Source organism: Chloroflexota bacterium (assembly GCA_034717495.1).
Taxonomy (GTDB): domain Bacteria; phylum Chloroflexota; class Anaerolineae; order JAAEKA01; family JAAEKA01; genus JAYELL01.
Window position 1 is genome coordinate 57,672 of sequence record JAYELL010000057.1, and the last position, 104,566, is coordinate 162,237.

81 protein-coding genes, 1 pseudogene and 1 riboswitch (1 of these 83 running past the window's edge) are annotated in these 104,566 nt (G+C 58.0%); of the genes and pseudogenes, 54 read left to right on the plus strand and 28 right to left on the minus strand.

Features of this window, described 5'->3' with window-relative positions; all coding sequences use genetic code 11:
- The 3 genes in view from U9R25_11240 to U9R25_11250 are tightly spaced (at most 57 nt apart) and all read left to right on the plus strand, a layout consistent with a single transcriptional unit that may run on beyond the window.
- A protein-coding gene (locus U9R25_11240) for a sigma-70 family RNA polymerase sigma factor (GenBank protein ID MEA3336477.1) crosses the window boundary here: on the plus strand, nucleotides 1–13 show its end. 611 nt of this gene lie to the left of the window's left edge; only the last 13 of its 624 coding nucleotides appear in the window; its start codon lies off the left edge, out of view; the stop codon is at nucleotides 11–13.
- Entirely contained in the window at nucleotides 10–288 is a 279-nt protein-coding gene (locus U9R25_11245; protein ID MEA3336478.1) for a zf-HC2 domain-containing protein, read from the plus strand. The genes U9R25_11240 and U9R25_11245 overlap by 4 nt, the downstream gene beginning before the upstream one ends.
- 57 nt (nucleotides 289–345) lie before the next feature.
- A complete protein-coding gene (locus tag U9R25_11250; GenBank protein MEA3336479.1) occupies nucleotides 346–771 on the plus strand; it encodes an OsmC family protein in 426 nt (141 codons plus the stop codon).
- 84 nt (nucleotides 772–855) lie between these two features.
- Here the strand turns inward: U9R25_11250 and ppk2 are convergent, their stop codons facing one another.
- The 4 genes from ppk2 to U9R25_11270 all read right to left on the minus strand — a co-directional run bounded on the left by ppk2 (nucleotide 856) and on the right by U9R25_11270 (nucleotide 5,966).
- A complete protein-coding gene (gene ppk2 / locus U9R25_11255) occupies nucleotides 856–1,689 on the minus strand; it encodes a polyphosphate kinase 2 (GenBank protein ID MEA3336480.1) in 834 nt (277 codons plus the stop codon).
- A gap of 583 nt (nucleotides 1,690–2,272) precedes the next feature.
- Complete coding sequence (locus U9R25_11260) at nucleotides 2,273–2,917, minus strand: hypothetical protein (protein ID MEA3336481.1); 645 nt, start codon at nucleotides 2,915–2,917, stop codon at nucleotides 2,273–2,275.
- A 245-nt stretch (nucleotides 2,918–3,162) separates the two neighbouring features.
- Nucleotides 3,163–3,603, minus strand: coding sequence for a hypothetical protein (locus tag U9R25_11265; GenBank protein ID MEA3336482.1), 441 nt, complete (start codon nucleotides 3,601–3,603; stop codon nucleotides 3,163–3,165).
- Between the two features lie 509 nt (nucleotides 3,604–4,112).
- Nucleotides 4,113–5,966 carry a bifunctional homocysteine S-methyltransferase/methylenetetrahydrofolate reductase gene (locus tag U9R25_11270; GenBank protein ID MEA3336483.1) on the minus strand — a complete coding sequence of 618 codons (1,854 nt, stop codon included), beginning with the start codon at nucleotides 5,964–5,966 and terminating at the stop codon, nucleotides 4,113–4,115.
- Between the two features lie 113 nt (nucleotides 5,967–6,079).
- Here U9R25_11270 and def point away from each other — a divergent pair, with 113 nt between their 5' ends.
- The 11 genes and pseudogenes from def (at nucleotide 6,080) to U9R25_11325 (ending at nucleotide 18,637) form a co-directional block, all read left to right on the plus strand.
- A complete protein-coding gene (gene def / locus U9R25_11275; GenBank protein ID MEA3336484.1) occupies nucleotides 6,080–6,619 on the plus strand; it encodes a peptide deformylase in 540 nt (179 codons plus the stop codon).
- Nucleotides 6,620–7,031: 412 nt separating this feature from the next.
- Nucleotides 7,032–9,794 carry a cytochrome c3 family protein gene (locus U9R25_11280; protein ID MEA3336485.1) on the plus strand — a complete coding sequence of 921 codons (2,763 nt, stop codon included), beginning with the start codon at nucleotides 7,032–7,034 and terminating at the stop codon, nucleotides 9,792–9,794.
- 70 nt (nucleotides 9,795–9,864) lie between these two features.
- Nucleotides 9,865–10,689 carry a tetratricopeptide repeat protein gene (locus tag U9R25_11285; protein MEA3336486.1) on the plus strand — a complete coding sequence of 275 codons (825 nt, stop codon included), beginning with the start codon at nucleotides 9,865–9,867 and terminating at the stop codon, nucleotides 10,687–10,689.
- Nucleotides 10,686–12,662 carry an FAD-dependent oxidoreductase gene (locus tag U9R25_11290; GenBank protein ID MEA3336487.1) on the plus strand — a complete coding sequence of 659 codons (1,977 nt, stop codon included), beginning with the start codon at nucleotides 10,686–10,688 and terminating at the stop codon, nucleotides 12,660–12,662. The genes U9R25_11285 and U9R25_11290 overlap by 4 nt, the downstream gene beginning before the upstream one ends.
- 36 nt (nucleotides 12,663–12,698) lie before the next feature.
- On the plus strand, nucleotides 12,699–13,451 hold the full coding sequence (locus U9R25_11295) for a cytochrome b N-terminal domain-containing protein (protein MEA3336488.1): 753 nt from the start codon (nucleotides 12,699–12,701) through the stop codon (nucleotides 13,449–13,451).
- A gap of 6 nt (nucleotides 13,452–13,457) precedes the next feature.
- Nucleotides 13,458–14,231, plus strand: a complete 774-nt coding sequence (locus tag U9R25_11300) for a hypothetical protein (protein MEA3336489.1) — start codon at nucleotides 13,458–13,460, stop codon at nucleotides 14,229–14,231.
- A 15-nt stretch (nucleotides 14,232–14,246) separates the two neighbouring features.
- Nucleotides 14,247–14,735, plus strand: coding sequence for a Rieske 2Fe-2S domain-containing protein (locus U9R25_11305; GenBank protein ID MEA3336490.1), 489 nt, complete (start codon nucleotides 14,247–14,249; stop codon nucleotides 14,733–14,735).
- Between the two features lie 28 nt (nucleotides 14,736–14,763).
- On the plus strand, nucleotides 14,764–15,990 hold the full coding sequence (locus U9R25_11310) for a c-type cytochrome (protein MEA3336491.1): 1,227 nt from the start codon (nucleotides 14,764–14,766) through the stop codon (nucleotides 15,988–15,990).
- 233 nt (nucleotides 15,991–16,223) lie between these two features.
- Nucleotides 16,224–16,553: a metalloregulator ArsR/SmtB family transcription factor gene (locus tag U9R25_11315; protein ID MEA3336492.1), complete on the plus strand. Its 330-nt coding sequence runs from the start codon at nucleotides 16,224–16,226 to the stop codon at nucleotides 16,551–16,553.
- A gap of 13 nt (nucleotides 16,554–16,566) precedes the next feature.
- Complete coding sequence (arsM, locus tag U9R25_11320; protein MEA3336493.1) at nucleotides 16,567–17,481, plus strand: arsenite methyltransferase; 915 nt, start codon at nucleotides 16,567–16,569, stop codon at nucleotides 17,479–17,481.
- A gap of 211 nt (nucleotides 17,482–17,692) precedes the next feature.
- Nucleotides 17,693–18,637: pseudogene (locus U9R25_11325) on the plus strand (alpha/beta hydrolase).
- 79 nt (nucleotides 18,638–18,716) lie between these two features.
- Here U9R25_11325 and U9R25_11330 read toward each other — a convergent pair.
- Genes U9R25_11330 through folP form a run of 6 tightly spaced genes read right to left on the minus strand, consistent with a single transcriptional unit; the run spans nucleotide 18,717 to nucleotide 23,161 of the window.
- On the minus strand, nucleotides 18,717–19,616 hold the full coding sequence (locus tag U9R25_11330; protein ID MEA3336494.1) for a RimK family alpha-L-glutamate ligase: 900 nt from the start codon (nucleotides 19,614–19,616) through the stop codon (nucleotides 18,717–18,719).
- Nucleotides 19,617–19,653: 37 nt separating this feature from the next.
- Nucleotides 19,654–20,541 (minus strand): family 16 glycosylhydrolase, encoded by an 888-nt coding sequence (locus U9R25_11335; protein MEA3336495.1) that lies wholly within the window; start codon nucleotides 20,539–20,541, stop codon nucleotides 19,654–19,656.
- Complete coding sequence (locus U9R25_11340; protein ID MEA3336496.1) at nucleotides 20,519–21,181, minus strand: class I SAM-dependent methyltransferase; 663 nt, start codon at nucleotides 21,179–21,181, stop codon at nucleotides 20,519–20,521. Before U9R25_11340 ends, U9R25_11335 begins: the two co-directional genes overlap by 23 nt.
- Before the next feature lie 56 nt (nucleotides 21,182–21,237).
- On the minus strand, nucleotides 21,238–21,513 hold the full coding sequence (locus U9R25_11345; protein MEA3336497.1) for a hypothetical protein: 276 nt from the start codon (nucleotides 21,511–21,513) through the stop codon (nucleotides 21,238–21,240).
- A 2-nt stretch (nucleotides 21,514–21,515) separates the two neighbouring features.
- Entirely contained in the window at nucleotides 21,516–22,256 is a 741-nt protein-coding gene (locus U9R25_11350) for an SDR family oxidoreductase (GenBank protein MEA3336498.1), read from the minus strand.
- Nucleotides 22,257–22,267: 11 nt separating this feature from the next.
- Nucleotides 22,268–23,161 carry a dihydropteroate synthase gene (gene folP, locus U9R25_11355; protein ID MEA3336499.1) on the minus strand — a complete coding sequence of 298 codons (894 nt, stop codon included), beginning with the start codon at nucleotides 23,159–23,161 and terminating at the stop codon, nucleotides 22,268–22,270.
- A gap of 254 nt (nucleotides 23,162–23,415) precedes the next feature.
- Nucleotides 23,416–23,614, plus strand: a riboswitch (cobalamin riboswitch).
- A 144-nt stretch (nucleotides 23,615–23,758) separates the two neighbouring features.
- Here folP and U9R25_11360 point away from each other — a divergent pair.
- The 13 genes from U9R25_11360 to U9R25_11420 all read left to right on the plus strand — a co-directional run bounded on the left by U9R25_11360 (nucleotide 23,759) and on the right by U9R25_11420 (nucleotide 45,176).
- A complete protein-coding gene (locus tag U9R25_11360) occupies nucleotides 23,759–26,011 on the plus strand; it encodes a prenyltransferase/squalene oxidase repeat-containing protein (GenBank protein MEA3336500.1) in 2,253 nt (750 codons plus the stop codon).
- A gap of 44 nt (nucleotides 26,012–26,055) precedes the next feature.
- A complete protein-coding gene (locus U9R25_11365) occupies nucleotides 26,056–28,356 on the plus strand; it encodes an ECF transporter S component (GenBank protein MEA3336501.1) in 2,301 nt (766 codons plus the stop codon).
- Complete coding sequence (locus U9R25_11370; protein ID MEA3336502.1) at nucleotides 28,353–29,432, plus strand: energy-coupling factor transporter transmembrane component T; 1,080 nt, start codon at nucleotides 28,353–28,355, stop codon at nucleotides 29,430–29,432. Before U9R25_11365 ends, U9R25_11370 begins: the two co-directional genes overlap by 4 nt.
- 328 nt (nucleotides 29,433–29,760) lie before the next feature.
- On the plus strand, nucleotides 29,761–31,401 hold the full coding sequence (locus U9R25_11375; GenBank protein MEA3336503.1) for an efflux RND transporter periplasmic adaptor subunit: 1,641 nt from the start codon (nucleotides 29,761–29,763) through the stop codon (nucleotides 31,399–31,401).
- 83 nt (nucleotides 31,402–31,484) lie between these two features.
- A complete protein-coding gene (locus U9R25_11380) occupies nucleotides 31,485–32,243 on the plus strand; it encodes an ABC transporter ATP-binding protein (protein MEA3336504.1) in 759 nt (252 codons plus the stop codon).
- Entirely contained in the window at nucleotides 32,240–33,460 is a 1,221-nt protein-coding gene (locus U9R25_11385) for an ABC transporter permease (GenBank protein MEA3336505.1), read from the plus strand. The genes U9R25_11380 and U9R25_11385 overlap by 4 nt, the downstream gene beginning before the upstream one ends.
- Before the next feature lie 193 nt (nucleotides 33,461–33,653).
- A complete protein-coding gene (locus U9R25_11390; GenBank protein MEA3336506.1) occupies nucleotides 33,654–34,352 on the plus strand; it encodes an ABC transporter ATP-binding protein in 699 nt (232 codons plus the stop codon).
- Between the two features lie 8 nt (nucleotides 34,353–34,360).
- Nucleotides 34,361–38,350 carry an FtsX-like permease family protein gene (locus U9R25_11395; protein MEA3336507.1) on the plus strand — a complete coding sequence of 1,330 codons (3,990 nt, stop codon included), beginning with the start codon at nucleotides 34,361–34,363 and terminating at the stop codon, nucleotides 38,348–38,350.
- A gap of 379 nt (nucleotides 38,351–38,729) precedes the next feature.
- Nucleotides 38,730–40,403 (plus strand): SH3 domain-containing protein, encoded by a 1,674-nt coding sequence (locus tag U9R25_11400; protein ID MEA3336508.1) that lies wholly within the window; start codon nucleotides 38,730–38,732, stop codon nucleotides 40,401–40,403.
- Between the two features lie 165 nt (nucleotides 40,404–40,568).
- Complete coding sequence (locus U9R25_11405) at nucleotides 40,569–42,092, plus strand: efflux RND transporter periplasmic adaptor subunit (GenBank protein ID MEA3336509.1); 1,524 nt, start codon at nucleotides 40,569–40,571, stop codon at nucleotides 42,090–42,092.
- A gap of 20 nt (nucleotides 42,093–42,112) precedes the next feature.
- Nucleotides 42,113–42,829 (plus strand): ABC transporter ATP-binding protein, encoded by a 717-nt coding sequence (locus U9R25_11410; protein ID MEA3336510.1) that lies wholly within the window; start codon nucleotides 42,113–42,115, stop codon nucleotides 42,827–42,829.
- Entirely contained in the window at nucleotides 42,826–44,136 is a 1,311-nt protein-coding gene (locus tag U9R25_11415) for an ABC transporter permease (protein ID MEA3336511.1), read from the plus strand. The genes U9R25_11410 and U9R25_11415 overlap by 4 nt, the downstream gene beginning before the upstream one ends.
- 71 nt (nucleotides 44,137–44,207) lie before the next feature.
- On the plus strand, nucleotides 44,208–45,176 hold the full coding sequence (locus tag U9R25_11420; GenBank protein MEA3336512.1) for a hypothetical protein: 969 nt from the start codon (nucleotides 44,208–44,210) through the stop codon (nucleotides 45,174–45,176).
- 102 nt (nucleotides 45,177–45,278) lie between these two features.
- On the opposite strand, the gene U9R25_11425 is transcribed toward U9R25_11420, so the two are convergent.
- The gene (locus U9R25_11425; protein ID MEA3336513.1) at nucleotides 45,279–46,946 is read right to left on the minus strand and encodes a DEAD/DEAH box helicase; all 1,668 of its coding nucleotides are present in this window, start codon (nucleotides 46,944–46,946) and stop codon (nucleotides 45,279–45,281) included.
- A 667-nt stretch (nucleotides 46,947–47,613) separates the two neighbouring features.
- Between U9R25_11425 and U9R25_11430 the strand changes: the two genes are divergently transcribed.
- From U9R25_11430 to U9R25_11445, 4 genes are all read left to right on the plus strand, one after another.
- Nucleotides 47,614–48,786, plus strand: coding sequence for a mandelate racemase/muconate lactonizing enzyme family protein (locus U9R25_11430; GenBank protein ID MEA3336514.1), 1,173 nt, complete (start codon nucleotides 47,614–47,616; stop codon nucleotides 48,784–48,786).
- 22 nt (nucleotides 48,787–48,808) lie between these two features.
- Entirely contained in the window at nucleotides 48,809–49,522 is a 714-nt protein-coding gene (locus tag U9R25_11435; protein MEA3336515.1) for a hypothetical protein, read from the plus strand.
- Between the two features lie 162 nt (nucleotides 49,523–49,684).
- The gene (locus U9R25_11440) at nucleotides 49,685–50,977 is read left to right on the plus strand and encodes a sensor histidine kinase (GenBank protein MEA3336516.1); all 1,293 of its coding nucleotides are present in this window, start codon (nucleotides 49,685–49,687) and stop codon (nucleotides 50,975–50,977) included.
- Entirely contained in the window at nucleotides 50,974–51,675 is a 702-nt protein-coding gene (locus tag U9R25_11445; protein ID MEA3336517.1) for a response regulator transcription factor, read from the plus strand. Before U9R25_11440 ends, U9R25_11445 begins: the two co-directional genes overlap by 4 nt.
- A gap of 14 nt (nucleotides 51,676–51,689) precedes the next feature.
- Here the strand turns inward: U9R25_11445 and U9R25_11450 are convergent, their stop codons facing one another.
- A complete protein-coding gene (locus U9R25_11450) occupies nucleotides 51,690–52,241 on the minus strand; it encodes a hypothetical protein (protein ID MEA3336518.1) in 552 nt (183 codons plus the stop codon).
- Between the two features lie 341 nt (nucleotides 52,242–52,582).
- Between U9R25_11450 and U9R25_11455 the strand changes: the two genes are divergently transcribed.
- Entirely contained in the window at nucleotides 52,583–53,581 is a 999-nt protein-coding gene (locus tag U9R25_11455) for an META domain-containing protein (GenBank protein MEA3336519.1), read from the plus strand.
- A 50-nt stretch (nucleotides 53,582–53,631) separates the two neighbouring features.
- Here the strand turns inward: U9R25_11455 and U9R25_11460 are convergent, their stop codons facing one another.
- Entirely contained in the window at nucleotides 53,632–55,146 is a 1,515-nt protein-coding gene (locus U9R25_11460; GenBank protein MEA3336520.1) for an alpha/beta fold hydrolase, read from the minus strand.
- Nucleotides 55,147–55,659: 513 nt separating this feature from the next.
- Between U9R25_11460 and U9R25_11465 the strand changes: the two genes are divergently transcribed.
- The 10 genes from U9R25_11465 (at nucleotide 55,660) to U9R25_11510 (ending at nucleotide 66,708) form a co-directional block, all read left to right on the plus strand.
- The gene (locus U9R25_11465; protein MEA3336521.1) at nucleotides 55,660–56,676 is read left to right on the plus strand and encodes a MoxR family ATPase; all 1,017 of its coding nucleotides are present in this window, start codon (nucleotides 55,660–55,662) and stop codon (nucleotides 56,674–56,676) included.
- Between the two features lie 102 nt (nucleotides 56,677–56,778).
- Complete coding sequence (locus tag U9R25_11470; GenBank protein MEA3336522.1) at nucleotides 56,779–57,666, plus strand: DUF58 domain-containing protein; 888 nt, start codon at nucleotides 56,779–56,781, stop codon at nucleotides 57,664–57,666.
- A gap of 52 nt (nucleotides 57,667–57,718) precedes the next feature.
- The gene (locus U9R25_11475) at nucleotides 57,719–58,702 is read left to right on the plus strand and encodes a hypothetical protein (protein ID MEA3336523.1); all 984 of its coding nucleotides are present in this window, start codon (nucleotides 57,719–57,721) and stop codon (nucleotides 58,700–58,702) included.
- A complete protein-coding gene (locus tag U9R25_11480) occupies nucleotides 58,699–59,730 on the plus strand; it encodes a VWA domain-containing protein (GenBank protein ID MEA3336524.1) in 1,032 nt (343 codons plus the stop codon). The genes U9R25_11475 and U9R25_11480 overlap by 4 nt, the downstream gene beginning before the upstream one ends.
- Complete coding sequence (locus tag U9R25_11485; GenBank protein MEA3336525.1) at nucleotides 59,727–60,797, plus strand: VWA domain-containing protein; 1,071 nt, start codon at nucleotides 59,727–59,729, stop codon at nucleotides 60,795–60,797. The genes U9R25_11480 and U9R25_11485 overlap by 4 nt, the downstream gene beginning before the upstream one ends.
- Nucleotides 60,798–60,865: 68 nt before the next feature.
- Complete coding sequence (locus U9R25_11490) at nucleotides 60,866–61,825, plus strand: tetratricopeptide repeat protein (GenBank protein ID MEA3336526.1); 960 nt, start codon at nucleotides 60,866–60,868, stop codon at nucleotides 61,823–61,825.
- 77 nt (nucleotides 61,826–61,902) lie between these two features.
- Entirely contained in the window at nucleotides 61,903–63,240 is a 1,338-nt protein-coding gene (locus U9R25_11495) for a hypothetical protein (GenBank protein ID MEA3336527.1), read from the plus strand.
- Nucleotides 63,241–63,527: 287 nt separating this feature from the next.
- Nucleotides 63,528–65,402: a BatD family protein gene (locus U9R25_11500; protein ID MEA3336528.1), complete on the plus strand. Its 1,875-nt coding sequence runs from the start codon at nucleotides 63,528–63,530 to the stop codon at nucleotides 65,400–65,402.
- A 16-nt stretch (nucleotides 65,403–65,418) separates the two neighbouring features.
- A complete protein-coding gene (locus tag U9R25_11505) occupies nucleotides 65,419–66,168 on the plus strand; it encodes a tetratricopeptide repeat protein (GenBank protein MEA3336529.1) in 750 nt (249 codons plus the stop codon).
- A 75-nt stretch (nucleotides 66,169–66,243) separates the two neighbouring features.
- Entirely contained in the window at nucleotides 66,244–66,708 is a 465-nt protein-coding gene (locus U9R25_11510) for a MaoC/PaaZ C-terminal domain-containing protein (GenBank protein ID MEA3336530.1), read from the plus strand.
- Nucleotides 66,709–66,734: 26 nt separating this feature from the next.
- Here U9R25_11510 and U9R25_11515 read toward each other — a convergent pair whose 3' ends face one another.
- From U9R25_11515 to U9R25_11560, 10 genes are all read right to left on the minus strand, one after another.
- On the minus strand, nucleotides 66,735–70,841 hold the full coding sequence (locus U9R25_11515) for an MG2 domain-containing protein (GenBank protein MEA3336531.1): 4,107 nt from the start codon (nucleotides 70,839–70,841) through the stop codon (nucleotides 66,735–66,737).
- 10 nt (nucleotides 70,842–70,851) lie between these two features.
- Nucleotides 70,852–71,562 (minus strand): sigma-70 family RNA polymerase sigma factor, encoded by a 711-nt coding sequence (locus tag U9R25_11520; protein MEA3336532.1) that lies wholly within the window; start codon nucleotides 71,560–71,562, stop codon nucleotides 70,852–70,854.
- Nucleotides 71,563–71,790: 228 nt separating this feature from the next.
- Nucleotides 71,791–73,104 carry an ABC transporter permease gene (locus tag U9R25_11525; GenBank protein MEA3336533.1) on the minus strand — a complete coding sequence of 438 codons (1,314 nt, stop codon included), beginning with the start codon at nucleotides 73,102–73,104 and terminating at the stop codon, nucleotides 71,791–71,793.
- Nucleotides 73,105–73,114: 10 nt separating this feature from the next.
- Nucleotides 73,115–74,560 (minus strand): ABC transporter permease, encoded by a 1,446-nt coding sequence (locus U9R25_11530; GenBank protein MEA3336534.1) that lies wholly within the window; start codon nucleotides 74,558–74,560, stop codon nucleotides 73,115–73,117.
- A complete protein-coding gene (locus U9R25_11535) occupies nucleotides 74,557–76,089 on the minus strand; it encodes an ABC transporter ATP-binding protein (protein MEA3336535.1) in 1,533 nt (510 codons plus the stop codon). The genes U9R25_11530 and U9R25_11535 overlap by 4 nt, the downstream gene beginning before the upstream one ends.
- A gap of 119 nt (nucleotides 76,090–76,208) precedes the next feature.
- On the minus strand, nucleotides 76,209–78,131 hold the full coding sequence (gene phnD, locus U9R25_11540; GenBank protein ID MEA3336536.1) for a phosphate/phosphite/phosphonate ABC transporter substrate-binding protein: 1,923 nt from the start codon (nucleotides 78,129–78,131) through the stop codon (nucleotides 76,209–76,211).
- 318 nt (nucleotides 78,132–78,449) lie between these two features.
- Entirely contained in the window at nucleotides 78,450–78,911 is a 462-nt protein-coding gene (gene pssE / locus U9R25_11545; GenBank protein ID MEA3336537.1) for a PssE/Cps14G family polysaccharide biosynthesis glycosyltransferase, read from the minus strand.
- A 30-nt stretch (nucleotides 78,912–78,941) separates the two neighbouring features.
- Entirely contained in the window at nucleotides 78,942–79,442 is a 501-nt protein-coding gene (gene pssD / locus U9R25_11550; GenBank protein MEA3336538.1) for a PssD/Cps14F family polysaccharide biosynthesis glycosyltransferase, read from the minus strand.
- A gap of 2 nt (nucleotides 79,443–79,444) precedes the next feature.
- A complete protein-coding gene (locus U9R25_11555) occupies nucleotides 79,445–80,689 on the minus strand; it encodes a glycosyltransferase family 4 protein (GenBank protein ID MEA3336539.1) in 1,245 nt (414 codons plus the stop codon).
- 10 nt (nucleotides 80,690–80,699) lie between these two features.
- Complete coding sequence (locus U9R25_11560; protein ID MEA3336540.1) at nucleotides 80,700–82,127, minus strand: hypothetical protein; 1,428 nt, start codon at nucleotides 82,125–82,127, stop codon at nucleotides 80,700–80,702.
- Nucleotides 82,128–82,450: 323 nt separating this feature from the next.
- Here U9R25_11560 and U9R25_11565 point away from each other — a divergent pair, with 323 nt between their 5' ends.
- Entirely contained in the window at nucleotides 82,451–83,935 is a 1,485-nt protein-coding gene (locus tag U9R25_11565) for an O-antigen ligase family protein (GenBank protein MEA3336541.1), read from the plus strand.
- Between the two features lie 23 nt (nucleotides 83,936–83,958).
- Here the strand turns inward: U9R25_11565 and U9R25_11570 are convergent, their stop codons facing one another.
- The 3 genes from U9R25_11570 to U9R25_11580 all read right to left on the minus strand — a co-directional run bounded on the left by U9R25_11570 (nucleotide 83,959) and on the right by U9R25_11580 (nucleotide 86,017).
- Complete coding sequence (locus U9R25_11570) at nucleotides 83,959–84,771, minus strand: universal stress protein (protein MEA3336542.1); 813 nt, start codon at nucleotides 84,769–84,771, stop codon at nucleotides 83,959–83,961.
- A 91-nt stretch (nucleotides 84,772–84,862) separates the two neighbouring features.
- Nucleotides 84,863–85,771, minus strand: a complete 909-nt coding sequence (locus U9R25_11575) for a sulfite exporter TauE/SafE family protein (protein ID MEA3336543.1) — start codon at nucleotides 85,769–85,771, stop codon at nucleotides 84,863–84,865.
- A 9-nt stretch (nucleotides 85,772–85,780) separates the two neighbouring features.
- Nucleotides 85,781–86,017, minus strand: a complete 237-nt coding sequence (locus U9R25_11580; protein ID MEA3336544.1) for a hypothetical protein — start codon at nucleotides 86,015–86,017, stop codon at nucleotides 85,781–85,783.
- Between the two features lie 242 nt (nucleotides 86,018–86,259).
- On the opposite strand from U9R25_11580, the gene U9R25_11585 reads away from it, so the two are divergent.
- The 10 genes from U9R25_11585 (at nucleotide 86,260) to aroC (ending at nucleotide 100,924) form a co-directional block, all read left to right on the plus strand.
- Nucleotides 86,260–87,837, plus strand: a complete 1,578-nt coding sequence (locus tag U9R25_11585) for an SdrD B-like domain-containing protein (protein ID MEA3336545.1) — start codon at nucleotides 86,260–86,262, stop codon at nucleotides 87,835–87,837.
- A 155-nt stretch (nucleotides 87,838–87,992) separates the two neighbouring features.
- The gene (locus U9R25_11590) at nucleotides 87,993–91,241 is read left to right on the plus strand and encodes a DUF389 domain-containing protein (protein ID MEA3336546.1); all 3,249 of its coding nucleotides are present in this window, start codon (nucleotides 87,993–87,995) and stop codon (nucleotides 91,239–91,241) included.
- A complete protein-coding gene (locus tag U9R25_11595; GenBank protein ID MEA3336547.1) occupies nucleotides 91,238–92,701 on the plus strand; it encodes an RNA methyltransferase in 1,464 nt (487 codons plus the stop codon). The genes U9R25_11590 and U9R25_11595 overlap by 4 nt, the downstream gene beginning before the upstream one ends.
- A 373-nt stretch (nucleotides 92,702–93,074) precedes the next feature.
- Nucleotides 93,075–94,391: a prephenate dehydratase gene (pheA, locus tag U9R25_11600; GenBank protein ID MEA3336548.1), complete on the plus strand. Its 1,317-nt coding sequence runs from the start codon at nucleotides 93,075–93,077 to the stop codon at nucleotides 94,389–94,391.
- Between the two features lie 15 nt (nucleotides 94,392–94,406).
- Nucleotides 94,407–95,420, plus strand: a complete 1,014-nt coding sequence (aroF, locus tag U9R25_11605; protein ID MEA3336549.1) for a 3-deoxy-7-phosphoheptulonate synthase — start codon at nucleotides 94,407–94,409, stop codon at nucleotides 95,418–95,420.
- Nucleotides 95,421–95,433: 13 nt separating this feature from the next.
- A complete protein-coding gene (aroF, locus tag U9R25_11610; GenBank protein MEA3336550.1) occupies nucleotides 95,434–96,447 on the plus strand; it encodes a 3-deoxy-7-phosphoheptulonate synthase in 1,014 nt (337 codons plus the stop codon).
- 80 nt (nucleotides 96,448–96,527) lie between these two features.
- A complete protein-coding gene (locus U9R25_11615) occupies nucleotides 96,528–97,430 on the plus strand; it encodes a prephenate dehydrogenase/arogenate dehydrogenase family protein (GenBank protein ID MEA3336551.1) in 903 nt (300 codons plus the stop codon).
- Between the two features lie 45 nt (nucleotides 97,431–97,475).
- Nucleotides 97,476–98,783, plus strand: coding sequence for a 3-phosphoshikimate 1-carboxyvinyltransferase (gene aroA, locus U9R25_11620; GenBank protein ID MEA3336552.1), 1,308 nt, complete (start codon nucleotides 97,476–97,478; stop codon nucleotides 98,781–98,783).
- Nucleotides 98,784–98,834: 51 nt separating this feature from the next.
- Nucleotides 98,835–99,704 (plus strand): shikimate dehydrogenase, encoded by an 870-nt coding sequence (locus U9R25_11625; protein ID MEA3336553.1) that lies wholly within the window; start codon nucleotides 98,835–98,837, stop codon nucleotides 99,702–99,704.
- Between the two features lie 32 nt (nucleotides 99,705–99,736).
- Nucleotides 99,737–100,924 carry a chorismate synthase gene (aroC, locus tag U9R25_11630; GenBank protein ID MEA3336554.1) on the plus strand — a complete coding sequence of 396 codons (1,188 nt, stop codon included), beginning with the start codon at nucleotides 99,737–99,739 and terminating at the stop codon, nucleotides 100,922–100,924.
- 20 nt (nucleotides 100,925–100,944) lie between these two features.
- On the opposite strand, the gene U9R25_11635 is transcribed toward aroC, so the two are convergent.
- On the minus strand, nucleotides 100,945–101,826 hold the full coding sequence (locus U9R25_11635) for an NYN domain-containing protein (protein ID MEA3336555.1): 882 nt from the start codon (nucleotides 101,824–101,826) through the stop codon (nucleotides 100,945–100,947).
- A 202-nt stretch (nucleotides 101,827–102,028) separates the two neighbouring features.
- Here U9R25_11635 and aroB point away from each other — a divergent pair, with 202 nt between their 5' ends.
- Nucleotides 102,029–103,639 carry a 3-dehydroquinate synthase gene (gene aroB, locus U9R25_11640; GenBank protein ID MEA3336556.1) on the plus strand — a complete coding sequence of 537 codons (1,611 nt, stop codon included), beginning with the start codon at nucleotides 102,029–102,031 and terminating at the stop codon, nucleotides 103,637–103,639.
- Nucleotides 103,640–103,757: 118 nt separating this feature from the next.
- On the opposite strand, the gene U9R25_11645 is transcribed toward aroB, so the two are convergent.
- On the minus strand, nucleotides 103,758–104,342 hold the full coding sequence (locus tag U9R25_11645; protein ID MEA3336557.1) for a hypothetical protein: 585 nt from the start codon (nucleotides 104,340–104,342) through the stop codon (nucleotides 103,758–103,760).
- Nucleotides 104,343–104,566 lie beyond the last annotated feature (224 nt).

Consider the following 104,566-nt stretch of genomic DNA (forward strand, 5'->3'; position numbering starts at 1 on the left):
GGTGGCAACATGAGCGAAGACAATCAAACTCTTGAGGATGGTCCTGCCTACGGCACCTGCCGCGAAATGTTGTCGGACCTGAGCGCCTACCTGGATGGCGATCTGGACGATGCGTTGTGCCTTGAGATTGAGCGCCACATGACCGATTGCGAGGACTGTCGTGTGGTGGTCGACACGCTTCGGAAGACTGTCATGCTCTATCACAGGTTACCTCCGGAGCCTTTACCTGATGATGTGGAGGATCGGCTCTTTAAGCAACTGGACTTGAGTGAGTACCTGAATTCCTGATACGAAAGCGAAAACGCCATCCTGCGCCGACAGGTGGCAACAAATTAAGGAGACAACATGACACGGGTTACCGCGACCTGGCAGCAGGAAGATTACCTACTTGAAGCGGAAAACGAAAGTGGCAACAGGATTATGCTCGACTCCTCCGCCCACGTCGGGGGAAAAAACCGGGGAGCCCGTCCCCTGCAGCTTCTTTTGATGGGCCTGGCCGGCTGCACCAGCATGGATGTGATCAGTATTCTCAAAAAAAAGCGTCAGCCGTTAGAGGATTTCCAGGTGATCGTGACCGGGGAACAGGCCGACCAGCATCCCAAAGTGTATACAAAGATTCATATCGAATACATCGTTACGGGAGACGTTAGCGAGAAGGCGGTCCAGAGGGCCATTCAGCTTTCGGAAGACATCTACTGCCCGGCGTCTGCCATGTTGCGCCAGGCGGCTGAGGTAACCAGCAGTTATCAGATCATTGCACCTGAAAAATAACAATGCCCCTCCTGGGTTGGGGAAGGAGATCCAGGACGGGCATTGATGCCTGCATTGAAAAAGCCAGGTTCTGGCTTGTCCGGGTCAGGGGTAGAATTCCGGCACGAAGTTTTGGTCTTCCATGGGCGGTCGCACGTAGCCAACGCCACTCTGGCGCGGTGGCAGGCTGATAAGATCTGGTGTCAGGTCCTCGTACGGGATGTGCGCCAGTAGATGGCGGATGCAATTCAGGCGAGCATGTTTTTTCACGTCGGCGTTGACCACGTACCAGGGAGCTTGTTTGATATCGGTATAGGCAAACATCTGGTCCTTGGCCTTGGAGTACTCGATCCAGCGGGATCGGGATTCCAGGTCCATGGGGCTGAGCTTCCACCGTTTGGTCGGGTCATCGATTCGGGCCTCGAAACGCCGCTCCTGCTCCTCGTCGCTGACCGAAAACCAATATTTGAGCAGCGTGGTGTCGGAGCGGATGAGCATGCGTTCAAACGAGGGGCAGGAGCGCAGAAACTCCCAATATTCCTCCTCCGTGCAGAAACCCATCACCCGTTCGACGCCGGCCCGGTTGTACCAGCTTCGATCCAACAGGACCATTTCGCCGGCGGCAGGTAGATGGGCCACATAGCGCTGGAAATACCATTGCGTGCGCTCTCGCTCGGTCGGTGAAGGTAAGGCAATTACCTTGCAGACACGGGGATTCAGCGTTTCGGTGATGCGTTTGATCGTTCCCCCTTTACCTGCTGCGTCACGCCCTTCGAAGATGACTACCACCTTCAGGCCCTTGAACTTGATCCACTCCTGCATCTTGACCAGCTCAATTTGAAGCGCGCGCAGTTCCTCCAGATAGCGCTTGTTGCTGATCTTTTTCTGCTTAGGATGTGCAACGGCCGCCGGGTGGGCATATTCCTCCTCCGGAAGCATTGCCGGATCCTCCCGATGTTTGCCGTCGCTCTTGCTGGCGTTGCGGCCAGTTTTCGATGCCGGAAGCACCCCGGTCCCTCGCGGATCGCTGTTTTTTATTGTCGGCTTCTTTTTCTTCTTGCTCATCAAGGCCTCCAGATCGCTCAGTCGCCTGCACGTCCGTACGCTGCCCAATTATCGCGCACCCGAGATGGTTCGAAGCTCTTACAAATCATGCCATCTCGATTCGGGTCACCAGCCAGTCCTCAATTCACACACCGGCAAATATCTGGCGGAGCCATCGCCCGATCTCCACGGGGTCCTTCTCATACTATCCGACTCTCCGTGTCCACTATTATATCATACAGTTTTGAGACCGTCAGTTCATCCCGAAATGATGCCGGCGTTTCAGCTCCACTACCTCTCGTTGGGTGCCAGCGTGACGTGAGACCTGGACTCGCCGGGCACGATTAGTTCGGCCACCTGCAGGCCGTCAGAGAAGCGCACGAACCTGAGCCATCCTCGAGCTGGCGTTCCACGGAGTCGCCCTCTGCCTGGGCGCGTGAGGAGATGCCGGCCCAGACCGCGTAACGTTCACGGTCCATTATTCCAGCGGGATCGTCAGATCGAAACCAGGCCCCATGTCCTCCCACTCCTCATCAAGCGGAGCGCCCACAATATACCGGATCGACTTGATGGCGGACACATCCACCGGATTCTTGAGCCCGAACAACACCATCCCAGCCATCTCAACTCCCGAATAGATATCTCCCCCTACTGCCTCAGACAGCCAGACACTTGAGCCTCTCTGCTGGTTTCCCACCACAATAGTTCCCTGGTCTGGATACACCGATATCGTTTGATCCGTGCCGTTAGTCAGGTGCGCCTTGAGCGCCAGGACCGTCTCGACATCGGCCCAGTAGTTCGAGTCTGTTACAAATTCATTGCCCCTGAAATCTGGCGGCATATCCTCGAACGGGACTATTGAAACAGTGGAGACTCTCAAGGTAACCCCACCGCTCTCCTGCTCGACCCCTACATCCTCTATGCGAAATAACGATTCTGGCGGCTCCTCTTGAGGCTCCTGGCCGTCCACCGGATTATCCGGCTCCGCCGCAAACGTGACCGTCGTGCCGGGCTTGACGTGCTTTTTTATGATCTCCTGGCGATTCTTGCCAGTTAAAGGGTCATCAAAGGTCACCCCTTTGATTTTCGTATCAAAGTACCCGTATGCTATCACTTGCGCCATGACCGCCCCCTACAAGATCCACCAGCCGTCTGGCGTCAAAATGAGCCAGGTTCGCCTCTCTTTCACAATCCTCCTGGCAATCTCCACCCACAGTGCTATGGTTAGGTCATTCGCCGCCAATAATGATTGGCTCACGGTCTCCTCCACCTTGTCGCACGTGCGAATTGCAGAAACGCCTATTTCTGTTCCGCGCTCATCGCCGCAAAAAGATATACCAGCTCCTGCGCCTTCTCACCCTCGGGGTGTTACGGTGCTTGGTCTTCGTTTTTTTGGGGCTGGAATATCACCGTAAGAGGGATTTTGGCCACTGGTTGCCAGTTAGCGTCAGCTTCGGGCTTCAAATCTACGAGGAAGAAGAACCGCCCTTCTTCTTCGGCCGGCAATCCTTCAAATTCCACCTTCAGCCTCGTTCGCTGATGATCGGTGAGGTCAATTGGGAAAACTTCACTAACCAATGGCTCACTCGATGGTTTTTTTACCGTAATGCGATACATCCCGAGCGAAGGCTTGCTAGCATCCGCTCGTTCAAACAAAGAAACGAGTGTGAAGGGAGCTTTGATGATCCCTTCTGACTTAGGAACATCTTGCACATTGAGTTGTTCAACAGCGCTGATCAGGCTTATGGTATTGGTATCCTGGTCAGTTATGGCCAGACGACACAGAACCGACCAAACGTGAAAAATCATCTTGCAATGATCTGTAAATCGTTTGCGCTGGCAGTTGAGGTGAAGGGAGTTTCGTTTAGACTATAAGCCATATCTGACTGGTTCCGTTCAGGAAAACGAATGATAGTTGCACTTGTTGGCGATTCGGCTTGAACTGAAGCCTTACAAAATCCACCAGCCTTTATAGGACAACTGCCGCCAGTCATAGGGCAGTAGGTGCCAAACGACAACTATTTGCGCCCACACGTGTTGCCTCACGGGAGAATCACCCCCGAACCTTGTTGGTGCCTCAGGAGTAATCATCCCCAATTTCATGGCAGTGTCAACACAGAATCGTTCGATGAGGGGATCAACCCACCTCTATATCCATCGCATCAGCTCTGGTTTTCGCCCGCTCTGTACCGGCTCTGATGGGGGCTTTAAGCAGTTATGCCGGCGATCGGTAGGAGAGGCGGCGCTCATCACCGGTTACCGGTGAACTTTGCTGCCTGCGGCCAGATGCGTTTGCTCTCCTTCGAGAGCGCGAAGACTCAACGCAGCGCACCCATAACTTCAGCAGCTATATCGTAGCGGCGGAAGGGCGGCATGAGGTAGACGCCCTGGATCATTGGCCGGGCGGCCAGCAGCAATTCCCGGGCAATCCGGATGCCTTCCTCCCGGGACCGTCCCTGCTCGTCCGCAGTTTCCATGCGGCTCAGAATCTCCGGAGGGATCGACATCCCGGGAACCTCGTGATGCAGGAAACGAGCGTGTCGGGCTGTGTAGAGGGGTAGTAGTCCCATGATCAGCGGCAGCGGCGGTTGTTTGCCAAAAACGGCCACAAAATCTCGCAGCAGCTGGATGTCGAACACCGGCTGGGTAAGGGCAAACCGCGCGCCACCGTCGAGCTTTTTTCCCAGCACCCGCAGCTCGCGCGCCATCTTGGGTGCGCCCAGGTTAAGTGCACATCCAGCCACAAAGCCGGTCGGCTGTCCGATGGGGTTGCCCGCCTGATCGCGGCCCTGGTTCAGGTTATGACTGATGAGCCGGATCAGGCCGGAAGGTACCACATCATAGGAGTCGCTGGCATCAGGATAGTCGCCGATATGGGTGGGATCACCCATAACCACAAAAAGATTGCGGACTCCCAGGGCATGGGCTGCCAGCAGATCGCCTTGAACCCTCAGCAGGTTACGACCGCGAGTTGGGAAGTGCAGAATCGTTTCCAGGCCCAGCTGTTCCTGGATCAGGTAGGCGCAGGCCCAGGGACTCATTCGCATGCGCGCCAGGGGGCTATCCGCCACGTTCAAGATGTTGGCGCCTGCTTCCTTCAACCGGCCGGAATCGGCCAGCATTTGGGTCGAGTCGATGCCCCGGGGTGGGTGCATTTCAACGGTGATGATGAACTCTTTGCCAAGCATCCCTTCCAACTGTGTTGGCAGTGGTGGTTCGCCCAACTCCAATTCCCGCACCGGTGGCAGCACCGGAAGAACCGCCGGATCCAGCGGCGGGCGACGCAGTGCCTCTGCCATGGCTGCCGTATGCGCCGGGGTTGTCCCGCAGCAACCGCCGATGAACTGCATACCGGCCGCGGCAGCCTGTTGGGCGAAGTCGGCGAAGTAGGCTGGACTGGAGGGATAGAGCAGCCGGCCACTTTGCCTGGTTGGGTAACCTGCGTTGGGTTGAGCGGCATAATTCAACCGGGGGCAGGCCAGCTGCATGCGCCGGGCAACGCGCAATACCAGAGCTGGACCGGCGCTGCAATTCGCGCCGGAAAGGGTGACCCCCAGATCACACAGAGCATTGGCCACATCCTCAGGTGAGTGGCCTGCCATGGTGCGCCGGGCCTCGACGAAGGTCATCAGTGCCACGATGGGTATGCCAGGGGCTACCTGGTGGGCCATTTCGACGGCGACAGTGATTTCGTCCAGATCGCTGAAGGTCTCCAGTAGCAGCAGGTCCACGCCACCCTCTGCCAGGACGCCGATCTGTTCCCCGTAGACGCTTCGGGCTGTCTTGCTGGAGATGGGACCGAACGGGGCCAGTCCCTTGCCCAGCGGACCTACGGCTCCCGCCACATAGGCGTGGCGACCGGAGAGGGCGACAGCCTGCTTTGCCAGACGTACACCGGCCTCGTTGATGGCAGTCACCTGTTCCGCCAGATCGTATTCCTCCAACTTGGCCCGGTTGGCGCCAAATGTGTTGGTCTCTATGACGTCAGCGCCCGCAGACAGGTATTCGGAATGGGCGCGCAGGACCAGGTTGGGCTGAAGGTGATTGGTCTCGTCCAGACAGCGTTCCAGGGAGTAACCAAAGCTGTGCAGCAGCGTTCCCATGGCGCCGTCGCAAAGCAGTGGTTTTTTTTCTATGGCCTGCTTGAAGGTTTGATGGGCATTTTGGGGCATGGGGGCGATTATAACATGGCGACAGAGGATACCAAAGCCACCAGTTTTGACACCCTTCGCCCCTACCACTATAATCCAATGTGTCTGCAGGAAAAGATTGGAGGCAGCGGGCCATGGGTGTCAGAGAGATAAGCCTGATCGGCGACGAGATTCTACGAAAGAAAGCACGTAAGGTAAAAAAATTCGATCGGAAGCTGCACCAACTGATCGATGACATGGTGGAGACAATGCGCGATGCGCCGGGGATCGGCCTGGCTGCCCCCCAGGTGGGTGTGTCGCAGCGGGTAATCGTGGTTGAGTTTCCGGAGGACGAAGAGGATCTGGAGAGCAACAGATTGTACGAGGTTGTCAATCCTCAGATCGTCTTTGCCAGCGAGGATATCGTCGAGGGGGAGGAGGGCTGCCTTTCTATTCCGGACATTCTGGGAGAAGTCTGGCGGGCCCAGATGGTGGTTCTGAAAGGACAGGACCGCAACGGAAAAACCCAGCGCCTGGAGGCCCACGACTGGCTTGCCCGGGTGTTTCAGCACGAGGTCGATCACCTGGATGGTGTGCTTTTCATCGATCACGCAGAAGGACCTCATAAACTGCGCCGTCTGGTGCTGGTCGAGGACGAAGATGGCGTGGAAAGGTTGACTGCCGTTCCTTTTTAGAAGCTTCTCTTGCGAAAAGAGTAAATGATAAGGATGCCCAGTAACGGCGCCCTTTGAACCATGCCCAAGGAGCCGTCGGTGGCTGTTTCGGATCCACCGGCGGCTTTTCGCGTCATTCAACGGCGAACTGATCCCCTTCTAAGCCGATCTTTTTGTATCTGTGGTGTGGATCTTGCAAAAAAAAAGCTCTGCATTCGTGTCAAAATCTACGAATTTCTTCGTCAGATATGATCTATATCATAGGCAGGCCGCCGAATCTGTATTAAAATGAAAGTGTAACGTTCCTGTAATCCCCCCCTGTGGCATGGATAGCCCGTTTCCAGGCGTTCCGGCTGCAACAACCACCAATTCTTTGACCGTCTCCGTATCCCGGGCAGATGCCCGGACTGGAAGCAGAGTTAGGAGAGAAGGAATGAAGATCCCTAAACCCCTGATAACCCTCCCGCTATTTGTCTTCCTCATGGTCGCTGTTGTCCTGATGATGACGACGGCTGCGGCCGCCACATCGGAGCCCGCCAGCCATGCCCCCAGCGTGCTTCTGCAGGACGCCGAGGGCGAAGGCTGTCTATCCTGTCACGAGGGCATCGAGTTGATCCGCGCCGAGGACAGTGGCATGATGAAGGACCTGCGCGATCGGGGAGAGTGTACCGCATGCCACGGTGGTGATCCTGGAATCACCGGAACCCCCGATGACGACGAGGCCGTTGAAGCTGCCCATACAGGTGCACCGGATACACTTCCGTTCACCGAGTTCTACCCCGATCCCGGTAGCGTATGGGTAGCACAGGACACGTGTGGCCAATGCCATACCGATTATGCCCACGTACTCGAGCGCTCTCTCATGAACACCGAGGCTGGCAAGATCCAGGGCAACCTTTGGACCTGGGGCGTTCTCGATAGCCAGAAGGTGATCTACGGGAACTACGACGTCACCGATTCGGAAACGCTCTTCGGTAGTGACGCCTACAAGGAGATCATGCAGGGGTTCAAGGCAGCCTATCCTGACCAATTCCCCGACTCCCTGGAAATGTTGCTCAACCCCACCGTCGAGGAAGTCGAGGCTGACCCCAGCCTGGCTGGATTTACCTACCAGCGGCAACAGTGCCAGCGCTGCCATGTGGGCGTCACAGGGCGTTCCCGGCGTGGCGACTGGCGAGGCATGGGTTGCTCATCCTGTCATATTCCCTACGGCAACGAAGGATTCTACGAGGGTGGCGACCCTACCGTTCCCACCGACGAAGAGGGACACCTGCTGATTCACTCCATTCAGGGCACGCGGGAGGCTCGAAACGGTATTCCCAGCGAAACCTGCAACTCCTGTCACAACCGTGGCAAACGCATTGGCGTGAGCTTTCAGGGACTCATGGAATTCCCCTACGGCACACCGATCGATGACACCGGCGGCAAGCAGCCCAGACTGCACACGAAACAATATCTTTTCATCAAGGCAGACCTGCACCATGAGCAGCAGAGCAGGCCGGAGAATCCTGAAGGAGGCATGTTGTGCCAGGATTGCCATACTAGCATCGAGATGCACGGGGATGGCAATATCTTTGGCACAACCCTGAGCCAGGTGGAGATCGAATGTGCTGACTGTCACGGTACCTCCGACGCCTATCCCTGGGAACTGCCGTTGGGTTACGGGGAGGAGTTCTCCGACGAGTTGTCGGGAGAGCCTCGCGGTGTAGCTGGTCTCACCGATCTGCAGACAACTGACGGCACTCTCTATGATCCGGAGGATGGCTATCTGCTCAGTGCCAGGGGAAATCCCTTAGGTAACGTTACTCGTGCCTCCGACGGCAAGGTGATAGTCCATTCGGCAACCGATCGCGATTTTTTTGCGCCATTGCTCAAGACAATCGCCGAGGCGGATGAGTGGATCAGCCTGGATGCTGACGTGGCCATGGACAAGGTGGGTGCGCACATGGAAGCGCTTGAGTGTTACGCCTGTCATGCTGATTGGGCTCCCCAATGCTACGGATGCCATGTGGATGTGAACTACGGTGAAAACCAGGATGGCGATCAACTCACCGATACCGACTGGGTCGCTTCGGGCAATGACAAGAACGATGACGGTACCCACAACAGTGTCAAATCGCCAGGCAAGGTCAGTGAAAGCCGGTCTTATCTGAGATGGGAGCAGCCAATTCTGGGCATCAACGGTGAAGGACGGGTCACGCCCCTGATCCCTGGATGCCAGGTGATCTTCACAGTTCGCGGTCCTGAGGGTGATACATGGACCCACAACGAGATTGCTCGAACTCCTCCAGGTACGGAGGGTTCTGGACCAGAGGGCCAACGGGGCCTGGACATGGCGCCCGTACAGCCTCACACGGCAGGACGCGAGGCACGCACCTGCGAGAGCTGCCATTCCAATCCCAAGTCTCTGGGCTACGGGACCGATGGTGGTCGCTATCTGCGTGGCTACACAGAAGATCGTTATGTGGATTTGATGGATGCCGACGGCAATGTCATTCCCCAGAACGTTCAGGTACAGATGCCGGCCATTCCCGATCTGCCAATGGATCTGAGCCAGATTGTCGATCCTGAGACCGGCCAGCAGATGATGACAGTCGGTTCTCATTGGCCTGACTCCCGACCTCTGGACGAGAATCAACGGGTCCGGATGGAGCGGACTGGTGTCTGCATGGGCTGTCATCAGAACATGGCCGATCCGGCCTTCTGGAACGATCAGGTTATTGCCAGCTTTGGCGAAGTGATCTCCAATGACGAGCACATCAACGTCATGAACGAGGTGATCAATGCCTCGGTGATGCAGCCGGTGTCGGCCGGCATGGGTGACAAGAGTACGACCATGGCGCCACCCACTTCAGCGGCTGCCGTTGCAGCTGTCAATCTGGCACCTATCGAGGATAAGATCACCAATGTTGAGTCCATGGCGGACGAGGCCCAGGCTACCGCCCAGGATGCACAGATGGCCGCGGGTGCAGCGCAGTCCGCTGCAGATGAGGCCCAGTCGACGGCAGAGGATGCTATGGCGAAGGCCCAGGCTGCTGAAACCACGGCTACCCAGGCCGAAGTTGGTTTTACTGAGATGCAGGCGGAAGCCGAAAACGCCGCATCTGCCACCAGCAAAACCGGGTTGTGGGTCATCGTAGCATTGCTGCTGGGCTTGATTGCCGGCGGCGGCGCGGTCTACTTCGCTCGCAAGTAGGAAGGATTTATCGGAAAGGTCTTTGGCCTGCCGCTTCGGTGGGCCGGGGGCCTTTCCGAGAGATGACGTCGTGACCGAACGTTCTAGCTTTGCCAGACGACGGCCCTTTCTGGTAGGAGCTATCGTGGGCGGCACTGTCTGCCTGCTGGTGCTTCTTATCGGATTCCTGGTGACCAACAGCCAGGCACAGAGGGTCGCGGCCGATCAACAGGATTCTCCGGAATCGCAGGCTCTTTTGCTGGAAGCGGCTGCCCAGGATCAGATCGATCTCGGCAATCACGAAACTGCGGTGGCGTTGCTCACGCGGGCCATCGACCTTGCTCCCCATCGCTCGGAGTTTTTTTATACCCGGGCGATCGCCCATTCCGGCCTCGAAGACTTCGATAAGGCACTGAGTGATTTTGACGTTGCCGTCGAGGCCAATCCTCATTGGGCACTTCCGCTGGCAGGCCGCGGGACCGCTCATAACGCCATGGGCAATCTGGACTCGGCGATTTCCGACCTGAGCGACGCCATTCACCTCGAACCTGGTGAAGCAAGCCTTTACACCAACCGGGGCCAAGTCTATCATCAGCGAGGGGAGCTGGAGTTGGCCAGAGATGATTTCAACCTGGCTGTGCAGTTGGCTCCCGATTCGGTAGCAGCCCGTTTTAACCGCGGTGTGCTTCTCTATGCTGTCGGCAGAGCCGAAGACGCAGTGGAGGACTTCAGCCACATCATCGCTATCGATCCTCTCCAGGCGCCTTCCTATCTCAACCGGGGGCTAATTCTGGCCGAGTTAGATGAGGCAGATCTCGCCCGTGCTGATCTTGAGCAGTTTATTGCGCTAAGCGAGAACCCGGAATGGGTCGATCTGGCGAGAAACGCATTGGCCCAACTGGATGGTGAGTCATGACCGAGAAATACCAGGTCCAGGTGCCCAATCTGGCGTACTACCAGGATCAGGTTAAGTGCCAGGCCGCCTGCCCCGTTCGCACCGATGCCCGCGGCTATGTCACGGCCATCGCCAGAGGTGACCTGGAGGAAGCCTACCGGATCGCGCGCAACCCCAATCCGCTGGCGTCAATCTGCGGCCGGGTGTGCAATGCACCCTGCGAGACCGCCTGTCGCCGGGGTGACATCGATGAGCCTGTCGCTATCCGTCCTCTCAAGCGCTTGGTTACGGAGCGCTACGGCGTGGAAGCGCTGGGTCCCTCGGCCGAAATCGGCGAACCGGAAACGAGCAATGCCACCATTCGCTCTCGCACCGCCCTGGAAGAACTTGCACAGACGCCGGGACGTCGATCTGGTCGGGTCGCTGTAATGGGATCTGGTCCGGCAGGCCTGGGCTGTGCCCATGATCTGGCCATGCTGGGGCACCATGTTACCATATTCGACTCGGCGCCGGCCAGCGGCGGCATGTTGCGCACTGGCATTCCCCTCTATCGACTGGATCGAGACCTGCTCGACGCCGAGATTCGAAGTATCATCGATCTGGGTGTGAATTTGCGCCTGGATACGGTCATCGGCGAGGAAGTCACCCTGGACTATCTGCGCGTCAATTATGACGCTGTCTTTCTGGGCACTGGTTTGGGCGAGGGACGCTCCCTGCGGATTCCCGGGGCGGATCTGGATGGCGTTCTGAAGGCGGTTGACTTCCTGCTCAATGTCAACATGGGCTACAGGGTGGACTTGGGCGAGAAGGTAATCGTGATTGGCGGAGGCAACGTTGCCGCCGATGCTGCCCGCATGGCATTGCGCCAACAGCAAGCGGGCGAGACTCCCCTGGCCGATGCCGACCAACGGAAATTGGAAGCCCAGGCTGCATCCTCTATGGCACCGGGGGAGGATGAGTCCCTGCACGCTGCTGTGGATGTCGCCCGCACCGCGGTGCGTCTGGGCGCACCGGAAGTGCAGATGATTGCGCTGGAATCGTGGGCGGAGCTGCCTGCCAGCGAGATCGAGGTGGAGGAATCCCTGGAAGAGGGGGTGCAGATCCAGCCCGGCTTTGGACCTCACGAAATCCTGGGTCAGAATGGTACCGTTGTTGGGCTGCAGACGCTGGACGTGGCCAAAGTGTTTGATGAAAACGGCCGCTTCAATCCCGAGTTTGTGGAAAACAGTGAGCGAATCTGGCCATGTGATACGATCATTCTGGCAATCGGACAGGCTGCTGATCTGAGTTATCTTGGCGAGAATCATGGCATAGAGGTCAGTCCTCGAGGCTTGATCGTGGCCGATACTGAGACCGGGGCCACCACTGCCCCTGGTGTATATGCAGGTGGCGACGTGGTTTATGGCCCGCGTATTCTTATTGATGCGGTCCGCGACGGGCAGCGGTCTGCCAGGGCCATCGATAGCCAGATCCATGGCATGGATCTGAGAACCCGTATAGACTTCGACTGGACGGTCGAGTGGGAACATAAGATGCCAGAGGGATACACCGAGCGCGAACGCAGCGCCGTGCCCATCCTGGAACTGGATCGCCGCGTCGGAATCGCCGAGGTGGAAACCGGTTATGACGTGTCCGAGGCGATGTTGCAGGCTGAACGTTGCCTGAAGTGCGGCATCAACACCATCTTCGACGGCTCCAAGTGTATTCTCTGCAACGGCTGTGTGGATGTCTGTCCGTGGAGCTGCCTAAAGATTGTGCGCGTCAACGATATGGCCGGGGACCCGGCATTGGCAGCTGTCGTGCAGGCAATGTTTGGCTCAGATTTCTCATCCCAGGCTGATAGCGAAATCCCCGCTTCAGCCATGCTCAAGGATGATACGCTGTGTACCCGGTGTGGCCTGTGTGCAGAGCGCTGCCCGACGGACGCTATTACAATGGAAACCTTCTCCTTCACGGAGACCATGCATTACGTCGATCCACCTACCACCCACTAGGCCGGGCCCATACCGGCACCGGACGAGGAGATTAGAATGTCAAGACTGACAGAAGGTATTACAAGGTCGCGGGTCTGGCGATCCTTCTTCCGTCATGGGTGGCCCGATGATGAACTCAACCGTTCGTTGATAATGACCACGAACATCTACTTTCACCTTCATCCCGTGAAGGTGAACCGCCAAAGCATCAAAGCCACCTACAGTTGGGGCCTGGGTATACTGGCGACCATTTTGTTCATCATCCTGGGGATAACTGGTACCTTGCTCATGTTCTATTATGTGCCCTCCACGGAGCAGGCGTATCAGAACATTGTGGATCTCCAAACCAAGGTGTCCTATGGGCAATTGATACGAAATTTCCATCGATGGTCTGCCCAGGGAATGGTATTGATCGTTGTGCTGCACATGATGCGCGTCTTTTATACGGGCGCCTACAAACCGCCTAGAGAGTTCAACTGGATTGTTGGCGTCGTGCTGCTCCTGTTGACCCTGGGAGCCAGCTTCACCGGCTATTTGCTGCCATGGGATCAGCTCTCCTACTGGGCCATTACTGTGGGCACCAATGTCGCCGGCTACGCACCGGTTGTTGGACCCGATATGCGCATGATGTTGTTGGGTGGTTTTGAGGTTGGCCAGGCGGCCCTGACACGCTTCTACGCCTTGCACATTATTGTCATTCCCGGAGCGTTGCTTTTGCTCATCTCCCTGCATCTCTGGCGGGTGCGGAAGGATGGTGGATTGGCAGCGCAGAACAAGATCGATGACAGCCTGGACATTCGAGGAGATTGAGGCGCTATGAGCGAAGAATCCAACCAGGTCGAAGGACAGGACGAGCGTTTTGCTCGCGGCCCCGTCAAAACCTATAGCCTGATGGAACTGGTGCGTGGCACCTCGCCCATGGTGGAGAAGGGACCGGACGATACGATCTTTTCCTTTCCCTATGTTGCGATTGTCGAATTGCTGCTGGTAGTCGGCTCCATCTTTGTTATCGGTTTTCTTTCATTGATACACAATGCACCGCTGGAGGAGCTTGCCAATCCTGATCTGACGACCAATCCGGCCAAGGCGCCATGGTATTTCATGGCACTGCAGGAACTGCTTCTGCACATGCATCCTGTGCTGGCAGGCATCGTGGTACCGGGAATCGTCATCCTGTTCCTGGTCACCCTTCCCTATTTCGATGTCGACCGCAGCGATTCCGGACGTTGGTTTGCCACCAGTCGGGGCGCAAAGTGGGTCTTTTTCACAGCCCTCTACACGGTTATTGTCCAGGCCGCTTTGATTTATTTCGACGAAGTCATGGGGCTGCGTGGTCTTGGAGACGCGTCCCCACTCACATTGCAGATCATCGGTCCGCTGTTGTTTGGTTTCGTGCTTTTCGTCATTCCTTTGGTGGTAATTGCCTTCAAAAAACCGACTCGCCGGGAGGTAATGATGGTTATCTTTACCATCATTATCACTTCGGCGATCACGTTGACTATTAGCGGCTTTCTCTTCCGCGGCCCGGGCATGCACCTCTACCCGCCTTGGGGAATGCCTGATGGCTATAATCCCTGGTCCAGTCTATAGCGAGGAGAAGGGAAGATGGAAAAAAACGAGCAGGACAAAAAGGTCAGCCGTCGGCAGTTCTTCGGCATCGCCTGGACTCTGGCACTGATCGCGGCAGGTGCTCAAGCTCTGGTGGGACTTCGTTCCTTCCTGACGCCGATTCTCGAGGCGGGCGCCTTTGGCACCGTGGTCAAGGCAGGCAGGGTGGATGAGTTCGAGCTACCATCGGTCAACTATTTTCGGGAAGCCCGCTTCTACCTTGTGCGAAACGAGTTGGGCTTTCTGGCACTCTATCGCAAGTGTACCCATCTGGGCTGTGTTGTGCCGTGGGATGCGCCTGCAAATGAATTCAACTGCCCATGCCACAGTTCCCTCTTCACGAGGGAAGGCGCGGTCATCAGCGGTCCTGCCCCTCGGCCAATGGATATGTTCCCGGTGACGATCAAGGACGACATCGTCTTCGTCGACACCGGCCAGGTCGTCGAGCGTACTGCCGTCCATCCCGAACAGATAACCCCGGTCTAGCAGTGGGTTCCGTCGGAGGCGTTTACAGATGAAAGAGCCCAATTACAGTTTCCTTGCCTATCTCGGCGTCGTCCTTACCCTGGCAGCGATCCTGGTACTCGGACTGTTTTCGCTCAAGCAGCCAGGCCAGATGTACTCGAGCGCCAAAGCCCATGAACATGAAGCCATTGAACGCGGGGATGAAGTCTTCGAGCATGACTGTGCGACTTGTCACGGTGTCCATGGCGAAGGAGTTCGGGGAAGTGGACCGGCCTTGAATACTCAGGAGTTCCTGTCGGAAGCTGTCGACGGCTTGATCTTCAATACCATCACCGATGGACGCCCGGGCACCTCGATGCCTGCCTGGGGCCAGGTGCGGGGTGGACCCTACACGGCGCAGGTCGTCGACGACCTGGTGGCATACATACGTTCCTGGGAGGCCACCGCACCGTCGGTGGAAGAAATGGTTTTCCAGGGCGACCCCGTTTCTGGCGCCGTGCTCTTTTCAACCACCTGCTATGCCTGTCATGGTGTGGCGGGAGAGGGAACTGCCGGAGGGGTGGCGCTGAATGATCCGGAGCGCCTGGCCCGCCTGACCGATGATTACTATCGGGATACGATCAGGCGGGGCAGACCGGATCGCGGCATGCCAACCTGGGGGTCGGTGTTATCGCCCGAGGAGGTCGAGGACCTGCTGGCTTACATTCGAAGCTGGCAGATCGAGCCGCCGGCAATCATGGCTGATCTGGGCGGCGATCTTACTCGTGGCAAGGAGATCTTTACCTCTACCTGCGTGGCCTGCCACGGTGAAGGGGGTATTGGCACTGATCTTGCCCCCAGGCTGGCCGAAGCGCCAGTGTTGAACGATCCTCACCAGGTCCATACGGTTGTCAGTGAGGGGCGGCTGGACAAGGGAATGCCCAATTGGGGCCAGGTATTGTCACCGGCCGAGATCAATGACGTCGTCGCCTACGTATCTACCTTGAGAGCCGATGGATCGGTCGCCGGGGAGACACTGGTCGAAGAGGATGATTCCCTGGACCGGGCCCAATTTCTCTTCCTGCAGCAGTGTGCTGAATGCCACGGCCTGACAGGTGAGGGCAAGGACGATAAGCCGGCGTTGGTTGACAATGAGTTCGTGCAGACCAACGACGACCAGGCACTTTTCAATATTGTCGCCGGTGGCCGGGCGAATACCGCAATGGAGGGGTTCTCGGGCGAGTTGAGCGATGAGGAAATCCAGGAGATCATCAAACTGCTTCACACCTGGCAGTGATCGCCAAACCACCTGGTTTCTGTCCCGACGGCTGGAAGGATCACCTCCCAGCCGTCTTTGTTTTCAGGCCCAAGGTTCCAGACGGGCTGAAACGTGTAACTGCGCACCCAAAAGATCTTGACACCCAGTGGCGGGTGTGTTATTATTGTATCGATATATCGAAACGTGTCTATGTGTATATGTTGCCGATACAAGCGTTTTTTTCATCCGATCAGACATTCACGGTGATGCCCATGCCAGCCATCGAAATCGACTGCGTAGAATTCTGCAAGGCCCTTGCCGACGAGACGCGCCAGGGAATACTGCAGCTGTTGAGGCAGAAAGGAGAGCTGTGCGTGGGCGACATTGTGGAGGTTTTTGATTCCACCCAGCCCACCATTTCGCATCACCTGCGGCAGCTTCGCAATGTGGGCCTGGTCACCAGTCGAAAGCAGGGAAAACTGGTCTTCTATACCCTTGACCAGGACAATGTGATTGAATGCTGCGGGATGCTGATGAGTAAGTTCGCGCCGGTGTTTTCGGTTCAAATGCTGGACCATACGTCAACGGCGGACAAAGAATAAACAGGAGTGTTTCATGACAGTGCTACCTACCACCAGTTCGGAACAGATCAAGTTGCAGGTTCGTGATCGCTATGGCAGACTCGCCGAGGATGTATTGGAGCGCCCTGAACCGGTTGGGTGCGGGTGTGCGCCGGCGGAGTCGTTATCCGATGGCGATGTGATTTTTCTCCAGGACGGGGCATCCAGTTGCTGCGGTCCCGAACAGCAAGTCCTCGACGCGGACCACGCCAGCCGGCTCTATGAACAGGGAGAACTGGCGACTCTACCTGATAGTGTCACGGCGGCCTCTCTCGGCTGTGGAAACCCAATGGCCATCGCCGCGCTCAAGCCTGGCCAGGTGGTGATGGACCTGGGATCGGGCGGCGGAATCGATTGTTTTCTGGCCGGGCGTCAAGTCGGCCCGGAAGGGCGTGTCATCGGCCTGGACATGACCCCGCAGATGATCGAGTTGGCCGAGCAGAACAGAGCCAAGCTTGGTGCGGCGGCAGCCAATGTCAGTTTTCAATTGGGCGAGATGGAGGCGATGCCCTTGCCAGACAGCAGTGTCGACGTCATGATCTCCAACTGTGTTATCAACCTCTCTCCTGACAAGGACGCTGTTTTTCGAGAGGCTTTCCGGGTGTTGCGCCCGGGTGGTTATCTGGCAGTTTCCGACATCGTGACTCTGCAGCCTTTGCCCGAACAGCTGGCTACCAGCCTTTCCGCCTGGTCCGAATGTGTAGCGGGCGCCCTTGATGTGGGTGACTATACTCGAAAACTGGAGGAGGCTGGCTTCGAGCGCGTGGCAGTTGCAGAGCTTTCATCCAAGGATTTCCAGGGGGGAGAAGCGCCCGCTCTGGTGACAGGTGACCTGGATCGCTGGGTAGCCAGTGCCCGGATTCTGGCATATAGACCCCTGGATAATGGTCAATTGTCAATTGGTGAATAGTCAATTGTTAATGGCGGAGGGCAATTGATTTTGTGGTCCCTCGCCGATGCGAATGCACGCCTCACCGAAAGGCGTCCCTTTGGGATTGGGAACGGGGCAGTTAAGCCAGCGCAATGCTTGCAGTGAGCGAAGTCGAACTGTTGTCGATATTGATGGGGCAAGCGCCTGATTTGGCACACCCGTTCAATTGTCACCCGTGAGGAAATGGCACATGTCAAAACCATGGCGCATCCTGCTGATTGTCGCGTTGTTGCTGTTCTTTGCACTGCTGGTTGGTCCATTCCTGCTGCCGGTGGCACCGCTGGAAGGTACGGTGTCGCCGGAGCAGCTTGCCCACTCCGACAGCCAGTTCGCCGAGATCGATGGTGTGAACGTGCACTACAAGGAAGCGGGTCAGGGTGACCCGCCGCTGGTGCTTCTGCACGGCTTCGCTTCCAGCACCTATAGCTGGCAAGAAGTGATGGTGCCTCTGGCCGAGGATCATCTAGTCGTTGCCTTTGACCGGCCTGCCTTTGGCCTCACCGAGCGACCCATTCCCGGTGAATGGACAGGAGAGAGTCCCTACAGCCCGCAATCCCAGGTTGAGCTCACTATCGGATTGATGGATGAATTGGGAATCGACAAGGCTGTGCTGGTCGGCAATTCAGCCGGCGGGACTATCGCTGCGCTGACGGCGCTCACCTATCCTGAACGGGTCGAGGCGTTGATTCTGGTGGATCCAGCCATCTATTTCGCCGCCGGCATGCCGGGTTGGTTTCGGTTATTACTGGAAACGCCTCAGTTGGATCGAATTGGTCCTCTGGTGGGGCGCATCGTTGTCGGGACATTGGGGGATGATTTCGGACGCGCCGCCTGGCATGATCCAGATGGTTTGACCCCTGAAGTATGGGCTGAGTATACCGAAGTAATAAAGGCTGATAGCTGGGACCAGGCTTTGATTGAATATGTCAAGGCCTGGGAATCCCCCGGTGTTGCCGATCGACTGGACGAACTCTCTGTGCCGACCCTCGTCATTACTGGCGATAACGACGTTATCATTCCGACGCGACAGAGTGTCCGACTGGCCTCAGAAATCCCGAATGCTGAATTGGTCGTGTCGCCCGATTGTGGACACATTCCTCAGGAAGAATGTCCCGAGGCCTTTCTGGAGGCAACCAACGATTTCCTGGCACGCCTGCCCTGGCGGCTGTTTGAACCGACTGGGGCGTCGCGAAGGAAAGTTGCTCATTACCGGTTCAAACAGCTACCTTTCCCTCCAGGTACGCCACGATTCGCGTTGCCACGTCGATATCGGAGTGCTTCTCGAGCTGTTGCCAACCAGCGCTGGGATTCACTTCAAGGACCACCGGGCCCCGCTCTGTTTCAATGATATCTACCCCTGCCAGATCCAGTTCCAGGGCTTTGGCAGCCCTGACCGCCATTTGTGCATAGCCTTCGGGTAGCTCTATGATCTCCGCCGTTCCTCCCCGGTGGATGTTAGCGCGAAATTCCCCCGGTCGCGCCGTGCGCCGAAAGGCCCCGAGCACTTCATTTCCCAGGACTATCACCCGAATATCCTGCCCATCCCCCTCGACCAGGTACTGTTGCGCTATGAGGATACGCTCCACCGTACGCATGGTATCGTGGATGGCCAGGGCTGACTCAACGGTGTCGGCTCGCATCACGCCGATTCCCAGGCTGCCCTGTCTCGTTTTAAGGATCACCGGTGTGTCCAGGTATTCGGAAACCGCCTGTTCCAGGCTGGCCGGATCCCAGGTGAGCACCGAAAGAGGGATAGGGATACCAGCCCGTTGCAGAAGTTGCATGGATAGGAATTTATCATGGGCGTGAAGTTTGGCCTGGGGTTGGTTTATACAGATTAACCCCGCCGATTCGAGTTGGGTCGCAACGGCCGATTCGAAGGTTCGCACGATAGTCAGGCCATAGCGCGTGTACGCGGCGCAGCGCAGAAGGACAGCGTCGGCATCGTCAACCCGCTGACCCTCATAGATCACGCCGCCGCCGACATCGCCAACATGCACAGTGCAATCCAGCGGCCGCAGCAGCTTGACCGTGTGCTTCCGGGCTTTCAGTGCCTGGACCAGGCGCTCCGTACCGTAGGTTTCGAATACCTGATTGAGGATAAGTACGTGCATGGCACTCCATTTGATAAGACTGACAAGAAGCCAAGGGTCAAGAGTGGTGCGCCCTGGCTTGCGAACCGCTCTTGATGGTCAAATAATCCAGTTCCAGCCACTGGCAGCCGGGCTGTTCCAGCAAACCCCATCGAAGACGACCTTGAGGGGTGATTATCATGAAACGATTGTCCAGCCAGATGACCAGCCCCAGAGGACCCCGGGGCGCCCTGTTGCAGTCCATGATCACCTGGTCGTCGACCAGAAAGCGGGCAACTTGTTCATTCCAGTGGATGACATAGGTGTGCCAGTCGGTCATCTTGACAGGAACGACCGCCTCGCTGACCCGGATGGCGCGCTGACCGATCGGCCACAGCCGCCGGTAGGCCCCGGGCAGATTCATTAATGGAATGGAGATCGGCATGCTTGGCGCCAGCGCAAGGAAGGGCCATCGGGAGGCATCGATCGCAGCTGCTTTCCAGCCGCAGCCCGGGGCATCCATATCCAACTTCATGTTGCTGGGCGGGGAGGCGTAGAAGAACCAGATAGCCCGGGGTCTTGCGAACATCGGTTGATTCTGGCGGACTGGCAATGACATCGGTTCGTTCCAGAAGCCGAAACCAGCCGTGCCACTCAGGATGGGTCCGCCATCGGGATCGGGCAGATACTGGAAATCACAATCGCTGTTGCTCTCCCTTTCAGGCGAAGGATGGGAGAAGCGAGCCCGCACGATCAACGTCAGCGGCGGCGACCAGGGAAATCGGTTGCGCGGCAGGGTAACGTAGTCGTCGATCTGGGCGTTGCTGTAGCGCCGGGGCGTGGTATCCCGGTTGACCAGCCGCACCGTTTGGCCGGTCACTGTCAGCGATCCTCCAGCCGGACTGGACCGGTTCCACCGGTCGCTGAGCCCTGCGGAAAAATCGTCACGAAGCAGGGTGCCAGTCAATGGGCTTCTCCAGTAGAATCACCGGCACCTGCCAGGGAGGATCGTCGCGAACGACGACGCTGGCGCGTAATCCTGTCGCCGTGGTCTGCTTTTCGCCAGGGTCCAGCAGCGGATCGCTTGGACCTCCGAACAGCAGGCGTCCTGACCAGTTCCAGACCCGGGAATTGTTCAACACAACCGAATCGATGATAATAGCTCGTCCGCCGGGCCGCAGTATGCGGGCAAACTCCTGTTGGGTAACGGGATCCACGATAAACTCTGCCGGAAAGGTAGAGATGATGCTGCCACAGCTTTCATCATCGAAGGGCATGCGTTGCGTGCGGCCCCGGACAAGAGGCACCCAAAGACCGGCACAGTGCATCTTGTGGGCGCTGATACGGTGCATGGCAGGTGAAAGATCGATGCCGAGCGCAGGCCAATTGCGACGGCTCATTTCCATCAACAGTTCACCCGTGCCGAAACCCACCTCCAGAACAGGGCCGGTTTCCACATATTCGAGAGCCAGACGGCGCCAGCCACCCCACCGTCCCAGGCTCACGATCCAGGCCGCCAGGTCGTATGCCCACGCGAATTCGTTGTAGAGTCTGCGGGTAGCCCATAGGTAAAGCCGTCCCAGGGGGGGCAGTTTGCGAGAAGTCACATTTGTTTCCACGGTGCGTACCGAACGGCGTTATCCAGTGGCATCAAGGAATTCCATTAACGGGAACTGCGCCGGCGCAGCACTATCAGCGCCAACAAGCAAAGCACCGTACCTTCAATAACATGGACTTCGCCTACCGCAGGCAGTGGAAGCTGCACAAGCCTTCCCAACAGCTGTCCACCGGCAAAGCCAAGGGTGGCTGTCAGGATATCAAGTAGCCAATCCCAACCGGTGCCGCCCTGCAAGACGAACCATGCGGTAGCCCAGATCAGGGTCAGCAGGGTGGATAGAACCAGCGAGGGTGGAATGAGGGCGATCAGTGATTCCAGCATGACTACATCACCACGCCGCCGTTGATCATGAGAACCTGACCCGTCAGGAAGCCAGCTGCATCGGAGGCCAGATAAACGGCCACAGCTGCCACGTCTGCAGGCGTTCCCCAGCGCTGTAAAGGTGTCTGGAGACGCAGTTGTTCGTGCAGGTCCCGGCTGACTTGCTCTCCCCAACCAGTTTCGATCCAGCCAGGTGCCAGGCAATTGACGCGAACGGTTGGTGCCAGGCCGCGAGCCAGGGCCTTGGTAAAACCCATGATGCCCGCCTTGGCGGCTGCGAAAAGCTGACCGCTCTCTGTGCCTGTGCCACCGTTCCATGCTTGATCCCAACCGATATTGATGATGTGACCGGAGCCCTGCTCGGACATTCGAGCCCCAGCCAGGTGAGAACAGAGAACGGCAGCCCGCAGGTCAACATCGAGCAATCGTTGCAGGCGTTCGGCATAGGGAAGGTGAAGGTTTTGCCCGATCAGGATATCGGCGCCAGCGTTGTTGATCCAGATGTCGACCTGGCCGCCTAGGAGTTGCCAGGCCTGGTCGACCAACGCGGTGATCCCGGAGAGTGTCGACAGGTCCTCCAGCACGACCGGTGCGCGGCGTCCCAGTTGCCTTACTTGTGAGGCGATTTTAGCGGCAGCATCGGCGTCCCGTCCGTGGATCAGCACGTCGGCACCCTCGGCGGCAAATGCGAGGGCTGTGGCCTCGCCGATACCGCTGGTGCTGCCGCTGACAACAGCAGTCATGCCCGATAGTCTCATGGGATACCCTGTCCGCCACCCCGGACGATGGCATCGGTCATACGAGCGATTCGGGACATCGATTGCACGTCGTGCACACGCACGATATCCGCGCCGCGGTCGATGGCGATCGCTACGGTGGCAGCCGTTCCCTCAAGCCGTTGATCCGTTGGCAGGCCCAGTGTGTAACCGATGAAGGATTTGCGACTGGGACCCACCAGCAGGGGATACCCGAGATCGCGCAAGGCGTCCAACCGGTCAAGCAATTCCAGGTTCTGGGCAACCGTCTTTCCAAAACCAAGGCCAGGATCGAGGATGATTTGATCATCGGGGATACCGGCAAGATGAGCCAGTTCGATGCTGATCGCGAGCTCTCGTTTGATATCCTCGATCAGGTCCTCGTATTCGACGCCGACGTAACGCCCACCCAGAGCTGGGTCGATCCGGGCATGGTCGCGCCGGCTGCGGTTGTGCATCAGGATAACAGGTGCACCCGCCTGGGCAGCAACGCGGGCTATCGGTGGATCCAGGCGAAAGCCCCAAACATCGTTGACGAAACTGGCGCCAGAAGAGAGCGCGGCCTCCGCGACCTTTGCCTTGGAGGTGTCCACCGAGATGGGCAGGCTCACCGCTTCTGATAGCCCCCGAATGACAGGGACTACCCTCTGCAATTCCTCATCGGTACTCACCGCATCAGCGCCAGGGCGGGTGCTTTCGCCGCCGACATCGAGCAGATGAGCCCCTTCTGCCTGAAAACGCACTCCCTGGTCTATTGCTGCAGTTATCCAGGCCTCCTTCAGGACCAACCCGTCGCCCGAAAAGCTGTCGGGCGTGGCGTTGATGATTCCCATGACATAGGTCTGGGTGCCCCATTCAAATGTGTGTCCTCGGACAATGAGTGATGGTTGCATCGTACTTTGGTGTGACTGGCGGACCTGGTGGCTGATAGCCAGATTTGGGGCCAAACGGCGATAGATGGCTCAGATAATTATAATCGTGTATCAAGTTTTGGCAACCGGACGACTTGCCGGGGTTTTGTGGCGGTAGGGGTAGGGTCTCCCAACTCTCCGTCCACATGCTGCCGCAGCCGCTTTGAATTTCATGACCATGTCTTGACAGCACAATCGGCCTGTGTTATAGTCACCTTGATTGAATTAATAACTGAATGATTTAGGCCGTTAGTGGTGCCCTAAGGCCCGATGCCCGGGGCATAAAGGCGAAGCCGGTGGCACGTGTGCTGTACCGACCGAAAGGCTGTGCACGTGGAGTCCGGCGCTGTCGCGCAACTGTGATCTGACGGATAGCATTTTTCAACGAGCTATCCCAAGTAAGCCAGGACGACCGCCACTTAACGCCCGCCAACAGACCTTCGCATGAAAGGAGGGCGGATCTTAGCCAAAAACAGGTTAGCAAATCCTTCGCAGGATGCCTACCGCATAAGATCAACACCAACGCCCGACCCTCCGTCGGGCATTTTTTGTGCATTTTCAAGGAGCAAGGAACAGGATATGAAACCCAAGACGGCTGGCGCACGTTTTGTCAGAGTGGCAATGATTGCCGCCACTTTGAGTATTACGTTCTTTCTCGTCATCATGCTGCAGAGCAGCATGGCTGGTGAGCTAACTACCGAGGATATCAATCGGGCTGACGTCGTGGTCGATCTGGGTGATGGTCATAGTATCACCCAGCGTGTTTCTTTTTCGACCACCCAGATTTCCGGTCTCGAGGCGCTGCTGCGCACTGGTCTCAATGTCACCACCGCTGAATTTGGCTTCGGTACGGCTGTCTGCGCCATCGAAGGGGTCGGGTGTCCTGCCACCGATTGTTTCTGCGAAACAGAAAATTTCTGGGGGTACCAATACTGGGAGGAGGGCGGTTGGCAATCATACATGGTCGGCGCCGCTGATTCCAACGTGAGCGATGGCGGCGTAGAAGGTTGGGCGTGGGGACCCTTTGGCAATACACCACCTGCCATCACCTCCGAGATCCTGGCTGCCAATGCGGCGCTGCAATGGATCGCACCCCAACAGGAGACCGATGGCAGCATTGGCCACAACGTGGGCGCGACGCTGGATGTGATCCTGGCTGTAGCCGCAGCCAACCAGGATCCGGTGACCTGGCGATCGTCTGAAGGTGAATCGCTTGTCGACTACGTCAAAGCGGAGGGAAGCGTCTATGCCGGTCAAACAGCCGCAGGTGCCGGCAAGATGGCCGTGGGAGCAGCCGCAGCCCATCAAGACCCTGCCGCCTTCGGCGATCTGGATCTGGTCGACATACTTGACGGCCACTACGATTCCGGCACAGGCGCTTTCGGTGCGAACAACCAGGATCAGGGCTTTGCTCTCCTGGGGTTGGCGGCTGCTGGTGAGATGGTGCCCGAAGCAGCGGTCCAGCGGCTTGTCAATGACACCAACCCCGACGGCGGCTGGGGCTGGGCCGGCGGCGTTCCCAGTGATGTCGACAGCACGTCACTGGTCATCGAGGCGTTGATTGCCGCCGGGCAATCGGCAACGTCGACAGTCGTCGTGAATGCACTGGACTACCTTCATGATGTTCAGATGACCAACACGGACGGTGGGTTTGCCTCTTCCCCCGACCAACCCTGGGCGGTTGACAGCAACACCAACTCGACAGCCTTTGCCGTGCAGGCCATTTTGGCAACGGCGGGGGATCCATTGAGCAACGCCTGGGCGATCAGCAATACCCATCCCATTGGCTTTTTGTTGGGGCAGCAGCTGCCTGACGGCGGCTTCGTGTATGTGGACCCACCGGCTAATCTCTTTGCCACGCAACAGGCTCCCCCGGCGCTGGTTGGCAAGCCATTTCCCCTGTTGAGCCGGGCCGTTGCACAGCGCAGGGCCCTGGCCTGGATGGATGGCCAACAGCAGGCAGATGGCAGCTTTGCGGGCTTCAATCCCGGGGCCACCATTGATGCGGTTTTTGCGATCGTGTCCGCCTCACAGAATCCCCTCGACTTTGTCAGCAGCCAGGGCAATACACCGCTGGACTATCTGGCGATAGAGGGGCCTGCTTACGCGGCTCAGGGCGCCAACGCTGCTGGAAAACTGACACTGGGTGTCGTTGCTGCCGGCCTTGATCCTGGCAATTTCTCAGGTATCAACCTTGTGGATGTGCTCTGGGGCTACTTTGCACCCGCTACCGGCCAGTTCGGCGCTGGCACGACGTGGGATCAGGCCTTTGCCATGCTTGGCCTGGTTGCTGCAGGAGAGACGCTTCCCGACGAGGCAGCCCAATACCTGCTGGACATCCGATCAGCCGGCGGCGGCTGGGGCTTTACCGCCAATTCTGACACGCCTGAGGTTGACAGCACGTCAGTATCCCTGCAGGCATTGGCGGCGACGGGCGTCAATCGACAGAATGAAGGTGTCGCGGATGGCCTGGCTTTCCTGTATTCCCAGCAAAATCCAGATGGAGGCTTTCCCGGCTTTGGCGGTGAGACCAGTCCAGGCTCCACCGGACTGGCTCTTCAGGCGATAGCGGCCTGCGGTGAGTCCCCGGTTGATCTGAGCTGGACCAGGATTGTCACCGACGGCACATCGAGCCGGTTGACTCTGCGCACACCGTATGACAGCCTGCTGGTCATGCAGAGTCCCGAGGGTGGCTTTCCCGGCTATACTGGCTCCAACGATCCCTTCTCTACCTATCAGGCCCTTCCTGGGCTGGCCTTCAAGGCACTGCCTCTTAGCCCTCCGGGCAGGGTATTCTTCCCGGTTGTCGGGGTAGTAATGGCCAACCGGTAGCGGTTTGAACGCCAACAGAGCTTAGGATGAAACAGAGTCGCCAGGTGCAAAAAAACTCTCGCCGTCAGCAAGCTGGCCCCCATTGGGGCGGGCCTCTGCCGGCGCGCCTGGCGACCCTGGTAGCGCTGGCATTGTTGCTTCTGGCATTGCCAGGCAGCGCAGGGGCCCAGGAGGCGTTTCCCCACCACGCTGGCCTGGTCATCGACTTCGGGGATGGCGCTGTCTATTCTGCCTGCGTCGACCTTGGGCCCGACGGTGAAGCCACCGGTGAGGAGGTGCTCCAGGCGTCCGGTTTCGATCTGCTTATCGAGTACAGCCCGATGGGTGGCGCCGTCTGCAGGATCGACCAACAGGGCTGCGACTTTCCTGGCCAGCCCTGCTGGTGCGAATGTATGAGTTCTCCCTGCGTGTATTGGGCCTACAATCACCTGGTGGATGGGCAGTGGGTCTATTCCAGCGTGGGAGCGAGTGTTTTCACCGTTCAGACCGGTGGAGTGGAAGGCTGGGCATGGGGTGAAGGCTCCATCAGCGTAGGGGCGGCACCGGCCCTCATCTCCTTCGATGACATCTGTGAAGCGCCGACGGCGACTACGACGCCATCGGCGACCCAAAGCCCAACGCCGACGGCTACCAGTACCTCTGTGCCGACCGAGACGCCGACCGCAACTGCTACGCAAAGGCCCACATCTACCTGGACCCCTGAACCAAACAATACGCCGCTGCCAACCACAACCTGGACCGCAACCCCAACATCGGCCTGGACCCCGCTGCCTGCGGACACGCCGTTGAGCCAGGCAGTGACTATCGATACAGCTACTCCCGTTCCTACTGCTACATGGACAGCTTCGCCTACGCCATTGCCAACGGAGCCGCTGCCCCCCTCGCCCACGGCGACCGCCGTTGACCAGCTGATTGCTGCGGTGCCTGCCGGTCTTGCGCCACCAGGGTCCGGCGATCAGAGACGCATAGTCAACGCCGGCAATAGGATAGAGAGAACGTTTTTGCCACTGCTTGCGTATAGCCGTCCGATCGATAATCCTGCGCCGGCAGTCATCCCTCCGGCTCCCCTATCCGCGGCCCTGTCACCTCGCGTCCCCTCCACGCAGATCGAGGGGAATGTTTCTGAGCCGGCACCGCAGGCACAGGCCTCTGGCAAGGTAGTCGTGAGGCAAGACGATCTGACCCTGGTCAAATTCAGTCGTGAGCCGGCGCGTCTGCTCAGGCTGGAACCTTCTGAAACTCAGGGCCATGCCCTGGCTCATGCCCAGTCGAGCCAGACCCGGGCCGCGGTCGATTTTTCTGCCACCCTGTTGATGGTCGCTGGATTAGCGCTCATTTCCATTGTCATTCGTTGGATTGGGAGAGGCAGGCCGCTGCGACCACATCCTACTATCCGAACATCGATCCCTGTGGGGAAGTGGCAAGGGTCACTATCCACGGGCGCCAAAACATCGCAGACAATCAGCCTGATTATCTACGGCCTGGCGGCAGCTATCGGGGTCCTGGCGCTGATCTCTCCCTTTTTAGGAACGGCGATCGAGGCCACTGGCATAACGGCTGGGCCCACCGGCAATGGCCCGCTGTTGTTGATGCTGTTGATCGGGTTGGCTTTCACCGCGCTGCTCCTGGACATCCAGAGCCAGGCCGTTACCAGTAAAACAATGGCCCTGTTGGGTGTGTTGGTGGCGATCAACGCTGTGCTTCGTTTTGTCGAGGTTGGCATACCCGGGCCTGGTGGCTTCAGCCCGGTGTTCTTCCTCATCATCATGACCGGCTATGTTTTTGGTGGTCGCTTTGGTTTTTTGATGGGATCGTTGACCATTCTGGTGTCAGCCCTGATCACTGGCGGTGTGGGCCCCTGGCTGCCGGGACAGATCTTTGCCGCGGGATGGGTAGGTCTGACGGCGCCGCTCATGCGTCCTGTGGTTCGTGTTGTCGGTGGACAACCGGGCAGTTGGCGCGAGGTGGTGGCACTGGCGGTTTTTGGCGGTCTTTGGGGTTTGCTCTTCGGTTTGATCATGAATCTATGGTTCTGGCCCTTTATGGCAGGTCCTGCCGATCAGTACTACCAGGCGGGTCTCGATCTTTCCAGCACGATTCAACGGTACCTCACTTTTTACCTGACAACCTCCCTGATATGGGATCTGCTTCGCCTGGCAGGCAACGCGCTGTTGATTCTGGTCTTTGGTGCAGCAACCCTGCGAGCGCTTCGGCGATTCCAGCTTCGCTTCGATTTCGACTATCAGCCCATTCCCGAGGATGAATTCGCTGGAATAAATCGCCCGGTCGGGGGTGCTGCTCCTGCGCCCTTGATGTCGTGGCAGGGTCGGGAGGGCACCCTGTGATCCATCCGGGGGCATGGTTGGCATGGCTGGTGGCTGCCATCGTGGCCCTGTCAGTTACCCGCAATCCCGCTTACCTGTTTTTCATTTTGGGTGCTATCGCAATCACCGTGGCTGTGCTTCGCCCCCACTCCAAGGCGCCACCCCTTCCCATGTCCCTTTGGCGGTTTGGCCTGATCATCGTAGTGTTTTCTGCCCTGTTCAATGCCTTCACCTCTCATTTTGGAGCGACAGTGCTGTTCAGCCTTCCGGAATCCTGGCCTCTCATCGGCGGAGAAATCACCCTTGAGGGGCTGGTCTTTGGTGTCCTGAACGGCCTGGTGCTGGCAGGCTTTCTCGCTGCCTTCACCGTTCTCAACCTGGCACTTCCGGTTCACTCACTGGTCCGGATGATCCCGAGGGCCTTTTACCCGGTTGCAGTGGTCATTTCTATCGCCGTGGCCTTTGTGCCCAACACCCTGGCCCAGTTCCAGGCCGTGCGTGAGGCCCAGACCATGCGGGGACACCGGGTTCGGGGTCTGCGGGACTGGTTACCCCTCTTCATGCCGGTGCTGATTGGGGGCCTGGAACGGGCTATGCAACTGTCAGAGGCCATGACAGCCCGCGGCTTTGGCGGTACGGGGTTGGATTCCAGGAGCGATCAAAACAGACGTGGTCTGCTTCCGGTCCGTCTTTCGCTTTTGACCGGTCTTTTTTGCGTGTTAGCTGGTCTTGCCCTGCGCTTGTTTGGCGTATCGATGTCCGGTACCCTGCTCCTGTTGGCTGGCAGTGCACTTCTGATTCTCGCTCTGTGGATGCAAGGGCGCGGTGTCCGGCGCACCGTGTATCGCCCTGCCAGATGGGTTCTCCATGACTGGTTCGTTCTCGTGGGTGCTGCCCTCGTCGCGGTTGTTTACCTGTTCCCCCTGCCCGGTCTCGATCGTTCTTCCCTGCATTACTCTCCCTATCCTCTCCTCAGTTGGCCCGATCTAAACTCGTGGATAGTTCTGGCGACGGCGGGATTGTTGGTGCCGGCCAGCATCCTGGCACGGGCCAGTTTTCGGCGCGATCCGCTGCGTCCCGACGGGGCCAGTGCCTGATTTTTCTGCAGTACTCAAACGCGTGTACGGGCAACCCATTCCTGGCAACTTCGATCTCGGCCAAACGATTTCCGTACCTCGCACCATGTACCTCAGCTAACCATCGGTCTGAGAATGGGTCGCCCCTACCGTTGACTTCCCCACGAATGCCAACCAGATGACGCTGGTCATGGAGGGGTATGACCGCGGGCACTATTGCCGGCGGTCTGTCTCTGTTATGATGGACTCGTAGATTGTGGAAAAGCCATACAATGCCGCGTTTGTGGCATGATCGAATTGAAGACGGAGGTGACGCAGGCTGCCTTGTCCCTAATGGAGGAGAATGACGATGACGGAAAAAAAGAGTAGCGCGAGACGCCGGCGCTGGCCATGGATTGTTGGAGCCGCCGTCCTGTTGATCGGAGTTATTGTGGCCGCCCCTGCGATCGTCGGTCCGGTGGTTAACGGAGAAGCCAGGGCAGCGACTAATAGCGAGTCGGCACAGATGGTCACCGCGTTTATCGGTGATCTTTCGGCAAGCGCGAGTGCAACAGGAAAAGTGTTGCCCCACCGCGAAGCGAACCTGAGCCTGGAAACCGCCGGCACAGTTGCCGAAGTTGCAGTCGAGGAGGGTGATGTGGTGCAGGATGGCGATGTCCTGGTACAGTTGGACACGACCGCGCTGCAGCGGGCTGTGACCTCTGCCGAGCAGAATCTCATCATCCAGGAAGCTAATCTGGCAGTGTTGTTGAACGGTGCAACGGCCACCGACCTGGCATCTGCGCAGGCATCCGTGGATAGCGCCAGCGCCAATCTGGAGAAGGTTCAGGATGGTGCCGAGGCCGAAGATATCGATGCCGCCCAGGCCAACCTGCTGGCTGTTCAGAAGGCTTACGCCGAACTGGTGGCCGGGCCCGATGACAATGTCGTGGCTCAGGCTGAAGCCAATCTCAGGAACGCCGAAGCAATCCTCAAACAGACCCAGTCCAACTATGACGAGGTCTCCTGGCGGTCAGATATCGGCAGGTTGCCCCAGGCGCTGGAACTGGAGAAGGCGACCAATAGCTACAACGCTGCCCAGGCGAGTTACAATTCGGCGATAGAAGACGCGTCGGCCGATCGCGTCCAGCAAGCCCGGGCCAACATCGCCCAGGCTGAAGCCAATCTTCAGAAGTTGTTGGACAGTCCGACGCCCTCCGAGTTGGCGGCAGCCGAGGCGCAACTCGCCAGCGCCGAGGCCCAACTCACTGGTCTGGCCGATGGTGCCACGATTGAAAAGATCGCAATCGCTGAGGCCCAGGTGACCCAGGCCAGGGTGAACCTGGAGGAGGCTCAGGAGAAACTTGGCAAGGCCACCCTGCGTGCTCCCTTCGATGGTATCGTAACAGCACTGCATGTAGCCGAGGGTGAGATGGCCAGTGGCCCCGCCGTGGGCCTGGCTGACAGCAACAGCCTTGAGGTTGTTCTGGACGTGGACGAGGTCGATATCGGCGATCTGGCTGTGGGCCAACCGGCCACCATTTCCCTGGAGACCTGGCCCGACGTGGAGATCGACGGAGAAATCGCCTCGATCGCTCCCCAGGCCACCAGCAGCACCAGTGCCATCGTATCATACAAGGTATATCTGAGCCTGGGCCAAACCGATCTACCGGTCTTGATCGGCATGACGGCCAATGCGGATCTCGTCACCGCCGCCAAAGACGATGTGCTTCTGGTGCCCAACCAGGCCATTACGCCTGACCGGGAGACTGGCACCTACTATGTCAACCGTGTAGCATTCGACGATGAAGGCGCCATGATAACTGAAGAAGTCGAGGTGACGATCGGTCTCAAGGACAGTGGCCATACAGAAATCACCAGTGGAATCCAGGAAGGTGATCGCCTCTCTCTCAATACGATTACTGCATCATCGGAGGAAACCGGTGGCAGCATGTTCATGCCGCAGAGGCCCGGTGGTGAGAATGGCGGTGGGCCTTTTGGCAGCAGGTAAACAGTGAATAGTCAACAGTGGTCAGTGATCGGACTTCAGTTTGTGACCCGACTGATCACTAAACACTGTCCGGAAGGACAAAAATGATTGAATTAAAAAACATCACGAAACTATATGAAATGGGAACGCAGACAGTTCATGCCCTCCGTGGGGTCGATCTGACCATTGATACGGGTGAGTATGTCGCCATCATGGGCCCTTCGGGCTCTGGAAAAAGCACATTGATGAACATTATCGGTGCCCTGGATCTGCCCACCAGTGGCATGTATAAGCTTGATGGCATCGACGTCAGCGATATGACCGATGACGACCAGGCCAGAATTCGCAACCAGCGCATTGGGTTCGTCTTCCAGCAGTTCAACCTGCTGCCGCGAACCTCGGCGCTCAAGCAGGTGGCATTGCCCCTGATGTACGCCGGTTTTGGCCGCAGCGAACGCAACGAGAAGGCCAGGGAGGCGCTGCAGATCGTCGGGCTGGGCGATCGCATCGATCACAGGCCAGATGAACTCTCGGGCGGGCAGCAGCAACGGGTTGCGATTGCCCGGGCTTTGGCTGTGGGACCTACCATTATCCTGGCCGATGAGCCCACTGGCGCACTGGACACCCAAACCGGCAAGGAGATCATGGGTATCTTTGAGGGTCTGAATAACCAGGGAATCACCATTGTCATGGTCACGCACGAGGCTGAGGTAGCCAACAGAACAAAACGAAAAATCTGGATTCGGGATGGACTGATCGTGCCCAACGAGCATGACATTGCCGCGAATGGCACCGCGATCCAAGCGCACAATGGGGTCCCGTCTCAGGTGCAGATCCCGCAGGCCAGTGAGGTGCTGGTATGAATATCTCAGAAAGCTTCATGACAGCGCTGGACAGCATTGTAGCCAATAAGCTGCGCTCTATCCTGACCATGCTGGGTGTGATCATCGGCGTTGCGGCAGTCATCGCCCTGTTGTCCATCGGCAATGGGGTCAACGCTTCGATCACCGACGAAATCAACTCGGTTGGAACAAACCTGATAAACATCTCACCTGACAAGGAAAACAGTGGCGGATATCCACCGCTCAGCATGTCCGATGCTGAGGCGCTGGCCAACCCGCTGAACGTGCCCGCGCTCTCCAATGTGGCCGCGATGGTACAGGGAAGCCAGGAGGTGGTCTATAATGGCGCTGCCTTCGGTACCTCAGTCATCGGGGTGACCCCCAACTACTTCGCTGTCAACAACCTGGATGACTTCCAGGCCGGCGATGGCATCGTGCAAAACGACCTGGACAACAGGGAGCGGGTAGCTGTCGTTGGCGTGGATGTGGTCACCGAGCTCTTCGGCGAGGAGTACCCCGTCGGTAGATCGGTCAAGATCAACGGTGTGGACTATGAAATCGTTGGCGTGTTGGAAAGCCAGAGCGGATCGATCGGCGGAAATCCTGATGAAAACGTTTATGTGCCGCTTACCACGGCTCAGTCCCGTCTGTATCCCGACCGCACCCGCACGGGCGAACTGGCTGTCAGCAGCATCTCGGCCCAGGCGGTCAACGAACAGCAGGCGCCTGCGGCCGTCGATCAGATCACGGAAGTGCTGCGCGGGCAACATGATATCGCAGTGGGCGATGAGGACGATTTCAGCATTTTCAGTCAGACGGACCTGTTGGACACCGTCAACGAGATTACGGGCATCATGACAGCCTTTCTGGGCGCCATCGCGGCTATCTCGCTGCTGGTGGGTGGGATTGGCATCATGAACATCATGTTGGTAAGCGTCACCGAGCGCACGCGGGAGATCGGCATTCGCAAGGCTGTCGGTGCTCTGAAGCGCGACATCATGGCCCAATTCCTGTTGGAATCGATGGTTGTAAGTCTGTTAGGCGGCTTCCTGGGCATTGTCCTGGGCATACTTCTGGCCACCGGGGCAGCCAACGTACTGAATCTCTCTACAATTATCTCACCGGATACTGTCATCCTGGCCACCGGCTTCGCCGCCGGCGTGGGCCTGGTGTTCGGTATCTACCCCGCCTGGCGGGCTGCCAGCCTCAGGCCGATCGAGGCGCTGAGGTATGAGTAGTGGACAGTGGGTAGTGGTTGGTGTATAGTGGCCAGAAATCGGAAAGCCGTGAACGGTGATCAGTATTCAGTGGATAATTCGGCGATTTCACCGTTCTGATAGCCATTATACAGTAAACTATGTTCAGGACGGGCCACGGGTTACCTATTACCGATCACTGATCACCACTCACTATCCACCAGAGCGTATGCGTATGGAACAACCTATCATTGTTGCGCGGGAAGTTCAGAAATCCTTCCGCACCGGAAACCTGGATGTCCACGCCCTGCGGGGTATCGATCTGACTGTGGACGCGGGTGAGATGGTGGCCATCATGGGGCCATCAGGCTGTGGCAAAACCACCATGCTCAACTGTCTGTCAGGGTTGGATGAGTTTGACTCTGGCGAGGTGTTGATCGAGGGTGTTGATCTGCGCCTGATGGGTGATCGCCCGCGCACCTCCTACCGCGCCGAGCGGATGGGCTTTGTCTTCCAGACATTCAATCTTCTGCCTGTAATCTCGGCTGTCGAGAACGTTGAACTGCCACTGCTGGTCAGTGGCGTCAAACCCAGAGAAGCCCGGGAGCGGGCCTACGACTCTCTGGACCAGGTGGGACTGTTCGATCGGGCCAGACATCGACCGGCAGAGCTCTCCGCCGGTCAGCGCCAGCGGGTGACGATCGCCCGTGCTCTGATCAACAATCCGGCCATCGTGTGGGCCGATGAACCCACCGGGAACCTGGACAGCGAGACGGCTGACAATATCCTCTCCTTGCTGCGAACCCTCAATGAAGAACAGGGCCAGACCCTGGTGATTGTAACCCATAACCGCGAGATTGGGGAGCTTTGCGACCGCATCGTGCAGATGCGAGATGGGCAAATCCTCGCCAACGGACCGGACGAGCAGGCCTAGGGGGCACAATGTCATTTGTCGATACCCTGGCCGCTGTTCTGCTGGCAGGGGTTGGTCTGATCCTCCTATGGCTAATGGTGGCGGCGATTCGTAATCCCGTTTTGATAAAACTGGGGCTACGCAATATCCCGCGCCGTCCGGCCCAATCAGCCTTGATCGTCGTGGGGTTGACCCTGAGCACGATCATCTTCATGAGCTCGCTCAGCCTGGGCGACACGCTGAATTACTCCGTTCAGCGCAACGCTATCGACGCCTACGGTGCGGTCGACGAGATCATCGCGCCACCGATTCTCTCCCTGCTGGCAGGGGTTGGTGGCGGCGATGCGACCATCGACGATCCAACCACTGAAGCCGAAGAAAACCTGAATAGCCTGCTGGAAGGGGGGCTGACCAGCCTGCTGACGATACTGGAAGGCGGTCTTTTCGGCATAAGTGAAGAACGTTTTCAGCAATTACGGTCTGAAGCCGCCGAAGAGCCGCTGATCGATGCCGTGGCGGGGTCGATTATCTTTCCCACCATCATCCGGGATGTTAACAGCGGTCAGGGCGAACCATTGGGCTTCATCTTTGCGGTGGATAGCGAGTACGATGAGAATTTCGGGCTTACTACGATCGATGGTGAACCGGTGCAGATCGAGAGCCTGGCGTCTGGCGTTGGCAACATCTTCGTCCAGGTTTCCAACCTGATCGATCTTGTGGAAAGCGCGGGGGCCGATCTCGGACTGGAGGGATTCAGCCTGTCAGATGCCGTGATTGCTGTTGCCGGGAGCGCGGCGGCATTGACCGCTCTTTCAGATGAGGGAATCGATCTTGCCGATCTGGATATCGACCTGGAGACCCTGCAATTTCTTGGTGTTGATACGGCGCCACTTGAGGAAGCCGGGATCGATTCCTTGAGCCTGGAAACATTGGGCCTGGACGAGCCACAGTTGGATGCGTTGGGTGTCACCACGACAACCGTGAGTCTGGAGTCCCTTGGAATCGATGTTTCTGGTGTCCAATCGACGGCATCGGACCTGCTGGCTGGCTTCAATCTGAATACTCTGGGCGGGGATATCGACAGCGCACTTGGCCAGGTCGGCCTGCAATTGCGCCAGGGTGACGTTTATCTGAATCGATTGGGCGCCGACCAACTTGATGCCCGCGTGGGCGATGTGGTGGAAGTCTATATCGGACCGATTCCCATCCGCTTTCGAGTCAGGGCCATCGTCGAGGCGGCGGGTCCCATGGGTGCCTTGCTGCCGGTGGTGATGATGCCGCTGGATGAGGCGCAGAAGCTGCTGTTCATGGATGGAAAGATCAACAATGTGTTGGTTTCCAACCTGGGGGATGAGCAGGAAGGACTGGTCCACACGGAGGCGGTCAGCGAGCGCCTGCGTGTGCTGGCGCTGGATCCGGACGCGGTAGAGAGGGTAACAGCTATCCTGCGCCGGCCCGCGGTTATGCGAGCTGTGCAAGCCAGAGCCTTTCAGCCCTTCGATGAATTCGGTGATGGTTTTCATAGGCCGCCACCTATCGTCGCCGACTTCATTCGGGATGCCGCCGGCTTCGATGAACTGGGTCAACAGATCGAAACCCTGCCGGCCGAACTGGAGACACCAGGTATCAGCGATGGATTGCGTGTATTGTTGGCCAGTAATGGGGTCCGCCAGTGGTTGACCGGACTGGATCTGAGTCCACAGGATGCCCTGGACCTCGACCAGGCACTGCGCCAGCTCAACGAGTTCGATCTGCTTGATCCGCTGAGTAAATCCACCATTGTTACAGCCGCCAACGTAGGTGGCACTGTGTTCACATCCATGTTTACGCTGTTCGGAATGTTGTCGATCCTGGCAGCCATACTGCTCATCTTCCTCATCTTTGTCATGCTGGCAGCTGAGCGCAGGAGCGAAATCGGTATGGCGCGGGCTATCGGCGTGCAGCGCAGCCATGTTGTGCAGATGTTTGTCGCCGAGGGTGTGGTCTACGACCTGGCCGCCGCGGCCCTCGGTATCCTTCTGGGATTGGCTGTCTCCTATGCCATGATCGGTTATATCGGGGGCCTCTTCAACGATGTCGTCGGTCTGCTGGGTGGCCAGAGCAGTGTCTTCACCTTTCACTTCAGAGGAGTTCCCAGTTCAATTGTTATCGCCTATACGGCAGGGGTGATTCTTACTTTTTTCGTCGTGGCTTTAGCATCCTGGCGGGTCAGTCGCATGAACATCGTGGCAGCGATGCGGGATCTGCCCGAAAGCACCAGCCGCGGTAATGGATCAACCGCAGGTAGGCTGTTGAGATTCTTGCTCGGTCCTTTTTTGCTTCTGGCAGGCATTCTGCTGATTGTGATCCCCGCTGAAGTCGAAGGGAATCGCGTCAGGCTGGCAGTAACTTTGCTTCTGGCAGGCAGCAGTTTCCTGGCTGGTTCTTTGCTGGGGCGCACGCGGTTGCGCAAAGAGAGCATCCGACGTGTTGTCTACACGATCATTGGCCTTGGCCTCGTGTTGATCTGGGGCGTGCCGTGGCTGGACTGGCTTGGAGTTTCCAGCAGCCTGTTCGACCAGGACCTCGGCTTAGCAGGGCTGACCTTTGCCCTGACAGCGCCGCTGGTGATACTGGGAGCAATCATGGTTGTGATGTTCAATGCCGATGCCTGGACGGGAGCGATCAATGGTCTGCTGGGAGGCATCGGCGCGCTTTCTCCCGTGTTGAAGACGGCTATTGCCTATCCTCTGAGCTCGCGCTTTCGTACGGGCATGACCATGCTGTTATTCGCCATGGTCATCAGTACGGTGACAATCATGTCGGTGGTGATCGAGGCCACCGAAACGCTGGTTGAATCTGACGGCGCGCGCAGCGCAGGATTTGAGATTGAAGCCGGTTTTTCCCTGCTTAGCTTCTTCGATCCGATGGAAGACCTGGAGTCTGAGATCAAAACCAGTACAGAATTCTCTGGGGAAACCATCGATGCCGTTGGCAGTGTTACCGATCTGTTTATTGAGGCGCGGCAGGCTGAGGAAAGCACAGAGTTGGCTGATTTCTGGGGTAACACTCAATTTAGCGGCTTGAACGAAGGTTATCTGAATCAAGCAGAGCAGTATTACATCTTCAGGGCACGGGCTGCCGGTTTCGAAAGTGACGCCGACGTCTGGCAGGCCCTGCGCGAGAGGGATGACGTCGTTGTTGTCACCAGCGACCTGGTCTCCGATCGCTTTTCTTCCTTTGAGCGAGTCGGCCCACACGGCCGGGGTCCCGGTTTTGAAGGTGGGTTTGGCGGCTTTTTCCGTCTCGACGCTATCGATCCGGATGGTGACACGTTGCCTGAGATCCACCTGGCGCTGCGCCAACGGGAGGGACAAGGGACCATGCAATCGGTCCAGGTTATCGGAGTGCTGGAAGATGAGAAGACACTGGCCAGTGGCTGGATCCAGGGCAACGTCCGTGTCCTGGAAGCCGTGACCGGGGAGGCGGTTGCACCCGATAGATATTACCTGAAAGTAAGTGACGGCGCCGACGCCCGGCGGGTAGCCGCCGATCTGGAGCGGGCGTTTTTAGGCAACGCCCTGGAGGCGAGCCTCCTGACAGACAGCGATTTCGCCATCCAGGCCGCAACGCGAGGCATGTTGCAGCTATTCCAGGGTTTTCTGGCCCTTGGCCTTCTGGTGGGAATCGCTGCACTGGGTGTGATCAGCACGCGAAGCGTGGTGGAACGCCGCCAGCAGGTGGGCATGCTGCGCGCAATTGGTTATCAATCGAATATGGTGGCCCTCTCTTTTCTGCTGGAATCGAGTTTCATTGCCCTTACCGGGATCTTGATCGGGGTAGCGGCCGGCGTGATTCTGGGTGGTGACATCGTATCGGTCTTTTATGGGACCATTGCGCCCGATCAGAGCTTTGCCATTCCCTGGTCACAGATAGGTTTCATTGTGCTGCTGGCATATCTGTTTTCCTTGTTAACGACCTTGCTGCCGGCCTACCAGGCATCGCGCATCTACCCCGCGGAAGCATTGCGCTACGAATAGCGCTGGAATCGAACCCGTAAATGGGTCCCATTTCATTAGCCTTGATGTTGATCATTGGTTTAGTCACAGGCGCGTATCCTTCTCTAAAACACTACCTTCATAATTGCTGAACAGAATTGTTTTATTCTCATTTTAGCCTTTTCGGTCAGGCTGGCCGATCGAACTTGCCTGGAACCCATCTGCTCGCGTGACAAGGGTGTCCATGGTCATGCACGGCCATGACCGCAGGCACTATCGTTTCATTCGTTTTTTCGGTAGACTGAATGGCATGACGCGACAAGGGTGTGCCCCCGTTTTTGGCAGGTTTTCCCTTGAGCGAGCAACCGGACCCGGAAATACCCAGGTGTTTCCAGGTCCTGGCGTTGAATGGAGGTTACCAATGATACAAAAAGCTTTCGTGACAGCAGTTCTTTTGACAATGATGTCGTTTCTGGCTGCCTGTGGAGGGGTTGGCCAATCATTGCCGGGCGCGCGGGTCGAAGCCCAAACAGTTGAGTCTCCAGTGGAAGTTGATGCGGACACCACCGGTCGTGTCGCTGTTGAACCCAGCGCGTCTTCTGAAGCGATTGAGGTGGTCTTCCAGCCAGCACACCAATCGCAAGCGACTGCTGCCTTGACCACAGAAACCAAATCTGAAACCGCCGCTGTCGAGATTGAAAAGGAAGAGTACGAGATTGTCGACATTATGCTCAGGGGCACTGCCCTGTCGCAAACGTCAGTTCACGATCTTCCCGATGACGCCTCAGCCGTGGTGGGCCAGTTGGAAGCCAACGACGACGTGATCGTGACCCGGGCTCAGGGGGATTGGTATGAGATCATCTATTTCGGCGATGGCAGTCGCCATGCATGGGTGCCGCAGTTGATGGTAAGCCTGGACAGCCATTCAACAGAGCCGGTTGATCAGATTGCTGAGACATCCGGCCAGGACTCCCAGGAACCCCAACTCATCGAGCAGCAACCTGCAGGTACACAGGGAACCGTGCTGGTATCGACATTGAATGCTCGAAGCGGCCCCGGTACAGAGAGTGCCGTTCTGGGCCGGTTGAACCAAAACGAAACAGTGACCGTTGTGGATCGCCAGGACGACTGGCTGCAGATCGTGTTTGAGCAGGCACCCGGGGACCTGGCCTGGGTCAGCAGTGATTACGTCTGGCTCGAGGGTGAGGAACCACCGATTCTGTCCCAGTCAGCAGTGGTCGTTAGCCCCGACAGTGGATTGCATGGGACGCTGGTTTTTCAAACCAGCAGTGGCGGCGCGATCTACACCTATGACCTCGACAGCGGCGCACTGAATCTCCTGACGCATGGCCTGGATCCCGCGCTCTCCCCCGATGGCCGGCAAGTAGCATTTACCCGCTGGGAAGAGCCGCGCGGCCTCTATGTTATCGATGTCGATGGCAGCAACGAACGCTTATTGCTCGGTGGCAACCTGATGAAGAGCCCGACCTGGAGCCCTGATGGCCAGCAACTGGTCTACAACCAACAGCAGGGTGGTCGCGAATCTCAAACGTTTTTGACTCCCCGTGGCGAGTTCACGATTCCAGCCGATCCATTCTGGCGCCTGCAGGTCATCGGCGTGGATGGCCAGGGATTAGAGGGGGTTGAGGACAAGGAACACAGCTTCAATCCGGCCTGGTCAGATCGTGGCATCCTCTTTGCCGATACTATGAGCATCTACGTGACCGCTCCCGATGGGTCGCCCGGGCTGATATACGAAGGCGCGAATTTCGTTCGAAATCCCATCTGGTCGCCCGATGGGCAGACTATTATTGCCACCATGCAGTTCCACGATCATTGGGAGGTTGTCCGCTTCAACGCCGATGGTTCCGGGTTGACACGGTTGACACAGAATATCGAGGGCGTCAACAGTGTATCGCCAACCTGGTCACCTGACAGCAAGCAGATTCTCTATCTCAGCGACGCAAACGATGACTGGCAGTTGTGGACCGTGGACGTCGATGGCGGTAACCAGACTCCGTTGCTGTCAGACGCATTGGCCGAGATCGACTTCCAGTATGGCTTCATGGCGGAGCATGTAGCAGATTGGCGGTAGACCCTTCATTCTTTCTTAACATATTCCTGCTATAATTCTGAACGAGAACGAACCGATAGGTTCACTTCGTGAGATTTGTAAAAAAAAGAAAACATGGCCTCCGGGAGTTTAGCACAGCAAAAATCACCCTTCCGGAGAGTAGCGAAGACAGGAGAAACAACCCGCATGTCGCGCAAACTGATCATCGTTTTGCTGACTATTGGCATCATCGCTGTTGCGATCGGTGGTTATTATTACTACAACGAAGTCTACGTGGTTGCCCAGGAGCCGGAGGAGCCGCCGATTCAGACCGCGACGGTCCGGCAGGGTGAACTGGTTGTCTCTGCCACGGGTGCCGGCACGGTGATTCCCGTCACCGAAACCAATCTCGGTTTCCGCTCTGGTGGCATTCTCTCGGAACTGCTCGTTCAGGTGGGAGACCAGGTGAAGGCAGGCGATATCCTGGCCCGGGTCGACGACACCGAGTCGCAACTGCAAGTGGAACAGGCCGGGATCAACCTGCGTACTGCCGAGTTGCAACTGGAAAAACTGCTGGAAGACCCCGGAACCGCTGATCTGGCTTCCGCCCAGTCCAGCCTGGTATCTGCGTTGGCTGATCAGGAGTCCCTCCTGACGCCCGCGACCAATGAAGAACTGGCGGCGGCCCAACAGAATCTGCTTAGCGCCCAACAAACCCTGAATGATCTGTTGTCCGGTCCGGCCGATGATGATATGGCCGGCGCCCGGGCTGAGCTGGCTCTGGCTGAAATCGCCGTTCAGCAGGCGCAGTCTGATTACGATAAGGTTGCCTGGCGTTCGGATATTGGGCAGTTGCAGCAATCCGTTGCCTTGCAGGAGGCCACCATCGCTTTTGACAAGGCCAAATCCAACTATGACGCCCAGGCGGCCGGGGCCAGCGCTGACCAGATTTCGTCTTCGCGGGCGCAGGTGTCCCAGGCTCAAGCTACCCTGGATGCTCTGCAGGAAGGGCCTACCGGGCAACAGCTGGCCGCCGCGCAGGCCAAGGTTGATCTGGCCCAGGCCCAGCTCGACTCGCTGATGGAGGGTACCGGCGTTCTCGACATCGAGCTGGCTCAACTGAGCGTGGATCAAGCGCAGAAGAATCTGGATTCTGCTGACAACACATTGGCCGATACAGAGCTTATCGCACCCTTTGAAGGCGTTGTCACCAGCCTGGACTCGCAAGTTGGCGAAAATGTCGGAAGCAGTGCCTTCATTCACCTGGCCGATCTTGGGCAGCCTCTGCTGGAGATATTCCTGGACGAGACAGACCTGGACAAGGTGGCAACCGGCTTCGAGGTCGACGTGGTGTTTGACGCTTTCCCGGATGACACGTTTGTCGGCACCGTGGTTCAGGTGGATCCATCGCTGGCAACGGAGAGTGGCACCACCGTGGTGCGGGCGCTGGTACGCCTCGATGAAGCCTCCTTTGCCAAACCCCTGGTTCTGCCCATTGGCCTGAATGCAACCGTGGAGGTCATCGGTGGCCGAGCCAATAATGCCATGTTGGTGCCCGTCGAAGCGCTGCGGGAGATTACCCCTGGTCAGTTTGCGGTTTTCGTCATGGAAAATGGTGAGCCGAAACTGCAGATGGTAGAGGTGGGACTGATGGATTTCACCTTCGCTGAGATCGTTTCCGGTCTCGAGCGGGGCGATGTGGTCTCCACCGGGATCATACGGACGCAGTAGCTGCCAAAAAAGATAACACTATGACACAGTCTTTTCCCATTATCGAAGCAAAAAACCTGCACAAAATCTACACCATGGGCGACATCGAGGTAAGAGCCCTGAACGGGGTCGATCTACACATTGATCCGGGCGAATTTGTGGCCGTCATGGGACCATCGGGATCGGGCAAGAGTACCCTGATGAACATTCTGGGTTGTCTGGATCGCCCCACCGAAGGGGACTATGTGCTCGACGGTGTAGACGTCAGCCATCTCGACAAGGTGCAGCTTGCTCACATTCGCGGCAGCAAAATTGGTTTCATTTTTCAATCGTTTAACCTGCTGTCCCGCACCAGCGCACTGCGCAATGTGATGTTGCCTCTTGTCTACCGCCGCAACGGCAAGCTTTCACCTGCAGAACGGGAAGAGAAAGCTGTTGCCGCATTGGAAGCAGTCGGTTTGGCGGATCGTATGCACCATGATCCCAATGAGCTTTCGGGCGGCCAACGACAACGTGTTGCCATTGCTCGTGCCCTGGTGAATGATCCTGCATTGCTCATGGCCGATGAACCCACAGGAAACCTGGATACCAGGACGGGTGAAGAGATAATGACCATTTTACACCAATTGCATGGTCTGGGTCGCACCATTGTGATGGTCACCCACGAACAGTACGTTGCCGAGCAGACGGAGCGCTCCATCGTCCTGGTGGATGGACAGGTTTCTCCCGATGGCCGGATGCCGGGAGATGCGCGATGAGCACGCACGATACAACGCAACCGTTGCCAGTGCCCGTTTCTGGCGATCAGGCGGCAGTGGTAGAGTCGGCCGGGGGGCTGATCAGTCCTGCCGAGATCCTGCGAATTGCCTGGGAAGGAATTGCCCGCAACAAGGTGCGCTCGCTGTTGACCATGTTGGGCGTGATCATCGGTGTGGCTGCGGTCATCATCATGATCTCTATCAGTGCCGGCACCGAGGCCACCATTGCCGAACAGATCCAGGGGCTGGGCGCCAACCTGGCGTTCATTCAGGCATCCTTTGGGCGAGGCAGACCGGGGAGCGGCGATTCAGGGCCGATGCTGGTCTACGATGACACCGCGGTCGTGGAGAGTGTGCCTGGTGTGGTGGGCACTGTAGTCGACCAGACCACCGGCAAGACAGTCAAGGCCGATGGAACGAGCTTGACCGATGTGCCGGTGATGGGCACCACACCCGATTTTCCATCGGTGCGCGATGTGGATATCGCCCGGGGACGGTTTTTCAACGAGGTAGAATTAGAACGCAAGGCAAAAGTGGCCATCTTGGGCGCTTCGCTGGCAGAGGAACTGTTTGGCGATGGCGACCCTATTGGACAGCAAGTTACCATCGACACGACCCGGCTTACGGTGATCGGTGTCGCCGATGAAAAGGGCATCGTGGGCAACACCGATTTCGATTCCCAGCTTTACGCCCCGATCACGGTTGTGTTTGATAAGTTCATGCCCAGCCAGTTTGCTCGTTTCATAGGCGATCGGGTCCGCATCATCTATGCCCAGATCGATGAGGACGCTGACATGGAGCAGGTCATTACCCAGATCCAGCTCAAGCTGGCCACCAGCAAGGGCATCTCGGTCGAGGAACTACCGGTCACGATTCAGACTCAGCAGGATATCATCGACACCCAGAGTGCGACAACGGAAGCCTTTCGTAACCTGCTGGCCTGGGTTGCCGCGGTCTCTCTCATTGTCGGCGGCATCGGCATCATGAACATCATGCTGGTCAGCGTGACGGAACGTACCCGCGAGATCGGCATCCGCCAATCGGTGGGTGCCACGCCCAACGACATTCGCTGGCAGTTTTTGACCGAAGCCCTGATGCTCAGCCTGGTGGGTGGCGTGATCGGCGTGATCGTCGGTGTGGGTGGTTCGTGGTTATTCGGCGCTACCGGAGACATGCGCACGGTGATCGTGCCGGCGTCGATTCTGCTGGCCTTTGGCTCGGCGGCCGCTGTGGGTGTTTTCTTCGGATTCTACCCGGCCAACAAGGCAGCGCAGTTGGATCCGATCGAAGCGCTGAGACATGAATAATGATCAATCGTCAACGGTTGACCATTGACTATCGACAATCAACAATTGAGAATTTAATTGGAGTACAAAATATGATGAAACGAACTACGATATTATCCCTTATGCTGGTAGCCATGCTGGCGCTGGCTGCCTGCGGTGCAGGTGGCCCGGAGGAAAGTTCAGGCGAGACGACGTCGGCGGCTGCACCGGCACCTGCTGCCAATGTTGAGAGCGACAAGGTCCGCTTAAACGAAGATCACGCCGACGCCTTGCCCGTTTCTCTCCAGTTGGCCCTGGGCTCGGTGGAACTGGGAGATGGCGATCTGGCAATCGATGAATCTGTAGCCGGCGAGATACTGCCCCTCTGGCAGGCCTATCAGGGCTTGAGCACCAGCGATTCTGCGGCCAAGGCCGAACTTTCAGCGGTTCTCAACCAGATTCAGGACACAATGGGACCTGAGCAGATCGAGGCAATCGTCGCCATGGCGCTGACGTCGGAGGATGTAACGGCCTTTACGGAGGAACGCGGCGGCGCATTCGGGCGCGGCGGTTTTGGCGGTGGCGAAGGTGCAGAAGGCGGCTTGCCAGGCGGTGGGCCTGGCGGCGGTGGTTTGCCGGGTGGCAGACCGGGCGGCGGTGATTTCTTTGGACAGAGTCCTGAAGCTCGTCAGACAGCCATTGCCGAACGGTTTGGCAGCGGTGTGGACCCCATGGTGGCCTTCGGTGAGCGCATGCTGATCAACACGTTGATTCGGGAACTGCAGGTCAAGACTGGTGAGCTCGACGAGGCTGATCTTCAGGTTGCGCCCGATCGTTTCGGCCCGGCCCGCTTTATGGATATCATCAGTGAGGCCAGTGGCATCGCCCTGGAGGCCTTGCAAGAGCAAACAACTGAGGGTGCGACGCTGGCGGAGATCATCTCTGCTAACGGTGGCGACATGGCAGCGGCCGAAGCGGCCCTGACAGAATTCTTTGGCCAGTCTGGCAACATGGAGCCAGAGGTCATCGAGCAGCGAGTATCCGATCTTCTGTACGGAACGGAGGGAACTGGTTCCCCGTAGGATCGACGACGGTCACCATTCCCAAGAATCAAACAAGTCCGCCCGCGAGGGTGGACTTGTTTTCTTGAACATTCGTTTCTATTGAACGAGCCGATTTTCCAACTACGCCCGTTCGATGTCCAGGGAATACCTGCCGAACCGGTAGGCGCCGCTCTTGGCCAGGACCTGCTCCACCAGTTTCTCTGGCACGTCGACCAGCGTATGGTGGTCCTGTATGCTGATCTTGCCCAGGGTGTGGCCGGGGATATCTGCGAAATGGGCCAGTGTGCCAACCACATGGTTGACCCGCAGGCCATCCGAGCGGCCCTTGCTGAGTGTCAACCGTACCATGCCCTGTTCATGAGACCCTTTGCGATGGGATCCATTGTTGGTCGACCCATTGCGTCGGCCTCGGTCCTTTGACCTGCCTGCACGGTTGTCAGCACGCCATGACTGCTTTGGTTGTTTTTTCCGGGCCTGGCCGATAGGGGCGATAGGACGTTGCTTTTCCTCGCCGCGAGCCATTTTCAACGCGACGGCGGCGATGTCGATAGGATCAACTCCCTGGGCTGCCAGTTCGGTCACGATTTCACGCTCCCGGCGGCAGCGGTCTCGCCGAAGCCAGACCTGAATGCTCTCTATCAAAGCCTTTTCCCGGTGTTTCTGAATCTCCTCGATCGTCGGTAACTCGGCGCGGGCGATTTTCTGCCGGGTGTATCTTTCGGTTCTTCCCATGCGCCACAGTTCGCTCGGGGTGACCAGTGAAAGGGCAACACCCGATTTTCCAGCCCGGCCTGTGCGCCCGATCCGATGGACATAGATCTCGGGATCTGGCGGGAAATCAAAGTTGAACACGTGGGAAATGTCGTCGATGTCCAGCCCGCGGGCGGCCACATCGGTTGCGACCAATACCTTGATCTGCTTGCGGCGGAAGCGGTTCAGGACTCGTTCCCGGGCATCCTGGCTCATGTCGCCGTTCAGTGCTTCGGCCGGGAAACCCCGAATCGTAAGCTCGTTGGCCAGCGTGCCGGTACGGGCCCGCGTGCGGCAGAAAATCAAGGCGCTTTCGACCGGTTCGATCTCGAAAACTCGAGTCAGTGCAGCCGTCTTGTCTCGTTCGTTGACCAGGTAATGGCGCTGATCGACGGTGTCCACCGTGCGTTGCTGGCGCTCAATGCTGATGACCTGTGGGTCGGTCATGTAGCGATTTGCCAGGTGACGAATCGCCGCCGGCATGGTCGCCGAGAAGAGGGCTGTTTGCCGGATTGGCGGTGTCGCGCTGAGGATTTCCTCGATGTCCTCGATGAAACCCATGCTGAGCATCTCGTCGGCCTCGTCCAGGACGACCGTCTTGACCTGGCTCAAGTCAAGTACACCCTTGTTGATCAGGTCCAGCAGGCGCCCGGGGGTGCCTACGACAATGTCCACTCCCTTTCTAAGACGACTGATTTGCCTGCCATAGGGCTGGCCGCCGTAAACCGGCAGCACGCCTACACCTTGCTGGCGTCCATAGCCATGCATCGCTTTGGCCACTTGCATGGCCAATTCGCGTGTTGGCGCCAACACGAGGCACTGCACGCTGTTTCCGTTTGGCGAAAGATTGTTGAGAATGGGTAATGCAAAAGCGGCGGTTTTGCCGGTACCCGTTTGGGCCTGGCCGATGATATCCTGGCCGGCCAGCATGACGGGAATCACGGCCGCCTGGATGGGAGTCGGGGAAGTGTAGCCCAACTCAGATACTGTCTGCACCAGCTGTGGATGCAGGTTCAACGCGTGAAATTCGTTTGTCACAATCTACTCCTACTTGTGTTTTTTTGTCAATCCCCTGAGTCGGATAACCCTCGCGGGTTGTCTCCCTGTTGTCTGTCAACAGCCGACCCATCCCACAAGCAAGAGCCTTCTGTCTGCAACAAAAACGCCCGACCAAACTGAGGCGGGCAACCATCCGGAGCATTGAAATCTAGATATCGTTACCGTTGTTGACCCCGAAGGATCATTCCAGGGCGGGATAGTATCACGCTTTCGCGAAATGGGCGAATCTGGGACTCGATCGAACTCGGGGATGGCGTGGCAGGGTATCAGAGTATCGGAGTGCCAGAGTCTCAGAGGAACGCACCTGTGCCTTGTCACCGTGAGCCAGCCGAGCCGTTTGCGAGATCGCCGTGGCAGTCTCTCACTGTGGGCGTAACGACGGTGTTTGCCGCCCAGATCTTGTACGAGATTGCTTCGGCCATTCGACCTTTCCGGAACCGGACACCGCAACGGCATTGCATTCAAGAGATCGTGGTAGCTCGTTCCCTCTGGAGCTTCAATGAGTTCCGTCCCTTGGACAGGCCAAAGTGGCAACCGTTTCCAGAGGCACCCCGGTCTGCGTATAATGGTGTTGAACTTTGGACATTTTCCGGCTCACCGGTAGGCGAAAGTTGCTGCGACCCATTAGAGTACAGGGAGATAGGCAATGCGAATAACCAGGGTGACGCCCATGGTGCTGGGCACCAACTGGCGCAATCTTACCTTTGTCAAGGTGGAAACCGATGAAGGCATCGCCGGCTATGCGGATGCCCGCGTGATCAACAAGGATCGCACCATGCAGGGCTACCTGGCGGAAGCAGTTCCCCGTTACGTTATCGGCCACGATCCCTTTGATATCGAGTTGCTGGTGCAACGCATGTATCGGGAGGACTACGGCCGCGCCGGCGAGGTCACCATGACCGGCATCGCCCTGATCGAACTGGCCTGTTGGGACATCATGGGCAAGGCGCTGGGCCAGCCGGTCTACCGGCTGCTGGGGGGCGCAGTACGGGACAGGATCAAGGCCTACGCCAATGGCTGGTATCGGGTGGAGCGCACGCCCCAGGCCTTTCATGATGCGGCCAAACGGGCAGTTGCCAGGGGATATAGAGCGCTGAAGTTCGATCCATTTGGCGCCAATTTCTTTGAGTTCGCCCGCAGCGAAAAACTCGAATCGGTAGCGCTGGTGGAGGCGGTCCGCGATGCCGTCGGCCCAGACGTGGAACTGCTGATCGAGATGCATGGGCGTTTCACCCCCAGCGGGGCAGTCGATATCGCAGGGGAACTCAAACCGTTTGACCCCGGTTGGTACGAGGAACCGATCCCGCCGGAGAACCTCAAGGCGCTCAAAAAGTTCTCCGATGCCGTGGCTCCCCTGGGCGTTCCGGTGGCAACGGGCGAGCGGATTCACACCCTGCATGAGTATCGTGAGCTCTTTGAGCTGCAGGCGGCTGATATCATCCAGGCCGACATGACTCACTTCGGTGGCTTGCTCAACCTTCGCAAGGTCGCGGCCTGGGCCGACATCTACTATGTGCTGGTGGCGCCTCACAACGTGGCCGGGCCTGTAGCCACGGCTGCTGCCCTGCACTTCGCAGCCTGCACCACCAATTTCATGATCCAGGAGAACTTCAACGATTTCGACGCGCCCTGTGTGAACCAGTCGGCGTCGGGAGTGCCGCCGGTGGTCGACGGCTATTTCTCCCTGCCCGACGGACCAGGCTTTGGTGTGACAGTGCACGAAGATGTGATAGCCGCACACCCGGCGCAAAACCTGCATTTCAGTCTCTACGAAGAGGATTGGCACCATCGGGATGTGATGAGCGAGGAGTTGCCATGATTTTGCTGCGGCAGGTGCCCACATGCGTTTCCTGTTTTTGATACTTGCTCCTGCGGTGGTGCTGCTCTTTGTCGCATCAGTACTTGTGGGGCTGCCACTGCCCGCACCATTTCCCGACGCGGGCAGCCAGGATCGAAACCTCCTGGCTGCCGTGGCCGTCGGGGTACTTGGTATCGCCTATCTCGTTTGGCTGACGGTGTATGCTGTGGTTTCCTTTCGCCAGGCAGGCCAGGCACTGGATCCCGCGTTGACTTCCCGGGGGTTGACGGCCCAGTCTCACCTGGGATTCGGCCGGAAGTATCACGGGCGGATCCGCGATCGCCAGGTTGCCATGAGCTATTTTCCGGCCAGGGGATTGCGGCGGGCGCTTCTGGATATGGCTGCGACAGCATCCATCCAGGGGAGAGCTGCAATTGGTGAGCGAAGGCCGCTGCTGGACTGCGCTAACTGTCCGCCAGTGCCGATCGAAGGGGGAGATATGGGCGAGCTACAGGTTTTCTCCGAGGACCCTGCGTGGATACAGCGGTTTCTGGCGGAGCAGGAGCATCGACAGGAGATTCTGCGATTGTTAGGCGATCAACAGGGTGCGGGATTTAGAGAGTTGTACCTGCAGCCTGGCAGGATCTGGCTGCGCGGCCATCCCACACCTCAGGTCACTGCAAGCCAGGTGACTCAGTGGCTGGACGATCTGCTGGCGCTGGCGGAGTTGTTGGAGCGACAGAGCGGCAGAAACTGAATGCTGCCAGTCACATCTGCAAGTGACCCCAGGCACTGTCGCCCGGGGTTTCTTTCTGTTAGGCTCAAGGCATCTCATTTGAATTCACCTTAACCTTCGGGTATGATATGGAGCAATGCAAGAGAGATCGTGTTCGATACACTTACACACAGGTTGAGCCTGATGAGCGATTCTCCAACGGATAGGATGGCTCGCCAAAATGACGATGACCTGGCGCCCGGCGTTCTGCAGGTGCTTCAATTGACGGTCACGTTGAGATTCCTGGTCTTTGTGTTGGGAGGGCTTATGTTTGGCCCTCGCTTGCTTTTTGACCACATTGGCGTTCTGGCACCCTTGGCACTGTTTGATTCCCTGGTTCTTTTGGTCCTGGTTTTCTGGCCCGTACCCCGGCGCTGGCTCGGGAAATGGTTCCTGCCTATCGTGCTGGCCTGGTTTTTATTGGCTCCCTTGATTCAGCAGATGGCATTTCATCTGTGGTTGGACCCGTCGGTGGTGGGACGGTTCAGCTTCCGCGGTATCCTGAGTCCGACGTTCATGTTGTTGTGGCTCACGATTCCGGTTGTGCTGATTGCCCGACAATATGGGAGACGGGGTTTCTGGATCGCCATGGCTTGCCTGCTTGCCGTCGATTTGGTGATATTGTGGCTGGGCTTTCATGATCCGGAGGCGCGCTTTGATCTGCTCTTCGCCGGTAGCACACAGCTGATTTCTGTCTTCATTCTGGGCCTGGTTGTCACATGGCTGGTCGAGGCGCAGCAGGCCGAACAGCGTGCTCTGGAGGAAGCCAACAGGAAATTGGCCCAACGGGCAGCAACCATTGAGCAGTTGGCCGAGAGCCGGGAACGAAACCGGTTGGCTCGAGATCTGCATGATACACTGGCTCACGCCATGTCCGGTCTCGGCGTGCAATTGCAGGCCCTCGAAACACTGATGGTGCACGATCCTGACGCCGCGTTGGTCCAACTGCACCAGGTCCAGGCTATCGCCAAAAGCGGCATGCAGGAATCTCGCAGGGCCATCGATTCCCTTCGAGCCACACCCCTTGAGGACCTGGGCCTGTCCGAGGCGCTGCGCCAGCTATGCCGGCGCCAGGCGGAGCGCACCGGCATCAGCATAACCTGCAAGATAGCGGAGGCCGAGGCCCTCGACCCGCTTACTGAGCAGACCTTCTATCGGGTGGCAGAGGCCGCGCTGGCTAATATCGACCAGCATTCGGCGGCCAGCAATGCCACTGTCGATCTCGGTATCATCGACGACGGTAGCCGGCTGCGACTGGTGATCCAGGACGATGGTGTCGGTTTTGACGTGAACAAGGTGGCCCAGGATCGTTATGGCCTTTCCGGGATGGCAGAGCGGGCCGCTCTGGTCGGCGTAAATCTGGCGATCGACAGTGCCCCGCAACAGGGTACTACAGTCTCGTTGGAGACCGACCTGGCAGGAGGCGATCCTCGATGACAAACGATTCATCCTCGACTATCCGCGTTCTCATCACGGACGACCAGGACATCGTGCGCCAGGGGTTGAGTGTCATCTTGCGCCATGCCGACGGCATCAAGGTCGCCGGACAGGCAGCTGACGGGCAGGAAACATTGGATATGGTGCCGGCGCTGGAACCGGATGTCGTATTGATGGACCTGAAGATGCCTCGCCTGAATGGTATTCATGCCACCCGTGAGATCACCCGCAGCTATCCCGGCGTCAGAGTCGTTGTGCTTACGACTTACGACGGGGATGAGTGGGTTTTTGATGCCATCAGGGCGGGCGCCAGTGGCTATCTGTTGAAGGATAGCGACGGCGATGAAATCGTGGCGGCTATTCGAGGGGTGGTTGAGGGGGAAGTGCGCATTGATCCAGCGGTGGCGGGCAAGGTGCTGGAGGAGTTCAGCCGCCTTTCGGACCAGAGTCCGGCAGCGCGCGCAACGGCGCGCCGGGAGGATCCGCTGCTGGAGGAACTTACCGAACGCGAACAGGCAATCCTTCAGCTGCTGGCTCAGGGCAAAAGCAACAGGGAAATCGCCGAGGAACTCTATCTGGCCGAGGGCACGGTCAAGAACTATGTGAGTACCATCATCAGCAAACTACAGGCCAACGACCGTACCCAGGCAGCTATTTTGGCCCTCAAACGAGGGCTGGCTACTCTGGAAGACGAATGACACTTGCTGCTGATCTAATGGGTAGCGGCGGGCGAACCTGCTGACAACTGCTCCACACCGGGCAGCAGCTCCATGGGCCGTATCTCGGAGCAGACGTTCACCTGAGTGGCGTTTTCGCTCTTCATTATGCCTTCGACCTTCTCAGGTTTGTCGGTCGTCACTATCAGTTCGGGATTCCCCGCTACTATGCCTTCGCGCAGATTTTGGATATCCTCTTCGGCGTCAGAACGCCCTTTGACTGCACCCATAAACAGGCCGTTGCCGCCGCCGATCAGGAGAAAAACCAACAATGTTCCCATGGCAAAGGCAGGCGAGGCATCCGTGGCCGCCATGGTGCCCAGGCCCGCCATCAGACCAAAGACGCCAAACACGAACGTGGACAGCATGGTGAAGGAAACCATCGTCGATCGTGTTTTGTCTCTGGGGGTGCATTCCACCAGATCCTCTCTGGGCGTGGTACGGTCCTGAAGGCTGAAATCTTCCTCGGGCAGGCCAGTTGCTCTCAGTCTGACTATTCCATTCTCTGCGCTGGCTCGGTCTGGAAACAGTCCAATTACCCACTTCATAAGAACTCTCCTCAAAATGCCTTGGAGAAGACAACTCCGACATCTGACAGGTTAACCATCTTTTCGCGTACGCGTACAAGTATAACGAGAATTGGGCTGACAGTGAAATCTTCCCAGGGCCTTCTTCCATGGGCGGCCCGAACAAACTACGAAACATCGACCTTGTCGGTGTCATGCTGACGCAAAGCGTGCCGAAGTACTTCCACAGTTGTTTCCTGTGCTGATTGTAGCACAACTTTTGCATTTGCGGGTAGCCATGCTATCATATCTGCCAACCCATCATCGTCCTTGATGATCGTATTCTGTTTTGGGGATCCACCCGCTCCCGGAGGAAGGTCACCATGGGTCGCATGCACTATTCAAAAGCTGTCAGCGTGGCAATTCTTATCCTGGTTTTTCTCTTGATCCTGTCCGCCTGCGGATCGCCCCCGGATCCAACACCCGAACCCACCGAGCCCAGCGGCGCCTCGCCGGTTGATGACCAGATATCGATCGTGCCCCTTTGGGAATTGCTCGGGTTCGACAATGAAGGTCAATACACCGAGGTATTGGCGGGCACCACGGTAACAGCCGTCTTTGGCAAGGATGGATCGCTGACCGGTACCACGGGCTGCAATACCTATACGGCCACCTACGTGGCTGATGAGGAACATTTGGTCATCGGAGACGCAGCGGCGACCGAAATGGGCTGTCTTGAACCGCAAGGAATCATGGTTCAGGAGAGCCGCTATCTGGCACTGCTTCCCTTGGTGGTATTCTTCGAGATTCAGGATGAGCAGCTTGTCCTCAGCAACGCCGACCGGGCCAGGATCCTGGTGTACCGGGCTTCCGAACCGCAGTCTCAGGAGCTCGAAGGCCAGCCGCAATTGCTGACCGTGGATTCCCTGGCCAACATGACCTATATGTCCAGCTGGACTGTTACAGGTGAAGCACCTCTGGAGAATGGGGTGTATCGAGGTGAAGGGGTCGAGGGAACCGGTGGTGAGGTCGTTGTGACACTCACCGAGGATATCGCCTATTTCGGGCTTGCTGATGGGGAAGAGGCCGCGTCGCCTATTCTCAAAACATCCACCTCGTCCGGGCACGATATCTATGATCTGGCGCTGGTGACGACCCAGGACGGCGAGGCAGCCAATATTTCAACCACCACGCTGGGTGAAGATGTGGTGATCAATGGCATCATGATGGACAAGGGTGCCATTGCCGTGGACATGATCCAGCATGGTCCCGAGGATGACCCCTGTTGTCCCACCGAGCGGGTGATCCGAACCTACGTGGTGCGGCGAGGGGAGTTGGTTGAAGGATCCACGACCGTCATTGGCACGGTGGAGTCCCAGTGATTAAACCCGAGGTGCAAGGTACCTGGAAGTGCCTCGCACCTGACACCTGACTATCGGTTTTCCAACAGCCAGCTACTGATTGACTCCAGGAAGCCGGGTACCAGATCCGTCTTGAGCATTGGATATTCGTTGACACTGCCGGTGACAGCATCCTGGAAGAGGTGGTTGGCGGTCGGCAGCACCTGGATGGTGACAGCGCTGTTGCCAGCCTGATCAAGGGCGGCCTGGAGTGCCGACGTGTTCTGTGTCGCATCGACCTGCGTGTCCAATTCGCCATAGAGGCCCAGAACAGGCACGGTTACCTGTGCCCAGTCCCGGGCTGGATCGTAGCTCAGGAAAAACTGATACCACGGGCTCTGGAATGCCTGCATTTGAGCAGCGGTTTGTTGGGCAACGACCGCTTCCAGGTTGCCCAGGGTCGCTCTCTGTTCTTCAGGCAGTGCCTGCAACTGTTCCGTTGTAATTTTCTCAAGGACCGTTTGCAGTGTCGGCCAGTCCTGTGCGACTACCAGATCCAGCACCTCGCGCTGAAGACCGGCGGACTCCGCGGCATCTTCCTGGCTGCCGCCGGCGGCGAGCACCGCTCGCTCTACCTGCTTGACGATGGTCTCGTATCCATCGACCGCTGTCCCTGCCATGGAAATCACATTGTGGATCTGGGGGTTGCGCGCGGCGATCATGGCAGCGATCAAACCCCCTTCGCTGTGGCCCAGGAGACCGATCTGGTCGTTGCTGATCTCCTCCCGGCCCAGCAGATAGGCCAGCGCCGCTTCTGCATCCCCGGCGAAATCGGCCGACGTGGCCAGCGTGGGATCCCCGGTTGAATCGCCCACCCCGCGGTCGTCGTAGCGCAGCACGGCAATGCCCTGGCGAGTCAGGTGATCGGCGATCTCCTGGAAGGGTTTGTAGCCGGGGGCCAGGGGGATCTCCTCGTCGCGATTCTGCTGGCCACTGCCGGAAATGAGGATCATGGCCGGGAACGGGCCTCCTTCCGATGGCAACGTCAAGGTGCCTGCCAGCGAGATGTCGTCGTTCCCGAAGACCACCTCTTCCTCGAGGTAGGGCAGCGGGTCCTGAGAGACCGGCTCCGGGCGGGCCAACTCGAAGTCGCCCTCGACTCCGGCCTGGGTGAAACTGCCCTCGATGGTGCCATCTGGCTGGACCGCGCCGTCGAACACAGCCAACCGGGGGCCGTCGAGCATTTCGAAGTGGAGGGTGGAATCGCCGGCCTGGATGCTGTGCAGCGGGATCCCGCTGGCACCCTGCGCCGGGATATCGATCGTGCCCTCAATCGTACCGCTATCCTCGCCGAAGTTGACAAGGATCTCCAGGCCCAAGCCGGGCAAAACGATTTTTCCCTGCCATTGGCCTGCGATGGCAGCCGGCGGGTCGGTTGTTTCAGGCATGCTTTCCTCGGATGGCGCCTCGGTAGGCAGCGTTTCGGGAGTTGGTGTCTCTTCTGTTGCAGGTGCCGGTGCCGGGGGGGCACACCCACTGGCAATCAATCCAATGACCAGAACCAAGCTGACAAGGCCGGAAAGTTTCATGTGTCGTTGCTTTTTCATCTTTAATCCACCAGGAAGAGTCGCTGCCACGTTTCGTGCTTCGTTGGTACCTTAAAAAAAAGATCAGCGTGAATCTGCGCCGAAGGTCTGCGTAATCAGCGTTCCTCTGGCTTGTCTGGGTTAGGGTATCGATTCGAAACGATGATCACCAGATATTCTACTTCATTCTGTAAACCGGGGCAATTCGCGGCGTCACTCCCCTCCCTTAAGATTCCCTTAAGATAAAAACAAACTTCTTTTAAGGCCCCGGTAGCCTCCAGGCGGTATACTGAAAGAAAAATCCAGGCGTTTCTGCACTGGAATCGTTTTCGGTGTCCCTGAATCCTGACAAGCTATCCAAACGCGGCACTTATCCGACAATGATTATCTGTTGCCAGCGAAGGGCGATCGTTTCGCCACAGCCTGGCAACGTTTTTCCAACGACCTTTCGAACAACTGACAAAAAACCTGCACTTCCAAGGGAGTCCAACCATGAACTTTCCTACTTTTCGCAATGAAACTGCCACCGTGGCCATGCCACAGAACGGCACCAGTGGCCTGAACGACGCGGCAGTCCGTGAACTGAATAGCCAGGTGAAAGAACAGGCCGTATTCCTTCAGGACCTGCTGACCGAGATCAACAAAGTTATGGTGGGCCAGGAAGCGCTGGTGGAGCGAGTACTCATAGCGCTGCTCGCCGATGGACATATCCTCCTCGAAGGTGTGCCAGGCCTGGCCAAGACACTGCTGGTCAAAACGGTGGCCCAGGCCATTCAGGGAGATTTCGCCCGAATTCAATTTACGCCCGACCTGCTGCCCGCCGACCTGATCGGCACGCAGATCTACAACCCGCGCACCAGTGAATTCAGCGTCCATACCGGGCCTATCTTTTCCAACCTGATCCTGGCGGACGAGATCAACCGCGCGCCGGCCAAGGTGCAGAGTGCCCTGCTGGAGGCCATGCAGGAGCGCCAGGTCACTATTGGCGATGAGACGTTCAAGATGGACGATCTTTTCCTGGTCCTGGCGACCCAGAACCCCATCGAGCAGGAGGGTACCTATCCCCTGCCGGAGGCCCAGGTCGATCGTTTCATGCTCAAGGTGAAGGTGGACTATCCCAACCGGAACGAGGAGCGCCTGATCATCGATCGTATGACCGGCGCTACCTTGCCCACTGTTCACCCGGTGGTTGATCCACAGGATATCCTTCGGGCCCGCCAGATGGTGCGCCAGATCTACGTAGACGAGAAGATCAAGGACTATGTCCTGGACCTGGTTCTTGTCACTCGTAATCCTGGCAGCAATGGTCTGAGTGACCTGAATACCCTGATCGCCTTCGGCGCGTCACCCCGGGCAAGCATCAACATGGTTCATGCCGCGCGGGCTCATGCTTTCCTGCAGGGACGTGGCTTTGTCATCCCTGAGGATATCAAACAGATCGCACCCGATATCCTGCGTCACCGCATCATCACCACGTATGAGGCCGAGGCGGAGGACATCTCCAGCGACCACATTGTGCGTCGTATCCTTGACCACACCGACGTACCGTAGGTCCAGGAATGTTAAGGTTGCCAGCGATGGACGATGTTCCTGTGGAAGCAAAGGTCGTTCATCGTTTAGCCTTTTCTGTCAACGATTGACTGGGAGTTGGTCATGATATCCAACGAATTGATGAAAAAGATCCGTCGCATCGAGATCAAGACCCGCCGATTGGTCGACGATAGCTATGCTGGCGAATACCATTCGATATTTAAGGGCCGCGGCATCGAGTTCGATGAAGTGCGGCCCTATCAGATCGGCGACGAGATTCGCACCATCGACTGGAACGTGACAGCTCGAACCGGAGAGCCCTATGTGAAGCGCTACGTCGAGGAGCGCGAGCTAACCGTGATGCTGGTGGTGGACGCCAGTGCTTCCCAGAGTTTCGGTTCCGTGGAACGCTTCAAAAGGGAGTTGGCAGCCGAATTGACAGCGGTACTCTCCTTTGCGGCGACCACCAACAACGACAAGGTTGGTCTGCTCATTTTCACCGACCAGGTCGAGCTCTTTATCCCGCCACGCAAGGGACGAAAGCATGTGCTGAGGTTGATCCGCGAACTGCTGGCTTTCAAGCCCGAGGGCACCGGCACCGATATCAAGCTGGCTCTCGATACGGTCAACCGTTTGCTCAAGCGGCGAGGTATCATTTTCCTGGTCTCTGACTTCATGGCCGACCCGGAGGCCTATCGCCGCACGCTGGCCATTACCAATCGGCGCCACGACCTCATCGCCGTGGATCTGCACGATCCGCTGGACGATAAGATCGGCAATGTTGGCCTTTTGGCACTGGAAGACCCGGAAACAGGGGATATCCTCTGGGTGGACACTGGAAGCAAGACCTGGCGCAATGCCTTTCAGCAGCGCATGGTTCGCCGGCAGTTGGGTAAAACCCGAGCCTTGCGACAGGCTGGGGTGGATCGGATCGATGTGAGCACTGACCTGGATTATGCCGTGCCGCTGACGGCCTTTTTCAAAGACCGTTCCCGCCGAATACGTCGCTGAGAGACGGCTAAACCCGCGACCCGTGATGCGTGTCGTCAAATAGGACCGACCTATGAACAAGAAACTGTTTTTCATACCACTGCTCGTCATACTGCTGGTACTGGCAGTTACAGGACCGGCCATGGCGCAGACAGGTGATTCCATCGATGTCGAACTGAATGTGCCCTCCGGTCAGTTGACGGTGGGTGATCCCATTGAGTTGACGCTGGAAGTTACCCATCCCGCTGGCTATCTGGTCATCATGCCCGAAAAAACGGATGTCTGGGGCGATTTTTCGATTGCCTCCCGATCTATGCCGGTGACCGTCGATAACGGTGATGGCACAGAGACCACCAGTCAACGTATCGATGCTCGACTCTTTGCGCCTGGCGACTTCAGCACGCCTGCCTTACCTTTGACCATCACCGATGGCGCAGGTAATTTGATCGAGGCTAGTGTCGCCCCTGCCTCGGTAACCATAGCTTCGGTCCTGGAGGAGGGTGACACCGCCCTGCGGGACATCAAACCGTTGGCCGACCTCTCGCTGGCGAGCGTGTGGCCCTGGCTGATCGCCGGGATCGCTGTCCTGGCAATGGGCGTCGGATTCTTCCTTTGGTGGCGGCGACGCGGGATTGTTGCCGTCGATAACTGGCTGCCCCACGAGATTGCTTTCGAGGGCCTGGATCATGTGGAGGCGCTGCGCCTGCCCGAAACAGGAAGGTTCAAGGAGCACTATACCCTGGTTTCAGAGATCATTCGGGTTTATATCGAGCGCCGCTACCAGGTACCCATGCTGGAGCGAACCACGTCCGAGATCCGGGCGAGCCTGGCGGGCAGACGGGTGCCCCAGGACATTGCAGGAGAGCTGGTTGACGTCCTGGCCGAGAGTGATCTGGTCAAGTTCTCCAAATTCGACCCAGATGTGGCCGATGCGAGGGAGTTGTTGGGCAAGGCCCGTTTGATCGTGGAGAGGACCATGCCGATGGATGTACCCGAGGAAAGTGGCGGCGAAACCGTTCCCCAACGATCCCACCAGAAACAGGTGGTAGTGGCATGAACTTTCAATTCGCTGCACCCTGGATCCTGGTCTTGTTGCTGGTGATACCTTTGTTCCTTTTGCGCGCCCTGTCCAGTGGAAAGCCTGGCCGGGCAGGGGTTGTCCAGGCACGAAACCGGCCTGCTACCCTCACCCATGCCGCCACCAATCTGGCGCAAGGACTCTCCCGGTCATGGAAGGTGACGTGGCGTCCCTTGACACTGGTGATGCGTCTGGCTGCGATTGCTCTGATGATCGTCGCTCTGGCTCGACCGCAGATGGTGCAGGGCAAGGAAACCATCACCGGTGAGGGCATTGACATTGCTCTGGCGGTGGACATCTCTGGCAGTATGGCATCATTGGATTTCCAGCCCAACAACCGGCTGGAAGCTTCAAAACTGGTGATCGATGATTTTATCGGCGAGCGCCCTTACGACCGTTTGGGTCTGGTGGTGTTTGCCTCCGAAGCATTCAGCCAGGCGCCGCTGACTCTGGACAAAAACGCGCTGCGCCGCTCCCTGGACCAGGTTGAGCTGGCCACCGATCTTGGCATCGATGATGGCACCGCTATCGGGCTTGGCATCGCCAACGCGGCCGGCATGTTGACCAACAGCGAGGCCAAGAGCCAGATCATCATTCTGCTAACCGATGGTGTCAACAACTCGGGTCAGATCGATCCGCTGACGGCGGCTGAGGCTGCCAAGGCCATGGGTATCAAAGTGTATACCGTCGGCGCCGGCCGGCTCGGACAGGTGCCCGTACCGGTTCAGGGTATGTTTGGCAAGGAAATCGTTTATCAGGAAAGCCAACTCGACGAGGAAACCCTGCGCCAGGTAGCCCGGATTACCGGTGGGAAATACTACCGGGCGGAAGATACCTCAGGTCTGAGGGCTATCTATGACGAAATCAACAAACTGGAGAAATCCCAGGTTGAGGTAGAAGTCTACAATCTCTATCAGGAACTGGCAGGTTGGTTGCTGGTGCCCGCGCTGTTCCTGATGTTATCCGAGGTCGTGCTCCGTAATACGATCTTCAGGAGGGTGCCATGACCTTCGCACACCCCCAGTTTCTGATAGCGCTGCTGCTGGTGCCGTTGGCAGGACTCTTCCTGGCCTGGGCCAGCGGGCGTCGCAAGCAGGCGTTGGCGGCACTGGGTAATCCCAGCCTGATCGAGCGTCTCTCATCCAACGTCAACTGGCGCGGACGCCGCTGGCGGACAGCGCTCTGGCTGATCGCCCTCACCCTGTTGATCGTGTCGATTGCCCGCCCCCAGTGGGGCGCCGAGGTGCGAGAGGTGAAGCAAGAGGGCTTGCAGGTGATCGTGGCGCTGGACGTGTCACAGAGTATGCTGGCCGAGGATGTCAAGCCCAACCGGCTTGACCGGGCCAAGCAGGAGATAGCTGATTTAACCGAACGCCTGGAAGGTGACGAGATAGGCCTGGTGCTTTTCTCTGGTGCCAGCTTTCTCCAGGTGCCCTTGACATCGGACTACAACACGGCCTTGAACTATCTGGATAGCGCCGGACCCAAGCTCATCTCGCGGCCGGGCACGGTGATCGGCGATGCCATTCGCACTGCCATGCGTGCCTTCGACGACAAGCTGGACAGCCAGAAGGTACTCGTTGTGATGACCGATGGCGAAGATGTCGAGACCGATCCCATCGTCGCAGCTCAAGAGGCGACCGATGCCAACATATTGATCTATACCATTGGCTTTGGCACCCCGGAAGGTGAGCCAGTTCCGGAGACCGACCGGAATGGCCGGGTCATCGGCTACAGGACCGATGCGCAGGGCAACGTGGCCCTGTCCAGCCTGGACGAAAGCACCCTGCAAGCTGTAGCCAGCACTGGCAATGGCAAGTATTACCGGGCTACGGCCAGCGGACAGGAACTGGATGCCCTGCTGGCGGAGATAGATGGCTTACAGCACGCTCAGTTGGAGAGCCGTCTGGAAACTCGCTACATCGAGCGCTACCAGATATTCCTGGCTCTGGCTTTGCTGGCCCTGGTGGCGGGCGAACTGATCCCGGATCGTCGCCGCGACAAGAGCCGTGCCGCAATGACCGGGCACGCGACATCGACCACCGGCGCGACTGCCGCGCCTCAGACGGGCTGAACCATTCGGGATTGGCTGGTTTTTGTCAGCTTTCCCGAACTGTTGGATACTATCGAAGGAACAGCAAGATGGCACGATTGATACTAATTGTCTCTTCACTGGCTCTGGCGCTGTTGGTTACCGCCTGTGCACCGTCGGCCCAGAAGCTGACCCAGGCGGGCAACGAAGCCTACGCCAGGGAAGCCTACGAAGAGGCGCTGGCTGCTTACCAGTCGGCAACGCAAGAAGCGCCTGAACTGGCCGAACCCTACTACAATGCTGCAAATGCCCTCTATCGGCAGGGCAAGTATGAGGAAGCGCTGGCCGAACTGCAACAAGCCCAGGAACTTGCCGAGGCTGATCTGTTGGCGCACAACAGCCTGTTCAACATGGGCAACAGCTCCTTCAACATGGAGGACTGGCAGGCCGCGGTCGACTCCTATCGCCAGACATTGCTGCGCAATCCTGACGACCAGGACGCCAAATACAACCTGGAGCTGGCGCTTCAGAAGCTGCAGGAACAGGAACAACAGCAGCAGGAGCAGGAACAAGAGCAGGAAAACCAGGAGAATCAGGAAGAGAATCAGGACCAGCAGTCCCAGAACGAAGACGAACAGGAAAACGATCAGTCGCAAGACAGCGATGGCGAGCAGGATCAACAGAATGAGGATCAGTCTGAGGGCGACCAGGAAGCGGAACAAGAAGAACAGTCCGAATCGTCTGAAGGGAACCAGGATCAGCAGGATGAATCCTCTGAGGAAGGTCAGGAAGAGCAGAATCAGGACCAGCAGGGCGAGCCCTCGGATGAAACCAATCAGCAGGATGAGTCATCTAAGGAAGGTGAGGAAGAGCAGGATCAGCAGGACAATCGAAGTGCCGGTCAACCTGAACAGCAGCAAGAAGGAAACAGCCTGGCACCAGGTCAGCGCATGACCCGGGAGCAGGCGGAACAGCTGCTTGCTGCCATCATGCAGAATGGTGAGACGCTGCAGGAAAGGCTGGGGCAATACCTGATGGTCCGTGGCCGCCCGCCGATCCAGGATTGGTAAATCCATCGTAGCGGTTTGATCGAATTCTAACAATAAGAGGTGAAAAAATGCGTTTGTTTGCAAAACTAATCCCCATAATGATTATAGTTACCCTTCTGTTGGGGGCTACCGTTCAGGTGGCAGCAGCAGCCAGTCCGCCGGATAGCGATCCCCGCGAGTATAGCCTGCATTGTGAAGATGGTGTCTGTTCCGTGGAAGTTGATTTTGAGCAGGCATCAGGTCTGGCCAGGTTTGGCACCGGTGCGCTGATGAACTTCATCAAGGATCAGGATCATCTGCTGCCCAGCGGAACCAACATCGAGCTGCAGGACGATCTGATGCTGGCCCTGCCTGTAGGTAATCTGCCCTTGTCCAACGCCGATGTGGCCCTGGAACTGGGCGAGAATAATGAGATCGAACGCCTGCATGGTACTACTGAAGTTTCCTTCCCCAGCCTGGGTATCTTCGATAATATCGAATTTCTCAAGCCGGTCGTGGCCGACATCGGCCTGGAGCGCGGTGAGCACCTGGGATATGTGGATGCCGATCTGTTACCGGAGCGTCAATACCTGATCTTCCGTTTCGGCACTGGCTTTGATATGGAAGCCCGGTTGCCTGGCGCGGATGGCGCTGCCAGGAGCCTGGGCCTGTCGATCCCGGCTGATCAGAACGCCACGCTGGTGATCGATACCGAGGACCCGCTGGTCTACTTGCTTGGCAATCTTTCTATTCGACACAACGGGCCGGTAGCCTTTGTCGACGGGATTTTCGACGAGGGTCTGGCCGATGCTCTGGATGCCCTGCCGCAACGCACAGCGCTACGTGCCGAGGGTGTCCTGACTGACGATTTGGACGAAGCCTACATAGAGTTGGGCGCCGGCCACTCGGTGGATAGCGGCCTGGTAGGGGATTGGCTGAATCTGGATGTGATGCCCATTGCTGTTGAGGGAATGGGCAGGTTGAGCCAGGATGGTCTGTTGGTCCACGGAATCGCCAGCTCCAGCATCGAGCCGGAGGTGGTGTGGGATGGCAATCTGGAATTGGAAGCCTTTATTCCCTTCTCTGAGGATGCTCCCGTGGCCTACGTGATCATCAACGGTGACGCGGCCATACCTGTTGCAAACTCAACTGCCGATGTGACCGCCGAATGGAGTGCGGGCGACCAGCTGGTGATCGTCGGAGTCATCGACTCCCCGTTTGCACAAACGGAAATCACCATGACGCCGTCCGTTGACCTGGACGGAATCGATCCCGCAGCCGCTCCGGCGGCCGTGGCTCGCTTCGTGGGCAATCTGGCTCAGGGCGCCGCAGATGGCGCCGGCCAGGGCTGGGATTGGGTAAGCGGTGCCTCCCAGGGAACCTGGGGTTGGGTCAGCGATAACGCCAGTGATGGATACGCGGCAGTCAGCGGTTTCGTCGAATCCAAGACTGACTGAAGGCGATTACTCACTGGAGTAACGCAGGCAACAATTCGCTTGGAGGACGGCGGACCGCAGACGGCGGTCCGCCGTCACCAAGGCATCGCTCCGACTGCGCAACATCAGTTACTCGGGAAACCAGATCCTTGCAGGCTGTCATCCTTCGCTTTGCTCACCGTCACGCTACGCTAGCAGGCGTGCCGGGAGGCAGCAAGCGCTCCGTGAGGAGGTGCTTGGGAGTGGGCAGGGGCAGCGGGAAACCTGCCCGGTGAAACGGGTTTGAGAGAAACAAAGGAAAAGCGGACGTGTCAAAAACAAAACGTTCTATGATACTTGTTGTTGGCCTTCTTATCCTTGGCCTGGTGGCGATACCAGGCTATGCCCAGGGACCTGATGTCATCACGGCGACGGTGGATCGCACCGATCTCACCACCGATGAGTGGCTGACCCTGACAGTTGCGATAAGTGGCCGGGAAAACAGTGCCGCCCAGCCTTCGCTGCCAGCGCTGGACGGCTTCCAGTTCGCGGGCAGCAGCAGCGGCACTCAGATCAGCATGGTCAACGGGGCCACCTCCTTCCAGACCGTTTACAATTACCGGTTGCGACCAGAGCGGACAGGAACCCTGGTGATAGATCCTGTTACGGTCGTGGTGAATGGACAACCGGTCAGCACCGATCCGATTTCTGTGCAGGTGAGCCAGGGAACGGGACAGGTTCAGCAGCCTGGATCCGCCCGCTCCGCCCTCCCAGGGGGAGGCATGGATCCCTTCGATCTGTTTAACATGGACCCCTTCGATCTGTTGAACTCCTTTGGTGCCGGCGGTATGATGCCTTCCAGGGCCCCGTCGACGGCTTCGCTTCAGTTCGTGCCTGCACCGGCTGAACTGGTCGGGCAGGATTACTACGCCGAGGCTGTCATCGATAATCCCGCGCCCTATCAAGGTGAGCAGGTGACCTACACCGTGCGTTTTTACCGGGCTGTCGAACCCCTGGGTCAGACCAGCTTCGATGCCCCCAGTTTCACCGGTTTCTGGAGCAGTGCCCAGCCCGAACAGCAGGACTTCAGGACGGATGCTGCAGGACGCGCCTACCGGATGACCGAACTGAAGACGATTCTGTTTCCGACGCTGATCGGAGAGACAACCATCGATCCGGCAACCCTGACGGTACCCGGCGGCTTTTCCAACAGGGGACAGACCCTGCAGACGCAGCCAGTAGCGGTCGAGGTACAGGCTTTGCCGGCCGGCGCGCCGGCCGGTTTCCAGGGGGCTGTTGGGAAATTTGGAATCCAGTCCGAGGTAGATCGCACGGAGACTCAGGTTGGCGACGCAATCACCTTGCGTATTACGCTGGCAGGTCAGGGCAATATCGATACTGTTTCCCAGCTGAACTGGCCCGAGTTTGAAGGCTGGCGAGCGTTCAAGAGTGAATCGCAGGTGGACTCCTGGCTCGAGGAAGAAAACCTGGTTGGTGTTCGTGCTTTCGAACGCGTCCTGGTGCCGACCACGGCCGGTAGTTTGAGTTTGCCTGCCATCGATTTCAGCTACTTCGATCTGGATGCCGGAGAATATCGCACAATCAGCACCGACGCGATCGCAGTTGATGTCACGCCCGATGGCAGTGTGGATAACTTTGGGCAGACGCCCGTCATAAGCGGTGGCGCAGGCGAGGCTGTGTTGATAAATAACGATCTTCGCCCCCTGAAGGTGGCAAGCGAAATCGGTGATGGCGCTAATCTTCCTCTGGCCGTTCGGCCAGGTTATTGGCTGCTGTGGATAGTTCCGCTGGCCATGCTGGCCGGGCAGTTCATCTGGCAGAAGCGGGAAAGTAGCATGTTCGCCAATGCAGCAGCGTACCGCAGCCGCAAGGCAGCCACACGGGCACACAAAGCCCTGCAGGACAGCCGGACCGAAAAGATTGGCCGTGACATTGTGGTCGAGCGTATCCTGACGACATATATCGCCGAAAAACTGAACAAGCCGGTCACCGGACTGACCCATGATGAGATCGCTGAACTCCTCCAGGAACAGGGAGTCGATCCGGGCTTGATTGCACGGGTATTGACCTGCCTGGCGGCGGGCGAGACCAGCCGTTATGCGCCTCATAGCGCCATCACGGCCAATGGTGATCTTCCGGCTGAAGCCGATCAATTGATCGATCTCCTGGAACAGGCTCTTTAGGCGAGGAGAGGGAACTATGAAACGTAATACCATCATTGCCATACTCGCTGGGCTTCTGCTGGTGGCAGGCCTGGTCACGGCGACCAGCGCCATGTCCCCAGCGGTGGAAATCGACGAGAGGATGGTGGCGGCCGCTAACCAGCTCTATCGTTCTGGACATCACAGTGAGTCAGCTCAACTCTACGAACAACTGGTGGAACAAGGCGCCCGGGACAGCGGTCTCTTTTACAATCTGGGTAACGCCTACTTCCAGCAGGGAGATAGGGAGCGCGCCATCCTGAACTACGAGCGTGCTCTGCAACTGGCCCCCCGCGACGCTGACATCAGACACAATCTTGATCTGGCGCGCGCTGAGGCTGGCAGCCTGCCCTGGCAGGAAGCTGAGGGTCCCCTCGACACGCTGGCTGAAGTGAGTCGTCGCTGGCTTACGGTTGATGAGCTGGCCATGATTGCTCTCTCAGCCTGGTTTTTCCTGGGGTTCCTGATCTTTTTGCGGCGCCAGAAGCGCTCGGGCGATATGCCTGCGCTACTGCGCTACGGGACACTGGTTGTTCTGGTGTTGCTTCTGGTAAGTGCCCTGTCACTGGGCAGTCGGTTGGTATCCGGGCAGATACAGCCCGGCGGCGTCATCGTCGCCTCCCAGGTGGCCCTGAGCGATAGTCCGGGCAGACGGCCGGTGGTGGTCGGTGAACGGTGGTCTTCGGGCGGCGGTCCGCTGTCAGTGGTCGGCGGCCTGTCGTCGGCAGGGGGATCGCCCCAACTGTGAAACATCAGTGAATTACAGAAAACACGTTGACCCCCGATGAATACGATCTTAACGGATTGACCAAGGAGCGCACTCATGTCAGAGCTCAAAGCCCCGACTGGCCTGTTTTTCGAAGATTATCTGATCGACGGTTCTATTGTCAGCCAGGGGCGTACCATCACAGAAACAGACATCGTCAACTTCGCCGCCTTTAGCGGCGACTGGAATCCACTGCATATCGATGCTGAAGTGGCCGGAGAATCCCAATTCGGCGAGCGAATCGCTCATGGTTTGCTGGTGCTATCGATCGCTTCAGGTCTTTCCGAGCGCCTGGGCTTTCTGGGTGGCAACGTTTTGTTCTTCAAGGAACTGATTTGGCAGTTTCGGGCAGCAGTCATGATGGGTGACACCATCCGTGTCAAGGCTACGGTTTCCGAATTGAGGCCTGTGCCCAGATTGGGTGGTGGTTACGTCACCTTCAAGGTTCAGGTACTGAACCAGGCTGACAAGGTGGTTCAGCGAGGCAGCTGGATACTGTTGATCAAGAGCAAAGAGGAATGATCTGCTGACGGAGTGGGCGACACAGGTCAGGGGCCAGGGCCTACCTGGATAAGGGTCCGTCGGGCGTCCTGAACGCCTTCGTGTACCACAGCGATGATTACTGTCTGTTCTCCTGCCGCCCCTGCCTCAAGACCCACGGCGGCCGTCACGACCTCATTGGCAGGCACGTGTATCGCTTGCTCCGGCACGCGAACGTTCATGCCGTCGGTGGCTTGAGCCGCCAGGCTGACTGTCATGGCCTGGGCGCTATAGTTGTAGATGCGGACGGGGGCAAACAGCGATTCGCCAACACTCATTTCCCCGGGGAAATCGGGCTCCAAAAAGAGGGGTTGGAATACAACCAGCGGCCCACTGGCGCTGCCCAGGTTGCCCGCCCGGTCGACCGCCAGTGCCGACACGCGCCAATTTGTGATGGTATCACCAGTGGAAAACATCAGCCGGGCGTGGCCACCAGGATCGGTGACGATCTCAGGGTTCCAGTAAAGGGTTTGCGGGAAACGCTGTCTGATAATCGGTAGCGCATCCGGGGGAATGGGTTCCGGTGTCTCAGCTGACGGGGTTCCACCATCGCCAAGACTGAATTCACCAACCGCAGCTTCCGGTAAAGGTGGCGGAGCAGGCGTGTCTGTCGGTTGCGGTGTTGGCGTCGACGTTGCTGTGGTCGGCGTGGCGCTTGCTGTGGCAGCGACCGATCGAGCGCGCGGTGTCAACCCGGTGACCTGCGCTGCGGCTGCGGGAACCGGCATTGCTGTGGGAAGTGGCGTGCTGGCCGGTGGAGGTTCTGGTGCCGCCATTGCTGCAGGCGTACTGGTAGCTTGTTGTGACATGTTGCGTAGCGCGGGCGTAGGTGCCACGGAGTCGGCTGCCTTTTGCGTGACAGCTTCTTCTTCGGTTACAGGTTGTGGTTCGGCAACGGGCGCCATTGCCGGCTCTGCGGGCATGGGCGCTTCTTCCCTGGCCGCCTCCATCAGGGGTTCAACCCCGCTCTCATCTGCCATGGTTGCCTCTGGTTCGGACGCCATCCCGGAGTCGGATTGTAGCGGGAGAACTTCTTCCACGGCTTCCTGGGCTGTCTCAACGGCCGCGCCTGTACTGTCAGAAGCCTCCAGGTTTTCCATCGACGCGGGCTCTTCGGCGGGAGAGGCCGGTGCCGCTGCCTGCTCTGTCCCCGTGGCACAGCCGAGCAACAGGTTTCCTTGCAGGATGCTGAGGGATGGCCCGGTTGTCCGCTGAACCAGGTCGCCGCCGGGAAGATCACTGGCCTGGAATGCCAGCACCATGGGGATGAGCAAAACGACCAGCAAGAGCAACAGGGCGCCGACCGTGCGCCGGCCCTCCAGGCGCAGCCCCCAGGCGAAGAGCAGGGTTGCAGCCAGCAGAACGCCGAATCCTATCGCCAGCAGGGTGGTCCAGGCTGTCGATAGGTCGGCCCCTTGACTCAGGGCGAATGCCAACAGGCCCAGCAGCAGGGGATAGACCAGCAATAGCAGCCCGATATATTGGGCCCGTTGATCAAGCTGCTGCCAGCCGTAGAGGATCAGGGCCACCAGGACCAGCAGCGAAAGCGCCGCGGATGTGGCGAACACGATCAAAGCTGTGTCATCGCTAACCATGCCCAGCACCGCTTGAACGGCGATGTAGAGACCCGCACCGATGACAGCCAGGATCAGAAGGGAGAGCAGCATGCGGGTCGCGGCCTGCCCCAGTACACCACTTCTCCGGAGACCGAAGAGTACAATTGCTGCCAGCATCAATGGGATTAATACCAGCGCTACACTTAGTCCCAAACTCAGCCGGCCAAACGTCGTTTCACGCCCCTGGTTGGCCGCAACCCGAGCATTCTCGTCGACGGCGGAGGCGGCCAGCGTAAAATCCTGGCCGCGATAGGTTGCCCAGCTGGCCTTGGCCGATTGCTGTTGGGCCTCCTGCAGGTCCTGCCCCCCGGCAGTGGTTGAGAGGGGGGCATCGGATAGATCGACTCCCTGGGCTTCCAGGGCCTTGTCCAGAAGGAAATAGACGCGGGCAAACCCAGGCTCATACTCTCGCTGGGCAAACGCCGACTCGTTGACCACCGAGAGTCCCACGGCTGCCTGCACCCCCTGGCCCGCCAGATCGGTCTGGATGTCGAGGTTGGCCGATTCTCCGGGCCGGTACTCCGAACGGCCGGTAGCCAGGGAAACCTGTAACTCCTCAGGCGCATCGACGAGGACGACCGCCGCGTCCCGCAGAATGTTGTCGTCCGAGGTGACCTGGTAAGCATTGAGTTCAAGGGTTCCTGCCAGGTCCGGTGTCAGGTCGATCGCCACGGTGGCATGGCCATCCTCAGGAACTGCCGATCGGGTCATCAACGTCTGTCCATCCTTGATGAGGTCCAGGTAGATGGCGTTCCCGGCGCCAGTTGCCAGCACCTCGACATTCAGCGTGTCGCCAACGCGGAAGATCGCCCGGTCGGTGCGCAACAACAAGGTCTCTTGTGCCTCATCTAGGGGCAGTGTGGTGGCGGTGCTGCCAGTATTGCCAACCGCATCGGTTGCCTTGACTGATACCGTCCGCTGGTCGAGCGCGTCGGCTGATGGGCCGCGAGGGGTATAGCGCACCTCCGCCAGGCCAAAGTCGCTGGTCGATTCCTGGATGACGGAGCCGTCCGCGATTTGCACCGACAGCAGCGTTACCGCCGGTCGTCCATCGGGATAGGTGGTCAGCACGTAGAGGATATTTTCCACATCTGAACGCAAGGTGCCGCCCTCGGGCACCACATCGATGAGTATGGGTTGCTCTGCCATGACCAGGCGCTGCCAGCCGAATTCGGTTCTGCCCGTGCTATCGGTGACGGTTGCCTCCAGCGCCAGATCGAGCGTGCCATCAGGTCCAAAGGCATGTTTGGGCAGGTCGGGCAGTGGAATCGCGAAAGCAAAGGTACCTGAGGAATCGGTCTGCCCGCTGGCCTCCTGAATAAACAGCTCTTCCACCGCCTGAGTCGGATCCTCCGCGAACTGGCTGCCCACCAGGCGCAGGCTGACATTGGCCTCGGACACCGGTTTGCCGAAGAAATAAGCGGCATTTACCTGACCACTGACCTGATTGCCTGGCAGGTAATATGGGGCATCGGCCTTCACGTCGACGCGGAATTCTGGCGGACCAGTCCGGCTGACCAGTACGCTCAGTTCGGAAAGGGTGTCCTGGAGAACGGCGCGCAGCTGGTATTGACCCTCCGGCGAGGCATCGTCCAATGCCATATCTGTCGCAGTAATGCCAAATTCGGAGGCCGGGACATCTTGCATCATCAATGGTGCGCCTGAAGGGTCAAGGACCTCAAACCGGGTCACTGTTCCGGCCGCCGGCAGTCCATCTACCTTGCCCAGAGCCAGAGATCGCATGTGGATGGTCTCACCCGGCTGGTAGACCGGCTTGTCACTGCCCAGGAGCAGCCGGTAGGAGCGGGCAAGTTGGACGGGTTGGCTGATCTCTGCTTCGCCGAGATCGCTGCCGGTGGCCACGACCAGCTCCGCATCCCCGGTCCAGTCGTCAGGAACCGCGAATTGAACCGGTGCGGAGCCGGTGCTATCGGTTTTGCCGGTGTACACCGTGCGGGCCTGGCCCGCCTGACGAAATTGAACAGCCACCTGGGCATTGGCGATAGGCTGATTGCTCGCTCCCTCCTGTACTACCACCCGCACTGCGCCCTCGGTACCGGGGGTGAAGGTGTTTTGTCCCAGAACAACTGCTTCGTGTACGCCGGCCTGCTGGGGCAGAAGGGCTGCGTTGAACGAAAGAAGTGCAAAGAAGAGGGCGATCAGGGGAATGGCTGCCTTACTCAGAGGTTGGAACAGGGTTACCAGGGCGTCCCAGAGACCGGCCAGCGCTCCCTGGTCCGATGGACGCGCTCGTTCCGCCGCCAGGGCATCTCGAATGCGCGCGGCAGCTTCCGGGGAGAGCTGAACGATCTCATAGACCGCAGGTACCACCTCGGTCAACCCTGCCTGCAGGGCCTGCAATTCAGCCAGGTTCGCGCTGCAGGATAGGCAATCAGCCAGATGCGCCTCGACGGCAATTTTTTCCGCCGGGCTCAGCTCACCATCCAGGTAAGCTAACAGATCTCCTTCAACGTGAGGCATGTCTTGGTGGTCAGGCATTGCTCAACAATCAAACATGAAGCAGCAGCAATAACATCGTAACGGAACGCTTGCGCACCAGATCGGGCTCCTGCATTGTCACAATCTCCCGGAGTTTCTTGTGCGCGTTGAAAAGGCGTGACTTCACTGTACCAATATTGATGTCCAGCGCATCGGCGATTTCATCGTAGGAATACTGCTGCCCGTAGCGCAGCAGTATCACCTCCCGGTGAATTTCACCCAGTTGGTCGACCGCGCGCCAGAGCCGTTGTTTTTCATCCCGTCGCAGGGCATGCCCTTCAGGGTTTCCGTCGATGGTGCCACTGGTTTGGCCGGACATTGCATCGTGATCAGCGGGCAGGCGTTCCAGCCGTTCCTCGATCTCTTCCCAGTCGGCCGATGGCAGTTTTTTGCGTCGCAGTCGTGTCTTGCAGCGGTTGACGGTCACGCGGTAAAGCCATGTCTCGAATCGGGCTGCTCCTTCGACATCGTAGCGGTTAAGGCCACGCAGCACGTCCATGAACGTCTCCTGGGTGGCTTCTTCGGCGTCGTTGCTATTGCGCAGGGTCATGAAGGACACCCGGTACACGTAATCCTTGTAGCGCTCGAACAGGGCACCGAAGGCCGCGGGCTGGCCGGCCTGATGACGCCTGATCAGGTCATCGGTGGGTACACCGCTGGTTGTCTTGCTGCGGTCGGCCGGGTTGGCTTTGTCCGCAGACTGCGCTACGCTGGTTGGCACCACGTTTTCCTCTGTGCCTGACAATTACACGCTGGCTGGAAACGATTTGTTCGTTGGACAGGTTGGTTCTCTGATTCCAGTGTAGCCCGATGGACGGAGGGTGTCAAGTAGGGGCTGGGTCACCCAGCCCCCACCATACACACACCAAAATAACCGCGGCCGGTTATCTGCCGCGGCGAGCGTTTCCCCTCCAGAAGTCGCCGTATTTCCCTCTGGCTTGATCGACTCCTACTGCTTCTCGTAGGGGATACCGTCGGCAGCCGGTGGTGTAGTCTTGCCCACCAGGCCCGCCAGGATCACCATGGTCATGACGTAGGGCAGCATGCCGATGAACTGATAGGGCACACCTGTCTCGAGGATCTGCAGTTTGATTTGCAGGGCGTCGGCGAAACCAAAAAGCAGCGCGCCGGCAAAGGCGCCGATGGGATTCCAGTTGCCAAAGATCATGGCTGCCAGGGCAATGAAACCCTTGCCATTGGTCATCAGATCGTCAAACGAGCCTACCGTCTCCAGGCTGAACCAGGCGCCACCCAACCCGGCAATGGCTCCACCCGCGATGACCGCTACATAGCGCCAGCGATAGACGTCGATGCCCAAGGTGTCGGCCGCGCGCGGGTGCTCACCTACCGATCGGTGGCGCAGGCCCCACTTGGTGCGGAAGAAGTAAAACTGGGTCACCACTACCAGGATCAGCATGACAAAAACCAATGGCTGGTGCTGGAAGAAGATAGGACCAAGTACCGGTATGTCGCTCAGAATCGGAACCTTAATGACCGGGAAGACGCTGGGCGCACCAAATGGGTTGTTAAGCAAAAAGCTGCGCCTGGTAAAGCCGGTGATTCCCACCGCCAGGATGTTGATGGCTGTGCCACTGATGATCTGATCGACCCGAAATTGGATGGAAAGCACCGCGTGCAGTGCTGCCATGACCATCGCCGAGAGCATGGCGACCAGTAACCCCATGGATGAATTCTGAAAGTAGAGTGAGGCGGTGAAGCCCATGGCGGCGCCGGTGAGCATCATACCCTCGATGCCGATATTGATTACCCCTGCCCGTTCACAGAGCAGTCCCGCCAGGGCTCCCAGGGCAATAGGCGTGGCCAGGCGGATCCCATCGGCGAACATGCCCACGACATCGGTGCGTTTGCCCATGGCTGCCAGAATCAGGGCGGCTACCAGCATGAGTCCGAAGGCAACCGCCAACACCTGGTTCACCGCTTTGTTGGACCGGTCCGGCTTCATAAAGAAAGGGGGCAGGCCCAGCAAAATGAACAGCACGGCGATCAACAGAAGCCCGTCCCTTGAGTTAACGGGGACACCCTTTTTGAGGCCTTCCTGAGCAGCCTCAGGCAACCGTTCCATGACATCCGGGTTTATCCGGCCAAAGCGGAACTTTGAGACTACATCCGGCTCGATCGCCGTCAAGGCCAAATAGAGAAGGATGCCACCCAGGATGATGTAGAATAGTCCGAACCAGCGCGCCCGGGTCATGAACTTGCGGGGGACCGCCGTCTGGTCATTGGTGCTTGTCATTGATGTCATGGGAACTGTCCTACGCTCCCCAGCCGCGCGTCAGCGTTACTTCCTTCACACCCTCGGTGCGCAGGCGGTAGATGAAACGCACGATCTGCGGTGCGGCAACGAAGAGGATCACCAGCGCCTGAACGATGTCGATCAGGTCACGGCTGATTCCGGCGCGGACCTGCATGAGTCCGGCTCCGTTGCGCAGGCCACCCCATAGAAAGGCGGCCGGAATGATGCCGAAGGGATTGGATTTAGCCAGCAAGGCTACGGCGATCGAGTCGAAGCCAGCGCCTGAGGTGAAGGCTGCAGGGAGATAATGGTTGAGACCGAGAACCTCACCGCCACCGGCAATGCCGGAAAGCAGGCCACCGATGGCCATCGCCAACACGATGTTGAGCCCCACATTCATGCCGGAGTAACGGGAGGCGCCTGGATTGGCGCCGACGGTGCGCATTTCAAAGCCCCAGGTGGTCTTGTACATCAACCACCAGATGATGAACACAGCCGCAATAGCGATCCAGAAACCCAGGTGCAGGCGGCTATCGGTTACCCAGATCGGTAACTTGGAGCTCTCCGCCACGTAACGGGTTCGGTCCAGGCTGGCGTCGGGATCGCGGATCACTTTTTTGACCAGATAGTCAACCGTTTTGACCGCGATGTAATTCATCATGATGGTGTTGATTACCTCGTGGGCGCCGAACCTGGCCTTGAGAAAGCCCGGAATGGCTCCCCAGATCGTGCCGGCGCCAGCCGCGGCCAACATCGTCAGGGGAAGGTGTACCAACAGCGGCAAGCTGGTGAATGCAGCGCCAACGACGGCAGCCGCCATGGCACCAGCGTAGAACTGCCCCTCAGCACCGATGTTGAACAGGCCTGTCATGAAACCGACGGCCACCGCCAGACCCATGAGCACAAAGGGGGTCATTGCGACAAGGGTCTCGGCAAAACGAGGTTTGGAACCGATCATGCCCTCATAGAGACCCTTGTAGGCAGCAACAGGTTCAGAACCAGTAAGCAGGATGATGAAAAAGCCAATGAGCAGCGCCGTGCTGACGGCCAGGATAATCATCCCGATTTCGGCCGCGCCACCCGATAAGGTCGGTTTTCTTTTGGCGACGATGAACAGGTAGGCCACGGCGATGGCGCCACCGGCGACCCAGGTGATGATCCAGAGAAGATCACCTTCCACACCAAGGAAGATGGCAAGGACAAACCAGGAGATGAAGCGGGTCAAAAACCAGACCAGAGAGAAGATCAGGTCGCCGGGAGGCCACCAAAGAATCTCTTCGATAGCGGGTATCATGAACACAATAGCGCCGGCAATGGGCACGATCAGCAGGGCAAACAGCCAGACGCGTTTGGAGCCGTGGGTGAATTCCTCCGGTTTGCGCCCCGGCAGATCACCCATGGCTATGATCCAGGCAGTCCATAAAGCCATGCCAAGGAGAAAGATCAATACGTCGACAGTGCTCATACCGATTCTCCAGGTTTCACACCAGCCATCAGCAGACCCAGTTCCTCGCGCTGCGCTGTCTCGGCTGGCATGGTATCCATGATCTGTCCATGATACATGACGGCGATGCGGTCAGAGAGGCTCATGATTTCATCCAGCTCCGCTGACACCAGCAGCACAGCCACACCCTGGTCGCGCTGCTCGATGATTCGCCGGTGTATGAACTCAATGGATCCTACATCTACACCTCGCGTCGGTTGCGCTGCGATCAGTAACTTGATCGGACGGGATAACTCCCGCGCCACTACCATCTTTTGCTGGTTGCCACCGGAGAGACTGCCACCTGCTGTGTAAATACTCGGCGTTCGGATATCGAACTCCTCTACCAGTTGTTCAGCCGTTTCAGCGATGGCCTTTTCGTTCATGATTACGCCCCGGGCATAGGGAGGTAAATAATAATTGCACAGGACCAGGTTGTCCGCGACAGGATAGGAGTCGACCATGCCGAATTCATGGCGGTCTTCGGGGATATGTGCCACTCCCTGCTCGATCACGGCCCTTGGTTTGACGTTGGTCATATCCGCGCCCGCGACCAGGACCTGTCCATTCAGGGAGGCCCGCAAGCCGGTAAGCACCTCGACCAGTTCGGTTTGACCGTTTCCCTGAACGCCGGCGATACCCAACACCTCACCTTCCTGGACGACGAAGCTGAGACCGTTGAGGGCCATGTGATCCCGGTCGTCCAGTGCCTGGAGATTGCGCACCTCCAGAATCTCTTTGCCGGGATGTGCTTCTTCCTTCGGCACTCGCAGCAGCACCTCGCGTCCAACCATCATGGCCGCCAGTGATTTTTCGGTGGCCTCAGCCGGGGTTGTGCTGCCCACGACCTTGCCATTTCGTAGCACCGTAATGCTATCGGCAACGGCAAACACCTCTTTCAACTTGTGGGTGATGAAAATGATCGATTTGCCTTGATCGGTGAGCGAGCGCATCACCTTGAACAGTTCCTCGATTTCCTGAGGAGTCAATACCGCTGTCGGTTCATCCAGGATCAGGATGTTCGCTTCCCGGTAGAGGGCCTTAATGATCTCTACTCTTTGCTGAACGCCCACTGACAAGTCGGCCACCAGAGCATAGGGATCGACCTCCAGGCCAAACTGGGAGCTCAGTTCGCTGATTTGCTCGGCAGCTTCCTTGGGTTCCAGTATCCCGCCGATGGTGGTCACTTCTTCACCCAGCGTGATGTTTTCGGCTACCGTCATGACTGGAATGAGCATGAAGTGCTGGTGAACCATGCCGATCCCATAATCGATAGCGTCGGCCGGGCTTTCGATGGTTACCTGCTGGCCGTTGAGGAATATCTGCCCTTCATCTGGCGTGTAGAGGCCATACAGGATATTCATCAGAGTACTTTTGCCAGCACCGTTCTCGCCCAGCAACGCGTGGATATCACCCTTTTTCAGTTGGAAGTCCACATTGTCGTTGGCTATCACACCGGGAAAGCGTTTCGTGACGCCCCGCATTTCCAGGGCCAGTGAGGATGTGCTCATGTGCGTCTCGTAAGAAGCTCAGTCGTGGATTTTCGCTGGTGTGGCAATTGGACGGGAAAGAAACATGTTAAGAAGAAGGGGAGCGTCCCTCGACGCTCCCCTCATTTTACTCGGTGTCTCTATTCCAGCAGGTCGCCGGAAACAGGATCAACTCCAGTTTCCAACTCGCCGCTGGCCAGCATCTGGAGCACTTCGTCCAGCCTGGCCTTGATCTCATCGGAGATGGCGGACTCAGTATCGTGGAAGGGTGCCAGGCCTACACCCTGGTTGGCGGCTTCGTAAAGGGCGGTACCGCTCTTGAAGTTGCCTCGTACCTGGCTCTTGACCGCATTGAAGACGGCATTGTCGACGCGCTTCATAGCGGAGCTGAGTAGCATGTTTGCGCCCTCAGCCGCGCCACCCTTGAAAGTGGTGAAGTACTCATCCTGGTCCACGCCGATCACATAGACGCCTTCCTGGGCCGCGCCCAGGATGCCGCCGGAACCGGTGGGGCCACCAGCGCCGAAGATCACATCGGCGCCCTCGCTAACCTGGCTCAGTGCAGCGGTTTTGCCGCGGGCCGGGTCGGTGAAGCTATCGATGTATACGCCCAGGGTGTCGCAATCAGCGCAGACGTATTGCACGCCGTGCTCGTAACCGTTGCGGTACTTCTTGACCGGTGGGATCTCCATGCCGGCCACGATACCGGTGGTACCGGTCTCGCTCATCATGCCTGCCAGCGCGCCAACCAGGAAGCCCGCCTGATCTTCACGGAAAACCATGCCCTGCAGGTTATCAGGATAGTCCCCATAGGCGAAGTCCACAATGGCGAAGTTGATGTCGGGGTATTTCTGCGCCATCTTCTCGGTGGTCTCTCCCATCATGAAGCCTACGGTAATGATCATGTCGTAGCCTTCCTGGGCGAACTGCTCGATGTTCTTTTCATAGTCGGTCGGCTGCGCAGTTTCGATGAAAGAGGTTTCGGCGCCATATTTCTCGGCTGCACTGGTCATGCCCTCGTAGGCATACTGGTTAAAGGTGCCGTCGTCGACCTTGCCCACGTCAGTCACCAGACCGATGAGGTAGGGCGTACTGACGCCCTTCCAGTTCTGTAGTTCGATACCCAGAGCTGTGGCGGCTTGCCGTACCGGATCAAAGAAGGTATCATCGGCCTCGCCCACGCCTTCCCACTCGTAGATTTCGGAGACGGCCTCAGCCCCTGCTTCGGTGTCGACCAATTCCATCAGGGCTGTCTTATAGGCCTGGGCCACTTCAGCTGGCACATGGGGCCCGGCAGTTACGGTGTCGTTGGGAATATCATCGGTCAGGGCGATGACTTTGGTCTTTTCCTTGACATCGGGGTGGCTTTCCTCAATCTGGTTGCGAACATCGACGTAACTGGCGGCTGCATCGGCCTGGCCCCGGTAAACGGCCAGAGCGGCTGCGTTATGGGAGCCGGCGAAGAAGCTTTCACCCAGTTCTACGCCGTTCTCCTTCAGCAGCGCCGTGGGATAGAGATATCCGGAGGTGCTGGCCGGGTCGGTGAAGGCAAACTTTTTGCCCGCCAGATCCTCAACACTCTCGATGCCGGTATCGGCACCGGCGATAATCTGGCCGTTGTAAAACTGGCTGCCGAAGCGCATGGAGGTCAGCAGCAACTGGGCATCCGAGCACTTGTCCTTGGCGATTACATAGCTCAATGGCGCCAACCAGACCACATCTGCCTTGCCGGCACACATAGCCTCGATGGCGGCCGCATAGCTGGTGGCCACCGAAGAGTCGGTGTAGACACCCTTCTCTGCCAGGAGTTTATCCAGTGATTCGCCGCCGGCCACTATTTTCTGGCTGTCGCCGGACGGTACCATGATCACTGTCAAGGGATTGCTTTCGGTGCCCAGGTCACCGCCGGCAAACGGTTCGTCAGCTGGTGCCTCGGCCGGTTGCTCGACAGCCGGTTCTTCGACCGGCGCAGGGGTGGGGGGTTCATCTGTTTTGCCGCACGCTACCAGCAGCATAGAGACGATGATCAACGCTGCCAACAAGATATACAGACGCTTCTGCATGTTGAGTTTCTCCTCCTGTGGAGTAAAATTGGATACGGGTTACGATCGACACGTACGTTTGGAGAAAATTCGTCGTTTTGAGATTGACGAAAGACGCACTTGTTCGGGTACTACCCACCTGGAAGGCGTCGGTGGAGAGGTAATCACCAGAGCGGGCAGCCAACTCAGGTGGCTGTTTGGCCCGAGGTTTCAACAAACCATGAATTGGTCGCTTCTGCGCGATCACCTCCTCTCAGGTCTTGGGGACCGTGGATAAACTATCCAATCGCGGGAGTATACAAAGAAATATCAGAAGAAAGTTGATCTAATTATAAGTCATCATGCCTTTTCCTCCAACTTATGAAGATAGGCCGTGATTACCTGATGAATGGTTGACGGCGGTAGCTGGTATGGAACGAACTGAGTGCGACGGGCGAGCAACACAGCCGCCGGCAGATCTGCCAGATTTCGACACCAGATCAGGTGCCCGGCCTCTCCGAAGGCGCGTAGAATCTGATCCTGGTGGCGGTCGAAGCGGTCTGGATTTGAGACTCCTATGACAGGCAAGCCGCGACGCAATACCTCAGTCACCGTGCCCATACCACCATGGGTGATGACAAGATCAGCCTGATCGTAATAGGGCTCAAGTGAGGGCTCAAATCGAAACCATCGGGCATGGCGTGGCTCGATCAAACCGTGGCCAATCTGGATAACAGTGGTTTCATTCGAATCGGTTGCGATCTGGTCGGCTGCCTTGACCAGTGCGTCGAAATCGGTGGTGCCTACGGTGACGAAAATCATGGATGTGGCGGTGGGTCCGCTTGCGGGCTGTCAGACAAGCCTGCCCGCATAGATCGCTCTTGGGTACTGATCCTGAAGTTGGGGCCACTGCACGAAAAAGAGGTCGGAAAAACGGTAGACGATGCGACCGCTGGTACTCATTTCAAAGACCCTGGACGCAGATTCCAGCCAAACGATGCGGGCGCCCAGGAGCTTTCCGAGTACCATGGGTGGCACCGCGATCGAGGGACCGTTGGCCAGAACCACGTCGGGGCGAATCTGGCGCATGGTTGGCCACAGCTGTGAGGTGCTGCGCATTGTCTGCCAGGCAGCAACGGTCGAGGAGTCTGTTTTCCCCTCAACCTTGGTGCGAGGCCTGCCCGCCTGGTAAATCTCTCCAGGAAAACGAATCTTGCCCTCAGAGAGCCTGTCCTGCTCGGCTATCAGATAGTGATAGTCGTAGGAAGGACCGAGCTGATCAAGCAGGCGCAACATCTGCCGGGTATGGCCTCCCTCGCCAAGGACAACCAGGATGCGCAGTGGTTGTTTCATGATCAGCCGCGCCGGGAAGCATTCGCCCCGGTATCGGCGGAGTCAACCTCCTCTTTCTCGCTGTTGGGTTCGGACCAGAGGAATTCGGTGTGGCCTTCAACATCGTCAATTGACCAGGGTAGACCACCGAAGCGTTGCTGAGGCGCGTCCGGTCTTTCATCTCCGGCGACACGGAAATAGAGCTGGGCAATTCCCTCACGAACCTGTTCCCAGGTAAAACGCTCGACCGACAGGCGAGCGTTTTTTGCCAATCCTTTGGCCAGTACAGGGCGACGCAACACCTGTGCAGTGCCCGCCGCCATACGTTCGGCATCGTTCGGCCTGACAAGCAGGGCATCGACCCCATCATGTAATAACTCAGGGATTCCGCCCACATCGGTCCCGACGACGACCGTACCGCAAGCGGCTGCCTCCAAAAGGCTCTGGGGCAGGTTGTCCTCCAGGGCAGTCACCCAGATCACGCTGGCTTGTTGGATGAGTTGGTGTCGCTGATGGGTGGGCAGCCACGGCAGGTAGGCAACGGTATGCGCAACACCTGTGTCGTGGGCCAGCCGGTTCACCTCGTCGGCCAATGCGCCCTGTCCTGTCATCAGCAGGCGTGTTTCCGGAACAGTTTGCTGCAAGAGAGCCAGGGTCCGTAGCGCCATGGTCGGATTGGCATGGGGCTCCAGCGGCCCAGTCCAGATCACCATTGGAGGCCAGCTCTCCCTGGCGGTAAATGGGAAGTGTTCCAGCGGGATAAGGGTGCTTACCACTGTAGCATCGAGCCCGTAGCGGCGACAAATGCCCTGCAGGTATTCGCTGGTCACTGCGACGGCATCCATGCGGCGCCAGAGAGGGAAAACCCAATGGCTGCTCTGCTCCAGAAATGTCGCACCCGCGCCACCAGTGTAGGTCATCACAACCCGTCGCCCGAACAGCCTGCCCAATAGCCAGGCCAGAACAACAGGCAGATAGAAGCCCCAATAGCTGGCCGCGTAGGCATGAACGATATCGCAGCGGGGCACCGCCAGGAGCAGCCGCAAAACCACGAGCGGAACTTGCACCAGAGGGAGCAAGTGGATGCCGATGACAGGCAGGCGACGCACCAGCCCAACGTCGGTATTGACCTGGCGGACCGTGGCTCCTTCCTGGGCCAGAGACCGGCTGAGAAGTTCGGCCTGGATAGCCACGTCACCATCCCGGGGTGGGAAGGGACCGACGATACAGACGCTGGTTTTCTGGAAATCGAGGGGTTTCTTGTTCACGGGTTAATCGTTAATCAATGTTGTCGGCGATGAAGAAACGGCGTTTGCCTCCGGGGCCGGATGGAATCCGATCCACCAACTGGATGTCGAAGGCTGCCTCACCCTTGATCTGTTCATCGTCGATTCGCTGGCGAAGATAATCGACGACAGTTTCCGGACCCACATACTCGCCCAGGTCTATCAAGCTGTCCCCTCTTGTTTGATCAGGGCTTGCTGGCAGGTGACCGAAATCCTCTCCCGGTACCAGCGTAAACAGGATGTGCTCGGGCGCAGTCTGGCGAACCTGAAAGGCATCGATTCCTGGTGTTTTTCGAAACAGTGCTACAAAGAACCAGATTAGCAATGCCCGTCCACTCGGCAGCCAAAGCTGATCGCTGCTGCGGCCGGTGACATGGTCCAGTAAGGGAAGGCCTCGCCCGCACGGACAACTTTCACCGCGCAGGGCGCCAACGTCCTCGATGGCATAACGGACAAAGGGCATGGCCAAGTTGTTGAGATTGGTCAGGACGATCTGCCCTTCTTCGCCGGGCGCCAGTGGGTGCCCTTGATCATCCACTACTTCCAGGATGACCGATTCGACATTGATGTGATAGGCGTCGCAGTGCCCACATTGAAAGGCGACGTCCATACCATCACCACCATAGGTATCGAAGACCTGACACTGAAATACTCGTTCTGCGGTTTCCCGCTGGAAAGGCCAGAGGACCTCGCCGCTGGTCAGGATTGAGCGCAGAGGCATTTTGATGCCGCGCTGCTCAAATGCCTCGGCAAGACGATGGATGGTGGCCGGAAAGGTCCGTATGATTCTGGGTTGGAACTCGACAAGGGTCTCAATGGCGTCGTCAAGACGTTCGTCGTGGATGCCGAAGGAGAGGATGTGTACCATATTCATCAGGCGTTGCTCGACGCCCTGTAACCACCCGCCCTGAAACGCACCGATGGCGTGGTCGTGCATGACGTTGGCAAAGCGGATGCCTGGTTCAAGTCCTGCCCAGGCCCAACAGCGGTAGAGATTGGCCCATCGCTGGCCCTTTTCTGCCCTGGTCATGACATAACGAAATGGGGTCCCGGTGGATCCACTGCTGCTGTAGAGTACCAGGTCTGCGCGGTCGGTGTCCGCTGCTATCGTTTCCTCCGGAAAACCGTCGCGCAGTTGCTGTTTGTGGAGCAGAGGCAAGCGCTGTACATCCTCCAGTGTCCGGATATCAGCAGGTTGTACGCCGTGGGCATCCCAGAGATTGCGGAAAAGAGGAACTCCCTCGTAAGCATGGGAGACCAGCCGCTGCAGCTTTTGCTCCTGAAGGGCACGCAGTTGCTGCGGCGACCACCACTGGCTGCGTTCAAGATCCAGCAGATGGCGTCGAACCGGCATGTGGCGGACTCGTTCGGCTACAGGCATGCCAAGGTTGCGCACAATGCCCACATAGAAACGCTCCATGGAGGAAGGTGCAGCTGGCAAGGCACGATGGTTGCTAGTCGGAACCATCGTCGGGGAGGGCTCTGGTGTCACTGATTCGCCCCTGCCACCCTGACTCATCGTTTTATTATCCAGTTCCATTGTAGTCCAGGTCGTTGCGCCAGCTACAAATCATGTTGCCGGCGGAGTCAGGGAATTGTACCATGGGCGAACACAAGCGAGCAACTTCGATCAGGAACCGCCCGACCTGAAGAACTTCACTTTTGATTCTGACAAAGAAAGCGCGAACGTAGTGATAACTTGTCAGATGCAATGATCTACGCAATAATTGGACCGTGTTTCAGTTGAATGAATCCAGCCGGCTGGGCAAGTTGGCGCCCTATTCGAATATCATATTGGCTCTGTTGGCGTTGCTTCTTGGCGTGCTGTTAGGCCTGTTTATCGTCACACCGGCGTTGGATGGTTTCGGCGGTCCTCTGGATCGGCTGTCCGATTTGCTGCTACCTGTGATGGGGGCCGCAGTACTGGCAATGGTGGGCTTGTTCAGCCCGTTGGCAGCCCTTCTATTATGGCTGCTGCTGGCACCCTACAGCTCGCATATTCCGCTCGATATCTCATTGGGTGCCGGCATCCCCGATCTGTCTCTGACCCGCTTCATGGCTGGTTTTCTGCTCCTGTTGGTCCTTGCCCAGGCAGCGCGGGGCCGTCTGAAACTGCGGCCTTTAACGTGGGCAGATCTGGCCTACGGCGTCTTCCTGTTTGCCCTGGGTCTGGGTGCCTTCCAATCGCAGTTGGGCACGACTTTCGCAATTCAGTCCATTCTTGACGCCTATCTGGTGCCCTTTTTGGCGCTCTACCTGGCCCGTCAGATCGTGCGTGATCTGGGAAACTTGCGATGGTACACAGTGGCGCTGACCATCGTGGGGGTTTCCTTTGCCTTTCTCATTATCCGGGAACAAATAACCGGTGAGGTCTTGTTGCATACCAAAGAATCGGCTGCCTATAGCCGGAGTTTTCGCAAGATCGTCAGCCTGATGGGCAACGCTGCGCCCATGGGGGTGTCGACTGCGCTCACCTTGCCGTTGGCACTGGTGGCACTGGTCCAGGCCTGGTATGCCAGGGAACTGCCGCCCCGCCGACGGTACCTGGCTGTGATCCTGCTGGCTCTCGCTACCGGCATCATCGCCTTGGCTGTCTACATGACCTATAACCGGGCCAGTTGGCTTGGCATGGCATTGACGGTATTGGCTCTGCTTCTGCTGCGTCCGAGATCGCGTCGAGTCTTGTTGCCCGTGCTTCTGGTAGCAGCGATCGGTGGTCTGGTTTTTTGGCAGGCCGTGGCCTCCAGCGCCGCTGTCAACGAACGGCTACTGGAGGATGCTTCCCTTGGTTATCGTGCAACTGCTGCGAACATCGCCTTTGAAATCGCACGCAGCGATCCGATTTTCGGCGTAGGCTACTTTAATTTTGGTCCTATTGCCAAGGCCAGTTACGGGTGGGATCCTTTGGGTCAATTTGGTGTCTTTCCCCCGGCCCACAACACCTTCCTGTTTCTCCTGGTGTCGGGTGGCCTCTTTGCGTTGCTGGCCTACCTGGCCTGGATGGCACTGGTTGCCTGGGGCGGGATAGGTCGATACGCGCTGACTGCCAGGATCGATCGGCCTGAGGTGGCGATGGGGAAGCGGGATGCGCTTGCTGCCGGCGCAGCAGTCTATCTGACCTATTTCCTCGCGTCTGCCACCTTTGACAACGCGGAGGCGATCATCATGAACCTTATCTTTTATATGACCTTGGGGGCTATCTGGGGCGCAACCGAGTCGATGAAGTAACAGCGGACACTGCGGGTGGAAGGTCATCGGTGCGCGACCGACAGCACGGGACAGCGGGCATTATCGAAGACTTCCTTTGATACATCCCTGGTCCATAGCCTGCGAATCCGGCTGACCGGCTGCGTGCGGCCAATGACGATAAGATCGTAGTTTCGCTCCTCAGCCTCCGCCAGGATTTCATGGGAGATGCTGCCGTGGCGCAGCTTGAGCACCGTCGGGATCTCGCGATCGACAAAGGCCGCTGACGCTTTTCGAAGATGCTGGGCGACAGGTGTATCCGTTTGCAGAAGTTCCGCCAGCTTTTCTTCCATTGTTGCCAGACCGGTGTAAAGGCTTGGCAGGGGGTCGGTCACATGGAGCAGGGTAACTCTGGCGTTGGCCCCCATCGCCAGACGTGCGGCCAGGCTAACCGCGCCATTTTCATTTTCCCGGCCTGCCAGACAGAGCAGAATTCGTTCTACCGATGGCCTTTCCCTTTTGACAACCATGATAGGGGCTGGCACGCGGTTGGCCACCGAACGAACCACCGAACTGGGAAAAAGATCGGTGAGCCCGCTCTCGCGTTCTCCCATAATTACCAGATCATAATTGTTGGTCTCGATGTGATGGGCAATCTGCTCTTCTGGTTTTCCCTGAAGGGTCAGACCTTCTATCTCCAGTCCAGGTAACAATCGCATTGCCTGGGAAAGGGTTTCCCGTGCCTCGGTCTCGTCAACCGGTTGATCCGATACGTTCAGTACGGTGACTACGCCGGGCATCAGGCGACTGATTACGCCGGCGTAGCGAACTGTCGGTGCAGCAAAGGGCATGTCAGCAACACATACAAGAGTTCTCATCTGTCTTCATCCCTGCCTTTTTGGTTGATGTAGTGCCAACCAAGGGGAAATACATTTTCCCGTTGATCCTGATGTATCAGAAATCGTTTTTTCATAGCCCGGGCATGTTGATCCCCAGGAGTTGGGCCGCCATCAGCAAGGCGCCAAACAGGGGCAGTATCGAAAACAACAGCCGGATGCGGGGGCCGGCAAAATAGTTGGTGGATACGGCGCCAATCTGTGCCCCGATCGCGCCCCCTGTCCCCATCACCAGAGCGATCATGATGTCAACGTTACCCTTGACCGCATGGGTCAGAGTGCCGTAGCTTGCCGAAATCACAATTTCGAAGAGGTCGGTGCCAATGGCCACGTGGGTGGGCATGCCCACGACGTATACCAGCAGTGGCATGCGAATGAAGCCTCCGCCAACACCCAGTGTGCCAGCCAGAACACCTGAGATGAAACCCACTCCCAACACGACCCATAGCGAGATCGCACCGATCCCGGAGGCAGGAAAGGACACCATTGGCCACAATTGAATGCGGTGCATGCGTTGGGTGATATTTCTGAATGCCACGGCATCCTGGGCGTCCAATCGCTGGATTCGCACCATGCGCATCGCCTGCAGGCTCTCCCAGGCGGTAAAGGCGCCGATGACCAGCAGAATCACAATATAGGTGATACCGATGACCTGATCGACCATGCCGATGCGTTGCAACTCCTCCACAATCCTGGCGCCCAGCTCAACGCCAGGGATTGTGGCCAGGACCATGACCAGGCCCAGCTTAAAATCTACATGCCCCAGGGTGCGGTGACGCTTTGCTGCCACGATCGATTTCCCGGTCATGTGGGCCAGATCGGTGCCGACAACGAAGTTCATTGGCACGCCGGCCAAAAACATCATCGGCGATGCGATGAAGCCGCCGCCAACGCCAAAAAAGCCACCCAGGACTCCGACCAGAAATCCAATAGCTAATAGGTAGAGGGGATCGATAAATACATCAGCGATCGGGAAGTACATTGACTCTCCCTATTCCAGACCTAGACGTTTCAATATGGCTGATACAATCAGGTCGAACACCGCGGCCTGGACCACGATCAGACCCAAGCCAATAAAGGCGTACAAAAGCAGATTGTTGTTGTAGAGAAGGGTCAGTCCTTCCCCAAAGAAGCGCAGGACCACGAGCAGATAGATGACAACCAATACTGAGAAGATGGTGAGCTCGATCACGAAACGGAGCAGCAATCGCTTTTGGCCTGTTTTCATGAGCTGACTCCCTGGAGCCTGGGATAAGGTACGATAGCGTTCAGTGGTCGACTAATTTGTGGTGCTTGATTATACTCTGCCCTTTTCTTTCGATCAAGTCGCCGAAATTCACTTGCCAACCACGCGACACTGATTGTATAATTGAGCAGTCCACATTATGTATCTTATCGTCCCAGGTTCTCGAGAACAGGATAGAACCCCGAGCGGTTGTGATCTCTCGCCGCTGTCGCAGGAGAGTCTCTATGTCCAAAAAGTCTGAAGATAACGGCAGTCACGACTCTGGCGAGGATCTGCCGGTAGATGAGCGAGCCATATCCAAGACGACTCTGGACGAATCTCATCAGGCTGCCGTGAACGAAACAAAAATGATTGCACTGGACGCCCAAACTGACGCCGGTACCCTCTCTGACGATGTGGCTGTGGAGTCTTTGGTTGGCGCGGCCCGGGAAGAAGCGGAGTCGCTCGAACCGGCCTCAACCACCGCTCAAGTGGCTGATCTGCCGATGATTGAGGAGGAATCGATACCACCACCGAGGCGCGAGATGCCTGGTGAGGTTCCGCCGGGCGCTGCCGCACCGCCCCTGGTGGTCGAAACAGATAGATCAGGCAGTTCCACCGCCGGGTGTCTGCAGAGTGTTGCCATGATGGTGGTCGGGGCACTCCTGGGAGCGGCGTTGGTATTGAGCATCTTGTTTGCTATCAACCGAGATCTGAGCTGGGCGCCCCGAAGTGATGTCGATCTCCTTGCTGACGAGGCCAAAAATCTGCGGACTGGCCTGTCTGTGGTGGGAGGAAGCGTTCAGATATTGCAGAATCGAGCAGGCAGCCTGGAAGATGCTGCAGGTTCTCTGGAAGGTTCCGTCGACAGCCTGGATGATGCGCTGGAATCGTTGCGGGAGTCCTCCATGGATCAAGCTGGGCTACTCGATAGCCATGGGTCGCGGCTGGAAAATGCCGAAACCGGATTGTCTGAAACGAGAGGTGGGATCGTTTCCCTGAGGCAAAAGGTGAGCGTTCTCGATCCATTGCAAACCCAGGTGAACACGTTGGACGAAAGAATCGCCGGTGTGGCCGGGGATGTGGTTACCTTGCGGGATGAGTTGGGGACGGTCGATGGTGACCTGCAGGCTCTCGGCGGCCAGGTCGATGAAATGGCTCAAAGTACTCAGCGGTCTGAGGAGTTTCTGGAGGGCCTTCAGACTCTCCTGGCTGCACTTTATCTGGAAGACCCTGCGGTGACCCGCGCGATCACTCCTTCACAGGCGATCACGATACCTGAGTCGCTTGCAGCCGGAGAAATATTTACAGTTACGGTTGTTCCCACCGGGACCATCATTGCCGGCGACGCCATCACCGAATCTGTCCAACTCACCGCGACGCCAGCAGTCACCGACACCGCTACCTTGACGGGAACGCCTGCGGTTGATCTGGTCTCGCCAGATGTCACAGCGGCGCCGACTGAGACACCCGCTCCGACCGAGAGTCCGACGGCGGCGCCTGTCTCTCTCAGTGGCAGCAGTCGCATACAGGGAGTTATCTTCGAGGACTTGAATCGAAACGGGTTGTGGGAGGACGAAGCCGAAGCCGGGTTGCCGGGGGTTCAGGTCGTTCTTCTGACGTCTGGTCAAACTGAAGTTGCCAGCGCCATTACCAATGAGACAGGAGAATTTGCTTTTGACCGGGTTGAGCCAGGTTTGTATGTTGTGGTGCAGAGGGACCCAGAGGGATATACCTCGTCGACACTCAACACACTGACGCTGATCCTGCGGGATGGTTCGATTACGAACGTGCATTTCGGTGATTTTCCGGACGACCAATAATCGTTCTTCCGTTGTTTGAGGCGATTGTTGGGAGAGTTTGCACCGGAATCGTTTCCACCAAAAGAACTTTCGGTTGGGGATCGCGCCTGACGGTGGCCGGTTGGCAGGATTTAACATAACAGAGCGCCAATTGGCGCTCTGTCCGCGGAGTACCTATGCCTCCAGAAGAAACCCAACGACGCGCCAAAGTGCGTTACACCCGAGAGCTGGGATTCCGGCAGGTGGTGAGCCTTGGCCTTCGTGCCGCCCTGCCCGTCGTAGCTTTTCTTTCGCTGGGTGAAACGGTTCGGCTAAGTGGTGCAGATGCAACGCTGGCCCTTGTGCTGGCTGTCGTTGTCTGGCTTCCCACGATCTTGAGTTACCTGGAACTGGCGCAGCACACACCAGTCGGTGGCATCTACGAGACCATCGCCAAGCAGAAAGAAGGCTTTTTCCCCTTTGTGGCCACCTGGGTCTTCCTGTTAGCTCTTTTGCTTGCAGCGGGATTGCTCGCTCGCCAGACAGCCAGGCTGCTCATTCCCGGCTTGGCTCCCTTTCCGCTGTTAGCGACCAGCCCATACGCTATCCCCATCCTTGCAATCGTTGTTCTGCTGGTCGCGTTCTTGATCGCCATTTTCCGCCGGCGCCCATGGCACAGGGCAGACGATGCGATTCTGTTCGGTGGAATCGTCGCGATTCTCATTGTATTCGTGGTGTCCCTGGTTGGTGAGGGCTTTCCGCGGCCCACAGGCAGTCTCGGTACACCCGGGTTCGGCGGCGCATTGACGGGTGCGTTGCCGCTCATCCTGATCGTGGGAGTCGTCGAAGCGGTCGGCGAGTGGAAGGCTGATCTTCGGCGTACGGGCGGGGACAGCAACAAGTTTTCCCTTTTTACCCTGGCGATCCTGGTTGTCCTCACGGCGCTCATCCTGATCGCAAGTCTCCGGATGGATCCCTTTCACCTGGCGACCGGGGGGCTGGCGGCGGTGCTGAATCAAGCTAATCTGCAAGCAACCTGGCTCGTCGTCACAGTCTTGTTTACGCTCCTGCTGATCAATGCCATGAGCTCATTGCTGCTTCGGGCAAACCGAATTCTGCGCCAACTGGCCAGGGAAGGATTTCTTCCCGATCGGCGAGACAAAAAGAGAAATTATTCAGCAGGAGTACTCACGGCCGCCTTGCTCGCCGCGTTTGCTGCGTTGCTGGAGGGCAATACGGGCTTTGCGGCTCTGACCGGCATGGCGTTGCTCTTCGCAGCCTGCGTTAACTTTGCCGACATCTTTTTCCGTCCCAAAATACCTGAGGACCCGGGCGAAAGCAAGGCGCAGGGATTGTTCCGCCTGCCCTTTCCACCCCTGATACCGGCAGCTGGTTTGGTCGCTACCCTGTTATTGAGCACTGTGGCAGGGTTGGTGCCCTATATCAGCATTGCAGTTGCCCTGGCCGCCGCTTTTTTGATCTTTTTGCTTTTCGGCCGTGATGCCCACAAGGAAGCGCAGGAAGTCAAGGCCACAATCCGCAAGGAAGCTGCGGAATCCGAGGTGGTCGTTGATCGATTCCGGGTCTTGGTGCCCCTGGTAGGGACACCAGCCGAACACCGCGCCTTGCTGCGACTTGCCACCGATATCGCCCGGGCCGAGGATGGCGAAGTTTTGGCAGTTCAGGTCATTTCCCTACCACCTCAATTGACCCGAGCGGAAGGCGCACGGATGGCCAGGGAACGTACTCAGCTCCTGAATTGGTCGCTGGGCCAGGTTACCGGTGATGTGCCCTTTACACCGATAACCCGCATCGGGCGCGATCCAGGACATGCGATTGTGGATACTGCCCGCGAAGAAGATGCGGACATGATCCTGATTACCTGGCGGCCGGAGGAGTCAACCGAAAACGAGAATGGCGATCTTGATACAAGAAGCGCGAATGAACGACGGCGTCTGGTCGGTCAGCTCGTGCAGGGCACGCCCTGCACAGTCGTAGCTCTGGATGGCGAACTCAAGCAGCAAACCCAACGTATTTTATTGCCTACGGCCGGTGGCCCACATGCCCGGGAGGCGGCTGGTCTTGCCCTGAAACTGGCACGGATATGGGACGCTCAAGTGGTTGGTGTCTACATTGTGAGGAAGGGGCCGAATGAGCTAAATGCCAGCAGGGCACGCGATCTCGTGAAGAGCACCTTTGAGGACCTGCCTGACGCCGATCACGCAAGAATCAAACTTGTCAACAGTCAGGAACCCATCGCGGCAGCTCTGGTCGAGGAAGCCGAGCAGCAATATGATCTGATTATGTTGGGCGCGACCAACGAGGGCCTGCTGGACCGGGTGTTGTTCGGGGATATCCCCCATCAGGTGGTGGAACGCACCGAAACGCCAGCGATCATGGTGCGTTCGGCTCAACCCGAGCGGGAGGCATTTGCTCGACTCTGGTGGGATCGCACTCAGAGTCTACTGCCCGTGCTGGACGGCGAGGAGCAGTTGGCTTTGCACCGCACGTTGCAGGCGGGTGCCAATCCCAGTGTGAGTTACTTCGTGCTCATCGTGCTGTCGGCGATCATTGCCACCCTGGGCCTGTGGCAGAATAGTGGTGCTGTTATCATCGGCGCGATGCTTGTGGCGCCCCTGATGACTCCCATCATGGCGACAAGCCTTGGCATCGTAATGAGCGATGCAAGGATGATTCGCATTTCCGTGGAAGCCACGGTGAAAGGGGTCGCGGCAGGCATTGGCGTTGCACTTATCATCAGCCTGATCGTTCCGGAAATGCGGATCGGTAGCGAGATCATGTCTCGAACCCAACCTACCGTGTTGGACCTGGTCATCGCTCTGGCATCAGGGGCTGCAGGGGCCTACGCCATCGGGCGCAAGGAGGTCTCGGCAGCCCTGCCTGGTGTGGCCATCGCCGCTGCCTTGATGCCTCCTCTCTGCACCGTTGGCATCGGCCTGGCCTTGTTTTCGGGAGCGATCGCCGGTGGCGCGATGCTGCTTTTTCTCACCAATCTGATCGCGATTACGATGGCCGGTGGGCTTGTCTTCCTCCTTCTTGGGGTCCGTCCATTGAAGGGAAGTCGCACCGACCAGCAACGCCTCAAGCGAAGCTGGTGGATCGCCCTTTTGTTGCTGGTACTCATCAGTATTCCACTAACCCTGATCGGGATTGGCAGTGTTGAGGAGGTCCGGTTCGAGACCGCGGTAAAGAAGGTGATGAATGCGGCGCTGGATCCCTATGCCGATAGCCAACTGCTGGAAGTTCGGGTGGATCGCCGCGGCAAGGTACTGAAGGTCTATGCCCGGGTATCTTCTACCGCAGAAGCCATTGATCCTCTGATCGTGGAAGAGATGAGCCAGGAACTGGCCGAGGAGACTGGACGGCCCGTCCACCTCGAGGTTGATGTTCAGCCGGTGATCAGGTTGAAAGCGCGCAGTCCATGACGCTTTTTGGTCGCTATCGGCCCATCGTTGGCGATTGGGCCGCTTTCCAGGAGGCGTTGCGGCGCCCACTTCCCACCTGCATTTGGACCAATACGCTACGCATCACTCCCGATCGGCTGGCCGCACTTTTGGCACAGGCGGGCATCCAGGTGGAACCCCTTCCCTGGTACCCCAGTGCTTTCAAGCTGGCGCCGGATGTCCTGGAGAACACCCAATCAATAGCCAGGGATTTCAGGCCTGGTCGCCGCTGGGAGTTCCTGGCTGGACTTTACCATGTCCAGGAGGAGGTATCCTTGTTGCCCGTCGTGCTCATGGATCCACAACCTGGCGAACGGGTATTGGATCTGTGCGCGGCGCCAGGCAACAAGACAGCCCAGGCGGCGGTCACGATGGCCAATCGAGGCACGGTTGTTGCCAATGACCGCAGCTTCCTTCGCATGCGGGCGACTCGACAGGTCCTGGAGCGATTAGGTTTGGTCACTGTTTCCACGGTGACCTCCAATGGTGCCAGCTTTCCTGGCGAAGCTGGTCTGTTCGATCGTATCCTGGTCGATGTTCCTTGCACCTCTGAAGGCACCTCTCGCAAGAAACCGGCGATCCTGGATGAGACCGGTGCAGACCGCTTTCGCGCCAGGAGTGGCATTCAACGGGCCCTGTTGCGCCGGGCTGTTGCGCTATGCAGGCCTGGTGGGCGCATCGTCTATTCAACCTGCACCTATGCCCCCGAGGAAAACGAGGCCGTTGTCGATGCCCTTCTGCAGGAGTCGATGACCGCTGAAGAAGGCCCGTTGCTCCGCTTGTTGCCAGCCCGCATTACTGGCTTCCACAGCTCGGACGGCCTCACAGAGTGGAACGGGTTACGCTTCCACCATTCCCTGCAGCATACCATGCGAGTCTGGCCGCACCAGAATAACAGTGGCGGTTTTTTCGTTGCTCTGTTGGAAAAAGAGGGTGTCCCAGCCGAACCTCAGGATATGGCATCAGCCATGGCAGCAGATGAAGAGGATAGCTCTCCCTGGCTGGCGTTGTTGGAGGAACGATTTGGGATCCCTTCAACAGCCTTCGCTGGCTACCGGGTTTTGCGGCGCAGCCGGGATGGTATCACGGTGACAAGCGGCGATCATCAGGCACCTGATCGACCAAAGCCCGATGCTACAGGGCTCTTTTTCATGCGCACTCACATGAGATATCCCAAGCTGACAACCGGGGCCGCAATGTTGTTTGGACCGGCTGCTACCCGCAATGTCATCGAACTGGATGAGGAACAGGTCCAGGCATACCTTGCCCGGCAAACTATCGCTGTTTCTGAAGCCCAGAGCCAACGCTGTACAGATACCGGGTACGTGCTTGTGCGCCACCAGGATGCGGTCCTGGGGGTCGGACTCTACTTTGCCCAGGGGACCGGGATGGGTGGCCATGTGCGCAGCCTCTACCCCAAAGCCTGGAGTCCTTTTTTGTGACGAGGCGGGTGGCTGAATTGGTCTGCATTCGTCGGGATGATCTGTCGATTGCCCGCGACTCGACTTGACAGTCCGGTAGTCTTGTGTTACCATCCCGTCACTTCTGATCGAGGCAATAAGATGGCTACCTTGCCTGCGCACTGCCAATTGAATTGTCAAGAAACTCACGCCGATAGCGTGTTCTTAAGTTTGCACCCGCTCCTGAACGAATTCTGGTGCGGGTTTTATTTTGCCTTCTATTTTACAGGCGAAACAAACGCGCTCCACATCAGGGCTGAAACGATGTCCTGAGCGAACCGGCCAAGAGACAAGACCGAACACAGCGTGGAGCGCAAGCCCCACGCTTTTTTGTTGTACTACGCTTTGGAGACCTATGTCCAATCGAGGCGTTCGCGGCGCCATAACTGTCGACCATAATACGTCTGAGGCTATTTTGCAGGAGACCCGTCGCCTGCTGGCGCTCATGATTCAACTCAACGAGATCAAGCCAGGAGATGTGGCAAGCGTCATCTTCACCACGACCCGGGACCTGACGGCCGAATATCCTGCCCTGGCAGCCCGTCAGCTAGGCTGGTTGGACGCGCCCTTGCTTTGCGGGCATGAAATGGATGTGCCGGGTGGCCTTCCACGCTGTGTGAGGGTGCTGATTGACTGGAATACCGAGCGTGCCGCCGACGAGATCGTGCACGTCTACCTGCGTGGCGCACGCAATCTTCGACCGGATAAAGCTACCTTGCCGCCGGTAGATATGCAGTCACTTGAGTCCTGGATCGAGGACAAGGTTGATACCTGGCGCGGCCAGCAATCGGCCAAAAAGGAGACCCGCATGAAAGTTATCGCCTTCCAGGGTGAACCTGGCGCCTATTCGGAGCAAGCCATCCGCCAACATTTCGGGGATACGGTCGTTTCATTGCCCTGCCGCTCCTTTGAGGGAATCTTTGCAGCGGTAGATTCGGGTGAAGCCGATTTCGGTGCTCTGCCTGTAGAGAATTCGCTGGCAGGATCGATCAACCGGGCCTATGATCTGTTGCTGGAGCATGATTTGAGGGTCTGGGGCGAGATTTTGCTTCCCGTCCGCCATAACCTGATGGCCCCATCGGGAAGCACACTGGACAGCATCACTACCGTTCGCTCCCATCCCCAGGCCCTGGCGCAGTGCGAACGCTGGCTCACCCAACGTGGTCTCCAGGCGGTTACCTGGTACGATACGGCTGGAAGCGCCAAGGAGTTGGCAGCCAATCCGGAAGCCGGCGTAGCTGCCATTGCCAGTCGCCTGGCCGCTGAGACCTACGGGTTGGAGATTCTGGCCGAAGGTATCGAAGATCTGAGCTTCAACGTTACCCGCTTTTTCCTCATCGGCAAGGGGGATCCTCCCGTGACGGGCGAGGCGAAGACCTCGTTGGTTTTCGCCGTTTCCCACGAGCCGGGCTCACTATATGCGTGCATGGGTGAATTTGCTACCAGGGGCATCAACCTGACCAAGCTGGAAAGCCGTCCCCGGCGAAATCGACCATGGCATTACGTTTTTTACCTGGATTTTGAGGGCCATTGGCAGGATCCCGCATGCCAGCAAGCATTGGTGGGATTGTTGTCTCGGGCCGCGTTTGTGAAATTGCTTGGTTCATACCCCGCCGCAACAAAGATCGATGAAAACGGCGACACGGGGCAGAGCGAGCTGCTGCAGATATAAGGGCAAGGTGCAACTATGATTGTTGTTATGAAACAGGGCTCAACAGCTGCCGAGATTGGAGCAGTCATCGCCAAGGTAGAGGACTTGGGCCTGTATCCTCATCCAATCTATGGCGAAACCCGTACCGTGGTGGCTGTGGTCGGCCTTGTGGGCGACCTTGACGAAAACGTGTTTCAGATGTTGCCAGGGGTGCGTACAGTTACCCGCATTGGCCACTCCTTCAAGTTGGCAAGCCGCCAGACCCAGGAAGATGATACCACCATCCAGTTCAACGGCACATCAGTGGGCGGCAAGAAGGTGGTTGTGATGGCTGGGCCGTGCGCCGTTGAGGATCGGGTCCAACTGATGGAAACGGCTCATGCGGTCAAGGAGGCCGGAGCAACCTTGCTTCGAGGCGGCGCCTTCAAGCCGCGCACCTCGCCCTACTCCTTTCAGGGATTGGGCCTGGCGGGCCTGGAATTGCTGGCAGAAGCCCGGGAGGCAACAGGCCTGAGGATCGTCACCGAAGTGATGACTCCAGATGCAGTAGCAATGGTAGGCCGCTATGCCGATGTCCTTCAGATTGGGGCCCGCAACATGCAGAACTATGGCTTGCTCAAGGCAGTGGGGCAGTCTCAGCGGCCTGTCTTGCTCAAACGAGGCATGATGAGTACCGTCCAGGAACTGCTCATGTCTGCCGAGTACATTCTGGCCCAGGGCAACTACCGGGTGATGTTATGCGAACGGGGCATTCGTACCTTTGAGCCCATGACTCGAAATACCTTTGATTTGAACGCTGTGCCATTGCTGAAACAACTCAGCCATCTTCCTGTGATCGCTGACCCGAGCCACGGCACGGGGCGCTGGGACCTGGTAGCACCCATGGCCAAGGCGGCTGTTGCCTGTGGCGCTGATGGTATTATTGTCGAGGTTCATCCCAATCCGGACCAGGCGGTTTCCGACGGTCCTCAGAGTCTCAAACCAGCGCGGTTTGCCAGGATGATGGAAGAACTGCGTTTAGTCGCGGAGTCCGTCGGCCGGACGCTATAGAGAGGATATTCTCATGATCATCGTAATGAAGTCAGGTGCATCCGCTGCCGACCTCGATCGGGTAACCAATCGGGTTTCCGATCTGGGTTTCCAGGTACATCTGAGCCAGGGTGCCGAACGGACAATCATCGGTGTCATTGGTGATGAGCGTCACCTGGAATCTGCTAACTTCGAGGTGATGGACGGTGTCGAAAAGACGGTCACCATTCTTCAACCATTCAAATTGGCCAGTCGTGACTTTCGCCCCGAAGACACGGTGATCTCCCTGAATGGAGTGCAGATCGGCGGCAAGGAGCTGGCCATCATTGCAGGCCCATGCAGCGTGGAAAACCGCAGTCAGCTTCTGGAAACAGCCCATGCCGTCAAGGAGGCCGGGGCTACCCTGCTGCGCGGCGGCGCGTATAAGCCGCGTACCTCTCCTTACTCCTTCCAGGGTCTGGGATTAAAGGGCCTGGAGATACTGGCGGAGGCCAGGGAGGAGACTGGCCTTCACATCGTTACCGAGGTCATGTCGCCTGACAAGGTGCCCCTGGTGGCGGAGTACGCTGATGTGCTACAGATAGGCGCGCGCAACATGCAGAACTATCCGCTGCTTCATGCCGTGGGCAAGACCCAGAAACCGATCCTGCTCAAGCGGGGCATGATGAGCACCATCCAGGAATTGTTGATGGCCGCGGAGTATATTCTCTCCGACGGCAACTTCAAGGTCATGCTCTGCGAACGGGGTATCCGGACCTTCGAAACGTTCACCCGCAACACGACCGACATCAACGCCATTCCAGCGCTCAAATCCCTGAGCCATCTGCCTGTCATCGGCGATCCCAGCCACAGTACCGGCAGGTGGAGCCTGGTGGAGCCTGTGGCGCGTGCATTGGTGGCAGCCGGGGCCGATGGTCTCATCGTCGAGGTACACATTGATCCTGAGAACGCGCTTTCAGATGGCGCCCAGAGTCTCAAGCCGGAGCGCTTTGCTGCACTCGTCGAAAGCTTGAAGCCCATTGCCGCAGCGGTCGGACGCGAATTATAGGATACCTGATTGGCAAGGGCTGTATCTGCGCAGTCTCACATTCAAGTTCAAGCGCCCGGTAATCACACCATTTCGAGCTTATGATCCTAAAACCTCACGACAAGCCTCTCGATAACCTGACTGTTGCGATCGCAGGCCTGGGCTTGATGGGTGGGTCACTGGCCATGGCATTGCGGGGAAAGGTGGGTCGTGTCGTGGGCATTGCGCGCCGAAGGGAAACGATCGAAGAGGCTCTGGCCATTGGTGCCATCGATTCCGGCCACACCACCCTGGCGGCAGGATTGCCCGAAGCCGATGTGATTGTCCTGGCAACACCGGTCAGCGTAATTATGCAGCAGATCGATGAGGTCGGCAGACTGGCGGTGCAGGGTATTCTGCAACCGGGGATAGTCCTGACCGATATGGGTAGTACCAAGAAGGTCATCTGTGACGCCATGGCCACCCTGCCTTCGTCCGTGGAGCCGGTGGGCAGCCACCCCATGTGTGGGAAAGAAACCTCAGGGTTGACTGTTGCCGAGGCTGGACTCTACCAGAATAGACCCTGGGTGATAACCTCCCTTGATCGCACGGCTCCCGGGGTCGTTCCTGTGGTGGAGTCCCTGGCCAAAGCGGTTGGTGCCCGCCCGATACATCTGGACTCGCAACGCCACGATCGAATCGTAGCAGCCATAAGCCACCTTCCCTACACCGTTTCGGCAGCTCTGTTTGCCGGTGTGTATGAAGCCAGTCAGAGCGACGATCGAACGCTTGAGCTGGCGGCCAGCGGTTTTCGTTCCAGCACCCGGTTGGCAGGCAGCGATGCACGCATGATGAGCGACATTCTGTTGACGAATCGAGCTGCCGTGTTGGCACAGCTCGAATGGTTTCAGGCACAGTTAACCCAACTGCAAACACTGATCGCCGATGGGGATGGAGATGCCCTGCAGTCTGCATTGGCGACTATTCGTGACAGACGAAATGCATTCTTGCAGGATTGTGGCTGATGATGCAGTCGGCAATGAAGGGGTAGGAGCCAGAAGACTTCACTTATGAACTTGATCATTCATCCACCTGAGAAACTCCGGGGCACAGTGCGGATGCCCGGCGATAAGTCGATTTCCCACCGGGCTGCCATCTTCGCTGCCCTGGCAGAAGGAACAAGTACCATCTACAATTTTCTGCCCGGTGGCGACTGCCAGGCAACGTTGGCCTGCCTGCGGGCGTTGGGCGTTGCTATCGAGGAGCCCGCACCTGCCACGGTGAAAATCGAAGGAGTGGGGCTGCGTGGTTTGCAGGAACCGGCCGTATGTCTGGACTGTGCGAACTCCGGAACCAGTATGCGCCTGCTGGCAGGGGTACTGGCGGGACAGCCATTCATGAGTATTCTGGATGGCAGTGAGCAGCTTCGAAGGCGGCCTATGGGCCGCATAACGCAGCCTCTTCAGCAGATGGCAGCCACGGTGTTGGGAAGGCAGAATGCCACGTTGGCGCCGTTGGCCTTCCGCGGTGGCGGCCTTCATCAAATCGATTACACGATGCCGGTGGCAAGTGCCCAGGTGAAATCTGCAATTTTGCTGGCGGGGTTATTCGCCGATGGCCTGACGGTGGTTCGGGAACCAGGTCCAGCCCGCGACCACACCGAGCGACTGTTGCGAGTCATGGGCGGGCCGGTGCATGTTTACGGTTCGGTGATCAGCATCGAGCGGCCGCGCACAGCTTTAACTTCGGTGGAGATGACTGTTCCAGGAGATATCTCTTCCGCGGCTTTTCTGATAGCAGCCGCGCTGATCACCCCTGGTGCCCAGATCACTGTCGCCGGCGTCGGCGTCAACCCGCGCCGTACCGGAATCCTGGAGATCTTTCGTGAGATGGGCGCCGATTTGGAAATTTCGAACGAGCGCCAGGATCATGGCGAACCGGTTGCCGACGTTACGGCGCGGCATGGTCAACTGCGCGGGATCGAAATCGGTGGTGACCTGATCGTTCGGGCGATCGACGAGCTTCCTATTGTAGCAGTTGCTGCGACCCAGGCCCATGGTCGGACCCTGATCCGGGATGCCGCCGAGCTGCGGATCAAGGAGACCGATCGAATCGCCACCATCGTATCGCAATTGCGCCGCCTGGGCGCCACCATCGAGGAGCAGCCCGATGGGTTTATCGTGGATGGCCCGACCCAGCTTGGTGGTGCGCCGGTGCATAGCCATGGCGATCACCGCCTGGCCATGGCGCTTGCCGTTGCTGGCCTGGTAGCATCCGGACCTGTGTTGGTAGAGGACGCAGGGTGCATTGCTGACAGCTATCCGGGATTCGAACGCGCGCTGACCAAGCTGGGCGTTGAGGTCGAAGTTCACTCATGAGAGTGAAGATCTGTCAGCTTGCTGCTTGCTCCAGAATGGACACCAGGTCCGATGTTATCTGAATCAAAGGATATAGATCGCTCTCGGCGGGTCGGCCTTCTGGGCTGGCCGGTGGGCCACAGCGTCAGTCCCGCCATGCACAATGCGGCCTTCCTGGCCATGGGGCTGGCCTGGCACTACCAGGCGTTGCCCGTGCATCCCGATCAATTGGGCGAAAGGTTGGCTGAACTTGTCGATAGCGGCTTCCGGGGCACAAATGTCACAGTACCTCACAAGCAAGCAGTTGTGGCATTGATCGACGAGATCAGCCACGCAGCGCGGGTAATCGGCGCAGTGAATACGGTGATTGTGGGGCCAGACGGATATCTGTCCGGCGATAACACAGATTGGCAAGGATTCCTTCATCCCTTGGACGGCCATGGGTTTGACCTGGCTGGCAAGCAGGTGGTGCTGTTAGGAGCTGGTGGGTCTGCCCGAGCTGTATGTTACGCGCTTGCCCGGCGAAAGGTTGCCAGTATCACTATCTGGAATCGCAAAGCAGGCCGCGCCGAGCAGTTGGCAGTCCATTGCCACAGCTTCTTCCCGGAAGTAACTGTTGCCTTCGGAACCGATCTGGCGACCCTTCCAGTCTCCGAAGCGGATATGGTGGTCAATACGACACCGGTAGGTATGTGGCCCAAGGATGGTGAAACGGCCTGGCCTTCGGATGAACCCCTGCCGGCGGAGGCTCTGTTCTACGATCTGGTATATCGGCCTCAGCGGACCCTGTTTTTGCAACAGGCCGAAAGGGCAGGTTGTGCGACTCAGGATGGACTGGACATGCTTGTTGCCCAGGGTGCCATTTCGATCGAACTATGGACGGGCCAATCGCCGCCGATGGATATCATGGCGGCTGCTGCCCTCGCAGCCTTGAAAAAATAGATTGGTAGATAGCATCACAATATGGATAGATCATGCTACGATTCTTAACTGCTGGTGAATCACATGGCCCGGCACTGGTAGCCATCCTGGAGGGTATGCCCGCAGGACTCTCCTTGTCTTCGGACGACCTTGCACTCGATCTGGTCCGCCGCCAGAAGGCCTATGGCGCGGGCGGGCGGATGAAAATCGAACGAGACCGGGCCATGATACTCTCTGGCGTCATGGCAGGGCACACGACTGGTGCCCCGATCGCCCTGTTACTGGAAAATCGGGACTATGAAAAATGGCGTGACCGCGACATCGAGCCATTGTCCACGCCCCGTCCCGGTCACGCAGACCTGACGGGCGCAATCAAGTATGGGTACCGGGAACTCCGGCTGGCCCTGGAACGCGCCAGCGCTCGGGAAACCGCGGCGCGCGTGGCGGTCGGGGGAGTATGCAAGGCTCTTTTGGCCCAGTTCGATATTCGGGTTAGCAGCTACGTCACGGCGATTGGCGGGGTCGAGGTGGATTGGCAGCGCATGGCAAGTCTTGTTTACCAGGACCGCTTTCTAGTGGCCGAGAGGAATGATCTGCGGTGTCCCGACCAAGAGGTTCTTCCGGCCATGCGTGAGCGGGTTCGGATATGCATGCAGGACAAGGACACGGTGGGCGGCACTTTTGAGGTCGTGTCGCTGGGTTTGCCGCCAGGGCTTGGTAGCCATGTTCACTACGATCGGCGTCTCAGTGGGCGGCTGATGGGAGCTGTGGGTTCGATTCAGGCCATCAAGGGCGTTGAAATTGGTCCCGCCTTTGAGAACGCTACTCTGCCGGGCACCCAGGTCCACGACGAGATCTTTATCGACGAGGCGACAGGTGAACTGATACGGGAGAGCAATCGGGCGGGAGGGTTGGAGGGTGGCATCACAACCGGGCAGCCCCTGCTGGTTCGCGCCGCTATGAAACCGATCTCCACCACGCTGAGCCCTCTGCGCAGCGTCAACCTGGCTACCGGAGAATCCGAGCTTTCTCGCTACGAGCGCAGCGATTTCAACGCCGTGCCGCGCGCTGCCGTGGTTGGTGAGGCGATGGTGGCCTTCGTGCTGGCTGATGTACTGCTGGAGAAGTTGGGTGGTGACAGCCTGGATGATCTGCGAACCCGGTTCGAGTCGCTGCGACGCAATCGGCTGAGCGATCTGCCCATGGATGATGTGCCGTGGCAGTTTGGCTTTGAGCAGTAAGGTGTGGCGACCGGGAGGCGTTAGCCCTGCTTGCGGGCCTTGATTTGCACCAATCCCGTCGAGGCTGCCTTTCGCACTTTTCCTTTGGGATCGGATCTCGCCGCCCGCAGGGCCGCTTCTGCCTCCTGGCCTCCAAGACGAGCCAGACTCTGGGCTGCGGCCTCCCGCACCATGGCGGATCGATCATGGATCAAACGATCGGTTGTGGCAGCGACAGCTTGCTTGTCACCCAGGATACCCAGTGCCAGGAGCGCTGCAGCCCGCACATCACGGTGGCTGTGGGTCAGAGCGTCGAGCAGCGGTTCAAGGGCGTTTTGATGGCCGAAACGACCTAGCCAGCGGGCTGCCGTCCGGGCGTCGCCAACATCATCGCCGTACAACTGTTCTATCCAGGGCGCCGGGTCCAGCGTGTGTTCCGTGCCGAAACGGGCAGCATCCTTGTCCGCAGCGACAAAGTTGTCGAAGATGTCGGCGAAAGCTGGGTCGCGGGGATCGATTGGATCGTCGACCGGTGTGGAGCGAGCACTGGAAGGAAGCAAGTGACGGGCAAATTCGCTGGCCGAGCGGACCTGTCCTCCGGCGGCTCTGACCAGATTGGACAGCGCTCTGTCGTTGGTGACAACCGTTATTGTGGACGAGGTTCTATGGTGGCCAACAATCTGTAGGATGAGGGCATCTGCCTCCTGGCCCGGTGCGGCGAAGCGTACTTGCACACGCTGGCTGGAAAGGGCCCAGCCTGGCGAAGAACCTTCGCCAGGATCAAAAACAACGGTAAGCCGTTGCTTCGTAGCAGCACAATAGCTGCGCAGCCGTTGAACCAATTGCCATTCGTCGTCGGGATCAGCCAGGTCGATATCGGGAATAACGCCAATCAGGTTGTGTCCATCGATCACAACAAGCATAGTTGGATTTTTATCATGTTGGGCAGTAATTGGCAAATCGCTGCATTCAAGACTCTTTTGGTGCCAAACCTGGACAAACCAGAGGAACGCTGATTTCCGCAGACCTCCGGCGCAGATTTCCGCTGATCTTTTATTGGATTGACCAGTGTCACACTTCGGCTATGCCCCTCGACACGCTCGGGACGTTGCTCAGGATAGGATTGTGAAATTGAACATGACGAAGCACTTCAATATCGTTCTCACCGGATTCATGGGGACCGGCAAGACAGCTGTTGGCAAGGTCGTGTCCGAGCGCTTGGGTCGCTACTTCATCGACATGGATACGATCATTGAACAGCGAGCTGCCAGGCCAATTAGCGCTATCTTTGACGAGGACGGCGAAAGGGTTTTTCGCCAGATGGAGGCTGAGCTATGCCGGGAACTGGCTGGCGAGCGTGACATTGTCATTGCCACAGGTGGCGGAGCGTTGCTTTCTGGGGAAAACCTTGGGGCTATGGCTCAATCGGGCGTTGTGATCTGTCTCAATGCGGAACCGGCTGAAATCGTTGAGAGACTCAGGGATGCAAGCGACAGACCGTTGCTTGCGTCACTGGACAGGGAAAAACGGATTGTTTCGCTGCTGCTTGAGCGGGCCGAGGCATATAGAGAAGTCCCCTATCAGATCGACACCAGCGGGTTAGGCGTGGCCGAGGTGGCAGAACAGGTTATCCGCCTGTTTCGGGACATCACATCCTCTCCTGTGCGGATTCCTGTCACGACTCCTGGTGGCAGCTACGATATCCTGGTTCGGGATGGCCTGCTGGCGGAGACAGGTCACCTGATGAGGGAGGCAGGCATTCGACCGGGTGCCTGCATGGTCGTGACTAATCCGGAAATCGGCGCGGCTCATGCCAGGATACTGGTTGCTGGTCTGGAGGAAGCAGGGTATGCTCCGGCAGTTGTGGAAATCCCCGAAGGGGAGATTCACAAGACTCTGGATACGGTGGCGACTCTCTATGACCGGTTTCTGGAGCGAGGACTGGACCGGCAGAGTCCAGTGATTGCCCTTGGTGGTGGCGTGGTCGGCGACGTAGCTGGATTTGCGGGGGCTACCTATCTGCGTGGTGTGCCTCTGGTCCAGATTCCTACCAGTTTGTTGGCCATGGTCGATTCCAGCGTGGGCGGAAAGACGGGTGTGGATATGCCCCAGGGAAAGAACCTGGTAGGCGCCTTTAAGCAACCGGAATTGGTGGTTATCGACCCCGAAGTGCTGGCGACATTGCCACCAGCCGAGTTTCGCAGCGGGCTGGGCGAGGTGGTCAAGCATGGCATCATTGGCGCACCTGCTCTGTTCGAGATGCTCGAGGGTAATGGTTTCTTTTGGGGACCGTCAAGCCTGGGCGACCTTGTCGCGGATGCCGTACGGGTCAAAGTAGCTGTGGTTGAGGCAGATCCTTTCGAGGGTGGACGAAGGGCTGTTCTCAACCTGGGACACACCTTTGGCCACGCGCTCGAGGTGGTATCTGATTATCAGCTGCGCCACGGGGAAGCTGTCGGTATTGGGTTGGCAGCGGCGGTTCGACTGGCGGCCCGGTTGGAACTTTGCGATTCTTCTTTGATCGGCCGTATCGAAGATGTCCTGTGCCGTCTGGGCCTGCCTATACGCTTTCAGGGATCAACACCTGAGCAGATCATCGCAGCCATGGCTACCGACAAAAAACGGGTCGGCCAGCAGTTGCGCTTTGTGCTGCCCCGGGCCATCGGCGACGTGGATCTATTCGACGACGTGCCGGAGGCCGACGTACGCGCCGTACTGGACGAGATATTGCGCTAACCCAAGTTACATCCTTTATCTTTACCAAGTCCATGCGTTACCTGCCAGGAAGTCGGCCATCCCCCGTGTGCTTCGCAAAACCGACCGTTGCGGTTCGGATCAGGATCGCCGGTGCGGTTCACACTGCGCATGCGCGCAGCGCAGGTGAGGCCACCTGCTGGCCACCCACCAGGATGTAGCGGGTGATGATGCCCGTGACAGGCTGCACCTCGTAATACACACCCACATAGTAGGTCACTGTGCCGTCGGCGGCCGTTTCCTTGACCAGCGTGCCATCCGCATCGTAGCTGAAGCTGGATACCCCTTCCCCTGATATATTCACGCTGGCCAGGCTGTTATCCGCCGTCCAGATGTAGGTGGCCACCGTGCTGCCACCCCCGCTTGGCTGTTGCGTCACCATGTTGCCGTTCTGGTCATACTCATACACATGGGTACCGTCCGACTGCACGGCATGGGGCTGTGCTGTCCCATGGGGGAAGTAGGCCAGCGTGGTGCCAGCCTTGTTTACCAGGTTGCCCGTGCCGTCGTAGCCGTAGGCCAGCTCGTAGGCTGCATCGCCGCACTGCCCCGATCCGCCCGCACCATCGTAGCTGCCGCCGCATAACCGGGCGAGGTTGTCGTAGGCGAAGTGCCGAGCGGGATAATCTGCGTCGGTGATCTCCGTCACGTCTCCAGTTGGGTTGTAGACGTAAAGTAATCCCAAAGTGATTCCTGATAGAAACCAGGAGTTTGTAAGCAGGCATCCATGCTGCGCGAGCATCTCACAACCCTTGGTTTCAAAGTGGCATTGCTTTAGGCCGTGTTGACATTTCTAGCGCAACCAGATAAGGGTTGCAGCAAAGCGCAGGAAACCGAGATAACGCCGAACAAGTTTATCGAATCGAGAGAAGATGCGGCGATATTGCTTGATCTTGTTGATGAAGCACT

What these genes read in the sequence shown, in the direction of transcription:
- U9R25_11580 (MEA3336544.1), bottom strand. Translation starts at nt 86,017, where the DNA reads ATGAAAACAGGCCAAAAGCGATTGCTGCTCCGTTTCGTGATCGAGCTC.
- ppk2 (MEA3336480.1), bottom strand. Translation starts at nt 1,689, where the DNA reads ATGCTTCCGGAGGAGGAATATGCCCACCCGGCGGCCGTTGCACATCCT.
- def (MEA3336484.1), top strand. Translation starts at nt 6,080, where the DNA reads ATGGGTGTCAGAGAGATAAGCCTGATCGGCGACGAGATTCTACGAAAG.
- U9R25_11560 (MEA3336540.1), bottom strand. Translation starts at nt 82,127, where the DNA reads ATGGAGCGTTTCTATGTGGGCATTGTGCGCAACCTTGGCATGCCTGTA.
- U9R25_11445 (MEA3336517.1), top strand. Translation starts at nt 50,974, where the DNA reads ATGACAAACGATTCATCCTCGACTATCCGCGTTCTCATCACGGACGAC.
- aroC (MEA3336554.1), top strand. Translation starts at nt 99,737, where the DNA reads ATGCTACGATTCTTAACTGCTGGTGAATCACATGGCCCGGCACTGGTA.
- U9R25_11420 (MEA3336512.1), top strand. Translation starts at nt 44,208, where the DNA reads ATGATGAAACGAACTACGATATTATCCCTTATGCTGGTAGCCATGCTG.
- U9R25_11435 (MEA3336515.1), top strand. Translation starts at nt 48,809, where the DNA reads ATGCGTTTCCTGTTTTTGATACTTGCTCCTGCGGTGGTGCTGCTCTTT.
- aroA (MEA3336552.1), top strand. Translation starts at nt 97,476, where the DNA reads ATGAACTTGATCATTCATCCACCTGAGAAACTCCGGGGCACAGTGCGG.
- U9R25_11270 (MEA3336483.1), bottom strand. Translation starts at nt 5,966, where the DNA reads ATGCCCCAAAATGCCCATCAAACCTTCAAGCAGGCCATAGAAAAAAAA.
- U9R25_11300 (MEA3336489.1), top strand. Translation starts at nt 13,458, where the DNA reads ATGAGCGAAGAATCCAACCAGGTCGAAGGACAGGACGAGCGTTTTGCT.
- U9R25_11450 (MEA3336518.1), bottom strand. Translation starts at nt 52,241, where the DNA reads ATGAAGTGGGTAATTGGACTGTTTCCAGACCGAGCCAGCGCAGAGAAT.
- U9R25_11490 (MEA3336526.1), top strand. Translation starts at nt 60,866, where the DNA reads ATGGCACGATTGATACTAATTGTCTCTTCACTGGCTCTGGCGCTGTTG.
- U9R25_11615 (MEA3336551.1), top strand. Translation starts at nt 96,528, where the DNA reads ATGATCCTAAAACCTCACGACAAGCCTCTCGATAACCTGACTGTTGCG.
- phnD (MEA3336536.1), bottom strand. Translation starts at nt 78,131, where the DNA reads ATGCAGAAGCGTCTGTATATCTTGTTGGCAGCGTTGATCATCGTCTCT.
- U9R25_11350 (MEA3336498.1), bottom strand. Translation starts at nt 22,256, where the DNA reads ATGACTGCTGTTGTCAGCGGCAGCACCAGCGGTATCGGCGAGGCCACA.
- U9R25_11345 (MEA3336497.1), bottom strand. Translation starts at nt 21,513, where the DNA reads ATGCTGGAATCACTGATCGCCCTCATTCCACCCTCGCTGGTTCTATCC.
- U9R25_11295 (MEA3336488.1), top strand. Translation starts at nt 12,699, where the DNA reads ATGTCAAGACTGACAGAAGGTATTACAAGGTCGCGGGTCTGGCGATCC.
- U9R25_11475 (MEA3336523.1), top strand. Translation starts at nt 57,719, where the DNA reads ATGAACAAGAAACTGTTTTTCATACCACTGCTCGTCATACTGCTGGTA.
- U9R25_11505 (MEA3336529.1), top strand. Translation starts at nt 65,419, where the DNA reads ATGAAACGTAATACCATCATTGCCATACTCGCTGGGCTTCTGCTGGTG.
- U9R25_11290 (MEA3336487.1), top strand. Translation starts at nt 10,686, where the DNA reads ATGACCGAGAAATACCAGGTCCAGGTGCCCAATCTGGCGTACTACCAG.
- U9R25_11385 (MEA3336505.1), top strand. Translation starts at nt 32,240, where the DNA reads ATGAATATCTCAGAAAGCTTCATGACAGCGCTGGACAGCATTGTAGCC.
- U9R25_11470 (MEA3336522.1), top strand. Translation starts at nt 56,779, where the DNA reads ATGATATCCAACGAATTGATGAAAAAGATCCGTCGCATCGAGATCAAG.
- U9R25_11305 (MEA3336490.1), top strand. Translation starts at nt 14,247, where the DNA reads ATGGAAAAAAACGAGCAGGACAAAAAGGTCAGCCGTCGGCAGTTCTTC.
- U9R25_11480 (MEA3336524.1), top strand. Translation starts at nt 58,699, where the DNA reads ATGAACTTTCAATTCGCTGCACCCTGGATCCTGGTCTTGTTGCTGGTG.
- U9R25_11280 (MEA3336485.1), top strand. Translation starts at nt 7,032, where the DNA reads ATGAAGATCCCTAAACCCCTGATAACCCTCCCGCTATTTGTCTTCCTC.
- U9R25_11575 (MEA3336543.1), bottom strand. Translation starts at nt 85,771, where the DNA reads ATGTACTTCCCGATCGCTGATGTATTTATCGATCCCCTCTACCTATTA.
- U9R25_11595 (MEA3336547.1), top strand. Translation starts at nt 91,238, where the DNA reads ATGACGCTTTTTGGTCGCTATCGGCCCATCGTTGGCGATTGGGCCGCT.
- U9R25_11245 (MEA3336478.1), top strand. Translation starts at nt 10, where the DNA reads ATGAGCGAAGACAATCAAACTCTTGAGGATGGTCCTGCCTACGGCACC.
- U9R25_11315 (MEA3336492.1), top strand. Translation starts at nt 16,224, where the DNA reads ATGCCAGCCATCGAAATCGACTGCGTAGAATTCTGCAAGGCCCTTGCC.
- U9R25_11525 (MEA3336533.1), bottom strand. Translation starts at nt 73,104, where the DNA reads ATGACATCAATGACAAGCACCAATGACCAGACGGCGGTCCCCCGCAAG.
- U9R25_11455 (MEA3336519.1), top strand. Translation starts at nt 52,583, where the DNA reads ATGGGTCGCATGCACTATTCAAAAGCTGTCAGCGTGGCAATTCTTATC.
- U9R25_11375 (MEA3336503.1), top strand. Translation starts at nt 29,761, where the DNA reads ATGACGGAAAAAAAGAGTAGCGCGAGACGCCGGCGCTGGCCATGGATT.
- U9R25_11380 (MEA3336504.1), top strand. Translation starts at nt 31,485, where the DNA reads ATGATTGAATTAAAAAACATCACGAAACTATATGAAATGGGAACGCAG.
- U9R25_11590 (MEA3336546.1), top strand. Translation starts at nt 87,993, where the DNA reads ATGCCTCCAGAAGAAACCCAACGACGCGCCAAAGTGCGTTACACCCGA.
- U9R25_11400 (MEA3336508.1), top strand. Translation starts at nt 38,730, where the DNA reads ATGATACAAAAAGCTTTCGTGACAGCAGTTCTTTTGACAATGATGTCG.
- U9R25_11535 (MEA3336535.1), bottom strand. Translation starts at nt 76,089, where the DNA reads ATGAGCACATCCTCACTGGCCCTGGAAATGCGGGGCGTCACGAAACGC.
- U9R25_11570 (MEA3336542.1), bottom strand. Translation starts at nt 84,771, where the DNA reads ATGAGAACTCTTGTATGTGTTGCTGACATGCCCTTTGCTGCACCGACA.
- U9R25_11440 (MEA3336516.1), top strand. Translation starts at nt 49,685, where the DNA reads ATGAGCGATTCTCCAACGGATAGGATGGCTCGCCAAAATGACGATGAC.
- U9R25_11415 (MEA3336511.1), top strand. Translation starts at nt 42,826, where the DNA reads ATGAGCACGCACGATACAACGCAACCGTTGCCAGTGCCCGTTTCTGGC.
- U9R25_11460 (MEA3336520.1), bottom strand. Translation starts at nt 55,146, where the DNA reads ATGAAAAAGCAACGACACATGAAACTTTCCGGCCTTGTCAGCTTGGTT.
- U9R25_11635 (MEA3336555.1), bottom strand. Translation starts at nt 101,826, where the DNA reads ATGCTTGTTGTGATCGATGGACACAACCTGATTGGCGTTATTCCCGAT.
- pssE (MEA3336537.1), bottom strand. Translation starts at nt 78,911, where the DNA reads ATGATTTTCGTCACCGTAGGCACCACCGATTTCGACGCACTGGTCAAG.
- folP (MEA3336499.1), bottom strand. Translation starts at nt 23,161, where the DNA reads ATGCAACCATCACTCATTGTCCGAGGACACACATTTGAATGGGGCACC.
- U9R25_11485 (MEA3336525.1), top strand. Translation starts at nt 59,727, where the DNA reads ATGACCTTCGCACACCCCCAGTTTCTGATAGCGCTGCTGCTGGTGCCG.
- U9R25_11410 (MEA3336510.1), top strand. Translation starts at nt 42,113, where the DNA reads ATGACACAGTCTTTTCCCATTATCGAAGCAAAAAACCTGCACAAAATC.
- U9R25_11530 (MEA3336534.1), bottom strand. Translation starts at nt 74,560, where the DNA reads ATGAGCACTGTCGACGTATTGATCTTTCTCCTTGGCATGGCTTTATGG.
- arsM (MEA3336493.1), top strand. Translation starts at nt 16,567, where the DNA reads ATGACAGTGCTACCTACCACCAGTTCGGAACAGATCAAGTTGCAGGTT.
- pssD (MEA3336538.1), bottom strand. Translation starts at nt 79,442, where the DNA reads ATGAAACAACCACTGCGCATCCTGGTTGTCCTTGGCGAGGGAGGCCAT.
- U9R25_11405 (MEA3336509.1), top strand. Translation starts at nt 40,569, where the DNA reads ATGTCGCGCAAACTGATCATCGTTTTGCTGACTATTGGCATCATCGCT.
- U9R25_11395 (MEA3336507.1), top strand. Translation starts at nt 34,361, where the DNA reads ATGTCATTTGTCGATACCCTGGCCGCTGTTCTGCTGGCAGGGGTTGGT.
- U9R25_11430 (MEA3336514.1), top strand. Translation starts at nt 47,614, where the DNA reads ATGCGAATAACCAGGGTGACGCCCATGGTGCTGGGCACCAACTGGCGC.
- U9R25_11510 (MEA3336530.1), top strand. Translation starts at nt 66,244, where the DNA reads ATGTCAGAGCTCAAAGCCCCGACTGGCCTGTTTTTCGAAGATTATCTG.
- aroF (MEA3336550.1), top strand. Translation starts at nt 95,434, where the DNA reads ATGATCATCGTAATGAAGTCAGGTGCATCCGCTGCCGACCTCGATCGG.
- U9R25_11265 (MEA3336482.1), bottom strand. Translation starts at nt 3,603, where the DNA reads ATGATTTTTCACGTTTGGTCGGTTCTGTGTCGTCTGGCCATAACTGAC.
- pheA (MEA3336548.1), top strand. Translation starts at nt 93,075, where the DNA reads ATGTCCAATCGAGGCGTTCGCGGCGCCATAACTGTCGACCATAATACG.
- U9R25_11260 (MEA3336481.1), bottom strand. Translation starts at nt 2,917, where the DNA reads ATGGCGCAAGTGATAGCATACGGGTACTTTGATACGAAAATCAAAGGG.
- U9R25_11390 (MEA3336506.1), top strand. Translation starts at nt 33,654, where the DNA reads ATGGAACAACCTATCATTGTTGCGCGGGAAGTTCAGAAATCCTTCCGC.
- aroF (MEA3336549.1), top strand. Translation starts at nt 94,407, where the DNA reads ATGATTGTTGTTATGAAACAGGGCTCAACAGCTGCCGAGATTGGAGCA.
- U9R25_11585 (MEA3336545.1), top strand. Translation starts at nt 86,260, where the DNA reads ATGTCCAAAAAGTCTGAAGATAACGGCAGTCACGACTCTGGCGAGGAT.
- U9R25_11495 (MEA3336527.1), top strand. Translation starts at nt 61,903, where the DNA reads ATGATTATAGTTACCCTTCTGTTGGGGGCTACCGTTCAGGTGGCAGCA.
- U9R25_11330 (MEA3336494.1), bottom strand. Translation starts at nt 19,616, where the DNA reads ATGCACGTACTTATCCTCAATCAGGTATTCGAAACCTACGGTACGGAG.
- U9R25_11515 (MEA3336531.1), bottom strand. Translation starts at nt 70,841, where the DNA reads ATGCCTGACCACCAAGACATGCCTCACGTTGAAGGAGATCTGTTAGCT.
- U9R25_11250 (MEA3336479.1), top strand. Translation starts at nt 346, where the DNA reads ATGACACGGGTTACCGCGACCTGGCAGCAGGAAGATTACCTACTTGAA.
- U9R25_11310 (MEA3336491.1), top strand. Translation starts at nt 14,764, where the DNA reads ATGAAAGAGCCCAATTACAGTTTCCTTGCCTATCTCGGCGTCGTCCTT.
- U9R25_11465 (MEA3336521.1), top strand. Translation starts at nt 55,660, where the DNA reads ATGCCACAGAACGGCACCAGTGGCCTGAACGACGCGGCAGTCCGTGAA.
- U9R25_11625 (MEA3336553.1), top strand. Translation starts at nt 98,835, where the DNA reads ATGTTATCTGAATCAAAGGATATAGATCGCTCTCGGCGGGTCGGCCTT.
- U9R25_11360 (MEA3336500.1), top strand. Translation starts at nt 23,759, where the DNA reads ATGAAACCCAAGACGGCTGGCGCACGTTTTGTCAGAGTGGCAATGATT.